The sequence below is a fragment of the Flavobacterium covae genome (assembly GCF_001534645.1).
Taxonomy (GTDB): Bacteria; Bacteroidota; Bacteroidia; order Flavobacteriales; family Flavobacteriaceae; genus Flavobacterium; species Flavobacterium covae.
The window spans coordinates 2415482-2530824 of the sequence record NZ_CP013992.1; the positions used below are offsets into that span (position 1 = coordinate 2415482).

The window sequence follows — 115343 nt, forward strand, 5'->3', positions numbered from 1 at the left end:
TTTTCTAAAACAGTTATTATTTAATTTTATATTTTTTTATATTTTCAACAAATTGATCAAACAAATACGATGAATCGTGAGGTCCAGGACTGGCTTCCGGGTGATATTGAACTGAAAAACAATTTTTATTTATCATTCTCATACCCGCAACCGTACCATCATTTAAATGTTCGTGTGTAATTTCTAAATCTGTATGTTTTTCCAATTCATCTCTGTTTACAGCGAAACCATGATTTTGTGAAGTAATTTCTCCTTTACCAGTAATTAAATTTTTTACGGGGTGGTTAATTCCACGGTGACCATTAAACATTTTATAAGTAGATACACCATTAGCTAATGCAATTACTTGGTGACCTAAACAAATACCGAATAAGGGTTTATTTTCATTTAATATTTGACGAGCTACTTCCTGTGCACTATAAAGAGGATCTGGATCACCAGGACCATTAGACAAGAAAAAACCATCAGGATCAAAACCTTTTAAATCTTCAAAAGAAGCATTATAAGGAAAAACTTTAATATAACAATCTCGTTTAGCAAGATTACGTAAGATATTCTTTTTGATCCCTAAATCTAAAGCTGAAATTTTATACGTTGCATTTTCATCACCAAAGAAATAAGGCTCAGTAGTAGAAACTTTAGAAGCTAATTCTAGACCTTTCATATCTGGAATAGCTGCTAATTCTTTTTTTAACTCTTCTATTGATGTATCATCAGTACAGATTACCGCGTTTTGCGCACCATGATCTCGAATATAACTCACTAAAGCACGAGTGTCAACATCTGATATACAAATCAAATTTTCTTTTTTAAAATAATCAAAAAGATTACTTTCAGAATTTGGGCGTGAATGAGAACTTGAAAAATTTTTACAAACTAACCCTGAAATCATAATTTTTTCAGATTCTACTTCCGCTGCATTTACCCCATAGTTACCAATGTGTGCATTAGTAGTAACCATGATTTGACCAAAATAAGAAGGGTCGGTAAAAATTTCTTGATAACCCGTAGTACCTGTGTTAAAACAAACTTCTCCAAAAGTTTTGCCTGATATTCCTACAGATTTACCGTGAAAAATTGTTCCGTCTGCCAGAAGTAAAGTCGCAGACTGTTTTGTTGTGTGTTGCATTGTTAAAAAAAGTTTGACAAATTTATTCAAAAAAAAAAGGATAAACCAATAAGTTTATCCTTTTTTATATTTATGAATTGAGCATCATATTATTCTGCAGATTCAGAAGATTCTTCAGTTGCAGGAGTTTCAGCAGCACCTTCAGCTTTTTTAGCTTTAGCTCCACCACGACGGCTTTTAGCTTTTTTAACTTCTTTTTTACCACCGTTATAGATTTCGTTGAAGTCTACGAACTCAATCATTGCCATATCAGCGTTATCTCCTAAACGGTTACCTAACTTGATGATACGAGTATATCCTCCTGGACGGTCACCTACTTTAGCAGCTACATCTCTGAATAATTCAGTAACCGCATATTTATTTCTTAAGTAAGCGAAAACTGTACGACGATTATGAGTAGTATCTTCTTTTGATTTTGTTACTAAAGGCTCAACAAATTGTTTAAGTGCTTTAGCTTTAGCTACAGTTGTATTAATACGCTTATGCTCGATTAACGAACATGCCATATTAGCTAACATAGCTTTTCTATGTCCAGTCTGTCTGCTTAAATGGTTTACTTTTTTTCCGTGTCTCATGACGTTGCTTTTTAAACTTCATCTTGCATCAATCCACCTTGGAGAGCAAAATATGAAGGCTATTATTCTTTATCTAACTTATATTTTGACAAATCCATTCCGAACGTTAAGTTCTTATTGGCAACTAACTCATCAAGTTCAGTTAATGATTTTTTACCAAAATTGCGGAATTTCATTAAGTCATGTTTGTTGAACGATACTAAGTCTCCTAATGTATCAACTTCAGCAGCCTTTAAGCAGTTTAATGCTCTTACAGATAAGTCCATATCAACTAACTTAGTTTTCAATAACTGTCTCATGTGTAACGATTCTTCGTCATATGATTCTGTTTGAGCAATTTCATCAGCCTCAAGAGTGATTCTCTCATCAGAGAATAACATAAAATGGTGAATTAATACCTTAGCCGCTTCAGTTAGAGCATCTTTAGGATGGATAGAACCATCTGTTTTGATTTCAAAAACTAATTTTTCATAATCCGTTTTTTGCTCAACACGGAAGTTTTCGATAGCGTACTTCACATTCTTTACAGGTGTAAAGATAGAATCAGTAAATATAGTACCGATTGCAGCATTTTGTTTTTTGTTTTCCTCTGCTGGAACATAACCACGACCTTTCTCGATCGTCATTTCCATGTTCAAATTTACATTGCTGTCTAAATTACAAATTACTAATTCAGGATTTAACACTTGGAAACCTGAAATAAATTTTTGAAAATCACCAGCAGTAATTTGATCTTTACCTGATAAAGAAATAGAAACTGATTCGTTATCGATATCTTCAATTTGACGTTTAAAACGTACTTGTTTTAAGTTAAGGATAATTTCAGTTACGTCTTCTACAACACCAGGTATAGTAGAGAACTCATGATCCACTCCTTCAATACGAATAGAAGTGATAGCATAACCCTCAAGAGCAGAAAGTAAAACTCTTCTTAAAGCGTTACCAACAGTCAATCCGTAACCTGGTTCAAGAGGTCTGAATTCGAATTTGCCTTCGAAATCAGTAGAATCGATCATGATAACTTTATCGGGCTTCTGAAAATTAAATATTGCCATAAATTTCGACTGATGTCAATTATTATTATTTGTTGTACAATTCGACAATTAGTTGTTCTTTAATGTTCTCAGGGATTTGTAATCTTTGAGGAACAGAAACAAAAGTACCTTCTTTTGTATCATTATTCCACACGATCCACTCATATACTTGAGAAGCAGCAGCTAAAGAACGTTCGATTGATTCTAAAGATTTAGATTTTTCACGAACAGCAACTTTGTCACCTGGTTTTAAATGGTAAGAAGGAACGTTAACCACTTCACCATTTACTGTAATATGTCTATGAGTTACAATTTGTCTAGCAGCTCTTCTTGAAGGTGCCACACCCATTCTGTAAACTACGTTATCTAAACGAGCTTCACATAATTGTAAAAGGATTTCACCTGTTACACCAGAAGCAGCAGAAGCTTTTTCGAATAAATTTCTGAATTGTTTTTCTAAAATACCATAAGTATATTTAGCTTTTTGCTTTTCCATTAACTGAACAGCATATTCAGATTTTTTACCTCTTTTTTTAGCTAAACCATGTTGCCCTGGAGGGTAGTTTCTTTTTTCGAAGGCTCTGTCATCTCCGAAGATTGCTTCGCCAAATTTACGAGCAATTTTAGTTTTTGGACCAGTATATCTTGCCATTTCTAATACATTTTTAAGGTTGAGATTATGAATTCAGGTCTTATTTATCCTCCGATAATCTATATTCAACCTAGTTATACTTAATTAAATCAAACTATAAAGATGTTAAAAATTCAAACATCCTTAAACTCTACGTCTTTTTGGAGGACGACATCCGTTGTGTGGTAATGGAGTAACGTCAATAATTTCTGTCACTTCGATACCTGAGTTATGGATTGAGCGGATTGCTGATTCTCTTCCGTTTCCAGGTCCTTTTACAAACACTTTCACTTTTTTAAGACCAGCTTCTAAAGCAACTTTTGAGCAATCTTCTGCTGCCATTTGAGCTGCATACGGAGTATTCTTTTTAGAACCTCTGAAACCCATTTTACCAGCAGATGACCAAGCTACAACTTCACCTTTCTTGTTTGTTAAAGAAATGATGATGTTGTTAAAAGTTGAACTTACGTGTGCCTCACCAGTAGACTCAACAACAACTTTACGTTTTTTTGTATTTGCTTTCGCCATATTACTAATTATTATTTAGTTGCTTTCTTCTTGTTAGCAACAGTTTTTCTTTTACCTTTTCTTGTTCTAGAATTGTTCTTAGTTCTTTGACCTCTTAAAGGAAGACCAGATCTGTGACGGATTCCTCTGTAACATCCGATATCCATTAAACGTTTGATGTTTAATGATGTTTCAGAACGTAATTCTCCTTCAATTTTGTAATAAGAAACCGCTTCACGGATTGCACCGATTTCATCGTCATTCCATTCAGACACTTTTTTATCTTGGCTTACCTGAGCTTTCTCTAAGATTTTGATAGCTCTACTTTTTCCAATTCCGAAGATATATGTCAAAGCGATGACACCTCTTTTGTTTTTAGGTATATCTACCCCTGCTATTCTTGCCATAATTATCCTTGTCTTTGTTTAAATCTAGGATTCTTTTTGTTAATAACGTATAATCTTCCTTTTCTACGAACGATAATGCATTCCGCACTTCTCTTCTTAATTGATGCTCTTACTTTCATTTTAGTATCTATAAGTAATTCTTGCTTTAGACAAATCGTAAGGGCTCATTTCTAGTTTCACTTTGTCACCAGGTAACAATTTGATGTAGTGCATACGCATTTTTCCAGAAATGTGAGCAATTACAACATGCCCGTTTTCTAATTCTACACGGAACATGGCATTGGACAATGCCTCTATAATTGTTCCATCTTGTTCAATTGCTGATTGTTTTGCCATATTAAGCTACTGCTTTTCTGTTTTTACCTGTTTTCATCAAACCATCATAATGCTGATTCAACAAGTATGAATTGATTTGTTGAATTGTATCTATTGCAACTCCAACCAAAATCAAGAGTGATGTACCACCAAAGAACAATGCCCATTGTTGCTGTACTCCTAACACATTCATAACAATAGCTGGGAACACAGCTAACAATGCTAAGAAGATAGCTCCTGGGAATGTAATTAAAGACATCACATGATCTAAAAAGTCAGCTGTTTCCATTCCAGGCTTAACTCCTGGGATAAAACCACCACTTCTCTTTAAATCATCAGCCATTCTTGTTGTTGGCATAGTAATAGCAGTGTAAAAGTACGTAAAAATTACAATTAACGTAGCAAACACTAAATTATACTCCCAACCAAATATATTTTGGAATCTTGTACTGATCGATTGAGCTGTTTCAGAAGATGATAAACCAGCCACGGCAGCAGGTATAAACATAATAGCTTGCGCAAAAATGATTGGCATAACACCTGAAGCATTCAACTTCAAAGGAATAAATTGACGATTACCCCCCATCAAGTCTTGCTCTAGATCTCCAGAAACGGTACGGCGTGCATATTGCACTGCCACTTTTCTAACTGCCATAGTCATTAAAACGCAGGCAATAATGACAAGTAACCACACGATGATTTCTACAACAATCTTCATTAAACCTCCGTTGTTTTGAGAAACAGCAGATGAAAACTCCTGAGCAAATGCTTGTGGTAAACGAGCAACAATACCTACTAAGATTAACAACGAAATACCGTTTCCGATACCTTTATCTGTAATTTTTTCACCTAACCACATCGCAAATAAAGTACCAGTAGTTAAAATTAATACAGATGAGAACAAGAAAGCAAATGAATTAAATCCTAATAAAAATGCTTCACCTGGTAAAGTACGGTATAAGTTATAAATATAACCAGGACCTTGAATTAACGTAATACCAATAGTTAACCATCTTGTAATTTGGTTCATCTTTTTTCTTCCACTTTCTCCTTCTTTTTGTAATTTTTGTAAATAAGGGATAGCGATTCCCATTAACTGAACTACAATTGAAGCAGAAATATAAGGCATTATACCCAACGCAAAAACAGATGCTTGTGAAAAAGCACCTCCCGTAAATACATTAATTAACCAACCAATACCTTTATCAGTCTGATTGGTTAACCCTTGCAACTTAGTCGCATCAATTCCCGGCAATGTTACGTGAGCTCCGAAACGATAAACTAACAGAAGTCCTAATGTAAATAGGACTCTGTTTCTTAGTTCCTCAATTTTCCAAACGTTTTGTAACGATTCAATAAATTTTTTCATCGTGTCTAGAAAATTTATAATTCTATAGCTTCTCCTCCAGCTGCTTCAATAGCTGCTTTAGCAGATGCTGTGAATTTGTGTGCACTAACTTTTAATTTAGTTTTAAGCTCACCTCTACCTAAAATCTTAACAACTTCAGTTTTAGTAGCTAAACGATTTGCAACTAAAGTAGCAAAATCTACTGTATCAGTTACAACACCATTATCAACTAGAGCTTGTAAAGTATCTAAGTTTACACCTTGATATTCAACTCTATTGATATTTTTGAAACCAAACTTAGGAACACGTCTTTGAAGAGGCATTTGCCCTCCTTCAAAACCAATTTTTTTAGAGTAACCTGAACGAGATTTAGCTCCTTTGTGACCACGTGCAGCAGTACCACCTTTACCAGAACCTTCTCCTCTACCTACTCTTTTATTTTGGTTATGTGTTGAACCTTCAGCTGGCTGTAAATTACTTAAATTCATAACAGTCATTTGTTATTTAGTTTCTTCTGTAGAAACTAAGTGTTTAACTTTATTTACCATTCCAAGGATAGCAGGAGTTCCTTCATGCTCAACTACTTGACCCATTTTACGAAGTCCTAAAGCTTGCATTGTTCTCTTTTGATCCTGAGGACAATTAATAATGCTTCTTACTTGTTTTACTAATATCTTAGCCATAATTTCCTTGAATTAACCTTTGAATACTTTCTCTAAAGATACTCCTCTTTGTTTAGCCACAGTAACTGCACTTCTCATTTGCAGTAAAGCATCAAAAGTTGCTTTTACCACATTATGAGGGTTAGAAGAACCTTGAGATTTAGATAATACATCGTGAACTCCTACTGATTCAAGAACCGCACGTACAGCACCACCTGCAATTACTCCAGTACCATGAGAAGCTGGCATTAATAATACTCTAGCTCCACCAAACTTACCTTTTTGTTCGTGTGGCACAGATTGTCCACTCAAAGGAATTCTTACTAAGTTTTTCTTAGCATCTTCTACTGCTTTTGCAATAGCTTCAGAAACGTCTTTAGATTTTCCTAATCCGTGACCCACTACACCGTTCTCGTCACCTACTACTACGATAGCTGAAAAACCAAATGCTCTACCACCTTTAGTAACTTTAGTAACACGATTAACACTAACCAAACGATCTTTCAATTCAAGACCTCCTGGTTTTACTAGTTCTACGTTTTTATAATTATGATACATAATTTCTTAGAATTTTAATCCAGCCGCTCTAGCGCCTTCTGCTAATGATTGAACACGACCATGGTATAAATAACCACCTCTATCAAATGTTACTGTATCGATACCTGCTTTTAAAGCTTTTTCAGCAAGTAATTTTCCAACTACTGCTGCTACTTCAATTTTAGTACCTTTAGCATCCACCTCTTTTTCACGAGAAGAAGCTGCTAATAATGTAACACCATTTACATCATCTATAAGCTGAGCATAGATTTCTTTGTTACTTCTGAATACAGATAAACGAGGTCTTGCAGCTGTACCGCTTACAATTTTTCTAATTCTGTACTGTATTCTTTGTCTTCTTTCAGATTTTGTTAATGACATAATCTTAATTTTTAAGCTGATTTACCTGCTTTTCTTCTTAATACTTCACCTACAAACTTAATACCTTTTCCTTTATATGGTTCAGGCTTACGGAAAGAACGGATTTTAGCCGCTACTTGCCCTAATAATTGTTTATCATAAGAAGTTAGCTTTACAATAGGATTTTTACCTTTTTCAGAAACAGTTTCCACAGTTACCTCTGAAGCTACTTCTAAAACGATATTATGAGAATACCCTAAAGCTAAATCAAGTTTATTCCCTTGATTAGAAGCACGGTATCCAACACCTACTAATTCTAATTCTTTTGTAAAACCAGTAGATACACCAGTAATCATGTTATTAATTAAAGCTCTAAATAAACCATGTTGAGCTCTTTCTTCTTTGCTATCTGCAGCTCTTGAAACAAGAACCTGATTTTCTTCAATAGTTACTGTTACGTTGTCAGTAATCTCTTGAGAAAGCTCTCCTAATTTCCCTTTTACAGTAATAACTGAATCTTTTAATTCTACAGTTACTCCAGCAGGAATGGCGATTGGACTTTTACCTATTCTTGACATCTCTTAACTCTTTTTTAGTATACGTAACAAATTACCTCACCACCTACATTTAACTGTCTAGCTTGCTTGTCAGTCATTACTCCTTTAGAAGTAGAAACAATAGCAACGCCTAAACCATTTAAAATTCTAGGTAATTTAGTGGCACCTGCATACTTACGTAAACCTGGTTTACTAATTCTTTGAATGTTCTTGATTACCGCTTCCTTAGTATCTTTATCATACTTTAAAGCGATTTTGATTGTTCCTTGAACAGTCTCATTTTCGAATTTGTAGCTAAGGATATAACCTTGATCGAATAAGATTTTTGTGATTTCTTTTTTAAGATTAGATGCAGGAATCTCTACCACTTTGTGGCTTGCCTTCGAAGCATTTCTAATTCTTGTTAAGAAATCCGCAATTGGATCTGTATACATATAAACAAAATTGCGGTTATGGTTTTCAACCCACACTCGTGGGTTGAACCTATAACCTGTTAATAATCTCTTTTATAATCTTACCAGCTAGCTTTTCTAACTCCTGGTATCAATCCTTGGTTTGCCATTTCACGGAAAGTTACACGTGAAATACCGAATTGACGCATATACCCTCTTGGTCTACCTGTTAATTTACAACGATTGTGCAAACGAACTGGCGAAGCATTCTTTGGTAATTTTTGCAAAGATACATAATCTCCAGCTTCTAACAAAGCTTTTCTTTTCTCTGCATATTTTTCTACCGTTTTTTGTCTTTTCACCTCGCGGGCTTTCATTGATTCTTTAGCCATGTCTTAATTCTTTTTAAAAGGTAAACCTAATTCAGCTAATAATGATTTTGCTTCCTTATCTGTTTGTGCAGATGTTACGAAAGTAATATCCATACCCGTAATTTTATTTACTTTATCGATATCAATTTCAGGGAAGATAATTTGCTCAAGAACTCCAAGGTTGTAATTTCCTCTACCGTCAAAACCTGTAGATTTAATACCGTTAAAGTCTCTCACACGTGGCAATGAAGCGGTGATCAAACGATCTAAAAACTCATACATTCTTTCTCCACGTAAAGTTACTTTTGCACCAATTGGCATCCCTTTTCTTAATTTAAAAGACGCAACGTCTTTTTTAGAAATAGTAGCTACTGCTTTTTGACCAGTAATCTTTGTCAATTCTTCTACAGCATATTCGATAAGTTTTTTATCTGAAACCGCTGCACCAACTCCTTTACTTAAAACGATTTTTTCCAATTTAGGAACTTGCATTACGTTTTTGTAACCGAATTCAGCTGTAAGAGCAGCAATTACTCTGCTCTTATATTCTTCTTTTAGTCTAGGTATATAAGCCATCACTATAATACTTGATTAGATTTTTTTGAAAATCTTACTTTCTTATCTCCTTCTACTTTAAAACCAACTTTAGTAGCATTACCTTTAGCATCTACTAACATTAAGTTTGAAACGTGTATAGGAGCTTCTTTTTTAACGATTCCACCTTGAGGATTTTGAGCACTTGGCTTAGTGTGTTTAGACACTATATTTACCCCCTCAACTACCGCTTTGTTTTTTTCACGAATTACACGTAAAACCTTACCTTCAGCACCTTTGTGGTCACCTGCGATAACCTTTACAGTGTCACCTGATTTTATTTTTAGCTTCATCATCGTAATAATAATTAAAGCACTTCTGGTGCTAATGATACAATTTTCATGAATTGTTTTTCACGAAGTTCTCTAGCTACTGGACCGAATACACGAGTTCCTCTCATTTCACCTGCTGCATTTAACAACACACAAGCGTTATCATCGAAACGGATATAAGATCCATCTGCTCTTCTTACTTCTTTTTTAGTTCTAACAACAACTGCAGTTGAAACCGCACCTTTCTTAACGTTTCCGTTAGGAGTTGCATCTTTGATAGCTACTACAATTTTGTCACCAACTGAGGCGTAACGTCTTTTTGTTCCACCTAAAACACGGATAGTTAAAACTTCTTTAGCTCCCGTATTATCTGCTACTTTTAGTCTTGATTCTTGTTGTACCATAATTATTTCGCTCTTTCAATGATTTCAACTAATCTCCAACACTTAGTTTTACTTAATGGACGAGTTTCCATGATTTTCACTGTATCACCAATGTTACAGTCATTCTTTTCGTCGTGTGCAACATATTTCTTAGTTTTTAACACGAACTTACCATATAATGGGTGTTTTACTTTAGTTACTTGAGAAACAACAATAGACTTATCCATTTTGTTAGAAGTAACAACACCAACTCTCTCTTTTCTTAAATTTCTTTTTTCCATCTTTTCAGCTGAATACTATTTATTGAAGCTCTCTTTTAGTTAATTCAGTTGCGATTCTCGCTACTGAACGTCTGATACTTCTAATTTGAAGTGGATTCTCGATTGGAGAAATAGCATGAGCAATTTTCAGGTCGGCATAAGTCTTTTTTAATTGAACTAGCTTTTCTTGTAACTCAGCTGCAGATAGATTTTTAATTTCTGATTGTTTCATAATCTTCTTATATTATGCTTCGAAATCTCTAGCAACGACGAATTTAGTTTTTACTGGTAATTTTTGAGCTGCAAGACGTAAAGCCTCTTTTGCAACTGCTAGTGGTACGCCACCTACCTCAAACATAATTCTTCCTGGTTTAACAACAGCAGCCCAGTATTCAACTGCACCTTTACCTTTACCCATACGTACTTCAAGAGGCTTCTTAGTGATAGGTTTGTCTGGGAAAATTTTGATCCATAATTGCCCTTCACGTTTCATATAACGAGTTGCTGCAATACGAGCCGCTTCGATTTGGCGTGAAGTTAAGAAAGCACCTGTTTCGTGAACCGATTTAATTCCAAACATTCCATTTGAAAGTTCGTGACCTCTATTAGAGTTCCCTTTCATTCTACCTTTCTGTACCTTACGGTATTTTGTTCTTTTAGGCTGTAACATTTTTCTTTAATTTAAAAATTACTTTCTTTTACGAGCTCCTTGTTTACCGTTTGATTTTCCACCACGTGGAGCATCACCACCTTTACCACCTTGTGCAGCTTTTTTATCCATACCTACAAGTGGAGAAAGGTCTCTTTTACCGTAAACTTCACCTTTCATGATCCATACTTTAACCCCCATTCTACCATAAGTAGTATGCGCTTCAGCTAAAGCATAATCAATGTCAGCTCTGAAAGTTGATAGAGGAATACGTCCTTCTTTGAAACTTTCTGAACGTGCCATTTCAGCACCATTTAAACGACCAGAAATCATTACTTTGATACCTTCAGCGTTCATTCTCATAGAAGCTGCAATAGCCATTTTGATTGCTCTTCTGTAAGAAATACGACCTTCAATTTGACGACAGATGCTATTAGCAACTAAATAAGCGTCTAACTCAGGTCTTTTGATTTCAAAGATGTTGATTTGAACCTCTTTGTCAGTAATTTTCTTAAGTTCTTCTTTTAACTTGTCTACCTCTTGACCACCTTTCCCGATAATGATACCAGGTCTAGCAGTAGTGATAGTAACGGTTACAAGTTTTAAAGTTCTCTCGATGATTACTTTTGACACACTAGCTTTTGATAAACGAGCGTGGATATACTTTCTGATTTTGTAATCTTCAGCGATTTTATCACCGTAGTCATTACCACCATACCAGTTAGAATCCCATCCTCTGATGATACCAAGGCGATTTCCGATTGGATTAGTCTTTTGTCCCATCTTTATTAATTGCTTTGTGTGTTATTAATTGATCCTAATACGATTGTTACGTGATTAGAACGTTTTCTAATTCTGTGTGCACGACCTTGTGGTGCTGGACGTAATCTTTTTAACATCATACCACCATCCACTTTGATCTCTTTTACAAATAAGCCTGCTTCAGCTACATCACCTTCACTATTTTTTTGCTCCCAGTTATTGATTGCAGATAATAAAAGTTTTTCTAATTTTCTTGAAGCTTCTTTTTGACTAAAACGTAATATGTTTAGTGCATTCTCAACTTTCTGACCTCTTACCAAGTCTGCTACTAAGCGCATTTTTCTAGGTGAAGTAGGGCAGTTATTTAACTTAGCAAATGCGATAGACTTATTAGCCTCTTTTCTTGCCTCTGCTGTTTCTCTTTTACGAACTCCCATGTCTTCTTTTATTTTTTACCTTTATTTTTAGCTCCAGCGTGACCTCTAAAAGATCTAGTTGGTGAAAACTCACCTAACTTGTGTCCTACCATGTTTTCAGTAACATATACTGGAACAAATTGACGACCGTTGTGAACTGCGATTGTTTGTCCTACGAAATCAGGAGTAATCATTGAAGCTCTAGACCAAGTTTTAACAACATTCTTGTTTCCTGCTTCAGCATTCTCCAATACTTTCTTCTCTAATTTATAGTGTACGAAAGGTCCTTTTTTTAATGAACGTGCCATATCTTATTATTTCTTTCTACGTTCTACAATATACTTGTTGCTCGGGTTTTGTTTAGCACGGGTTCTATAACCTTTAGCTGGTAAACCTTTTCTTGAACGTGGGTGACCTCCAGATGAACGTCCTTCACCACCACCCATTGGGTGATCAACTGGGTTCATTGCTACCGGTCTAGTTCTTGGTCTTCTACCTAACCATCTAGATCTACCTGCCTTACCAGAAACAATTAACTGGTGGTCAGAGTTAGAAACTGCTCCGATTGTTGCAGTACAAGTTAATAAGATTAATCTTGTTTCTCCAGAAGGCATTTTGATAGTAGCATATTTACCATCACGAGCCATTAACTGAGCAAATGTACCTGCCGAACGAGCGATTGTTGCACCTTGACCTGGACGTAACTCAATACAAGAAATTACTGTTCCTAGAGGAATTTTGCTTAATGGCATAGTGTTCCCGATTTCTGGAGCTACATCAGCACCTGAAATAACAGTTTGTCCTACTTTTAAACCATTTTGAGCAATGATATATCTTTTTTCACCATCAGCATAAGCTAATAACGCGATAAAAGCAGTTCTGTTTGGATCATACTCAATTGATTTCACTGTAGCTGGAATACCATCTTTAGTTCTTTTGAAATCAATGATACGATATCTTTGTTTGTGACCACCGCCTGTATAGCGCATAGTCATCTTTCCTTGACTATTTCTACCTCCAGATGATTTTTTCGGCGCGATTAATGAACGCTCCGGCTTATCAGTAGTAATGGCGTCAAAACCATTAACAACTCTAAAACGCTGACCTGGGGTAATAGGTTTTAATTTTCTTACTGACATCTTACTTTACTTAGTTGTTGTAAAAATCAATTGTTTCTCCTTCTTTAACTTGTACGATTGCTTTTTTATAAGCATTAGTTTTCCCTGATATCATACCACTTTTTGTATATTTAGTAGTACGATCTGGACGTACATTCATTGTATTTACCTCTACAACAGTTACACCATAAGCAGCCTCAACAGCTTTCTTAATTTGAACTTTGTTAGCTTTTTTATCTACAACGAAACCAAAACGGTTGAATATTTCTCCGTCTTTAGTTACTTTTTCTGTAACGATAGGTTTTATAATGATACTCATGGCCTATTATTTGCTTAAATTTTGTTCGATTCCTTCTAAAGATCCCTCTAAAAGAACTAAATTATTTGCGTTTAATATCGCATAAGTACTTAATTCTGAGTTAGTGATTACAGAAGATTTTTGTAAGTTACGAGATGATAAATAAACATTTTTGTTTTCACCACCTAAAACGAACAATGATTTTTTGTTTTCTAACCCTAACGCTTTTAACACGTTAATGAAATTTTTAGTACTTGGAGCTTCGAAACCGAAGTCTTCTAATACGATTAAGTTAGATTCTTTCGCCTTTAAAGCTAAAGCAGATTTACGAGCTAAACGCTTTAATGCTTTATTTAATTTAAAAGAATAGTTTCTTGGTCTTGGACCGAAAACAGTTCCTCCTCCTTTAAACAAAGGACTCTTTTTAGATCCTGCACGAGCAGTACCAGTTCCTTTTTGTTTTTTAATTTTACGAGTACTACCAGCAACTTCAGCTCTTTCTTTAGCTTTGTGTGTCCCTTGACGTTGATTAGCCAAATATTGTTTCACATCTAAGTAAAGAGCATGGTTATTAGGCTCAATTGCGAAAACTGAATCAGAAAGCTGTACTTTTCTTCCAGTATCTTTTCCGTTGATATCTAATACTTTTACTTCCATTACTTCTGAATGATTACATAAGAGTCTTTATGCCCAGGAACACATCCTTTAACAACAAGTAGGTTCTTTTCAGCAACTACTCTTAAAACTCTAAGATTTTGAACTTTAACATTGTCTCCACCCATTCTTCCAGCCATACGCATTCCTTTGAATACTCTAGAAGGATAAGATGAAGCACCTACTGAACCTGGTGCTCTTAAACGGTTGTGCTGACCGTGAGTAACTTGTCCAACACCACCAAATCCGTGACGTTTTACAACCCCTTGAAAACCTTTACCTTTAGAAACACCTTGAACATCTACGAATTCACCTTCAGCGAATAAGTCTACAGTGATCACATCACCTAATTTGTGCTCATTTTCAAACCCTTGGAATTCAACAACTTTCTTTTTCGCAACTGTCCCAGCCTTTTTGAAGTGACCTTCAGCAGCTTTTGTAGTGTGCTTTGCAGATTTGTCATCGAAACCAAGTTGAAGAGCCTCATACCCGTCAACCTCATTGGTTCTGACTTGGGTAACAACGCAAGGACCAACTTCAATAACAGTACAAGGGATATTTTTCCCGTTCTCGTCGAAGATGCTAGTCATTCCGATTTTCTTTCCGATTAACCCAGACATACTTAAATAATTAATTATTAATAATATATAAAACTCTAATTTTGAGTGCGCAAAAGTAAGCATTATGTTTTGAATATCAAAACATAATGCTTAAATATTTTAATTTAAGTGATTTATCACACTTTAATTTCAACTTCTACTCCACTTGGAAGCTCTAATTTCATTAAAGCGTCGATCGTTTTTGAAGATGAAGAATAAATATCTAACAATCTTTTATATGAACTCACTTCGAATTGTTCTCTTGATTTTTTGTTTACGTGCGGAGAACGTAACACAGTGAAAATCTTTTTGTTAGTAGGTAATGGAATTGGACCAGTAACTACTGCACCTGTACTTTTTACAGTTTTTACGATTTTTTCTGCTGATTTATCAACCAACATATGATCGTAAGATTTTAATTTTATTCTGATTTTTTGACTCATTTTCTTAAAAATTAAGCGTTACCTTTAGCTTTCTTAATTACTGCCTCTGAAATGTTAGATGGAGTTTCTTCGTAGTGAGAAAATTCCATTGTTGATGTAGCACGACCTGAAGATAATGTTCTTAAAGTAGTTACATAACCAAACATTTCTGATAATGGAACGTTTGCTTTAATAGTCTTAGCACCGTTTCTATCACCCATATCATTTACTTGACCACGACGACGGTTTAAGTCACCTACGATATCACCCATGTTTTCTTCTGGAGTGATAACTTCAATTTTCATGATTGGCTCAAGGATTACAGCTCCAGCAGCTTTTGCCACTTCTTTGTAACCTAATTTAGCAGCTAATTCAAAAGATAAAGCATCTGAATCCACCGCGTGGTAAGAACCGTCTAATAAAGTTACTTTTAAACTATCCACAACATATCCTGCTAAAGGACCTTGTTTCATAGCTTCTCTGAAACCTTTTTCAACAGCTGGAATATATTCCTTAGGAACGTTACCACCTTTAACTTCATTAACAAACGTTAACCCGACAGCCCCTGCTTCAGCTGGCTCTAAACGGAAAACGATATCACCGAATTTACCACGTCCACCCGATTGTTTTTTATAAACTTCACGGTGTTGCGCAGATTTTGTAAAGGCTTCTTTGTACTCTACCTGAGGCTCTCCTTGATCTACTTCAACCTTGAACTCACGTTTCATACGGTCTACTAAGATATCTAAGTGAAGCTCACCCATACCAGAGATAATCGTTTGACCTGAAGCCTCATCAGTTCTAACTGTAAATGTTGGATCTTCTTCAGCTAATTTAGCCAAAGCCATACCCATTTTATCTACGTCAGCTTTTGTTTTAGGCTCAATAGCGATACCAATTACTGGATCAGGGAATTTCATTGATTCAAGGATGATAGGATTTTTCTCATCACACATTGTATCACCTGTCTTGATATCTTTGAAACCTACTGCCGCTCCAATATCACCTGCCTCGATATATTCGATTGGATTTTGCTTGTTAGCGTGCATTTGGTAGATACGAGAGATACGCTCTTTATTTCCTGAACGCGTGTTTAAGATATAAGAACCAGCATCTAAACGACCAGAATAAGCACGGAAGAATGCTAAACGACCTACATAAGGGTCAGTAGCAATTTTAAATGCTAAAGCAGCAAACGGCTCTTTTACATCTGGACGACGTAAGATTTTAGTTTGATCTTCTTCTAATAAATCTGCATCATCAGGGTGAATACCTTCGATACCTTCTTTATCTAAAGGAGATGGTAAATATTTACAAACTGCATCCAACATGAACTGAACTCCTTTGTTTTTGAATGAAGATCCACATAACATTGGAATAATAGCCATATCAATAGTCGCAGCACGTAACGCGTTATTAATTTCGTCTTCAGTAATTGAATTTTCATCTTCCATGTACTTATCTAATAAGTTTTCATCATAAGAAGCGATCTCTTCAATTAATTTAGAACGATATTCCTTTACTTCATCAACCATATCCGCAGGGATATCAATAATATCAAAAGTAGCACCTTGTGTTTCATCATGCCATACAATAGCTTGATTTTTCACCAAGTCAACTACTCCTTTAAAATCGTTTTCCTCACCGATTGGCAATGTAATAGCTACTGCATTAGAACGTAACATATCCTTAACTTGTTGACACACATTAAGGAAGTTAGAACCTTGACGATCCATTTTATTTACGAATCCCATACGAGGAACTCTATATTGGTCAGCTAATCTCCAGTTTGTCTCAGATTGAGGCTCAACACCATCAACTGCAGAAAACAAGAATACTAAACCATCTAATACACGTAATGAACGGTTTACCTCTACTGTAAAGTCAACGTGACCTGGAGTATCGATAATATTAAAGTGGTAAGGCTTAGATTCTGCAATGTTTTTACCTTGATCAGTTGGAAAATTCCAAGTACAAGTTGTAGCTGCAGAAGTAATAGTAATACCTCTTTCTTGCTCCTGAGCCATCCAGTCCATAGTAGCAGCACCATCGTGCACCTCACCAATTTTGTGAGACTTACCTGTATAGAACAAGATACGCTCTGTAGTGGTAGTTTTACCTGCATCGATGTGAGCAGCAATACCAATATTTCTAGTATATTTTAAATCTCTTGCCATTTCTTTACGAATTAAAATCTAAAGTGAGAGAATGCTTTATTAGCTTCCGCCATTTTATGAGTATCCATTCTTTTCTTAACAGCAGCACCTTCTTCTTTAGCCGCAGCTAAAATTTCAGACGCTAAACGAGCTGCCATAGATTTCTCATTTCTTCTTCTAGCATAAAGAATTAACCATTTCATCGACATAGAAATTTTTCTATCTGGACGAATTGGCATTGGTATTTGAAAAGTAGCACCTCCCACACGACGAGAACGAACTTCTACGTGAGGCATAACATTAGTTAAAGCATCTTTCCAAATTTCTAATGATGTCTTTTCAGCATCTTGCTTTTTAGTTTCAACGATCTCTAAAGCATCGTAGAATACTGCAAAAGCAGTCGATTTTTTACCATCCCACATTAAGTTGTTCACAAAACGTGTAACTAATTGATCGTTAAATTTTGGATCTGGTAAAAGAGGTCTTTTTTTGGCCTGTCTTTTTCTCATTTCTTTTTGTTACTTTTTTAAAGTTTCAAGTTTCAAGTTTGAAGTTTCAAGTTTACAGCTCTTCGCTTTTCACTAATTACTTTTCACTTTTCACTCTTTACTTAATTAAAAATTACTTTTTGTCTTTAGGGCGTTTAGCACCATATTTAGATCTTCTTTGTAAACGACCGTTAACTCCGGCAGTATCCAAAGCACCACGTACGATGTGGTATCTAACTCCTGGTAAATCTTTTACCCTTCCACCTCTAACTAATACTATCGAGTGCTCTTGTAGATTGTGTCCTTCTCCTGGGATGTAAGCATTTACTTCATTACCGTTAGTCAAACGTACACGCGCAACTTTACGCATTGCAGAGTTTGGCTTTTTAGGCGTTGTAGTATATACACGCGTACAAACCCCTCTTCTTTGAGGACAAGAATCCAAAGCAGCCGATTTACTCTTCTTAGTTAATTTGGCTCTTCCAGTTCTTACTAATTGTTGAATTGTTGGCATAATTAATACTAAATTATTTACTAGTTTATAAAATCCCGCTATTTACGCGGGCTGCAAAGGTATATATAATTTCCAAAAAAACAAACTCTAAAACATTAATTTTCAGCACTATTCTTTTCTACACAATGAAAATGATTTTTTTACATTATTTTTACCCCAAAAGACAAGCCTTGAAACCTTTTTATTATATCATATTTTTTTTTATTTTTCCTCACAAAAACTGGGGACAATACACTTACCTAGAAATCAAAGGAAACTCTACCTATCAAAGCAAAATAATAGATTCTATACCCTTTTCAAAAAAACATCTTGATTCTATTTCTCTTTTTAAGGAAATCAATAAAATCACTAAAACCTTAACTCAACAAGGCTACATAGAACAAAAAATAATATCCAACACTAAATTTAACGACAGCACACGCATCATAAAATATGAACTCGGGAGTCGTATACAAAAAATCCACATTTACCTAGGAAATCATAAAATCTTATTAGAGGAAAAACAGGACACTTTAAAAATAAATTTTAAAAACCTAGACACACAATTCTTAAATTTCACTAAGATATTAGAAAAAAAAGGATTTCCTTTAACTGAAATAAAACTCTCCAACATAAAGAAAGAAAAACAAATTTTATATACAGAAATCACAATTCCTAAAGACACAAAAAGAAGTATTAGCGAAATACGAATAAATGGCTATTCCAACTTTCCAAAAAATCATTTACATCACATACAAAAACACTATCAAAGAAAAACTTTTAATGAAAATATTTCTATAGAAATTAAAAATAGTTTTAAAAAATTTCCTTTTTGCAAAACAATAAAAGAAGAAGAAGTTCTTTTCTCAAAGGACTCAACTATAATTTACGCTTATTTAGAAAAACAAAAAAAGAACACCTTTGACGGCTATATCGGATTCACTTCTTTAAAAAACAAACTAAAACTAAATGGTCATTTAGATTTAAAATTACTAAACACATTAAATTCAGGAGAAAAACTTAATCTATACTGGAACAATAATGGAGATCAGCAATCTCTTTTTAATTTAAGTTCTGAAATACCCTACATATTCAGAACTTCATTATCTTTAAAAGGCGATTTAAACTTTTTCAAACAAGACAGCACTTTTCAGAAAACAAAATCCGAAATAGAATTAGGATATTTAATAAATTACAACACCCGTTGTTATATAGGCTACCAAGAAACTGAATCAAGCGACATACAAAACTCAAAACTAAGAACACTAACAGATTATAAAAATTATTTTTATACTATTAGCTTTCAATTGACAAATCAAATTTCAAACGAAACACCGTTTAGCGAAAAAACGAATCTGATCTTTAAAACAGGAGCTGGAAAAAGAAACACAACAAACCATACAACACAATATTTCATATCCGCAGAATTATCTCATCTATTCTTATTCAACAACCAAAACAGCTTATTCATTAAAAGTCAAAATTATTACCTAAACAGCAATTTTTATTTAACCAATGAATTATTCCGATTCGGCGGAATTAACTCCATCAGAGGTTTTAACGACAATAGCCTTCAAGCTCATTTCTTAACTTCAATCATATCAGAATATCGATATAAAATCAACCACAACTTATACATACACAGTATTATTGACTACGCGCATACCGAAGATGCAACTTTAAAAACAAAGAACGACTTAAAAAGTTTTGGATTAGGTTTTTATTTAATCAACAAAAAAAGTCTTATTCACATACAATATAGCAATGGAAGAAGCAATAATACTGACTTAAAGATTAAAAATTCTATTTTTCATATAAATTTATCTTTTAATTTATAATAATCACTAAAAAATCAAATAAAAAAAATAAACTTTAAAATTTATTTCACATATTTGCATGAACTAATCAATTAATTATTTTATGAGATCAAAATTTAAATGGATTTACACACTACTGATAGTGTTGACAGTTCAGTTTTCTTTTGCACAAGAGAAAACTATTACTGGAGTGGTAACAGATGCTTCTGGACCATTACCTGGAGTAAATGTATTAGTTAAAGGTACACAACGTGGAACTTCAACGGGATTTGATGGTAAATACAGCATTAAGGCGAAAGAAGGAGAAACTTTAATCTTCTCTTTTATGGGAATGAAAGAAACTTCAAAAGTTGTTGGAGCTTCTAACATAATGAACACCGTAATGCAAAACGATTCTAAAGTTTTGGGAGAAGTAGTAGTTACAGCTCAAGGTATATCAAGAGAAAAAAAATCATTAGGATATTCAACACAAAAACTTGATGCGGCCACAATTAACCAAGTTCCGACTAGTAATTTCATTAATAACCTATCTGGTAAAGTTGCAGGTCTAGAAATAAGAAATAATTCTAATTTCGGAGGTTCTAGTAATATCGTCCTAAGGGGTACAAAAAGCTTAACTGGTAATAACCAAGCTCTTATCGTAATTGACGGAGTACCTATCAACAATTCTAACCTAAATGATTCCGACACAGCAAGTGGAAGACAAGGCTTTGATTTTGGTAACTCTGCCTCTGATATAGATCCAAATAATATTGAATCTATAAATGTTCTTAAAGGCACTTCTGCAACCGCCCTATACGGTAGTGAAGCTGCAAATGGAGCTATTATTATTACAACTAAAAAAGGTAAAAAAAGAACTGCCTTAGGAATCAGTATAAGTTCAACATTATCTATATCAAATGCAAATAAGCAAACCTTACCAACATATCAGAAAGAATATGGAGGGGGTTATGCTGGTGAAGGCAGTAACTATAATGCTGATATTTTTGGCAATCCTAATGCTGTAGTAAATTCAACAGGAGATGATGCTTCTTACGGAAATGCTTTCAATCCTAACCAATTGGTATACCAATGGAATTCATTTGTAATAGGAAACCCCAACTATGGAAAAGCTACTCCTTGGGTAGCAGCTTCAAATGACCCTAACAGTTTCTTTACAACTGCTTTTTCCACTGTAAATAATATCAATTTCAATGGAGGAGATGAAAAATCTGCTTATAATTTATCGTATACAAATAACAATGAAACTGGAATTTTACCAAACAGTAGTTTGAATAAAAACTCAATTAATGGTAACTTCTCAAGAGATTTTACAAATAAATTAAAATCAAATACCTTTATTACATTTACTGACCAAAGTACAAAAGGTAGAAATGCAACAGGTTACGGAGACAATATAATAACTGGTTTTAGACAATGGTGGCCAGTGAACGTAGATGTTAAAGAATTAGAGAAAGAATATTTCAGAACAAAACAAAATATAACATGGAATCAAATAGACCCTACAAATGGTGATTTAAGAGCGAACTTCTGGAATAACCCATACTGGGATAGATATGAAAATTACGAAACAGACACAAGAACTAGGGTTCTAACAGGTAGTAGCCTTAGTTATGATATTTCAAAAAATTTAAATATTTTAGGAAGAGCTACACTGGAATATTCATACGACAACCAAGAACTAAGAAAAGCAATAGGAAGTCATGCTGAAAACTTTGGTATAACGGGAGGTAATGCTTCTTCTGGTTACAGTATTTTTACAAGAGATTTCTTACAACAAACTTATGATTTAATAGCTACTTACAAATTTAATATAAGTAAAGATTTTGGCGCAAGAATTTTAGGAGGATATACATTTAAAAAAGCGAACTCAAGAAGTTTATTTGGATCAACTACAGGAGGTCTTGCAAAACCTTACTTGTATTCATTACAAAATTCTAATGTATTTCTTGCCCCACTTCAATCAGAACTAAAATATGAAAAAAGCGGAATCTACACCCAAGGAACGTTAGATTATAAAAAAATAATTTATCTAGAAGGAACAATACGCCATGATGAAAGTACGGCCTTATTAGGAGCAGAAAACAAATACAATTACTTTTCTCTAGGTACAAGTTTGATATTATCCGAAATAATCAAAAAAGACTGGTTAAATCTAGCTAAATTAAGAGTAAATTATGCTGAAGTAGGTAATGATTTAGCTTTTGGAAGATTAGGCTCACGTGCTTTTAACGGAATCATAGATGGAAATCCTTTATTTGGTAATTCTACAACTTATTACGAACAAGGAAAATTAAAACCCGAAGTTCAAAAATCAATAGAAGCTGGTTTAGAACTAGGACTATATGATAGAGTAAATCTAGATTTATCACTTTATAAAACCAATATCACTAATCAAATTTTTAACGTCCCACAGACTGGAGCAACTGGTTATACATCTGCGCGTATTAATGCTGGAGAAATGGAAAATAAAGGTATTGAAATTGCCTTATCTGGAAGCCCTATAAAAACGCAAAAATTCTCTTGGGAAGTTGGTCTTAATTGGTCGAAAAACATCAATATTGTTAAATCCTTAAACCAAGGAAGAGACAATTTACTTTTAGCAAACTTTCAAGGAGGTGTATCTTTGAACGCAACCGTAGGCGAAGCTTATGGTACATTAAGAGGAACTGACTATGTATATGACGCTAATGGCAACAAGGTAGTAGGTTCAAATGGATTTTATTTAACACAAAACAATAAAGTACTTGGAACTATACAAGCTGATTGGATAGGAGGTCTAAGTAACAAAATTAGATATAATGATTTTTCCTTAAACTTTTTGATTGATGTTAAAAAAGGAGGTAATGTTTATTCTTTAGACCAGGCGTATGGACAAGAAACAGGTATATATCCTGAAACAACGGGATTAAACCATCTAGGAGTACCCGTAAGAAACGCAAACAATGGGGGTATCATACTACCTGGAGTCTTAGAAAACGGACAACCTAACAATATTATAGCAGATGCCTCTTCGTCGGGAGGAACGGCCTTTAGCACTGACACTAATCCAAATAAAGCTTATATTTACGATGCTTCATACATTAAATTAAGAGAAGTTGGATTAACATATAACTTACCTAATAAATACATCGAAAAACTAGATCTTTCTAACGTTAGCTTTAGTTTATTAGGAAGTAATTTATGGATAATACATAAAAATACACCATATAGTGATCCTGAAGCAGGTTCTTCAGCTGGAAATATTCAAGGATTTCAATCAGGTGTAATGCCAGCAATTAAAACATATTCATTTAACATGAAAATCAACTTCTAAGAAATGAAAAAAACGATAATAAAATTAACAGCAATTTCATCATTATTAATAACAAGCTGTATAAGCGAAGATTTAAATTTTAATGATGATAGTAAAAAAGCTTATGATGTTTCCGCTGAATCATTATTAAGCAATTCTCAAAAAGGCATATCTGATCAGTTAGCATCTCCTAGCGTTAACGAAAATGTTTTTAGGTATTTTTCACAATATTGGGCAGCCACATTATATACTGCAGAATCCAGATATAACCTAATAAACCGAAATATCCCTGGTTTTCATTGGAATAATTTATACAGAGATGTATTAGGAAATTTAAAGTCCGCAGAAGAGGTTATTCAAAACGAAATAAAACCTGATAAAACATCAGCTACTGACTGGGTAAAGATACAAACAAATAAGAAAGCAATAATTGAAATTTTAAGAGTTTATACTTATCAAAATTTGGTTGACACTTTTGGGAACGTGCCATATACTGAATCATTAAAAAACCAAGCTAACATCTTACCGAAATACGATGATGCAGCAACAATATACTCAGATTTGATAAACAGATTAAATAATGCAATTAATAATCTAGATTTACACTCTGAGAGCTTTAAAAGTGGTGATTTAGTATACAATGGAAATGTTGAAAAATGGTTTAAATTCGCAAATTCTTTAAAAGTAAAATTGGGTATAAACTTAAGCGATTTCAATCCAGCTTTATCTAAGCAAACAGTAGAAACAGCAGTAGCTGGAGGCTTAATAATATCTAACAACGATAACGCCTTGTTTAAGTATTCACCATCTGCTCCTACATATAATCCCATTTATGACAATTTAGTAGCTAGCAATAGAAATGATTTTGTCCCTGCAAAAACAATTGTCGACTACATGAATTCTCTTACGGATCCTAGAAGGAGTGTATTTTTCACTAAATTGGAAAATAATTATGTAGGTGGTATTTATGGAGCTCAGAATGCTAATCCATACGCAACCTCCTATTCTCATATTGGAGACTTAATCAAAAAATCAGATGCTTTTGGAGTTCTTATTGACGCAGCTGAGATCAATTTCTTATTAGCTGAAGCAGCTGAAAGAGGTTATACAGTTGGAAATAATGCTGAACATTATTATAATAGTGCTATTACAGCATCAATGAATTATTGGAATATTCCTCCAGCTGACATTAACACTTACTTGTCTCAACCTACAATTAACTACACAACAGCCACTGGTAGTTGGAAAGAAAAAATAGGTATGCAAGCTTGGGTAGCTATGTATAATAGAGGTTTTGAATCTTGGACTTTCTACAGAAGACTAGATTATCCTATATTAAAAGCTCCTACAAAAGCCGTAGCTGCAGCGGACAAAAAAGTTCCAGTTAGATATACTTATCCTATATCTGAATCAACAATAAACGGTTTAAATTACACACAAGCCTCACAAGCTATTGGTGGCGATAAATTATACACCAAAATTTTCTGGGATAAAAATTAAACCTTTTTATAATAAAAGTGTCAAATTTTTAATTTGACACTTTTTTTTTATCTTTGCCTCCATGGAAAAAGACAACCAAATTTTCGGAATCAGAGCCATCCTTGAGGCTATACATGCAAAAAAAGAAATAGATAAAGTTTTTGTTCAAAAAGATGCACAAGGAGACTTGATGCAAGAATTACTCAAAACTTTAAAGAAAAACAATATTAACTTTAGTTACGTCCCTATTGAAAAGTTAAATCGTTTAACCTCAAATAATCATCAAGGAGCTGTTGCTACCATTGCCCCTATTTCTTTTGTTAGCTTAGAAAATTTGGTAGAAAGAGTAACAGAAAATAAAAAAACTCCTCTTTTCCTAATTTTAGACCAATTAAGTGATGCTCGTAACTTTGGTGCTATTATCCGAACTGCAGAATGTACTGGTGTAGATGGTATCATTGTTCAAAAGCAAGGTTCTGCTCCCGTAAATGGTGACACCGTAAAAACATCTGCTGGTGCTGTTTTCAATATCCCTATTTGTAAAGTTGATCATATTAAAGATGCTGTCTTCTACCTTCAAGGCTCGGGTATCAAAACAATAGCTGCTACTGAAAAAACCAACAATAATATTTACGACATTGACTTAAAAGAACCTCTTGCTATTATTATGGGAAGCGAAGATAAAGGAGTAAATCCATCTGTTCTAAAAATTGTTGACGAGAAAGCTAAACTTCCTATGTTTGGCACTATTTCATCCTTAAATGTTTCGGTAGCATGTGGTGCTTTCCTATACGAAACAGTAAGACAAAGACAAGAAATTTAATATATTATACATTTAAAGCAATATTGTATTACCTTGAGTTTGCAATTAATTATAGTTATTGCCTGATGTTTCATCAGGCTTTTTTACTTCATACATGACAGGAAGATTTGAAACAAAATAAATCCATTTTTCTAATTCTATTTGACGCATTTTAGAACTCGAAACAAAGTTACCATCCTCATCAAAATGTTTCATAAAAGGATCTTTTTTAGAATCATAATTTGGCTCTTGCCAGTCATATATCAGTGGTTTTTGATATACTGGCGCATCATATAACCAACTAAAAACCAAACCTACCAAAAAACCCGATAAATGAGCTTCCCAAGAAATATGTTCCTCTACACTTGGAAAGATATACCAAATCATTCCCCCATATAACAAAATTACTGTAAAAGACAAAGCTACTAATCTATAATATCCCGTTTGAATCCCTTTAAAAAAAATAAAAGAAGCCAAAACATACACCAATCCACTTGCTCCTATATGATAATTTTCTCTACCTATTAACCAAGTACCTAAACCTGATAAAAGCAATCCCAACCATAAAACCAAAGAAGAGTGTTCCCTATAAAAATAACGCAAACAGGCTAATAAAAAAAGCAAAGGCAAAGAATTATTGAACAAATGCCCTATATCACCATGCAAAAAAGGACTAAACAAGACACCTCTCAACCCCGCCAAACTTCGGGGATAGATTCCATATTCCGTTAGATTTATTTTAAATTCCTTTTCTACCCAAAAAACAATCCAAAGACACAAAACAAAATATAAAGGTAATAACACCACAGATGGCGTAAATTTAAATTCACTCTCTTTCATATCTCTAAATCAAACAATTATAAAACACACAAGTTATTTTTTTATTAATTAGCTCTTTTTTATATATTTCTATTACTAAAATCTTTATCAAAAAAAGATCCAAAACTGTTTTAATGATTTTTTGTCAGAAATAATTAATTTTACCCCTTATGAAAGCACCACTAGCAGAAAGAATACGTCCTAAATCTTTAGAAGAATATATAAGTCAATCTCATTTAGTTGGAAATCAAGGCTCTTTGACCCATCAAATTAAGAACGGCATTATTCCTTCTCTAATTTTTTGGGGACCTCCTGGAACAGGAAAAACCACTTTGGCTCAAATTATTGCCCAAAACAGTAATCGCCCTTTTTATGAGTTGAGTGCTATTAATTCGGGGGTAAAAGAAGTGCGTGAAGTTATTGATAAAGCCAAACAAAGTGGTGGATTATTCACTGCTAAAAATCCTATTTTATTCATTGATGAAATTCATCGTTTTAGCAAATCACAACAAGACTCTTTACTAGGAGCAGTCGAAAAAGGGTGGGTAACCCTTGTAGGGGCGACCACCGAAAATCCAAGTTTTGAAGTAATCCCAGCTTTGCTGTCACGCTGTCAGGTGTATACCTTAAATCCGTTTACAAAAGACGATTTAGAAGCCCTACTCTATCGTGCTATAACTAATGATATCTTTTTAAAAGAAAAAAACATTGAGTTACTAGAAACCGAAGCCTTGTTACGTTTATCAGGTGGAGATGGAAGAAAACTGTTAAATACTTTTGAGCTTATCATTAATGCCAGTAACGAATCTCTCATTACAATTACCAACGAAAAAGTGATGCAACTGGTTCAAAAAAATACTGTTTTGTATGACAAGACAGGAGAGCAACATTATGATATCGTCTCTGCTTTTATAAAATCTATAAGAGGAAGTGATCCTAATGGCGCTGTGTATTGGTTGGCAAGAATGATTGAAGGTGGTGAAGATGTAAAATTCATTGCAAGGCGTATGTTAATATTAGCTAGTGAAGACATCGGAAATGCAAATCCTACTGCACTAATAATGGCCAATAACACTTTTCAAGCAGTTACTACAATAGGATATCCTGAAAGCCGAATTATATTAAGTCAATGTGCTATTTATTTAGCAACCTCAGCAAAAAGCAATGCTAGCTATATAGCTATAGGAAAAGCACAACAAATAGTAAAACAAACAGGAGACTTACCAGTTCCTTTACATTTGAGGAATGCTCCCACTAAGCTCATGAGAGAATTAGGATATGGAGAAGAATACAAATATTCCCACGATTACGCAAATAATTTTACCGAACAAGAATATCTTCCTGAAACTATTTCTACGACTAAATTTTACGATCCCGCAGATAATGCTAGAGAAAAGGAATTACGTCAATTTTTAAAAAACAGATGGAAAAATAAATATGATTATTAAAAAAACTGCTTTAGAACTTAAACTATTAATATCGTTTTATTCTAAAGCAGTTAAACCGCTCAATTACTTGAACATATAATAATTATTCTAAAGGCTGTAATTTTTCTGTTTTAACTTCAGGAAACATAATTGCAGCCCATTTAAAAGCACCTTGTTTTATTGCATCATAAGTCACATAAAAATAACCTTGACGTCCCCATGATCTACCCCATGAGTTCTGAACTTTAAACTGTTTCGTAACATCATTATATCCTACTATACATACACAATGTCCTCCATTTCTTTTCCCATATACAGAATTCCAAACGTAATTATTTCTGGAAATTGCTTCAAAAGATTGATTATAATCAAAACAAGCTGGCACTGGATAATTTTTACTTAAATAATATTTAATATCATCTACACTAGTTGCTGAAATATTTTTCCAAGAACTTATCTTACGTTCTGTAGCATACTCCAATTGTTTAGCTGATGGCATTATAAAACAACCTCCTTCAACATAAGGCATTTGATCTTCCCCACATTCTCCTTTTTGTTGTAAAAGATTCATAGCGTTATCAGGATAAGATCCTTTAGCACAATCTGAAATTTTAATTTGATTGTATATAAACGCTGCACTCCTTGAGGCACTTCTCCAGTTTTTATTATGAACAGGATTATTAATATATCTTGTAATACTGTGCGCTGCATAACCTACTCCCCATCCAACACATGATCCTTCTCTTCCTTGATTTCCTATAGGCATTGCAGGCAACTCAAAAGTGGTTGGCATTGCTAGAAGTGATCTAGCATTAGAAGGTGGCAAATCTGGACGATACTTCATTAAATCATTCTCATACTCTTGAGGAGTTAACGGATCTATTGATTTCAGATAGGATTCTGAAAACTCTGGCACTCCTAATCTAGATAATTCTTCTCTTTTTTCATTTACATCCAATTTCTCTGTTTGACAAGCTCCAAACAAAAAAATAGAAACGAATAAATAAATAGGGTTTCTGAAATTTTTTAGATTTTTTTTCTTGTTCATTTTTTAATTTTTATGGTTAATAACGATACAAATAAAAGAAGAAGCCTATTATAAAAAAAAACAGAAACTGAACATAAACTCACCATAAATTACCTACAAATCAAAAAAATACCGAACGTAAGACTAGGTACACATAAATGTATTATTTTTACAAAACAACCCTATAACCCAACCAAAAAACTTAAGAATATGAAAGAGGTAGTAGAAATATTAATCTTTTCGATTTTAAAAGACCCTAAGATTACTAATAGTTTTTTAAACAACACTAAATCTTGGAAGAGAGCTCATTATATCTATCTTTCAGAAATAATTGAATTTGAATTAAAAAAAACCAACTTAATTAACGAAAAGAGAAAAATAGAAATCGGAACCACTATATCCGCTACAACTTTAAAAAGAATTTTCGAAATTGACAAAAACAAAGTCTATACAGATGATATTCGTTTCATCAAAACCTTAGATAAATTAGCTCTTTTTTTAGGTTTTCAAAGTCTTGATGATTTTATAAAAAAAAGAACAAATCCTAATTTTATTAATTCTGAGAATACCAATAAGAATATAATAAAAATAGACGCTAAAAATTCTATTTCTGAAAGCACACTCTACAATATTATCAAAGATTTTTGTCATATTGAGTTAGATTCTATAAAAAGAATTCCTAATTTTAAAATGGAAGAATTTTATAACGTTTTGGATATTCAAAGTCCTATTTTAAAAAGAATCACAAGAAATTTAAATGAATTATCAAAACAAGGATATGTTTATCATAAGGAAAACAATCATTCTAATTATGAAATTTTTAACTTTAAAACCATTGATATAGAAGAAAAAACAGCCATCATTTCAACCAATGAATACTGGAATTTAACTCTTACTAATCGTAACGGAACAAATACACAAATAGTAAATTTTTCGAATGAACAAGTTTATTTTATAAAAAAAATAAACAATACTTGGAAAATATGGGATAATTTCAATCCTTATAGTGATAAAATTATTGAGAACATAAAAGAACGTTCTAAATTATAACCTTATCATAATAGTACTAACCTAAAAGAACTCTCTTTTATTAATCAAAAAGGAGAAATCTCTTTTTCTGATTACGAGACTTCTCCTTATAAATAATTAATTGCCTTTTAGCTTCTTATTAAGATAGTTTTTAAAAACTAATATCTATTTTTTCTCTATTAACTCTTTCTTCTTCTAAAAATTCAAAAAACCAAGTATCTTCTTTTTTTATTACAATTCCGTTACGTTTTTTAAAAGAGGTTAAAAAAACGGAAGGAGATGAAGTTTTAAATAAAATTAAATTTTCTCCGGTAATTTTATCATTTACTTCATAAAAAAGCTCTGTTTTTACGGTTACGATTTTCGTTTCTGTAATTTCTTCTTTGTTCATTTCTTTTAATTTTGACTGAATAATTTCCTCATCAAAATCCTTACCTGAAAATTTATAATTTGCTTTACTAAATGAATTTAAGGCATCAATAGTAGCTAAATTATAACCTTTTGCTACATCTTTTTCCCTACTTTCTCCTAAATCTGTTGTAAACAAAATATTCCCCTTACAATCTTTAAATTCAAATTTAATTTTTGTTGAAAAAATTGTATTTTCTTCCACTCCATTTACAAAGAGTTTATTGCAATTATAATCTAAAAAGTCTTCTGGTAATTTTTCGTTAGAAACATACGCTTCAATTCCTTTTTGTCTTAAATACATCTTTATAGTAGTATTAATCCGGTATTGATTATCTTCATTTTGAAATGAAAATTTTGATGGAATAAATGCTATTTTATAATCATTTAAAGACTGGCCTAAACTCGTTAATGAAAATAAACTCATTAATCCCATAATTAACTTTTTATTCATGTTTAAAATATATTTTTTAATTCGATTAAAGTATTGATTTGATTAATTTTTCCTTCCACTTGTTGATAATTTGGATTAAAAAAAATAGCTTCAATACCAAAATTTAAAGCTCCTTCAACATCTGCTTGTACGCAATCTCCTATCATAATACTTTCTTCTTTCCTAGCTTTTGCTTTATCTAATGCGTACTGATAAATCATTTTATCTGGTTTTTTAACGCCTGCTAATTCTGAATTAGTAATTGTATCAAAAAAACGATAAAGATTTGAATTACGCATTTTTTTTAATTGTACTTCTTTAAACCCATTTGTTATAATATGTAATTTATATTTTGGATAAAGATATTGAAGTACCTCTACGCATCCTTCAATCAAATAATTATTGTTTGTTAAACAATTCACATAATCTTCTGAAATTTCATAAATTAGTTGATCTGAAATCAAAATATCTAATATATCAAAGGTTTCTTTTAATCTTTTATAACGCAATTCTTCATGCGTTATCTTATCTAACTGATATAATTTCCAATATCGTTGATTGATTGGATTGTAAATTTTCACAAAATCGTGAATAGATAGTTCTGGAAATAAAGGTTGTAAAATAACTTCAAATGTCTTTTCTGAATTTCGATCAAAATCCCAAAGAGTATGATCTAAATCAAAAAATATATGTTGTACATGATTATATTTCAATATGATAACTATTTTTTATAAATACTTTTGACTTATTAATTAGGTTTTATTTTTCGAGTTTTATCACGAGTTTCTTTTTGTAAAAATTGCTTGTAACAAAGAGTTGTATTTATTCCCCTTTTAAAATTACTACATCTATCAAATTATACATCCAATTATCTACATCTGTCTCATTTAATTTTAATGTACCTGATATAGTTACATATTGATCTGTACGAAGTTTTTTCTTTCCTTCTTTAAATTTTAAACCTGCTATTGTTTCTGGTCCTGCTTTTCCACAAAAAAAGCAGGAAGCAAATACATTTTTGCTAATGGCATAATTTACATTATCAATAGGTACAATAAAACCTGAAATAATAACTCTTTTATTATTTCGCATCTTAATTTCAGGACTGATTACGGGGTAATCAATCATACCATAGTCTTTATGTTGTTTTTTAACAAATTTTATATACCCTAATTTTTTCCAATTTAAGGTATCATTAAGTATTATTTTTTGATGAAAATGTTCTGAAATTATTCGTTTTTCTATTTTGTTAAAACTTACTAAGGTCAAACTTACCAAAGTAATCAATATAATCCATTTACGCATTTGTTAAGATTTTTGATAAATTCATTTTATATGCTTTAAAAGCAGGAATTAAGGCTGAAATAACTCCTAATAATAAAGTTACTGATAACAAAGCTCCTTCCTTTTCCCAAATAACTTCAAAGGGATCAAAGATCATTTTTAAATCTTCTTCTGAGAGTTTGGAAATTATTTGAAGGGCAAATCTACCAATTATCGTTCCAAAACAAAAACCTACTATACACAAAAATATGCTTTCTAACAGAACCAATAGGATTAATTGATTTTTTGTTGCTCCTTGTAAACGCAATAAGGCAAACTCATATTTACGTTCTTTCAAACGGTTATAGAGCATTATAAAAATACTTAGTCCTGAAATTAACATAATACCATATCCTAAATAAGATAATGCTTTTATTCCAACTCCAAAAAGTGTAAATAATCTATTGATTTCAATTGCAGGGGAAACGGCTTGCATTTTTGTATTAGATGCAATGATTCTTGGCCACATCATAATAGCCATCTTATTTCTAAATTTTAATAGTACTGAAGTTATTTCTCTAGAATGATTATAATGATGTTCTTCATCACTAATTTCTTCATGTACATTCCAAACACTTTTTATGGAACACATTATTAGATTATCAATCATTTTACCTGTAGGTTGTAGTACTCCTACAACTTTAAATGGTTTTGTTTCGTGTTTTTCGCCTTCTTTTGCGTCACCATGTATACTATAAAAAGTACTTCCTATTTTTAAATTCTTTTTCTGAGCAACGGTAGAACCTACAACTACTTCAAAATCGGCTAAAAATTCTTTTCCTTCAATGAATTGAGCATCAAATTTTTTCAGATAATCTCCTGTTGTTCCTACGATTTTATAACTATCATAATTATCTCCAAAAGCCAATGGAATTGCTTTTTGTACGAAAGGATGTTTCATCCATACTTTTGCTGAATCATAATTTATATTACCTGTAGGCGTATCTATCTGATAAACTGAAGATAAGACTAATTGCAACGGACTTCCTTGTGCTCCTAGAACTAAATCTATATCATCTGCATTGGATGAAAATTGTTCTTCAAACTGCTTTTCTAACAATATTAAAAGTGTCATAATTGTTATACTGCTAGTTAAAAGCAAGATACTTAAAAAAGTATTTAAAGGCTTAAACACAATATTTCGCCAAGCTAATTTTATAATCATACTAATTGAATTTGATTTACAAAGCGTTCTTTTAACCGAGAATCATGTGTAACCACTACCATCGCTGTTTTGTATTCTTTTGCAATATTTTCTAACAATTTGGCTACTATAACTACATTTCCATCGTCTAAACTAGAAGTGGGCTCATCCGCTAAAATGACTTTTGGTTCATTTATTAGAGCTCTTGCAATGGACAAACGCTGTTGTTGTCCCACACTCAATTGATAGGTTTTTTTATAAAGATAATCTTCTAAACCTAAATGCGTTAAAATTTCTTTTGCTTTAATAATTCTTGTTTTTCCTTTTCCTAAGTAGGAAGCCATTAACACATTTTCTAATACATTTAAGGACTCAATAAAATAATTTTGTTGTAAAACAACTCCTATATATTTCCCTCTAAAGTGATCTCTTTCTCTTTCATTTAAGGATTGTAACGCACATCCATTAATTATAATTTCTCCTGATTGAGGTAATAACATCCCTCCTAATAAGTGTAATAAAGTCGTCTTACCTATTCCTGAGCTTCCCGTAAGCAATAATACTTGAGATTCTAGACAGGTAAAATCAGGAAATAAAAGTATTTTATCATTAGCATAACTATACTGTAATTGTTTGATTTGTATCATTATTTATAACAAATTTTCATCAGCAAAGCTAAAGTACGCCTTTTCTGTTATTATCAAATGATCTAATACCAAAATATCTAAATATTTCCCTGCTTCTATTATTTTTTTTGTTAGTTGTATATCAGCATCACTGGGCTTAAGTTTGCCTGATGGATGATTATGTAACAGGATTATCCCAGTAGCGAAATACTCAAATGCTAATTTATAAACTAATCGAGCATCTACAATAGTTCCCGTGATGCCTCCTTTGCTAATCTGTGTTTTATGAATTAGTTTATTTGAATTATTTAAAAATAATACCCAAAATTCTTCATGAGGTAATTCTCCTATTAGAGGCTGCATTAATGAATAAACTTGTGAACTTGATGTAATTTTAAAAAATTCTTTTATATTTTCTTCCTTCCTCCTGCGACCTAATTCTAATGCAGCTGCTATAGACAACGCTTTTGCTTCTCCTACTCCTTTAAATTCTCGAAGTTGTTGAATAGAAAGTTTTCCTAATTGATTAAGATTATTATTAGTAGAGGCTAAAATACGCTGACAAAGCTGTACAGCACTTTCATTACGAGATCCTGAACCAATAAGAATAGCAAGTAATTCAGAATCAGATAAGGCTATTTTTCCTTTGTTCAAGAACTTTTCACGTGGACGATCATCTTTGGCCCACTTATTAATTGGTGTATACATATTTATCTGGCTTTTAACGAATTACAATTTAATACCTTTTTTTCGAAAAATTATCAAGTGTTTTTTATTTTTATTTATTCTAAATAAATTTGTTTTTTATTCTTTTTATAAATTACTTTGCTGTTATTTTTAATAAATCTAAATAAATATGAATAAGTCTGTTTTAATTATTCTATTAGCAACGATGTCAATACATCTACATGGTCAAAAAAAGAGAATCAAAAAAGATTCTATAAATAGTCTAAAAGAAATTTCTATATCTGGAACTGCAAATAAATTTGCCTCTAATAAAGTTTCCAGCAGTTTAAGATTGAAAACAGAAATTACAAAAATTCCTCAAAATATTCAAATCGTAACAAATGAGCTCCTAAAAAGTCAAAACATTACCACGATGATGGAAAATGTAACGCGTAATATAAGTGGTGCTCAAATGAATGAGCATTTTGGTAATTATGCAAATATCAACATGAGAGGTTTTAAACTCCCTTCATTTAGAAATGGTATGAACATAGACATTGGATATGGGCCATTAGCAACGGATCTTTCAATGGTTGAAAATATTGAATTTGTAAAAGGTCCTTCTGGATTTATGACTTCAGCAGGAGCCCCAAGTGGTATTTATAATGTGGTAACTAAAAAACCAACTAAAAAATCAATTAATGAAATAGGTTTTTCAGGTGGGAGTTTTAATTTTTACAGAGGAACTTTAGATTCTGGTGGTGCATTAACTGATGATGGCAAGTTACAATATCGTTTTAATGCTATGTATCAATTTTCAGAAACCAATAGACTATTTGAAAAAAATTCGAGATATAGTATCGTTCCATCTTTTAAATATGAATTTAATGATAATACATCAATAACAACTGAATTCACTTACCAAAAAGCAAAACAAATGTTGAGTGCTTCATACGTATTTGCTCCTGTAGAAAAAGGACTAGGAAGTTTAGATAGAGATATTTCTCATATAGACAAAAATTATCCTAGCTCTGATATAGAGGAAGTTAACCTATTTATAGATTTTAACCATAATTTTAATAATAAATGGTCTATCAACTCCCAATATATGATTATGCAATATAAACAACTGGGCTATACGAATTGGGTCTATCAAATACATCCTCTTGGATATACTCATAGAATGCTTAATAATTTTGACACAAAATCATTAAATGAACTAGCACAAATATATGTTAACGGGGAAATAATTTTTTTAGGCATGACGCATAAATTATTAACTGGTATTGACTATAAAAAACTTAGCAGTAAGTATGATTGGTCACATACAGCTACTTATGATATAATTCCTTTCAATCTTTTCGATCCTACTTATGACAAAGCTGTTTATCCTACATTTAACAGGGAATCGGGATTAACAAATATTGGTAGTGGAACTGAATATGCTTCTATCTATGCACAAGATGAAATATGGCTTTTAAATGATAGATTTAGAGTAACTCTTGCGGGACGTTATTTTAATGGAAAAACCAACGATGATTACAAAAATAAAGTTACTATAAAAAAAATAACACCAAGAGTAGGTGTGAGCTTTGATATTACCAAAAACTTTACCTTATACTCTCAGTATGACAACTCAATTATGCCTAATTATGGCACAGATAAAGAAGGTAAATCTTTTGATCCAGAATATGCTCGTAATATTGAAATAGGATTAAAAAAATCTTTTTTAAGAGACAAATTAAAAACAACATTATCTGTTTATCAAATCACAAAAAAGAATGTATTAGTAACTGATCCTAACGACATTATTAACAGATTACAAGTAGGTAAAGTACAATCAGAAGGAGTAGAATTTGATATACAAGGTCAATTATCCCCTGAATTAAATATTGTTTTAAACTATGCCTTTACAGAAGTAAAAACAATTGAAGACATAAATCCATTAAATATTGGTAAAAGAATTGAAGGTCATTCTAAACATACCACAAATGGTTGGATTAACTACAATTTTAAAGAAGACACTTTTTTAAAAGGTTTTGGAACTATGTTAGGATACCAATATTTAGTAGACCGTTCTACATCTAATTGGGGAGCCGATAACAAAACTATATTACCTGATTATTTACGATTAGACGCAGGTATTAATTGGAAATATAAAGGATTAAATCTAGCTCTAAATGTTAATAATCTATTAAACAAATACCTTTATTCTGGAGGAATAGCAGGAACCGTTGCTTATTGGCAAAGTGAACCTGGTAGAAACTGGAGAGCTATGCTAACCTATAAATTTTAAAAATTCAAAAGCATTAAGAAACTTTAATTTGAGAGTTTCTTAATGCTCTATTAAATAAAATGGAAATAAAAAGTATTAAACAAAAAACACGAAAAATACATCTTTGGCTTGGGTTAACCTCAGGTATTATTGTTTTCATAGTAGCAATTACAGGTGCTTTATATACTTTTAAAGAAGAAATTCAAGCTTGGAATCAAGAACACCCAAAAATTGAAATACAAAACAAACCCTTATTAATCCCTAGTGTATTACGAAGTATAGCATCAAAAAAAATTCCCAACAAAGAAATACATGCTATAAAATACAATGGAAATGATAACGCAGTTGAAATCATATTCTATAAAAATACTCCTAATTATCATATTATCCTATATTTAAATCCTTATAATGGTAAAATCATTAAAATAAGCGATCTAAATACAGGCTTTTTCCATTTTATATTTGAAGGTCACATGTATCTATGGCTACCTCACGCTATTGGACAAATTATAGTCGCAACAGGTACATTCTTATTCCTATTCCTAGTTATTACAGGTCTTATACTTTGGCTCCCTAAAAAAAGTAAAGAAATAAAAAAAAGAGTATGGTTTCAATGGAAAGAAGGAATAAAGTGGAAAAGAAAAAATTTTGATTTACACAATATAATAGGTTTATATACTTCCCTATTTGCTTTAATTTTCATTATTACAGGATTAGTTTGGGGATTTCCTTGGTTTGGATATTTATACTACAAAGCAGTAGGCGGAGAAAAATCAATGATTTATCAAGAACCCACATCTTCACGTAAAAGTATCAATACTAAGGATAATTCTTTTTCTATAGACAAAGCTTGGTTTATTATGAAATCAGAATATCCAAAATCTAAATCAATTGAAATTCATCCTCCAACAAATGACAGTACTTCTATAGCGTGCAATTCAAATCCAGAAAGTCATACTCTTTGGAAAACAGATTATCGCTATTTTGATCAATATACTCTAGAAGAAAAAAAAGTTGAACATTTATGGGGACAATTTAAAAATGCTGATAATTCAGATAAAATCCTACGTATGAATTATGATATACATACGGGTGCTATTGCTGGGTTAGCAGGAAAAACTTTCGCTTTTTTAATAAGTCTTCTAATCGCATCATTACCAATAACAGGTTTTTTAATTTGGTGGGGGCGCAAAAACAAATAGCTTATGTGTTGTAATTTTTCAATCATTAATCAAACCAATAATGGTATGCTTATTTTTTTAAAAGGCTGCCAGAAATATCAACTAACTTTTAATAATTTAAACTTTAGTATGTCTGCTGAAGAATTAGATGCTTTTTACAAGTATTTAAGAAGAATGAATCCTACCTATTGGGAAAAAGAATATGAACAATCAGTGTATGAAAAAAAGATTCCTATTCCTACTCTTCAGGATAATTTCATTATTATGATAAATAGAATAGAATTATTTGAACTTCTTGTTTTGACCAAACCAAATAAAACTGAATTTTTTAAATTAGTTGAAAACCAAATTTTATCTATCAACTGGAATTAACTTTTTTTAAACAAACTATAAACTTACTTAATGCTTGAAAACAACAGCCATACTAGATTCTCCAACTTTGTTCAGAAAGGCTTTGAGCTCCTTTATGCTCAAATTATTAATTAAGTCTAAAAATTATGAGCTAGATACTTTTTATCAATTAGAAAACTTAATTAATAAAGCGGTAATAGATTATCTTTTTTTTGATCCCACTAATTTTAACGAAGACTTACTGGATCAAATTCTTAATCTAAAAAAAGAAAAAAGAATAATAAAACTAATTATTATAACTTCTAATGAAACCTATCTCAAAAATCATTTAGCATTAAAATCAAACATTTTAAACTTTGTTGATTCTATTATTAGTAAAGATTGTTCTGAATCCCAAATCATAGAATTATTTCATTATATAGACAAAGATGAATATTTTTTCCCGTCAAAAAGTATTCACAAACAAATTGATTTTAATTTAACAAAACAAGAACGTTGTATTTTAAAAATGCTTACGGAAGGTAAGAGTAACGAAGAAATTTCCAATAACCTTTGTATCAGTATTCATACCTTTCGCACACACAGAAAAAATATTATGAAAAAAGTAGGTGTCAATACTACTACTGATCTAATTTTATACAGCCTAAAGAACGACATTGCTAATCATTAACATATAAATATTCCTTTATAAAGCCTTCTTGCCTATCTCAAGAAGGCTTTTTTTATAAATCATATAGTCTTTTCTTTAATCCAAATTACATGTTATACCATTTAAACTTAACATATACTGGATTAAAAAGTAAAATTCTCGATATGCTTTTTTCATTTTAAAACAACTCAAACAAGCGGTTCAGTATATAATTGAAATCATCGTTAGTTCGAGCGCGAAGCGCATCGAGAACCAACACTCATTTTTATTGCTTTTGTAGGATAGTGTCTAAATTAACATTATGCGATTTCTTCCTTTAGTCAAAATAACAAGATTACGAACTTTTTGGGTAGTCTCAAGGTTAAAAAATAGTATTATTAAAAAATTTCAAAGTTTAAATGGTATTAATTCTTACTATGAAAATCAAAAAACAAATAAAATAGATATTTTTTAGTTTTAAACTCATTTTTTATACCATAAATACCCCTCTCATAATTTAAACTTAATCAAACCATCAGATCTAAATATACCTCATATTAGGTACTTAAATACTATTATAATATTAAAAAAAAGACAATATTTAAGGTATTGATTAATCCAATTTGTAAGTATTACTTTGTTTCATAATTTTTATTTAATCTAAATAAATCATGAGCGAATTAGTTTCAACTATCAAAACTAAACCTAAAAAGGGTTACAAAAAGCTGCTAAACAATAACATATATATCTTTTCTGACGAGAGAGAAAACTTGAATCTCTATAAGAAAAGTATGAAAAAAGCCATAAGACAAATCATTAAAAATAACGAAAAGAGAACCACTCCTTATACAGGTAAGAGCATTTCTTCTTTACAAAATTTAATTGATAAAATAGATTTATATGACAATGAAAATGGTTTGCCTCTAAAAAAGGTTTTAAACGAAATTCAAAAAATATATCTTGATGACTGCATACTATTTCATCACCCAAAATACGTTGCGCATCTAAACTGTCCAATTCTTACCCCTACTCTTGTAGCAGAAGCCTTTATATCTTCTTTAAATTCTTCTATGGATACCTGGGATCAAAGTACAGGAGGAACCTACATAGAATTAAAATTAATTGAATGGACTCTTCAATTATTAAATTATCCTAAAAATGGTGAAGGTATTTTTACAAGTGGTGGTACACAATCTAATTTAATGGGCCTTTTATTAGCAAGAGATCATTATATCAAAACAAGATACAATATAAACCCTGTAATGGAAGGTTTACCAGCAGAGGCATCAAAATTTAAAGTACTTTGTTCCGAAGTCAGCCATTTTAGTTTAAAAAAGAATCTTAGCTTATTAGGATTAGGACAAAATGCTATAGTACAAATTCCTGTTGATAAAAATTTTAAAATGAATATCAAGGAACTCAAAAATAAAATAGAGGAATTAAAAGCTAATGGTGATATCCCTATAGCCATCATAGGAACAGCAGGTACTACTGATTTCGGTTCTATAGATCCACTCGAAGAAATAGCTTCTATAGCAAAAGAAAACCATATCTGGTTTCATGTTGATGCTGCTTATGGTGGAGGTTTACTAATAAGTGATATACACAAAAACAAATTAAAAGGAATTGAACTTTCAGACTCTGTCACAATAGATTACCATAAGACTTTTTATCAACCTGTAAGTTCAAGTGGCTTTTTTATGCGTGACAAATCATTTGTTGATTATATTAAATACCATGCTGATTATCTAAACTCTAAGGAACAAGAAGATGAAGGTATTCCTAATATGGTTAAAAAATCTATTCAAACAACCAGACGATTTGATGCTCTTAAATTATGGTTTACTCTTCGTTGTATAGGCGTAAAAGGCTTGAGTTCTTATTTAGAAACTTCTATAGAAAATGCTCTTTATACAGCCAGCTTATTAAAAAACAGAAATGATTTCGAAATTATCCATCAACCTGAAATTAGCGCAATCGTTTTTAGATATACTCCTTTTCAAGATCAATATAATTCATATTGTAACCTCAACTCATACATAAGAAAAGCTCTTTTTAACGAAGGAAAAGCGATCATAACAAGTACAAAGGTAAACGAAAAAGTATTCTTAAAATTCACCCTTTTAAATCCTTTAACAACCACAAATGACATTGATGAAATAATTGATTTAATCATCCATCACGGTCAACAATATTCAATTAAAAATTAAAACTTTATGGAAAATAAAACATACGACTTCATTGCAATTGGCGTAGGTCCATTTAATCTTGGATTAGCTTGCTTAACAAACCCTATTAAAGAATTAAATGGTTTGTTTTTTGATAAGAATGAAACATTTGACTGGCATCCTGGTATGTTATTACAGGACACTACTTTACAAATTCCTTTTCTAGCTGATTTAGTTACACTAGCTGATCCTACCAGTCCTTTTAGTTTTTTAAACTATATTAAAGAAAAAGGAAAAATTTATTCTTTTTACATTCGTGAAAATTTCTTACTACTACGTAATGAATACAATCAATACTGCCAATGGGCTATAAACAAACTAGCTAATGTTCATTTTGGTAAAGAGGTTACAACAATAGATTACAATGAACAAGAAAAAATTTATTTAGTTACCGTACAGGATACAAAAAGTAAAAAAGTAAATATTTACGCTTGTCGTAAACTTGTTTTAGGTACAGGGACTACTCCTTATATTCCTAAATCATGTAATTCACTTAAAAACAGAGCCATTCACTCTTCAGAATACTTAACTAATAAAGAACAACTTCAATCCAAAAAATCTATAACTGTTTTAGGAAGTGGTCAGAGCGCAGCAGAAGTTTTTAATGACCTTTTACAGGAAATAGACATTCATGGCTATCAACTTAACTGGATTACACGTTCTCCTCGTTTTTTCCCGATGGATTACAGTAAATTAACTCTTGAAATGACCTCTCCTGAGTATGTTGACTATTTTTATAATTTACCAGAAGCCAAACGAGATCATTTAATTCATAATCAAAAAGAATTATACAAAGGAATCAACAAAGATTTAATAGGTAGTATTTTTGATACAATATATTACAAAAAAGTCCTTCATCCTATTGATGTAAATTTAAGAACAAATGCTGCTTGCATTAATTCAAAATATAATGAAATTACTCAAAAATTTGAATTAGAATTACATCACGTCGAACAAGACGAAAACTTCGAACATACTACTGAGGCCTTAGTACTAGCTACTGGATATTCAAGTACTATCCCTTCTTTTATTAATGATATTAACCACAGAATTAACTGGGATAACAAAGGTCGTTATGCAACGAATCGTAACTATACAATTGATATAGAAAGTTCTGAAATTTTTGTTCAAAATGCAGAGCTACACACACATGGTTTTGTAACTCCTGACTTAGGAATGGCTTGTTATAAAAACTCTTATATCATTAAAGAAATGGTAGGTAAAGAAATTTATCCAATTGAAAAACAAATTGCTTTCCAACAATTTGGCATTACCGAAATGGAAAAACAAAAATCAAACCTAAAAGCATAATGGGATTGACAAACAATAGAATTGCTGCAATAGATTTTACTAGAGGTATAAGTGTTTTCTTTTTAATTATTGTGCATACAATGCTCATATACGGAACACTCGAAACTCAAACAGAAACAACGATAGGACAAATTATTATTTGGCTAGGACGTGGAGCTGCTATGTATCTTATTGCTATGGGAATATCATTTACATTTTCCAGAAGACAATCCTTTTATGCTATCACAAAAAGAGCTTTATATATATTATATATAGGCTATTCTTTAAATTTTGTGAAATTTATAATCCCCGAATTTATATTCGGTGGATTACCTTATCGTTTTTTAAATGCTTATCATTTAAAAACACAAACACTTGAAACAACGTTATTTTTCTTAGGTCTTGGAGATATATTACAATTAGCAGGAATAACCTTATTGTTAATAGCCTTTATTAATCAAATAACAAATAATAAATGGATATACTTCTTTTTAGGATTATTGATAATAATAGTATCCAAAGAATTAAGCGGATTAAAAATAAATATTTTAGGTCTTCAATATATATGCGACTTATTTTTTAGTAATCAATACAATGTTTATTTTCCTGTATTCCCTTGGAGTGCTTTTATTCTTATGGGGGTCTTTTTGGGTAAACAATTAAAAGAAATCAATAATGATACTCAAATCTTCTTTAGAAACTTAGCAATCCAGAGTTTGGGACTAATTGTACTAGGTCTTTCACTTGTCCTTACAAATTATAAATACCATTTTGGAGATTATTATCATCTAGGTCCTGGAGGAAGTATTATTTTACTAGGAATTATGATGCTCTCTTTTTGGATATCAAATCAATTAATTATTTTTTTAAATCCTAGCACACAATTTTTTAGTTACATAATCTATTTAAGTAAAAATACAACTAGTATCTATTTTATTCAATGGACTTTAATTAATTGGGGAATGTATGTTTTTGGATTTTGGAGCCTCAATCAATGGAATGTTTTAGCACTAATAATCTTATTTACAGCATTAACGCTTTGTGTCAATATTTTATACAGAAAATTAAAGTCACGAAGAATCATACAATTTGAAAACAATCAATAAGTACTTAAACAATGGAAAAAAATATAACCGATATAGCATCAGAAATTGTCTTTTCTACCTTAATAAAAGGATTAGGAACCATCGATTTTATACCTCTCAATATCCAAACTCATATTCCTATTATCCACGATTGGGTAAATAGAGAATATGCTCAATATTGGGGTATGATAGGTAAAAATAGTGAAGAAATTAAAAACGAATATGAAAAAATCATACAACATTCAGAGGTTTTTCTAGGACAAGTAAATGGCGAAATTTCCTTTCTTCTAGAAAAATACAATCCTAAAAATGACCCTATCTCTGATTACTATAAAGTAAAAGATCATGATTGTGGTATTCACGTAATTGTAGCTCCTACAAATCGTCCTATCCACAAATTTACTTGGAATATTTTCTCCTCTATAATGAAATTCATTTTCTCTGATCTTACTATTGAAAGAGTTGTAGTAGAACCCGATATTCGAAATGAAAAAATGTTTAAAATATGCCATCGAATTGGTTTCAAAGATGACAAAATCGTAGAATTACCTCATAAAACAGCGCGCCTTTCTTTTTGTACAAGAAGACAATTCATTAAGAAAATGGATTCTGAAAATTCTGTCACACTAAATATATCCCAATTATTTAGCCAAATTGAAAATCCTGAAACAGCTACGAATCATATAACAGAAAACTCTTGGGCACTCGCTAATAAATTATTGGTTAAAAAAGCAATTAGTGAATTTTCTCATGAAAGCATTTTTACTCCTACTTTTATTTCTAGAGAAAACGGAGAAGATATTTATCAAATTATCAGCGATAATAGTGAAATTTCATACTCCTTTAAAGCAAAAAAATTAGCTCTTAATCACTGGTTGATTAATGAAAGTTCTATTATTAAAAATCACAATCCCGAAGAAAAAATAGATGCTGTTTTATTTTTCAACGAGTATAAAAACACCATCGGAATTTCAGATGATTTATTCCCTTCTTATATAGAAGAAATAATCAGTACCTTACAAAGCAGCATCTTTAAATTAAATAAAGATAGTTTAAACGCTCACCAATTAGTACATGCTGATTTCCAAACCATTGAGCAATCTATGAACGAAGGGCATCCTGGTTTTGTTGCTAATAATGGAAGAATAGGCTTTAACAGCACTGATTATCAAGCCTATACCCCTGAAACAGGTAATCATTTTCAATTAGTATGGTTAGCAGGTAAAAAAGACCGAACAGTTTATGCTGGCACACAAGAACTAGATTATGAAACTCTAATTCGTCAAGAATTGGGAGACGAAACCATTGAAATATTCAATATCATGATCAAAGAACAAGGAAAAAATCCATCGGATTATTTCTTTATGCCAACACATCCTTGGCAATGGTTTAACAAACTCGCCATTATTTTTTCTCCTGAAATAGCTCAAGGAAATCTAATTTGTTTAGGTTACGGAACCGATTATCATCAAGCGCAACAATCTATCCGAACACTTTTCAACGTAAGTCATCCACAAAAATTATATACAAAAACTTCTTTATCTATTTTAAATATGGGATTCATGAGAGGACTTCCAGTTTATTATTTAGGTAGCGCGCCTGAAATGGCAAAATGGTTAGAAGATTTATTAAAAAATGACCGTTATTTACAACAAGTTCGATTTGGTATGCTTGGTGAAGTAGCATCTATTAGCTACATTAATCCTTATTTTGAGAGCTATGGGAAACATAATCCATACAATAAAATGATTGCCTCACTATGGCGTGAAAGTCCTGTAAAATACCTTCAAAAAGGAGAACAATTAATGACAATGGCTGCATTATTACATATAGATAAAGAAGGAAACTCTTTTTTAACCGAAATAATAAAAGCGTCAAAACTTACTACTGACAAATGGTTAAAATCTTATTTCTCAATTTATCTTACACCACTCCTTCATTGTTTTTATGAATATGATTTAGTGTTTATGCCACATGGAGAAAACTTAATTTTAGGATTAAAAGAACATGTTCCTGTACGTTCATTTATGAAAGACATTACAGAAGAAGCCGTTATTCTAAATCCAGAAATTAAACTTCCTATAAATCTAGAAAGAATGTATGCTGAAGTCCCTGAGGATGTAAAATTACTTTCAATATTTATAGACGTTTTTGATGGGTTCTTCCGCTTTATGTCTGGCATTTTAGTATCTCAAATACAGTACGACGAAAATCGTTTTTGGGAATTAGTAGCCGAAAGTATTCAAGAATACCAACAAACACAACCTCATTTAGAAGCAAAATTTGAAAAATATGATCTATTTACTACTGATTTTGAATTGTCTTGTTTAAACAGATTACAACTGAATAATAATAAGACTATGATAGATCTAGACGATCCTGTTGCCTTATTACAATTTCAAGGTAAAATTTCTAACCCTATTGCTCCGTACAAAAAAGTAATAGCTTAAATCAAGAAAGTATGAACAGTACACAGCAATCCAATCAAAATATAGAAAACCCGATCTGTTTTAGTAAAAAAATAGAGTCTATAGGTTTTTTTGAACTAAGAAAATTTAACCTAACCCAAGACCTACCTATAATTTATCAGTGGGTTCAAAAAGAATATGCTATTTATTGGGGTATGATGGGTTTAAACTACGATGAAGTGAAAACCATTTATCAAAAACTAGTAGAAAACACTCATATATACATTGGTTTATTTCAAGGGAAAGTAGCTTTTTTATTAGAATGTTATGATCCTCAAGAAGATATTATTAAGGAACATTATGAAGTAAAAAAAGGAGATATGGGTATGCATATTTTAGTAGCCCCTCCTGACAAAAAAATAAACGGTTTTACTTGGCACATTTTCAAGTTTATCTTAGACTTTATCTTTAGTGATTCATCAATTAATCGTGTAGTTGTAGAACCTGATGCAAAAAATGAAAAAATACACATTTTGAATGAAAAAGCAGGGTTTGTTTTTCAAAAATTCATTGATTTACCACATAAAAAAGCACGATTAGAATTTTGTACAAGACAACAATACTACAATGCTCTCATAGATAAAAATTAGTATTGAACTTTTCTAAAAATGAGGCTGCCTGAAGAGTTATCTAACCTGTTTCTTAGCTTCGTATAAAGGTTTTCTTTTAGTCAACCTAAAATAAAAATAGAGTCTACTCTATAACAAACGAAGTAAAATTAGACTCTTACTTGAAGTAAGAGTTCCTAAACTAAATTTTTATCTTTAACTATCTAAGGCAGCCTCTTTATAAAATAACATTATGAATACAAAAACATCTACTGCTCCTACTCTTGCAGAAAATATAAAACACCTAAAATTAACCCATTGGGAAAAAGCAAATAGACTTCTTACCCGAAAAGCTATTTCAGAATTTTCGCATGAAACACTTATTCATCCCATTTATGATGAAAACATAAATAAATATCGACTAAACACGATAGATAATCAATACAATTATACATTTTCTGCTCATTTAAAAACACTCAACCATTGGCATATTCCTTATGAAAGCATTGTAAAAGAAGATATTAACGGCAATAATATTCCTTTATGTCTGATTAGTTTTATTCTTGAATTTAAAGACGTACTTGAAATTCCAACTGATTTACTGCCTACTTACTTAGAAGAAATTAATGCAACTCTTTATAGCACTGCTTATAAAATTTCAAATGAAAAAATCAGTGCTAATCAACTTCCTAATGCAGATTATCAAACTATAGAGCATTCTGTTACCGAGGGGCATCCTTGTTTTTTAGCAAATAGTGGTAAAAATGGTTTTAGCAGCATTGATTTTAATTTTTTTTCGCCTGAAGCTAATAACCCTATTCAATTATTATGGGTAGCAGGTCATAAAAGTAATGCTCAATTTTCTTGTATTGATTCTCTCAGTTATGACTTACTAATCAAAACAGAGTTAGATCCCGACACCCAAATTATATTTCAAAAAGTACTAGAAACTGAAAAAATAAATCCTAATGAATACTTCTGGTTCCCTGTACATCCATGGCAATGGGATAATAAACTGACCTTGATTTTTACTCATGATATTGCCCAAAAAAAATTAATCCCTTTAGGGTTTGCTCCTGATAAACACTCCGCTCAACAATCTATACGTACCTTCTATAATCTTTCTAATACAAACAAGCATTTTACAAAAACAGCTCTCTCTGTAATCAATATGGGATTTATGCGGGGTCTTTCTCCATATTATATGGAAAGTACCCCTATTATTACTACTTGGTTAGAAAACCTTGTACAAGCTGATGCTTTCTTACAATCAAAAAGATTTACTGTTTTAGGAGAAGTAGCCACTTTAGGATATCGTAATATTTTATGGGAAAGTCTTGGAAAAACCATTCCTCATAACAAAATGTTAGCAACACTTTGGAGAGAAAGCCCCGCTACAAAACTTCAAAAAGATGAAGATTGTTTTACCATGGCTGCATTACTTCATTTAGACTATGAAGGTCAACCTTTTATCAAACATCTCATTGAAGCATCTGGGATTAATGCTAAACTGTGGATAGATCATTATTTACAAGCTTATTTAATACCTTTAATTCATTGCTTTTATACCCATGAATTAGTATTTATGCCACATGGAGAAAATCTTATTCTAGTAGTAAAAGACCATATCGTTGAACGTGTTTTAATAAAAGACATCACAGAAGAAATTATGCTCTTTAACCACACAACTCCTTTGCCAGAAAAGGCTGAAAGAATACGAATGAATCTACCCGAAAAATTAAAGATATTAAGTATTCAAAATGATATTTTCCAACATTTCTTCCGTTTTCTATCTGCTATTTTAGATCAATATGGTATTTTAAGTGAGTCTGATTTTTGGGAAAGCGTAGGAAGCTCTATTGCCCAATATCAATTACAAAATCCTCAACTCAAAGATTTATTTATACAATACGATTTATTTAGTAAAACGTTTGATTCTTGTTGTCTAAATCGTTTACAGCTTAAAAACAACAAACAAATGCTGAATCTTGCTGATCCTGCTTCTAGTTTACAATTTGTAGGAACATTAGAAAATCCTATTCATCAATATAAACCCGTATGGTAAAAACTATTAAAGCAAAATTAAAATTTCTTCAACATCATGATGTTGTTGATTTTAATTCTATTGGACTTAAAGAAGGAATCTGGTTATTAGCTATCCCTATGATTTTAGAGTTAATCCTTGAATCAGTCTTTTCTTTGGTAGATTTGTACTTCGTAGGGCATTTGCCAGATAGTCATTTAGCCATTCAAATTATAGGTTTTACAGAATCTATCAACACCATAATATATTCAATAGCGGTAGGTTTTAGCGTAGCTGTTACTGCTCTAATTTCTATTTCTATTGGTGAAAAAAAAATAGAAAGAACAGGAAAAATTATCATTCAAGCATTAATCATCTCTTGCTTACTTTCTTTAATAATTAGTATACTAGGTTATTTTTATGCTACTGATATTTTTGCTTCTTTAAATGTTTCTCAAAAGGCTATTGTTTATGGTATAAGTTATCCTAAAATTATCTTCAGCAATAGTATTTTTATTCTATTATTGTTTTTAATTAATGGAATATTTCGAGGTATAGGTAATCCTTTACTCGCTATGAAAAGTCTTTGGATAGCAAATGGTTTTAATCTCATATTATGTCCTTTACTCATAAATGGCTGGGGAATTTTTCCTGCTATGGGGATTGAGGGAGCAGCTTGGGCAACAGTCAGTGGTAGAGCAATAGGCGTTTTTTATCAATTATATTCTATTTTCAAAATCCGAAAATCTATAGGTTTTCAAAAGAACGGTATACAGTTTCATTATCCTATCATAAAATCTATTACTTCTATTGCTATACCTGGTATATTACAATATGTATTAGCCTCTTTAAGTTGGATTTATTTAGCTCAATTAATTGCTAAAAGTGGTGGCGAATATGGATCAGCAGGATTTCAGATAGCTGTTAGAGTTATGATGTTTTTTATACTCCCTATTTGGGGTTTAAGTAATGCTGTTGCCACTCTTACAGGTCAATATTTAGGCGCACAACATAGTATAAGAGTAAAAGTATTAACTAAAATTGTACTTAAATACACTATTATACTTTGCTTAGGGATTACACTAATAAATATTTTTTTTGCAGAGGGTATTAGCTTATTTTTCACTAATGACATACAAACTATAGCACAAGCAAAGGAGTCTATGAAAATTATCAGTTTAGGTTATATCTCCTATGGAATTTCAATGATTTTAAATAATCTATTTAATGGAGCTGGTAATACTAAAATTCCTACATTAGTTAATTTTCTTGGTTTTTGGATTTTCCAGATACCACTTGCTTATTATCTAATTGATATACAAAAAAGTAATTATTTTTATGCTATTGGATTGATTCCTATTACCGAAACAATACTTTGTTTGCTTTATGGTGCCTTATGGAAAAATTTAGCCAATAGCATAACAACACAGGATTGATTTGTAAAAGAAACTTGCGTTATTATTTATTAAAGAGGCCATCTGAAAAGTTAACTAACCTCTCATTTCGATCAGAAGGAGAAATCACACAATACAAATTATGAAATTCCTCCTTTTGTCGGAATGAATAAACTAAATGTTATTTTTTGATTTTTGAAATAATGTCTTAAAAAGATTGATTTTGTGATTTATTACTGAATCAATCCTTTAACCTCATCAAAGTTTAATCCGCCATAGTTTCCTGAACTCATCAAAAGCAAAGCGGAATTATTTAATTCTTGGTTAAACAAATAATTTTTAAAATCCGTTGGATTGGTATAAATAATCAAATCGTCACGTTTAAAGGATTGTGCTATTTGGTTATAAGTAACTTCCTCTAATTTTTTAATTTTCACAGCATCGGGTGAATAAAACACAACCGCTATATCGGCTGCATCTAAAGCACCTTCGTATTGTTTTAAAAATTCAACATTTAGACTACTGTATGTATGTAATTCTAAACAAGCTATCAATTTACGATCAGGGTATTGCTTTTTTACAGCTTTTGTAGTAGCAGATACTTTACTTGGTGAATGAGCAAAATCTTTATAAGCTATTTTATTATCTGATTCTGCTATTTTTTCTAAGCGTTTAGAAGCTCCTTTAAAGGAGGCTATTGCTTCATAAAATTCTGCTTCATCTACTCCCATACATTGACATACCCATTTAGCTCCTGCTAAATTATTTAAATTATGTTCGCCAAAAATTTCTATAGGCATTTCTCCTTCGGGCGTATGTAATAGGGTGATTCCTTTTTCTACAGTATATTCAGGAGTAGAATAAGCAATCTTACGAATAGGATTTTCTGCTTTTTCTGCTATTTGTTTTACCTCTGAATCATTTTCGTTATAAATTAGGATTCCTCCATTTGTAATTTTTTGAATAAAAACATCAAATTGCTCTACATAATTTTCATACGTTGGAAACACATTAATATGATCCCAAGCTATTCCTGAAATCAATGCTATATTAGGATTATATAAATGAAATTTTGGGCGTAAATCAATAGGAGAGGTTAAATATTCATCACCTTCTAAAACAATGAATTCATTTTCTTCTGTTAAATGTACCATCGTATCAAAACCTTCTAACAAAGCTCCTACCATATAATCTACCTTTATATTATGATAATTCATTATATGTAAAATCATAGAGGTAATGGTAGTTTTTCCATGACTTCCTCCTATAACTACTCGGGTTTTGTTTTTGGATTGTTCGTATAAAAACTCTGGGTAGGAATAAATTTTTAATCCTAATTCTTGTGCTCTTAATAATTCTGGATTATCCGCTTTGGCGTGCATCCCTAAAATGATAGCTTGTATATCTGTTGTAATTTTTTCAGGAAACCAACCTAGATCAAATGGTAATAATCCTTTAGCTTCTAATCGTGATTTAGAGGGTTCAAAAATAGCATCATCGCTACCTGTTACTTGGTATCCTTTATTATGCAATGCTAATGCTAAATTGTGCATAGCTGCACCGCCTATGGCTATAAAGTGTGTTCTCATTTGCAAGTCTAGAAATTTAAAGGTTTAGAAGTATAGGTATTTAATAGCTTACCCAATAAATCGTAACCTGATTTTATTTTGTTCAAATATAAGCTATCCGTTTTTTATGGGAAATAGCCTTGGTTAAATTATCTTTGAAAAATCTAGTCTTTCCTTTTTTATAAAAAGGTCATCTAAATATTTTCTCTTATATAAAATAAATATAACAACTTAAAATAAGCTCTAAATTATTCATTATCAATTTCTTTATATTAGTCCTTTTAAACCTTGTTTTTTTATAGTTATTTAAAAACGTGTTAATTCATTTATAAAAATATGAAGACAAAAGAATAATTACTTTTTGAAATCATTTTTTAATTGTTCTGCTTTTTCTTTGTCTTTTATTTTATTTGTATATAAATCATATAGCTTTTCAAAGGTTATTTTAGAGTGACCTATTTGATAGGCTTTTTTAAACCAAAACTCTGCAGTTTTATAAGCATCAAATTGAACTGCTATATACCCTTGTGCTAAATAACCATCTATAGGTGAAAAGGTTATCAATTCTTTAGCATATTGATCTGCTTTTTCTTGTCCTCCTCCAAGAAATTTGGGCAACTCACAATATAGCATAATCAATGCCCAGCGAGCTCCTATGTGTTTGGGATCTAAAGCTAAGGTTTTTAGAAACGTTTCTTCTATACTTCCTATCATTGTTAATGCTTTCAATTTATTAGAATTTTTCGCTTTCATGGCTAAAGCACTTCCGTATTTAAACCAACTATCGGCTTTTTGAGGTTCTAATCGTACTAATTCTTGTCCATAATGTACCATATAATTCCAATCTTTTTGGTAAAAGGCTATTTCTCCTAATTTTGAGACTATTTCTATATTTTTAGGATTTGTTTTGAGTATTGTTTCTAAAATGGGTTTAGCCTGAAGGTATTTCTTTTGTTTATATAATTCTAATGCTTGTTCTAACGGTTGTTGAGCATTCAATAAATAACAAAAAAACAGTATTAGTATTTGAAATATTTTCATTTATTTAAATTTTATAGGTCATTAATTTCTCTTGAAATTACTTTTATTAGTTGATCGTATTAGTGTCTAACTTCTAATAGTAGTTTCATACATCAAAAATATAATAATATTGTAAATAAAAAAGCTGAACTCAATTGAGTCCAGCTTTTACACTACATGTCATTATATAAACGTATTATTTTACTAATGTCATTTCATCTACAATATGTTTGGCACCTGAGAAATTCTCTATTACCCATAATACATAACGAATATCACAGTTAATTGTTCTTTGTAATTTTTTATCAAAGATTACATCTCCTGCCATTGCTTCAATGTTTCCATCAAAAGCTAGACCTATTAATTCTCCTTTACCATTTAAGACAGGAGAACCTGAGTTACCACCTGTTATATCATTATCAGATAAGAAATTCACGTGTAAAGTTCCATCTTTATCGGCATAACGACCAAAATCTTTGTTTTTATTCATTTCTAACACACGAGTTGGCAAATCAAACTCTGCATCTTCTTTTTTGTATTTTTTAACTTGACCTGCTAAAGTAGTGTAGTTATTGATAGTTGCTTCATTACGCTTATCTGCTGGCAATGCACGCACCTTACCATAGGTTAAACGTAAAGTAGAGTTAGCATCTGGATATTTTATATCTCCAATTTTAGAATCACGTAATCCTTGTACTAATTTACGAAATGCCACACCAAAATCGTTTTGTGCTTTTGCAATCGCATCTGATTTAGATGAAAAATGCGTTAACATATCATCAGATAATACATACAAAGGATCAGTAAGAAGAGCTGTCTCATTTGGGTTAGCAAGGAATGCTGTAATTTTTTCTTTAGATGTAAATAAACTCAAATCGAAAGCTTTATTTACATAGGCTGTAAAGTCATTATTATTTGTTTTAGCTAATTCAGCCACTTTAGGAGCAATAGAATAACCTGTAGATTTAGTAGCATATAATTTTAATTGCGCAGCTAAAATATCTTTTTCAGCAGGAATATGCACTTCTTTATACAACTCATCTGTCATTTTTAAAATAACTGGAGCTAATTGTGCACGTTTGGCAGCATCTGCTTTAGCATACATTTCTAATTGCTTACCAATAGTTCTACCAATAGAAGCAAAGTTAGAGGTACGGAACATTTGCATCATATAGTTATCATGACGTGCTTTTTCATTTGTCATTTTATAGAAATTGTTGATAGTTTCAACCACATTTCCATACTGTGCTTTGTTTTCTGCTTTATTTGCCCAAATATTGAATTTAGCTTCTTGAGCTGCTTTTGTTTTAGCTGTACCAAACTTAGTCAAAGCATCGATCATTCCTTGACGATTTTTCCAATAGTTGGCTGTAGAAGCAAATTTAGAAGCATATATTAGATTCAAAGCATCACTTTGATTCATATATTTTTTCATATTATCCATACCTGTTTTAGCTCCTTCAACCCAAGCTGGATAAGCATATTTTACGTTTTGCTCAATTCCTCCTGCTGGCATCCAACGATTTGTACGACCTGGATATCCCATAATCATTGCAAAATCACCTTCTTTAACACCACCTAAATTAACTGGTAAATGGTGTTTCGGTTTTAAAGGCACATTGTTTTCAGAGTATTCTGCAGGATTACCATTAGCATCAGCGTATACACGGAACATAGAAAAATCCGCTGTATGACGTGGCCACTCCCAGTTGTCCGTATCACCACCAAATTTACCTAAACTTTCTGGCGGTGTTCCTACTAAACGTACATCTTTATAATCTTGGTAAACAAAGTAGTAGTACTCATTTCCTTGAAAAAAAGGACGTACAGAAACTACATATTTACCGCCATCGTTATTTTCTTTTTCAATTTTTGCAATTTCAGCGTTGATTGCTTTTTCACGTTCAGCTTCGGTCATTGAATCATTCACAACGGCTAAAATTCTTTTTGTACAATCGTCCATACGAACAAAAAAACGAACAAACAAACTAGATGGTTTTAATTCTTCTTTTTTAGAACTAGCCCAAAATCCGTTTTTTAAATGATTTTTTTCAGCACTAGACAATTCAGCTATAGCATCATAACCACAGTGGTGGTTAGTTAAAACTAAACCTTCTTTAGATATCATTTCAGCTGTACAGCCTCCATTAAACTGAACAATAGCATTTTTTAAACTATTATTATTGATACTATAAATTTCTTCAGAAGTCAGCTGAAGTCCCATTTTTTGCATATCGCGGTGGTTTAAACGTTCTATAAACATTAAAAACCACATCCCCTCATCTGCTTTTACACTTGTGGGTATAAGTATAATAGCCGTAATTAGAGATAGAACTAATTTTTTCATAATATTAATTATAATCTTTTTTGTTGCGAATATAAAGGATATTTTAAGAATAATTCAATACCATCTTGAAATTAATATCTTTAACATTTAAAATTAATCAGGCTTGAAAATTTTCAAGCCTGATTTTTATAAGAAAAGTTTATACAATTTATTTAACTAATATTTTGTAAACTGAATTTTCTGCCTGATATCTCTCTAAGTTTATATAATACATACCATTTTTCATATTGATTGGTAAATAAATTTTCTTAGCTGTTTTATCAAATTTCAATTCAAAACGTTGTCCTATGGTATTAACTAAAACAACTTCTTTAATATCTTCGTAACTTTCACAATCTAAATTAATTACTTCTTCATTTTGTGAAATATAGTTTGGATACACTTTACATTTATTATTATTAGTAGAAACTACTTGAGTTTGATCTAATCTAGAAGAAGCAACTACAACAGGATTGTCACCTCCATAACATGGTATGTAAATTTGTATAACATATACTCTACCGTCTCTCATTTTTAATTTAGAAGTCACATTCCCTCTTTTACCAAAAAGACAATTCATCAAAAAAGTACTTCTACTTTCCGTTATTCCATCCGTTTCACCTGGATAATACGTTCTAGAAAAATTTTGATCTGGGAATCCCATCTGATCCCAACTCCACGTTACTTCTGCCACATCTTTTCCTTTCACTACTTCTCCATTATTATATTTCCATATAAACACATGAAAACCTGGCCAATTATAATTATAATCATACACTAAATTAGGTATTTCTCTTTTTTGAACCGTGTATTCTTGAGAATGGGTTTCTATCCAAACCCCTGATAAACATTGGTAACTGGCGACTAATTTTATTTTATCACCATTTGCCCATTCAGATCCTTTTAGTGTATAACTAGATCTACCATATCCTTCATAAACTCGTACTCCGTTTTTAGTCCAGTAGTAATAATAATTTCCTGACCCTCCTGTAAGACTAGCGCTTAATGATGAGGCATCTCCTGAACCATACAATATCCGTAATCCTGATATTGCAACGGAACTTGGTGAAGTATTTTTTTCTACTATATAACTTTGCGAAGAGGTTTCAATCCAAGTTCCTGATATACATTGGTAACTAGCTACTAATCTTATTTTGTCTCCATTTGACCACTCTGATCCCTTTAATGTGTAAGTAGATCTTCCGTATCCTTCATGTACTCTCACATCATTTTTAGTCCAGTAATAATAAAAATTAGCTGTTCCTCCTGTAAGATTAGCTGTTAAAGACAATTCTTCTGAATTACAAAATGAGCGTAATCCTGCTATTGCAACAGTACTTGGAGAGGTATATTTATCTAGGTTATACTCTTGTGAAGCTGTTTCTATCCAACTACCTGAAACACATTGATAACTCACAATCAATTTCAATCTATCTCCATTATTCCATTGATTTCCTTGCAATGTATAATTAGATTTATCATAGCCTTCTGACACGCGTGTCCCGTTTTTTGTCCAGTAATAAAAGAATCTTCCTGAGCCTCCTGTTACATTAGCAGATAAAGAAATACCATCCGAATCACAAAATGCTCGTAATCCAGTTACGGCAACAGCATTTGGTGAAGTATTTTTAACAATTGTATATTCTTGCGAAGGTGTTTCTATCCAACTACCTGATGCGCATTGATAACTCACAACCATTTTTAATTTATCGCCATTGCTCCATTGATTTCCTTGTAAGGTATAGGTTGATTTATCATAGCCTTCTGATACGCGTATTCCATTTTTTGTCCAATAGTAAAAAAATCTTCCAGAGCCTCCTGTTATGTTAGCAGATAAAGAGATACCATCTGAATCACAGAAAGGTTTTAATCCTGAAATTGCAAGTGAACTTGGCGAACTGTTTTTTACTATTGTTGATTCTTGTGAGTACAAATTAGACCATGATCCTCCTATACGAGTTAAATAATCAACTTGTAATTTCAATTTATCTCCGTTAGACCAATTTGTATTATCTACTGTATAATTTGCTTTATCGAATCCTTCTGTAATACGTTGTCCATTTTTATACCATATATAATATAGTCTATCACATCCTACTCCTCCTACTGTATTTGCGGATACACGGTAGGAAGTTTCACAACCGCTTAAAGTTCCTAATCCTGAAAACGAAACGGAAGTAGGTGCTGTTCGCTCATCTATTGTATATTCTGGCGATAGGATGTCTATCCAATTACCTGCTACGCATTGATAAGCTATTCCTACTCGTAATTTGTCGCCATTTGACCACTGAGACCCTTGTAAAGTGTAGGTTGATAGACCATATCCTTCATATACTCGTGTCCCATTTTTTGTCCAATAGTAATAGTAACTTCCTGTACCGCCAGTTTGTGTTAAACTTAAGTTTAAGCTATCACTTGCTAAAAAAGGAGCTAAACCGTTTACAGCTAATGAAGTTGGGGACGTGTATTTCTCTACAGTATATTCTTGTGAAGGTGTTTCTACCCAACTTCCTGAAATACATTGATAGCTAACCACTAATTTTAGTTTATCACCATTACTCCATTGATTTCCTTCTAAAATATAAGTGGATTTATCATAGCCTTCTGATACGCGTATCCCGTTTTTTGTCCAGTAATAAAAGAATCTTCCTGAGCCTCCTGTTATATTAGCAGATAAAGAAATCAAATCTGAATTGCAAAATGCTCGTAATCCAGTTACTGCAATAGCACTTGGTGAAGTATTTTTGTAAACCGTTATATTTTTTCTTGGACTAACACAATTATTACGAACAAATTCGGCACTTATCACATCACCATTATTCCAACTGTTAGATTGCAAGTAAAAATCTTTGCTTGTTTCTTGTGTAAGTACGTTGTTTTTATACCATCTTATTTGATCTCCTGAATCAAAACCAGAAACTGTAACTGAGGTTTCTTCATTAGAACAAAGTTGTATAATTTCTTTGTTTACAATAGGTATATTAGGTATATTAGATATGGTTATTGGCAAATCGTAAGTAATTGTACCATCAAAAAAACCTGTTGCACATTGAACTTGAACTAATACTTTTAATTTATCACCATTCGTCCAATCATTTCTATTCAATCTATAATTTCTCTTGTCATATCCTTCCGCAATACGTATATCATTTTTTAACCATACGTAATAAAATGATCCATTTCCTCCTTCTGTAACAATATTCAAATCAAGTCCTGATTCACAAGTTCCTAAAGTTCTTAATCCATTTACATAAACATTCAATGGGCGAATATTTTTATTGACGCTATACTCTTGTGAAGCTGTTTCTATCCAACTACCTGATGCGCATTGATAACTCACAACCATTTTTAATTTATCGCCATTGCTCCATTGATTTCCTTGCAATGTATAATTAGATTTATCATAGCCTTCTGATACGCGTGTTCCATTTTTTGTCCAATAGTAAAAAAATCTTCCAGAGCCTCCTGTTATGTTAGCAGATAAAGAGATACCATCTGAATCACAGAAAGGTTTTAATCCTGAAATTGCAAGTGAACTTGGCGAACTGTTTTTTACTATTGTTGATTCTTGTGAGTACAAATTAGACCATGATCCTCCTATACGAGTTAAATAATCAACTTGTAATTTCAATTTATCTCCGTTAGACCAATTTGCTTTATCTACTGTATAATTTGCTTTATCGAATCCTTCTGTAACACGTTGTCCATTTTTATACCATATATAATATAGTCTATCACATCCTACTCCTCCTACTGTATTTGCGGATACACGGTAGGAAGTTTCACAACCGCTTAAAGTTCCTAATCCTGAAAACGAAACGGAAGTAGGTGCTGTTCGTTCATCTATTGTATATTCTGGCGATAGGATGTCTATCCAATTACCTGCTACGCATTGATAAGCTATTCCTACTCGTAATTTGTCGCCATTTGACCACTGAGACCCTTGTAAAGTGTAGGTTGATAGACCATATCCTTCATATACTCGTGTCCCATTTTTTGTCCAATAGTAATAGTAACTTCCTGTACCGCCAGTTTGTGTTAAACTTAAGTTTAAGCTATCACTTGCTAAAAAAGGAGCTAAACCGTTTACAGCTAATGAAGTTGGGGACGTGTATTTCTCTACAGTATATTCTTGTGAAGGTGTTTCTACCCAACTTCCTGAAATACATTGATAGCTAACCACTAATTTTAGTTTATCACCATTACTCCATTGATTTCCTTCTAAAATATAAGTGGATTTATCATAGCCTTCTGATACGCGTATCCCGTTTTTTGTCCAGTAATAAAAGAATCTTCCTGAGCCTCCTGTTATATTAGCAGATAAAGAAATCAAATCTGAATTGCAAAATGCTCGTAATCCAGTTACTGCAACAGCACTTGGTGAAGTATTTTTAACAACTGTATGTTCTTCCGAAAATGTTTCAATCCAGCTACCTGATGTGCATTGATAAGAGACTGATGCTTTTATACGGTCGTTATTTGACCATTCCATAGGAATTAGAGCGAAAGCCGACATATCAGTACCTTCTACTAACTTAATCCCATTCTTATACCACTTGTATATAAATGTTCCACTACCTCCTGTAACATTCAAACTTAAAGTTAAATTATCATCATTTGAACAAAAAGGGCGTACTCCGTTAATAACTATATTCGAAGGAGAGGTTTGTTTTTCTATTACAAGAGAAACTTCTTTTGTAGTAGTAGGATCTAAATCCGTAAATACAACTGATTTTAATGTGTCTCCTGTATTTAAAACAGCTCCTGTAAAAGTAATATCGGAACTATTTGTGGATTGACGAATATTATTAAGATACCATATATATTTATATCCAATCGTTGTATCTCCTGTGATATTTACTAAATATCTTTGAGTATCATTAGCACATAACTTAGGATTGCCTGATATTGTAGTAGAAAAGTTGGGAACAAACTTATAATTGGTATTAAATTTAATTTTTTGTTGTGCTTTTCCACTTATGGCTACGTACATAGCGTTATAACTTCCTGTAGTATTTTTTGAATTTATAACAAAATCATAATTACCATTTCTGAGTATTGCATCTTTCAACACATTTTCATCTTCTGTAAAATTTTCATCTTTATTAAAATCTAGATAAAATTTAGGTTTCCCAAAAACAGATGATCCATTACTATTCGTTTGAGTTGAACTGAATGTATAGGTTTCTCCTGATTTAAATATAGTATAACTAGATTTAGACATCATGTCATAATCTGAATATGATCCATAAAAACCTACAAAACGTTTGTCATAAATTTTTGAACCAGAAGAATCAGTAATGGTAATTTGATTAAAACGTGTTTTTAATAAACTTACTCTGAATAAAATTTCTTGTTTTGCACTACCAGCAATGGCTACATATTTAGCTAAAACGGCACCTGTACCTACACAACATGAAGGAATTTGAAAATCATAACGTCCTGCTACCAAATTACTACTTAATAACAGATCTTCTGAATTTTGTAAAATTCCATCACCATTTAAGTCAACAAAGAAATTAGGTTTCCCATAAGATGTGCTACCATCGCTATTGTTTTGAGTAGGAACAAACTGATAATTTTGACCCGCTGTATAAATAGCCACTGGGGCTGCTGAACTAATGTCATAATTTGCATATCCATTATATGGACTTGGAAAATTATATGTAAATAGAACTGTACCTGCAGTTTCCTTTACTTCTACCTTTGTAAATCTAGTCTTAACTTCTAATTGTATTTTTAATATTATTTCTTGTTTTGCACTATTAGATGAAGCATAAAGAAGAGCTTTAGTTGAAGCATTAACTCTAAAATTAGTTGGTAATGTAAATTTGTATCGTCCTGATACTAGTACGGATTTGAACAAAACATCTTCACTAGCTTCTAAAATACCATCATTATTTAAGTCTATAAAAAATTTAGGTTTGTTAAAACTTGTTGTCCCATCGTTATTACTTTGAGCAGCTGAAAAATAATAATCTACACCTGATGTCAAGCTCACTTGTGAAGTAGTACCTAAATCATAATCTTTATATTCAGTGTATGAATTAGTAAATAAGACATTGGTGTTATCTTCAATTTTCACAGTACTGAAGCGTGTTTTTAGAGAATTTCCACTTGGTGTGTAAGAAACAAAACCACTTGGTATAGCAAATAAGCCTCCTAACACCCCTACTACAAACTGACCTGAACCTGCTATAGTGGCTCCTGCGGCTCCTGCTATTGCAACTAATGCCCCTCCCCCTGGACCTGGTTTAGGAGTATTATCATAAGATTCGTTTTCTTCCTGATTACATGATTTTACAAAGTCCGCTTCCGAACGTTTATAACAAGATCCTGTGGTTACAACTGCTTGATAAATACCTGAACTGGTTCCTGTAGTTGTTAAAGATTTGCTATTTTGTTGAACAACTCCATCTTTTATAAACTGGACAGTTGCATTAGGATTTGATGATAATAAATTTTGTAACACGTTTTGTTTACTAGGATCGGTAGCTTGAGCCGTTAGCGTAAAAGAACTGGTTCCTTTAGCTGGACAAAATTCAGCAGTACTTTCTGTTAAGCTAATCGCCGGTATTTCTGAATTTGGTAAATCTACTTTATCTGAATTACTAGGTGTAGATTTTAATCCCATGGATAACATTAGTTTTTTTTCAGTAGATGAAATTTCTATTGTTCCTTCTTTAGTAATATTTAAATAGCTATTTGTGGTAACGTTTTTTACTGTATATAATACATTTTTATTACTGTCTCTACTCAGATCAAAAAGATCGGCTTGATCCATTGTAGAACAAACAACAGCCCCCCCAACAAATTTTAAGCCATAGTTTTTATTAGACTTAGAAATAATTTTTCTGCTGGTTGTATCATAATAAAAAACAAAATCTCCTGGTAACAAAACGGTTGGATCTTGTTTGTATTCTTCTACCGTTGGCTTAAAGTTTGTTCCATTAGTATCATTATAACGTAAAAACTTTTTAAAAGTCTGATCTGATATAACGAAATAATTATTTTTTGAATTTTCTTTAACTTTTACAGCTATATATTCACTGTTTTTAAGAGGTAATTCTGTAGTAATTGTTTTTTCGGCGACTGTCCCTCCTGAACTAGTAAATTTAGTCCATTCATAATCAACAACATCAGGCGAAGGATTTTTAACTAGAACTTTAAAATTATCCTCACAGTCAGGCTTTGTAAAATCTAGTGTTATTTTTTTATCTGCAACTGTAAAAGCATAAGATAACGTTTCCTTATTTGAATCTAGCTTTCTATTGTTTAATTTATCTTTTATTGTAAAATAAAAAGTTCCTGGAAAATTTATTTCTATTTTTTTACTTATAAAATCTCCTTTGCATTTTAGTTCTTGCCCTCCTAATGTAATTTCTTTTCCATTATAGTTTAAAACTAAATCAAACTTTTGTGGGTAATTATTTGAGTCTGTATCTTCCGCTTGAATGTTTATATAAGCGGGTTCAAATTGCCCTGGTACTAACTCTAAGTCAGGAACGTCAAAATCTACAGTAGGCATGGTAAAATTACCAATCACTTCATATACTCTTCTAAATTTTTGAGAAGATTCAACAACCAAACCATCTGTATTGATAATTTTCACAAAAACCTCTACATCATATTGTCCTATTTCATTTAACCCTTTAAAAAAACAAACATCCCCTAAAAGGCATAAACCAGAATCTTTACTTAATTCATAATTATTACCTGATTTTTTATTTGTCAGAATAGCTTTTACAAATTCTACCGTTTGTACTTTATTGTCTAGCGGGTTTGCTTCTTGTACAAAACCTATTTTAAATAGGTCTCCTACATTACCTTGTGCATTAGCTACATCCATATCAATAGTAACATAAGGCAGAAAACCAGACATAACAATACTCAAGGGGCAGGCTAATTGATTCCCTTTTAGAGATTCTCCTTTAACAATAAGGGTGTAATATCCTTTTGATAAGTATTCTGGAGAAATTTGTTCTACTGTATTAATCTTATCTATACCATTAATAGCTGGCTTCTTAGGATTTTTAGCATCTAATATATAGGGCTGATAAATATCTCCTTGCTGTGATTGTAAACTTAAATCTATATTTGCATTCAACCCAAACCCAAAATCTTCATCCATCCATGCTGCTGTTATTTTAGGCACATCTCCTCCTGGATAATACAACGGAATTTTATATATTATTTCAGAACTAGCTCTTAGTGTTTTTACATCTTGGATAACTAAGGCGTTTTTAGCAGCGTATCTAAATAATTCTTCTCCATTACATTGCCCCCAACCTGACATATAATCAGGACCTGGATCGCCTATATCCAATGCACTATTTATTAAAGAGGCTTTAATTGTTGTAGCTGTAGGATATTGACCATTATTTATTTTATATTCTTCAGAAAATGCCGAGACAATAGAACTTACTAATGGGGTTGCAAAGGATGTCCCTTCTTCTTTTTTAAAATTAAAATCAATAGTCTGACCCTCTGCACAAATATCAGGTTTTATACGTCCATCTGTAGTAGGTCCAATAGAGGTATATTCTGTTACAGAATAATTTCCAGCATCATTCAGCATACTTGTAGCACCTACAGTTATTAGGTTTTTCCCCCCAGCATAAGAATTAATAGAACCATTTATTTGGGAAGGTTTTGGGTATAAAACGCCATTGCTTCCGTAGGGGATTTTAATTTTCTTTCCATTTTGGTCATCTACATAAATATCGGAGCCCAACTGTATTTTTGAGTCAATTTCTTCCGATCCTCTATGACCGTGATTTCCAGCTGCAAATAACAGAACCGCTTGGTTATTATTTAAATAAGAAAATTGATTATACTCTTTTTCTTTATAAGAAATATCTTTTAGTCTATCTAGATAATCATCTCCATTAAAACCTCCTCGCCAATAAGGTATTCCTTCGGTTACTGTCCATTGAAAAGGAGCTCCCCATGAACAATTAATGGCAAAAAATTTAGACGGATCTTTTTTCAATTCCTCTTTATAGTCTCTTAATGAACCGATTCCTCCACTAACTGAATACTGACCTATTACATTATTATTTAGGTTTTTACCTACAAAAACACCACGCTGAAATTTTGTGGGGTCTCCCCCGATCATTACAGCTGTAACATCTTCAGCGTGTTCATCTATTGCATGCACACCTCCTATTTCCCGAAAATTATCTTTAAAATTTTTAAAATAATCTCGGGTCATATTAGCAAAACCACCTATTTCAGAAATAATGATCGAACCAAATGATTTAACACCATTAATGTATTTAGCTATTTGTTCGTTTATATAATCGTGTCCTAGTGCGTCAAATCGTGAAGCCTTATTAGCTTTTATTGTATTATTAATAAGTTCTTCATAGATCAATTTTCCATTAAGTGTATCCAAATTAGTTTTATTTGGACAATCTTTTATTAAATCGTACTCTTTTTGTATTTTTTTATCAAAGGCTTCTTTTTTAGTTTGAATTGAATTCCACAAGATATTTTGCTGTGGTATAAAAGGTCCGAAAAAACCTGTTTCTAATGTATTAGTCTGTATTTGAGAAAAAAGAGACACATTAAACAGTAAGAAAAATAGAATTTTATGTCTCATATTTAATTACATGTTTTAATTCCTGAACCGATCACTACTCCTTCAAACCCCATTTCAGCACAACTAGTAAAATTACCGTATGCTTGAGTTACTTCAAATTTAAAAATTGCGGGATTATTAATAGGTTGTGATAAATTAATAACTTTATCCGTATTATCTGCAATCCAAATAAATTCTCCGTTATTTCCGCCTGGTAAAGGGATAAAAACGGTAGGAGCATTTGCAAGGCTATAGGATATATTTACTTTGGTAAAAATTCCATTTAATCCTAAACGCCTAGGTTTATAAATTACTTTACTAACACTAGAGCAGGTGTTACTCAAATAAAATTGTAAGGTATTAGGCACTCCACTAATCGACCATTTAGAATGATAGGCAGATTTTACATCTTCATCATAAGCATAATCTAAATTATTTGGAGCTTGAACGGACTCTTCTTCAATGGTAGCGGTTGCGTACACCACTGGAATTCTTGACTGAGCTTGCAATATAAACCCTGTAAGAATAAAAAATAAATAAAAAAATAATTGCATATAAATTAGGTTAAATTTAGTTTATTGGGGTTAGTTTAAGGAGCATGTGTTTGATATTACATTACGCGCTTTTAAATCTTCTATCAATGCTTTATCAATTTCTACATACAAATTGTTTTCTGGAGTATTTACAGGAGCGTTTTTTACAGGAAAGCCTTGTAAAAACATATAGTAGGCTAGTTGAACAACAGTAGTTGAATATTCAATATGGGGATTTATAGAAGCATAACTGCATTTATCCTTTATATAGGCCTTTACCTCAGGTTTCAACTTAGTGCAAACATCAGTTAAACTAACAATTTTTTGCATCTGTTCTGTTCGTTTAGTATTTTCTGCTAGATCCATCCATTTGGCTTGTCTTAAATTTTCATTTAATCTTACTCCATCAGCAACGTACTGAGGAGCAACTGGATTATCTTTTATAGGTGATTTGTAATTAACAAAATCTTGAAGTAAGTTTTGATTAACTGAAACATGTATTAACTCGTGTAAAAGAGTGCCTGCACTATTTTTTGAATAACCAATAGTATAACTTTTAGGTAATCCTATTTCTGTATCATATTTACAAATTGTGGATCCTCCTTGTCTTGTATCTTCTCTGTTTAAAGAAGTAACTAATTCAATATTTCGTAAAGCATCCTTGATAGCAATAGCTAAATACGGATTTGAAACCACAAAACTATGACTTTTCAAAACGCGTATATCGCGTTGAACTTCTGGATCTATAACTTCTTTTTTGCACACATTTTTAAATGCAAAAAGAGAAAAAACACTCCCTAAAAACAAGGGAATTGTAGATTTAGGTAAAATTTGATTCATTTTATATTTTTTTTAACATAATATTATAAAGTTATAATTGATTTTAAATATCTACAAATAAAATCTCATAATTATTTCTATATTATCTAAAAAATCAAAATTCTTTATAATATAGTTCAATTTTTAATAAATATATTGTATATTAAATTTCCCCCTTCATACGGAAAACCGGTAATTCTGGGGGGATTTGATTGATAATCTACACATTTTAAACTTGGATTGATACCGTTATTATAATATCCACTATCACGGGTAACTACCACCATGTGACCACTACCTCCTTGACGTGTATAAGCTAATCCTACACTTTGTCCATTGGGTAAAGTAGAAAGAAGACAATAAGCAGTAGCTTCATCTAAACCTGTAATACACCGAACACTAACTCCTGCATTTCTAAATAAATCTATAATTTCATCTATCTGTGCAGTATCTTGTTGCATTATACCTGTTGATGCAACTAAATCTGTAACTGTTGTGTTTAGCAATGCTGCAGTAGAACAGTAATAACAATTTTCATTTAAACAATAACTATTGGTTGACTTTATGGGATCCATAACAGGATAAAAACCTTTTTGTCCTAACCCCAAAAAAGAAAAGAACAAGAAAAACAAAGTAGTAATAAACTTTTTCATAAAATTATACATAGTAAAAATTAAAAAATAATACAGCGTTCTCTCCTTCTATCACTTACCTCTCTTCTAATATCTACTTTTAATCGTATATCATCTAGTTTATCAAATTCCTCAATAGCTTTTTTTTGCTGTTCACTTAATTTGGGTTTTGTACAGTCAGGACACACAAAAGTATACAATGACTCACCACTCCGAAGTTGGTGATCCAAAACAGGATTTTGACCTTTAGTTCTAGTTACTAACTCATTCATCCAATCTTTGGCTGGAAGACAAATAATATCTTCATCTAGTGGATCTACTCCTCTAAATTGTTTATGAGTTGGATCTAATACCAATTCTTTTCCTTTAAAAATTATTGTTACAGCAGTGTGATTAAATGATTCGTATTGAGGATAACGCCATTTCCAATAAGCAAAAGTAGCCCCCTCACCAACTGAAAAACCTTTTGAAGATAATAGCATTTTAACACGTATAACATCAACACATGCCCCTCCATTAGTGGATATAAATTCTTTTATTGCATCTTTTGCTCTGTCTAGATATTGCCTTAACTCTTCCTTTTGCTGTTCCGTTTGCAAATTGGAAGATACAATAGCAAAACGACTACAAGGATCTTGTGAAAATCCTTTTATAAAAAACAAAAACAGTATATAAAATTTCATAGATTTAAAAAATTAAAAATTATTATCTCCTAACAAAGTTGTATTCCATCTTTTTATCATATCATAACGAGTTGACGCATCAAATGGAGTAGAAGTTCTTAACATATTATATACATCTGTTTCAACAGACTTAAAACGGGAAGTTTCACAAGTCATGATGATGATTTTAGTTAATGCAGAAGATAATGCAGAAGATATTATTGTACCTTTAAAATTACTTATTGTTCTAACTAAAGTCTCTAACTCAGCTTTATTAATCATTGGCAATGAGGAAGCATGACCTAAACTTCTATAAGAACCATCTATCGAAAGAATGATACTATTGATCCCTTTCAATTCAGGATTTGGGAAAGGTTCTATATTGAATAAATAATCTCTTCCATCTCCTCCCTTAAATCCTATGACATACAATGAAGCGTTTGGGGCGGGTATGCAAGCCCTACTTTCAAAAGCTGCATTAAGGTACAGAAGGCAACTGGCTTCATTAATCTTTACTTTAACTTGTAAAACATTCGGAACATTTGCATTTCCTCTAAAAGCATCTCTAATATTTTGAATATTAGAATTATAAACAGTATGTTCTAGATTTAGGTCAAAAACTCCTAGAACTCTACTTTTTTTCAGATAAGATTTATCCAATTGATAAATCTTTTTTTGACAATTTACTTTTTTTCGTTGATCCCTAAAAAAACAAGAGATAAACAAGAAAATAATAATTCTTTTAACATATATTTAATATTTAATTCAAAAGCAATATAAACAAAAAATACTTATTGTTTAAATAAATAAAACCAAATATTTATTTTTTACCAAAAAACACAACTAGAACTTTCTTTTATAACAACAAATATGTGTTTTCAGTAAATAATCTTTAAAAAAGCAAAACGCAGTTTAATAAAAACCATTTAGATTTAACGATCGGCAACTGAAAAGACTTAATTACAGGCTTGTATTAAAAAATAATTCTTTTGTGTTTTATTTCTAATTACATTTAGACATTAAAAACGATCTTTTCTTGATCTAATATTTAACGGTTTAACAGAATTATTTAAAAAACATATACTTTAAATTCAATTACAAATAGAGATGAAAAAAATCTTATTGATTTATTTAGCCGCTTTAACGGCACAGGCACAAGATTATAAGAAGCCCTTAGTAGAAGCCCTTAAAGAAAAAGATCTTCGAACTGATATGTACCAATTAGCAGGGGATCAATTTTTGGGGCGAGAGGCTGGTACTTTAGATGAACTAAAAGTATCTACTTGGTTTGTTAATAAAATGAGAGAAACAGGTATGCAACCAGCTGGAGAATTTGGCACTTATTATCAATTTTTTGACATGTATCGTCATCAAATAAGTCCGAATAGTTATATAAAGATAGGTAATAAAAGTCTTAATATATGGAAAGACATATTAGTAGCGGATGTGGTAAATGCTGATTTTAAAACGGCTATTGTATATGTAGGCAAGGCGGAACCCGATGAATTAGCTACGAAGAACATTCAAGACAAAATCGTTGCAATTGAAATTTCTGACACCAATATAGACAAAGAGATGACTTTGTTTGAACGCCGTTACCCTGGTTTTATTAAAACAAAATATTACAATCAAGTAAAAAAATTAGGTGCTAAAGGAATTATATTTATAACAGACGCCATTTCCGAAAAAAGTTGGACAGAAGTACTCCCTCAAATGACACGAGGTATATATGGTATAGAGGGATTACGAGATAAAGTTGAAAACACTCTTCCTTTATTTTGGATTAAAAGATCCAACAAAGAATGGTTAACTCAAAATCCAGAAATAGAAATTCGTCTAGAAACGGAAACGTATCAATATCCATCCGTTAACCTAATCGGAAAAATAGACGGAACAGATCCTCTGCTAAAAAACGAATATGTATTAATTAGCGGTCATCAAGATCACGATGGTATCCGACACGTAGTAATGAATGACAGTATATATAATGGAGCGGATGATAATGCAAGCACTTGTGTTGCTATGCTTGCAATAGCTAGAGCGTATCAAAAGCAACCTTCAAAACGCAGCCTCTTATTTGTATTTCATGGTGCAGAAGAACGAGGATTATTAGGTTCTCGATATCATACTCAACACTTAATGGTTCCTAAAGACAAAATAGTGGCTGTATTAAACGGCGATATGATTGGGCGTAATAATTTAGATGAGGCGGCTTTATTAGGAGGAGAAAGTCCTCATAAAAACTCTGATGATTTAGTTAAAATGGCTATTGATGCTAACAACGAAAGTACCCGTTTTAAATTTTTAAAAGATTGGGATTTACCTGAGCATCCTGAATATTTTTATTTTAGAAGTGATCATGCTCCTTATGCTCGAATGGGGATACCTGCTATTTTTTTTACTTCTGTTTTACATCATCAATATCACACACCGCAAGATGAATCAGAAAATATCAATTTTAAAAAATTATATAAAATGACGGAGTGGATGTACAGAACTTCATGGAAAGTTGCTAACGAACCTAAACGTCCAAAACTTCTTGATAACTTTAAACTTGAACGATAGTTTTATACAACGAGACTGTCCAAAAAGTTCGCAATCTTGTTCATTTCGACCAAAGGGAGAAATCACATAATATTGATTATGAAACTCCTCCTTACCGGAGTGACAAACTGCATTTTGATTTATTACTTTTTGGACAGCCTCTTTTTTTTAATGTATCTTATCGTTTGTTTACTTTCTTTATTATTTCTTCATTATCAAATCTCATAATTATAAAATAAACTCCAGAATCTAAGAAAGACAAATCGTGCTTTTCTTCTATTTCTACTTGGGTATCATTTATTTCATAAACAATTCTACCTATACGGTCTACTACTTGAAGGGTATATAAAGAGGGTGCCTTTTCAAAGGTTATATTTAATATATCATTAAATGGAACTGGGTAAATATTAAAATCTTTTTTAGGCTTAGGATCCGTTACAACTACAGGCCCCTTATCAAATACATCTTTAACAAATTGAGATGATATCAAATCATAATAGGTTTTCATAGCAGCGGCTTGTTGTTGTGTAAACATATACATACAAGGATCATCTAGATAATCCATATAGTTCATGGTTAAAGCTTTTTCATTTGGCTCACAACCAGGAACTGATCCTGGTTTAAGACAACCAAAACTTGCGTAACCCACTTTTGGTGTATCTGCTATACCATCATCACTAGTTGCACAACCTTTACCATCACCGAAAGTATGTCTTAAGTTAAAAAAGTGTCCTAATTCATGCGTCAATGTTCTTCCTAAATCATTATTTTTCACAGGTACATACCCTGGACATCCTAAACCACTACCAAAACAAAAAGTATTTATGACTACAGTATGACCTTGTGATGGTCTTCCTCCCAAAACAGAATAGCCTAATATTTGCGAATTATCTTTTTCAGGGATTTGACGAACTACTAAATTCATATATCCCTTCCATGTAGGATCTGAATCAGAATTATTTAAAAAATCTGTACCAAATGTAATCGCTGGAACGCCATCTACTAATCCTGATTCTTTGGGATGATTTTTCGTAGCTAAAACAAATTGAACATTCATTTTTCCGTTCAAAGTATTAGGATACATACGCGCATCAACGCTCCACTTTGAAAGGTCTTTATTCTCCGCATTATAATCCGCGTTTAATATATCTATTTGGCTTTGTACTAATCCTGCTATACATTTTTTATCGTTTTCAGTAGGAGATGTAAACATTGGAAAGTGAACTGCTACGGGTATTTTTATAGGTTCAGCTAGTTTATCTTCTGTTTTTCCTTCTCTAGTATTTTTTAAAAGTCTTTCCTTAAATTTAGTTTGTAATTTATAATGATCTATTTTGTTTTTTGGATCTTTTAAATATTCCTGCATATAGGATTCCGTACCACATTTTCTATCTTGAGCAAACCCTAAGACAGAAATTACTAAAAACAACTTAAAAATTATTTTCATCACTTAGATAATATATTAGTTTTTTAAAATTTTAATTTACCGTGTTAAGCATTTTCCACAACTTATCTTTTAACTCTAGCATTCCTTGTTGCGCTACAGAAGAAATAAATAAATATTCAATACCTTTAAAATCCTGATCTAATTGTACTTTCATTTCAGTCTTTAACTCATCATCTAACATATCACATTTAGAAATTACAACTAATCGTTCTTTATCTAAAAGTTCTGGATTATATCTACGTAATTCATCAATTAAAATATCGTATTGCTTTCTAATATTATCCGCATCAGCAGGAATCAAAAAAAGCAAGGTAGAATTACGCTCAATATGACGTAAAAAATAATGTCCTAACCCACGACCTTCCGCTGCTCCTTCTATAATTCCTGGAATATCGGCTATTACAAAAGATTGAAAATCACGGTATGCTACAATTCCTAAATTAGGTTTTAATGTTGTAAAAGGATAGTCAGCTATTTTAGGCTTAGCAGAGGTTAGTACAGATAATAATGTAGATTTACCTGCATTAGGAAAACCAACTAAACCCACATCTGCTAGTACCTTTAATTCTAGAATAATATCCATTTCGTTACTCGGCATGCCTGGTTGAGCATATCTTGGTGTTTGATTAGTTGCGCTTCTAAAATGCCAATTTCCTAATCCTCCTTTACCTCCTTTTACCAATATTTCTTTTTGTCCATGTTCTGTAATTTCAAATAATACTTCATCTGTATCTTTGTCTTTTACTACAGTTCCCAAAGGCACTTCTAGGAACTTATCTTCTCCATCATGACCTGTAGAACGAGATGAACCTCCATCTCCTCCATGACCTGCTTTAATATGTCTTAAAAATTTCAAATGAAATAATGTCCATAGATTCTTATTTCCTACTACTATAACATGACCTCCGCGACCTCCATCTCCTCCATCAGGACCTCCTTTTTCAATAAATTTTTCTCGGTGTAAATGAGAAGAACCTTTCCCTCCTTTACCTGAAGCTGCATATATTTTTACGTAATCTACAAAGTTACCCTCTGTCATCTTTTCTTTTTTATTGCTTTATATATAAATCAAAAGTATTCAAGAACAGGTTATTGCTTTCTTCTTTACTCACAACCTTCTTTTACTTCTCTCTCCCCAACCATTAGCTTGATCTTCAGCTATTTTTTTTAATTTTAATTTATTTCTCTTAATGAACGAACAATCACTTTATCTATCTTTACTCCATCCATATCTATTACTTCTAGTTCCATTCTATTCCAAATAAGTTTTTCTCCTACTTTGGGAATGGAACCTAATTCTGTCATAATTAATCCACTTACTGTTGTAACTTCGTAATCATTAATCAGATCATCCATATCAAAATAAGTTAGGAAATCATGCAAAGAATAATGTCCATCTACAAGCCAACTTCCATCTTCTCTTGATATTAACTGAAATTCTTCTTCATAAAACTCAGAAGCATCACCTACTAATGCTTCTAAAATATCATTAAGAGTTATAATACCTTGTAATACGCCATGTTCATCTGTTACAAAAGCATAATGTACCTTTGTTTTCTTAAAAATTTCTAAAGCCTTATAGGCCGAAGTGTGTTCGATAAAATAAACAGGTTCTTTCGTTATTGAACGCAAATCAAAATTTCCTCTATTTTCAAAACTTGCAAATAAATCTTTCAAAAAGACCACTCCTACAACATTATCTAAATTATCTTCACAAACAGGATATACAGAGTGTAATTCTTCTAATACTTGTGATTTTAAATCATTCACATGATCTTCTAATGAAAGATAAACTACTGATTTTCTATGTGTCATTAAGGAATTAACTTTACGATCACCAATATGAAAAACACGTTCTACTATGTCTTGTTCAATTTCTTGTACTTCTCCTCCTTCAGTTCCTTCTTTAATAATAGCCTTTATTTCCTCTTCAGTAACCTTTCCGTCTGCTGTTGGTTTTATATTAAGAACTTTCAATATAAACTCAGTAGAACTGGTTAATAACCAAATAAAAGGAGCTGTAGCTACGGAAATCATTTTCATAGGTACAGCTACCGCTTTAGCAATTGTTTCAGGGTAATTTAAACCAATTCTTTTAGGTAATAACTCTCCTAACACTAAAGAAAAAAAAGTTAACATTACCACTACAACTCCTGTCCCTAAGCTTTTAGAATATGGAACTGTTACAGGATAACTTGCAAAAAACGCTTGTACATCATGCGTTATTTTATCTCCAGAGTAAATACCTGTTAAGATTCCTATTAAGGTAATCCCTATTTGTACCGTTGACAAAAATTTATTGGGAGAATTGGCTAAATCTAATGCTGTTTTTGCACTCGTATTGCCTTTTTTGGCTGCGGTTTCTAACCTATTTTTTCTTGCTGATATGAGTGCAATCTCTGACATAGAAAAAACTCCATTTAACAGTATCAACAAGAATATTATGACTATTTCCATTAATTATCTTCGTTTGATTTGGGTAAGTTTTAAACTATAAATCATTTGTTTTATTTGATTTAATTTACACAAAAATATAACATTTCGCCTTTTTAATTTAAACCCTACAAACAAATCTTATAATTTTTCTATAACTGAACTTAATCGTTGTGTAACTTCTTCAATTGTACCAATACCATCTATAGCATGAAATTTTCCTTTATTTTGATAATACCCAATTAAAGGGGCTGTTTTTTCATTATATTCTTCGTAACGGTTTCTTATTTTTTCTTCATCTTGATCATCTGTACGTCCTGATGTTTTACCACGTTCTAGTAATCGTTGTACTAAAATTTCATCATCTGCTTCTAGAGCAATCGTTGCTGTAACTATCTGTTCTTTACTGGTCAGAAAAAGATCAAGAGCTTCTGCTTGGGCAATAGTTCTAGGAAATCCATCAAATAAAAAACCAAATGAATTAGAATTCTTTTCAACTTCAGATTCCAACATCTTAATGGTAACATCATCTGGCACTAAATCACCTTTGTCAATATATGTCTTAGCTAACATTCCTAATTCCGTTTTATTTTTAATATTAAAACGAAAGATATCTCCAGTTGACAAATGAGTTAAATTATATTTTTTTGTTAAAAATTCAGCTTGAGTCCCTTTTCCCGCTCCAGGTTTTCCGAAAAGAACGATATTAATCATTTTATTCTAAAATTTTTATTTTGTTAATCTTATTTTTATTATTCTGCTAACTGATATACTTCCCTCAGGTTTCGTCCTAAACCATCATAATCTAAGCCATACCCTACAATAAACTTATTTGGAATTCTAATTCCTACATAGTCTAGCTTTATCTCTTTAGTATAAGCCTCTGGTTTAAAAAACAAAGTAGCTATTTTAAGTCTTTTAACCCCTTGGTTCTTAAAAATATTTTTTAGTTCTTCTACTGTATTTCCTGTATCTACAATATCTTCTACGATTACCACACTTCTCCCTTGTAAATCTTGATTTAAACCAATTAACTGTTTCACTTCATGAGTCGTACTGATCCCTTCATAAGAAGCTAATTTTATAAACGAAACTTCGCAAGAAGAATCATAATGCTTCATCAAATCTGACAAAAACATAAACGATCCATTGAGTACTCCTATAAAAACGGGTATTTCATCTTCAAAATCATTTTTGATTTGCTGGGCTAAATTACCTATAGCGAAATCAAGCTCTTCAGACCCTATAAACGGTTTAAAATACTTATCGTGTAACTTAATCTCCATTTTGTGTTGTTTAAAAAAATAAACAGCAAAGATAACATAAAGATTTTAGATATTAGTTTTAAGTTCTTAAGTTTTTATTTACTTTTTGGAACTCTATTTTAAAAAAATAATCTTGTAGAAAATTATTTTTTCATTCAAATTCAGTAAAAAATAATTATTTCATCAGATTTTCGTTTCCTTAAATTATAAAACCAATTTAAAAACTCTGATGATCAAATAAATAATATTTCTCATTATTTATTTCATTCTCTTTATCATTATGTAGTTCGCTATAAAATAAAATATTGCTCACAAAACAGCGTTAAAACTCTAGTTAGTTTATGAAATAAAAAAAATCCCCCTCTAACCTATCAAAATTTAACTTTCAAAGTTTAACTTTTTACTCTAAAATTCGCATCATATAAGACAAAGACTACAACATAGAGATAAAACAACTAAAACACAAGACAATAAACAAAACACAACAAGCTCAACAACAAATAGTTAACCAATAAAAAATAAAAAAAACAGACTTTAACAAAATATACGGAAAAACCGTATATTTTTTAACAGAATTTTCTCTAATTTTGAATCAAGCAAAACAAACTAAAAAACTATAAATAAACACCCTACTTATTTCAAAGCGTACTTTTAACCCAAAGTCGTCTTTCATTAAAATACCCTTCCCAAACGGGGTATTTTTTTTTATTAATACCTCATCTTCATTCGTTTTTTTGAAAAAATAGTATATTTGCTCTACACACAACACAACAACTACAATGAATTATTATTTTTCTTCCGATTTTAAATTGGGAATATTAGGAGGTGGTCAATTAGGAAAAATGCTTCTATGGGAAACACAAAAATTTGACATCCAAACATTTGTTCTAGATCCTAACGAAGAAGCTCCAGCAAGAACAGGATGCGATGAATTTTACCAAGGTAATTTACTAGATTTTGACACCGTTTATCAATTTGGAAAAAAAGTTAACTTATTAACTCTTGAAATAGAACATGTAAACCTAGAAGCTTTAGAAAAACTAGAAGAAGAAGGCTTAGCTATTTATCCATCGCCCAAAACCTTACGATTAATTCAAAACAAAGGACAACAAAAGGATTTCTATTCAAAAAACAATATTCCTACTTCAGTACACCAACGTTTTTTTGACATTACTGATCTAAAAGAAGCTATTAAAAAAAATGAATTAGAATTTCCTTTTGTCTGGAAATCAGCTCAAGGTGGTTATGATGGGAATGGCGTAAAAATTGTTCGTTCTAGCATGGATTTACTTGATTTACCTGAAGTAGAATGTTTAGCGGAAGACTTAGTTTCTTTTAAAAATGAGTTAGCGGTAATAGTTGCTCGCAATCCTAAAGGAGAAATAAAAACATATCCCGTAGTTGAAATGGAATTTCACCCAGAAGCCAATCAGGTAGAATACACCATTTGTCCTGCTAGGATTGACGATACTGTAGCACAAAAAGCACGCGAGGTGGCTTTAAAGGTTTCTGAAGCGATGAACCACGTGGGCTTGCTTGCGGTAGAGATGTTTCAAACAGAAGATGATGATATTCTTGTAAATGAAGTTGCGCCTCGCCCACACAATTCAGGTCATTATAGTATTGAAGCAAGTTATACCTCACAATTTGAACAGCACCTGCGGGCTATTTTAGATTTACCTCTAGGCAATACAAATAGTAAAGTAGCTGGTATTATGGTAAATTTAGTCGGAGAAGAAGGCTATTCTGGACAAGTAGTCTATAAAAATATCGGACAAATAATGGCAATAGAAGGTGTGACTCCTCATATTTATGGAAAACGCGAAACAAGACCTTTCCGTAAAATGGGACATGTAACGATAGTAAATGAAAACATGAGTGAAGCAAGAAGAATTGCTGAAGAAGTAAAAAATAATATTAGAGTGATTAGTCAATAGAAAAGCCTCCTAACCCCCAAAGGGGGAATTTAAAAATTCATAAAAAGTTATAAATTTGTAATTAAAAATAAATGAAACTTTCAAAGTTACATATAGACCAATACAGACATTTAGAAAATTTAGATTTTGACTTTACCTATCCTATGGATTTTCACGATGAAACAATGCGTGGAAAACCTTTAAACAAAATATGTTTTATTGGGCAAAGTGGAACAGGAAAAACGAAGTTATTAGAACTAATACACAAAGATATTAGCAATCTACTGAGTACTGAATTAGATGAAGATAGCAAAATCTGGATAAATTTCAATAAATATGATAGTACTATTGGATTACAGATAAACGAAAATAACTTTAGTTTTAAAGAAGGCAATTACTACCTAAATGGAAACATTATACAAAGAAGTTCGAATAAATCAACTTTTACTAGCACACTTATAAAAGAAGCAAAAAGTCTATTTTATTTTACAGCTGAACTACTATCAACTAAAAATTTAGAATTTTTCGAAAAAGAACCTATTTTGTTAATAGAAAAATCTAGAACTTTTTCTTTTATTGATCAATTTGCTGTAAATGAAAATCAAAACATAATTTTCAATGACAATATTGAAGAAGAAATTTGGATCAGATTACTAAATTCAAGTATAAATTATTTACAAAACTTTTTACAATTTGCAACAGAATTAATTAATAGCGGAAATGTACTAGACAATTCCTCTCAAAACAAAATAGATGCTTGGAAATCAGAAAATATAAATCCTCTAATAGATTTTTCAGAAAAATTCAATATCATCTTAGAGAAAATTCAATTAGAAGTTGATTTAACAAATGCAAAAAACATTATCCCTTTAAAAAATAAAAACACAGGAGAGAATGTTGATATAAAAAACATCAGTACGGGAACCAAACAACTTTTACTCAACTCCTTACCTCTTTACAAACTCGAAACCAATGAATCAATCGTCTTAATAGACGAACCAGAACGTTCTTTATATCCTGATATGCAAATGGAACTGATGGATCATTATCAAAGGCTAGCACAAAATGCTCAGTTTATAATAGCAACCCACTCTCCATTTATTGCAGCCTCTTTTGAACCTTGTGAACGATTTATTTTATATTTCGATGAAGAAGGAAAAGTGGCTGTAAGACAAGGAACGTCTCCTATAGGTGATGACCCGAATGATATTTTAAAAAATGATTTTGAATTAGAATTTTTAATGAACGAAAAAGGCAGAAGAGCTTTTGAGAGATTTAGAGAATTAAAGAGGGAAATTGCTACGGTAGAGAATGAAGAGGAAAAAGATAAATTATTAGACGAAATTCTAATTCTTGCTAAAGCATATAAATTTTAATGAGAAAGCAAGTTAAATTTACAGATTCTTTAGCCAAAGATTTGAGTTATATAATAGATGGGGATAATTCGAAACTTTGCCAAATTCTATTCAATGAACAAAAAGGATTTTGTGCTTATACTGAAACTTATTTAGGCAGAACTGATCAAAAAGATATTGACCATTTTAATCCGTCTAAAAGTTTTACAGATAGAAATAAGTACCAAAATCTTTTTCTTTGTAAAGCTCAATGGAATAGAGAAAAATCAAACAAGTGGGATAAATATCAACCTATTTTATATCCGCTTGAAGAAAATTTTGAAAAGAGAATTTCTTACAATCAAGATTTAAAACTTTTTGAAGCAACTGACAGAGAAGACAGAGAAGCTGTAAATTTAGTAAAACTTTTAAAACTAGACGATTACGACTTATCTATTGAAAGAAAAAAATATATTGAATTATGTTTTGAATTAATACAACATTATGAAAATCCAACAGTTTATTTCCAAAAAATAATTCAAAAAAACATAAACCACCTTCAATTTATACGAAGTTTAGAGATTGAATTCAACATAGACATTTGGAAAATGATTCCACAACCATAAAATAATACATAATTTAGACAACACACTATGAAAGTAGCCATCGTAATGGGAAGCATTTCTGACATGCCAGTGATGCAGGATGCCATAAACATATTAGCAGAATTTGGAATCGAGACAGAAGTTGACATCGTTTCGGCTCACCGCACCCCTGAAAAGTTGGTTGATTTTAGTAGCAATGCACACAAAAGAGGAATCAATGTAATTATTGCTGGTGCCGGTGGAGCGGCACATTTACCAGGCATGGTCGCTTCGATGAGTCCACTACCTGTGATAGGTGTACCCGTAAAATCAAGCAATTCAATTGATGGATGGGATTCTGTTTTATCTATCTTACAAATGCCTGGCGGGGTTCCTGTTGCCACAGTAGCCTTAAATGGAGCTAAAAATGCAGGTATTTTAGCAGCACAAATTATTGGTGCACAAAATCAAGACATTTTAAAAAGAATAATTGATTATAAAAAAGGTTTAAAACAAGCGGTTTTGAATGCCTCAGAAAATTTAAAAAAATAATAGAATCCCGAGTAAATCGGGATTTTTTATTTAGGATATTTTCTATTTTAGCAAAAAGAAAAAGATCCAGTAGTATTTAGAAATTTAAAGTAACATGAATACCGATTGTGTTAAATCAATATTCAAATTTTAAACATCATTAGATTTTCAACACTTATCTCTAAAATCAAGACACCAAACATATAACCTTTTACTATATAACACAAAAATTAGACAAAACACATAATTTTATGAAAATTCTCATTAATAAATTTGAAACAAAACACAATACAGCTCCTTTTAATTCAATTGAATTGAAAGATTACAAACCTGCCATTATTGAAGGTATTGCGCTAACTAAAAAAGAAATTGACACGATTATTAAAAACCAGGAAACGCCTACTTTTAAAAACACAATAGAAGCTTTAGAATTCTCTGGACAAACACTCGACAGAATTACCAGCATCTTTTTTAATTTGAATTCTGCCGAAACTTCTGAAGAAATGCAAAAAATAGCACAAGAAGTTTCCCCTTTATTAACAGAATTAAGCAATGACATCACATTAAATGCTGAACTTTTCGAACGTATTAAAAAAGTTTACGATCAAAAAGACAACTTAAATTTATCTGTAGAACAAAATACTTTACTGGATAAAAAATATAAATCTTTCACAAGAAATGGTGCTTTACTAGCTGAAGATAAAAAAACACGTTTACGAGAAATAGATACTGAATTAGCTAAATTAAAACTAATTTTTGGAGAAAACGCTTTGGCTGAAACCAACAATTATGAACTCCACATCACTAATCCAGAAAACTTAAAAGGACTACCAGAAGATACTATCGAAACAGCTCAGGCATTAGCTAAAAGTAAAAACAAAGAAGGTTGGCTTTTTACTCTAAATATACCAAGCTACTTACCTTTTGTTACTTATGCTGAGAATAGAGAATTACGAAAAGAATTAACCATAGCTTATGGAAAAAAATGCTTTCAGAAAAATGAAAACAATAATGAAGCTATTGCAATTAAAATCGCAAATCTAAGACATGAGCGAGCTAATTTATTAGGTTATAAAACGCATGCTGATTTTGTCCTTGAAGAACGCATGGCGCAAAATCCTGAAAAAGTAAAATCGTTCTTGAATGACTTATTAACCAAAGCAAAACCTGCCGCAGAAAGAGAGTTTGCACAATTGATGGCCTTTGCAAAAAAAATGGACGGCATTGATCAATTAGAAAAATGGGATGGTGCCTATTATTCAGAAAAATTAAAACAAGAATTATTTAATCTGGATGATGAAAAACTAAAACCTTATTTTGAATTGGAAAAAGTACAAGCTGGTGCTTTTGAAATTGCGAATCGATTATTTGGCTTAACTTTTACCGAAGTCTTCGATATTGACAAATACCATGATGAAGTTCATACTTTTGAAGTTACGGATGAAAAAGGGGACTTAGTCGCTGTTTTCTATTCTGATTATTTCCCTAGAGAAGGAAAACGAAATGGGGCATGGATGACCTCTTTTAAACACCAATATATTCAAAACGGAGTAAATGAACGCCCTCATGTTTCCATTGTGTGCAATTTCACTAAACCTACCCCTACCAAGCCTTCATTGCTCACTTTTCAAGAAGTTACGACCCTATTTCACGAATTTGGACATGCTTTACATGGCATGTTAGCAAACACAACTTACCCAAGTCTGTCAGGAACCTCTGTTTATTGGGACTTTGTAGAGCTACCAAGTCAGGTAATGGAAAATTGGTGTTATGAACCAGAAGCCTTGGCTCTCTTTGCTAAACATTATGAAACTGGAGAAGTGATCCCACAGGAATATGTAAATAAAATTAAAGAAAGTGCAAGCTTTTTGGAAGGAATGGCAACATTACGACAATTGAGTTTCGGTCTTCTAGATATGGATTTCCACGGGCAAAATCCATCTGAAATCAAGTCGGTAAAAGAATTTGAAAAACAATCTATGGCAAATACAATGCTTTATCCTGATGTAGCAGAAAACTGTATGAGTGTTTCTTTCTCTCATATTTTTCAAGGTGGCTATTCATCAGGATATTACAGTTATAAATGGGCAGAAGTCCTAGACGCTGATGCTTTTGCTTATTTCCAAGAAAATGGTATTTTCAACAAAGAAGTAGCGGATAAATTTAAAAACTATGTTTTATCACAAGGAGGTACAGATCATCCTATGACGTTATACAAAAAATTTAGAGGACAAGAACCTAAACCCGAAGCTTTGTTGAAGAGAGCGGGACTTTTATAATTTAACACTCATGATCTTCAAAAAATATAAAAAAATAGCGCTCTACAGTTTTACGCTATTTATGGTAGCTGTAGTAACAGTAAACCTCTATATCAATTCAATTACAGAAAAAAATATTTACAAATCTAAAAGAGACATCCCCACCACTAAAGTGGGGATTATTTTCGGTGCTGGAATAAATGGTAATAATCCAAGTAAATATTTAAAAGACAGATTAGATGCAGGCATACAACTTTACAATGCAAACAAAATACAAAAAATTCTACTCTCTGGAGATAACGGTCGAGAAGAATATGATGAACTAACTGTGATGAAAAATTATTGCTATCAGCACGGGGTGGATACCACTAAAATTTACATTGATTATGCGGGTTTTGATAGTTATTCGACTTTGTATAGAGCGAAAAAAATATTTTCAATTAGAAATGCTGTGCTAATATCTCAGGAATACCATCTAAACAGAGCTATTTATATTGGTAACCAAATTGGAATTAATTCCATAGGTTACTCTGCCAATAAAGGTCTGTACAAAGGATACAAATATGTTTGCTTTAGAGAATATTTTTCAAGATTCAAAGCATTTATAGACGTGTTACGAAATAGAAAACCTAAATTTTCAGGAACTCAAATACCTATAGATGGCGTTTCAAATTATAGCAAAGAAGATAAGAGGTAACTTTTAAAATTGCCTCTTAAAATAAACTTTCATTTTTTTTTGAAAGTTTAAAAACATTTTTATACCTTTGGGGTATGGAATTCAAAGAAGCAAAAAATAAGTTTGTACAAACCTGGGGGGCGTTAGGTTCTCAGTGGGGTATCAACAAAACAATGGCACAAATTCACGCCTTGTTGATGGTATCTAACGAAGCTGTTTCTATGGAAGACATTATGGAAGAGCTACAAATTTCTCGTGGAAATGCTAGTATGAATTTACGTGCTTTAATGGATTGGGGCATTGTATACAAAGAATACAAAGCAGGTGAAAGACGTGAGTTTTTTACTGCCGAAAAAGACTTAGACGAACTAGCCGTTAAAATTTCTAGAGAAAGAAGTAAGCGAGAAATAAAACCCGCTTTAAAAGTACTAAAAGAAGTGTCTTCTATTGACGCAAATACATCAGCTGAAGAAAAACATTTTGTAGAACAAACCACAAAACTATATGACTTTGTACTCAAAGCTGATAATGTTTTGGACAAAATCACAGAATACAAAGACAATTGGTTGGCTCAATTGTTAGTTAAGTTTATGAAATAAAAAATTTTAATCAAAAACTTTCATTTTTTTCTGAAAGTTTAATAAATACAAATATTATGAAAACTATAGTTACAACAAGCAAAATAATAAATATCATTGCTTTACTTTTCCTAGTCCTAGGCGGATATGGTTTAGCAATAACAGGGTTTTTACAAGTATTAGCAGCAACTTTATACTTGATTGCATTTCCAAAAAACAAATTAATATATAGTTATTTTGCTCTTGTCATTATTTTCTTTGCGTTTTGGGATAGAACTTTTAATTGGTTTTTCACACTACCTATTTTGCTGATATTCTATTTAACTTATATCATTCATTTTCAAAAAAAATTTAATTAAAACTTTCATTTTTTTCTGAAAGTTTGAAATTTATAAATAATTATTAACACTATGAACTTCTTAACCGCACAATGGAAAAACTTGGCAATGGCAAATTATATTGTCCAACCAGCTGTCTTACAAAAATACCTTCCAGCTGGCACCGAATTGGATTATTTTAATGGTAACTGTTATGTGAGTCTCATTGGATTTATGTTTGAAGACACAAAAGTTTTAGGTCTTAAAATTCCTAATCATAACAATTTTGAAGAAGTAAATCTTCGATTTTATGTAAAACGCTTTGAAAACGGTGAATGGAGACGTGGTGTCGTTTTTATTAAAGAAATTGTTCCTAAAAGCGCCATTACTTTCGTAGCAAACACTTTATATAAAGAGCATTATGAAACCCAAACAATGAATCATAATATAAAATTAGAAGCTGAGATTTTACATGTATGCTATACCTGGAATCAAGAAAACACAATCAACAAAATTGAAGTAAATGCTTATGATTTCTTATCTCCATTAGATCCAGAGAGCGAAGCCGAATTTATTATGGAACATTATTATGGTTACGCCAAATATGCAAAAAACACTACCTACGAATACGAAGTACAGCATCCTAAATGGGAACAATATACCATCAAGAACTACCACATTGCAGTAGATTTTGAAAAAAATTACGGAAAGGAGTTTCGCTTTTTAAATACAGTGAAACCTTGTTCTGTCTATCTAGCCAAAGGTTCAGTGATTACGGTAAAAAACAAAAGAAAAATTAACATTTATGATCCCTTTTAATTATAATCTGATTGGTTATACCTCTTTTTTAATCATAATCATTTTTATCATAGCTGTCGTAGGCAAAATATGTTACAAAAACGGGAATGTGTATGTCAACGAATTAATTCCAAACCACGCCGATTTATGTGTTCAAATAAATAAAACACTTTTAGTTGGCTACTATCTTGTAAACATAGGGTACAGTGCTATGACGCTTATTTGGTGGAATGAGATAATCACCATCCAACAACTCATCGAAACCCTTGCCCTAAAAATTGCAACGATTGCCTTTATACTATCTTGCTTACATTATTCAAATCTTTATATACTAACAAATTACGTTCAAAAATTAATTAAATAAAATCATTATGGAAACTTCAAAAATTTTAATCGGTTATACAATCTATTTACCTATTGTAATTGTCTTAACTTTTTATGTATCAAAAACATTATTCAAAAATGGCAAAACCTTTATGCTCGATATTTTTAAAGGTAGAGAAGAAATTGCCACTGCGACCAACAAGCTATTTGAAACAGGATTCTACCTCCTCAACTTAGGTTACGCATTAATGATACTAGAAATCAATCTTCAGGAAAACACCTATCAAGAACTTATTGAAGAATTGAGTTATCAAATAGGAGGATTTTCAATTTATTTAGGTGTGATGATGTTCTTCAATTTGTACCTATTTTTTAGAGGAAAAAGAAAATCTAAAGAAACGAGTTTGAATAATCAAATTATAGCTTGAAAATAGAAAACTATTAGAAGATCATCTAATTTAGTAAGGGAAGTCACTCTAATGTGATTTCTCCTTTCGTCGAAATGACAAGATTGAAAAATTAAATCATTAAACAAATATGAAAAAATTAGTCATTGCCGCTGGTACGGGATTTTTAGGAAATGTCATTATAGATTATTTCCAACAAAAATGCACTGAAATCATCGTCTTAACTAGAGGAAAATCTAGACAAGAAAACAATATATGTTATGTGCATTGGAATGCTAAAAGTTTAGGTGGATGGGAAATCGAATTAGAGAATGCTGATGTATTGATTAATATGGCAGGCAAATCTGTTGATTGCAGATATAATGAGAAAAATAAAAAAGAGATTTTGCTTTCTAGAATTAAAAGTACAAAGATCCTAAACGAAGCCGTTTTACAATGTCAAAATCCGCCTAAACACTGGATGAATTCTTCAACTGCGACCATATATCGTCATTCTGAAGACAAGCAAATGGATGAATACACTGGAGAGATAGGTAATGACTTTTCGATGAATGTAGCTCAAAGTTGGGAAAAAGCCTTTTTTAAAACCGAAACCCCACAAACAAAAAAAACAGCATTGAGAACTTCTATTGTGTTAGGCAAAAAAGGGGGTGCTTTCCCTCCTATTAAAAATCTGGTACAAATGGGTTTTGGAGGTAAACAAGGAAATGGCAACCAATTTATAAGTTGGATTCACGAAAAAGATTTTGCCCGAGCCATAGAGTACATCATCGAGAAAGAAATTACAGGAAAAGTGAACCTAGTTTCTCCCGAACCAATCCAAAACAAAACCTTTATGAAAACACTTCGTAAAGAAATGAAAGCACCTTTTGGAACCCCACTTGGCAAACGAATGTTAGCATTTGGCGCAAAAATCATTGGTACTGAGACCGAATTGGTTTTAAAAAGTAGAAATGTAATTCCGAAACGATTAATCCAAGAAGGATTTAGTTTTGAATATGAGAATTTGGAAATGGCGTTTAAAGAATTATTGAATAAAAATAATTACACAAAGTCCCACTAAGTAGGCACGAAGTTTCACAAAGAAAAATTCGTATAAAGCAATAATTGAACTTCACCACAAGGAACTCAAAGTAGTCGAAACATTCGCTAAAAAAACTTTGTGTGACACTACACTGTGTAACAAATAACTAAAGTATTTGTTTTTATTTCTAAGTCTAATACCATTTAAACTTTGAAATTTCCTCATAATACTATTTTTTTAACCTTGAGACTGTCCAAAAAGTTCGCAATCTTGTATTTCGACCAAAGGGAGAAATCACATACTATTGATTATGAGACTCCTCCTTACGTAGGAGTAACAAACTGTATGTTGATTTAGACACTATCCTACAAAAACAATAAAAATTAGTGTTGATTCTCGATGCGCTTCGCGCTCGAACTAATGATGATTTCAATTATATACTCAACCGTTTGTTCGAGTTGTTTTAAAATAAAAAAAACAGATCGAGAATTTCACTTTTTAATCCAGTATATTTTAAGTTTAAATGGTATAATTTACTCCATTTAAAGAGAGAGAAATTTTATTTGGGAATAAGAGAGGTATTTTTTGGTATAAAGTAACTATAAATGATACACAAGAGTATTTTGTTTGTGAATTGATTCCAAACAATTAACAGCACCTAACAATCAAGTGTTTACAGAATCAAAAAGAAATTTTCCAATCTCTTGGTTGAGAAAAGGTTGTTAAATGAACGAGTTTTTTAAAATCACAAACAGGAAAGCAATTAATCAAACATTCTTGAAAATTAAAACTTAAATCTTTTCAATTAAATCTATCTCTTTCTTTTCATTCAATCTAACCATAAACATTGCTTTTTTATTATTTTTCACCTCTTCAAAAAAATCTAATCTTGCTCCTTCAACTGTTATTTCCATATATTTCATTTCTTCAGTACTGTAACTAAAATCTTTAGTCAATCTTAGTTTATTTACCTCTTCTGAAATACAATCAGTATTAAATGATTCATTATTTTCTTTTGAATTAAAAATTGATTTAATGTTAAAATTAACCGATGCACAATTATAAGTTAATTCATAATTATCTAAAGTATCAATTACAACTACATTGGTTATAAACAAAGAATATCTAGAAAATAAATTAGAGTTACATTTACAAACTTCTTGTTTGGAATCATTTTTTTGCTTGCAACTTAAAGTAATCATAAAAAGCAGTAAAATGTATATTTTTTTCATTTTCCTTTAATAATTTTTAAGTTGAATCAGACATAAAACCCAACAAACAATAGGTATTGCCTCCACCCAAAAAGACGTATAGTATTTAGAACGATTAGGGGTAGCAAAAAATAATGCAATAGCAATAAAAAATGGCAATATCAATTGCAATGCTACTAATTGATTATTGAAATTGCCATTGCTGTTGAATTTAAAAACTTCCAATAATACACAAATAACCGACAAAACATACCCTAACCATTTTGTTTGTCTCACTCCTATTTGCTGCGGAATAGTTTGTAAACTTAATTTGTCTTTTGACAAATCAACGATTTCAAAAATAAGCATCAAAACAAACACAACAAAAAATCTTTGAATGAAATAAAAAACAACATCATATTTTATAACTAATTCAGTATTAAAAATGGGTAACCAAACGGTTACAATAGCCCAACTCAAAGCCACTAAATATATTTTTACTCCGCTCCAGTTTCTAAAATTAGTTTTTTTAGGTACTATGGGCAAGGTATAAAATCCCGTAAGTAAAAGTACTCCTATTGCTGTAATTTGAGTTATGCTGTTGAGCAGAAAGAAATAATAACCACAGCATAATACCGAAACAAAACTTAACGAAACGATCCATTTTAATTGCTTATGCCAAACCTGTTTTCTAACTCTGGTTAATTCATAGTATTTAATAAAATTGTAACCTACAATCGTACCATAGAATGCAAACTCTCTAACATTATTAGTATTTGAAATATGAAATTCAATACAGCTAATTTGCACAAAGGCAAAAACAGCTAAAGCAACATGAATGCTACTATTTATATAAAAATCAAAAATGTTTTTTAAAAATCTACTCATTTTCAATGGTTACATATTGCTTAAGTTCCATTCCTTTTTCATCTACTACCGTTATAAGATGTCTTCCTGTAGATGTTATAATTGGCATTTCGTGAAAAGTTTGTGTGGTACCTTCAAATTCTTTATCAATATACCAATATAGCTTTGATTCTCGATTAGAGTGGGCTATTTTAAAAATTACAGGTTGTATTTTTCCTTGAAAATTTTTTGTTAGATAAATTTTACTATTAGCTTTAGGATAAATAAATCCCATAGTGCCTTGAGAGGCTCCCTGACAATCTTGACGGTATGGGGGTAATGGTTTATAATCTATATGTAATCCTTTATAATACCATTCCATAACGGGGGGCAGTATAAACCACGATTGGGTTACTATTTTATCGACATCTTCACAAGTGTTATTTACTTGAAACTGTTTTGTAATGTCTAAATGAATGGTTTTATGAAAAGGGCATATTATTGTTTTTGTTCCGTTTTTGGGAATCATTTGCTTTACTTTAGGACATCCTGTCTTGGCTAAATAACCACTTTGAGCACAACATTCTTTTTCAACTAAATCAGAAATAGGTGGTTTAAACCATTTTTTTCTAGGCAATAAATTAAATACGTCAAATAGAACAGGTGCTGCACTATCAATACCTGTTAATTGTGGTCGTCCTTCTCCTGACGCATTTCCTACCCATACACCTACCACATAATCACTATTTGTGCCTATAGCCCAAGCATCTCTATTTCCAAAACTAGTACCTGTTTTCCAAGCTAATTGGATAGAGGAATCATAAAAACGCCAAGCCTCATCTTCTGCTGGTCTATTGACTTCTTTCATAGCTTCATAAGTAAGGTATATTGCTCCTGCTCCTACTACTTCTTTTTGGTCTTGTTCCGTTCCAAAATTTGGTTGAAAATCTTTTTTATAATTGAGTTCGCTAAATTCATATTTGCGATATTGTTTAAATTCATTATAATAATTTAAGGTTGAAGTTAAATTAGCATAGGTTCTACTCAAATCCCACAAATTACTTTCAGCACCTCCTAATATTAACGATAATCCATAATGATCAGGATGTTTATTAATATTTTTTAACTTGTATTGTTTTAATGTTTCGTAAAATTTATGAACTCCGTGTTCTTGTAACATTAATACGGCTGGAATGTTTAATGATCTTGAAAGTGCTCGTTGCGCAGGCACAGCTCCGTCAAAAGTTAAATTATAATTTTGAGGTATATACCCTGATATTTGAGTAGGAATATCAGGTACTAAAGTATTAGACAACAACTCGCCATCATCTAACATAGAAGCAAAAAGCAAAGGTTTTAAAATGCTTCCTGTGCTTCGAGGAGCTGTAATGATATCAACATCTTTATCATGATTAGCATCTGTAGGGGTATTTCCTACATAGCTGAGTATGTTTCTATTTCTTACATCTAATATAATAACAGCCATATTATGAACCTCATTTTGGCTATACTGACTATAATATTGTCGTACTATTTGGTTTACTCTATTTTGCAGGGAAACATCAATTGTTGTTACAATTTTTTGTTGTGAATTTTCTTTCGCTACTTTTTGTAATAAATGCGGTGCTATTTGAGGTAAATCGTAAGGCTTTTGAGGCAAAGATTCTGTTAGTGCTAAATCATAGGTCATTTGATCAATTACTTTATTATCTAATAATTTTTTAAGTAACCGATTTCGTTTTCTTAGTAATAATTGCTGATTTTTACCTGGATATATAAGTCGTGGAGCATTAGGCAGCACTGCTAAAGTAGCACTTTCAGCCCATGATAATTGGTGTGGTTGCACTCCAAAATAACGCCAAGCAGCCATTTCTAATCCTACTACATTTCCTCCAAAAGGGGCATGTGCAGCATATAATTCTAAGATTCTTTGTTTTGAGTATCTAAATTCTAATCGAGTGGCTAGAATAATTTCAATAATTTTTTCGAAGTAGGTTCGTTTTTTATTTTTTCTAGCCAAGCGAATGACCTGTTGTGTTACTGTACTTCCTCCTCGAACCACTTTTCCCGCAGTTTTATTTTGTTTTACTGCTTTAACCATAGCTACAGGATTAAATCCAAAATGATGATAAAAGTGTTCGTCCTCAAAATAGACCACACATTGTTTGAATTTATCAGGAATAGAGTCTTGCTCTGGAAAACGCCATTGACCATCGCTTGCAATTTTTGCTCCTAATAATTCTCCAGTACTGCTTTCTATGACCGTTGAATAAGGTTCTGCAAAAAGTGTACGTGGTAATGAGAAATAATAAATAATTAAGATTATAAAACCAATAACCGATTTCTTTTTATTGGAAATAATCCAGTTTTTTATTCGTTTAAAGAAATTTAGATTATGAAATTTATTTTTTAAATCCATTTATGATTAAATATTTTCGGATTTTTTTGTTTCACAGAGTTACACAAAGTTTCACGAAGCTTTGTGAGACTTTGTGTTACTGTGCTAAATTCAATTTTTACTTAACAATTTGAACCCATTGTCCTTTGGTACGAGCCATAAAACTGTGGTCGTACATGGCTTCACACTGTGCTCCTGGCAGATAATAGTTTCCTAAATAAGACGCATTAATAAGCATTTTAAATACTCTGGTTTCTCCTGATTTTAGACTAAAATAATAATTGGCTCTATCGTCTCGCATATCAATATAATCTGCCGTATTTTCTGTTGCATTACCGAAATCAGTATAACGAGTATTCACAATTTCAAACCCTGAAGGTACTATTTGTGTTAATGCTATATTAGGAACCATTTCATTCTTTTGATTTTTTAATATTATTTCAGCTATTAATTCTGTTCCTTGAGCTATTTTAGAAATCGTAACTATTTTTCCTTTTTTATCTTTAAACACTACTGAAGCAGAAACATTGTTAGAAGTAGGTTGTTCTTTTCCTACTGGTAAAATTCCGCTATTAATAATTCTAACAAACAAAGTATTGTTTTTATTGTTTTTAATATCTAGCATTCCACGAACAAGAGTCCTTTGTATAATGGCTTTTGAAGTATTTATAGATACTGATTTACCTCCATTTGTCAACTCAATGCTAATTCCTTTTCCACCGTTATACTTAGCAAATTTTGCCATTGCATACAATGAGTAAGCTGTAGTTTGTGTACTCATCCATTGATCTGATGATAAATTTTTAGCTAATTTGACTGCCATTGTAAAAGCCTTTTGCTTTTGTCCTAACAATACTAAACTTTCTAAAGTCATCGCCCTATTTCTGTCCTCTGAACCATAGCTATAATAATATTGACTTGCAGTATCATTAATATTTGATTTTAACAATAAGGCATTTGCGGCACTGCTTTGTTCTACTAGAGCGTAAGTTGCTGCCAAACGAAGTTTTGTTTCATTTGTAATTCCTTTTGTTTCTCTTAAACGGTTCATTGATGCTAAATCTGGAACTCCTGCTAAAGCTAAAGTATACAAACGGTATGCTTGATTTAAATCCGTGTTATAATCTAATTCCATTCGCCAATTTTTAGCTATTTTTTGTTGATAGCCAATCCATTTAGATTTAAAATTTAATGGTAAATGGTATCCTTTTTTCTCAGCTTCTAACATAAAATGACCCGCATAACTCGTTCCCCAATCATCTGGAGTGGTATTTCCTTGCCAATAAGCCATTCCTCCTGTTGATAATTGAAAACTAGTTAATCGTTCGATCCCTGCTGTAACATTACGTTGTATTTGACTCTTTTTATCGGAATCTACATCTATTACATCGGTTAAATATAATTGTGGAAATACAGAAGAAGTGGTTTGTTCTACACAACCATGAGGATATTGAATAAGATAATCTAAACGCCTTCCAAAATCAATAGTAGGAATTGATGCTATTTCTACCATTGCATGATTGCTGCCTGTAACACCAAAGGCTTTCCATGTCATTGTTTTTTTAGCATTTCCGGCTAATAAAGCATCCGTTGTAAGAGTTGTAACTGGATTAGGATTTATTACATCTATTTCTACTTCATATATTGATTTTTCGTTCCCTGAGGTTGCTATTACTTGAAGTTTTCCTATACCAGTTGTATTGCCTACACTTACGTCAAAATAAGCCATTTTTTCATCTGGATTTGCAAAATATATTTTTTGTATAGCTGGGCTGATTAACTTAACTGCATTGTTTGTTTTTACTTGAACTGTTACATTTTTTATATGGTTTTCAGTAGCAAAGAGCGTAACTGGCAAGGTTACTTTTTCAGAAGGTGAAATTTTTCTAGGCAAGGAAGCTAATACCATTAATGGGCTTTTTACCGCGGTACTTTTTTCTGCCATACCATACGCTCCTTTTTCAGCATTAGCCGCTACTACCATTGTTTTGACTGAACCAATATATTTTGGTAATTTGATTGTATGCGTTTTAGTGCCTCCATTTAATTTAAATGGCCCAAAGTACATGACTACAGGTTTAAAACGATTTGCTTTTTTAGCATTAGCCCCTCCTCTTTCGGCATCACCTCCTATACTAAATATTTGATTTACTCGTCCTCCATACGCTCCAATTACATTATCATAAATATCCCAGGTACGAACACCTAATGCCTCGCGAGCATAAAAACTATCCCAAGCGTTCGGGGTTTTAAATCGGGTTAGATCTAATAGTCCTTCATCAACAACTGCAATTGTATAGGTCATTGGCTTACCGTTTTCTTCACTTACTTTTACATCTACTGTTTTTTCAGGTCGCACTACATCGGGCATTTCTATTTTAGGTTTTAAAATAGTTTCTTTATCTATTACACTAATCGGAACCAGACCATACATACGAATAGGAGCATCGTTTTTGGCAGATGCGTGCGGACGTAACATAGTAATATTAATATATACATTAGGAGCCATATCTGGCGTAATATCTAAATCTACTTGCGTTTCTCCGTCGGATGTTTTTTGCCAAAAAGTTTTTACTACTCTTGATCCATTTTCAATAGAAATCAAAGCACGTCCCCCTTCACTTGATGGGAAAAATATTTTAGCTGTTTCGCCTACATGGTATTCTTTTTTGTCTGTAGAAAAACGCAACATAGCCGCTTCTTTTCCATCTGTATTTTTAGAACGTTCAGACCAATAAGGGTAATCTAAAAACACCGTATTTCCTGTTGCATGACCATCATTCGGATCAATAGCTCTGATTAAATAACGTCCCCAATCATTTTCGGGAACAGAGAATGCTATTTCTCCACGCCCTGATGAATTGGTATTAATTACATACGTTTTATAAGCGGTTGTTGAGGTACTGGTACTGTAATTTGATAACTTATCGGAAGATTCGTCCCACCACCATCTAGAATCTATTTTATAAATCCTTACTTGTAATCCTTTAACAGGTTTGGGTTTTCCATTTTCGTTAAGTGTTACAAACTCGTAACGATTATTTTTTCCTGTTTCTAACAATCCGTATTTGTTAGGCTCTGGTGTTTTAATTCCTACATAGGTTGGGTATGGCGAATATTTCACCATACTTACATCAGTGCTTACATCGCCTCCATTTTCATACACTTTGGTAATAAACGCAGCATTCAACATTCCAGGCGCTTGTCCATGTAAAGTTGGATCTATAGAAAAACGGGTTAAACCTTGTTGGTTAATTTTTCCTGAATATACATTTATTTCTTCTGTTGAAAAAGATCTTGTAGGATCATCAAATACAAATTTATCATATCCTTTAAAAGAGGTAACTTGTTGTGTAAACTTTGCTTGTACTTCTGTTTTTAGATCTTTAGCAACAGCTCCGTGCATCCAAGTAACTTTAACGGTATTGTTGTTATTTTTTGAAGCAGAAAGTATATCTTTATTAAAACTGTTTTTAATTTTTAGCCTATTAGGCTTAATCGTTTCAATTTTTATACTCTTATAAAAATTAGCTCCTCCTACACTTATCATTGCTTCCCAATTACCTGTTGGAACTGAAGTATTCGTTACTAAATCAAAACGATAATGGTTTTCTTCATTTGTTTTATGAATATACTGATAAATGGTTTTTCCCATTGGGTCATTCAATCTAAATTTGATCGGATGGTTTACAGGAATTTTATTGGCATTATCATTTAGAATAAATGATAAATGAATCGAATCACCAGGACGCCAAACGCCTCTTTCTCCATAAATATATCCTTTTAATCCTTTTTGTAGAGATTCTCCTGCTACATCAAAATTACTCAATGATAAAGACAGTTCATCATCTAATTTAACATAAGTTGTGTTTTTACCTTGTTTTACTATAGCAAAATAAGCAAATTTCTTTAAGTCAAATTTAGCGATTCCATCACCATCAGTAGTTGAAGTGGCTAATTTTTGTTGTTGATAAGTGTATAAATCTACTGTTGCACCACTTACGGGGTCAGTTGATACAATATCACTTACTGCAATCGTTATACTTTTATTATTCCCCCTCTTAGCTATAATTCCTAAATCAGTAGCTAGAACATTTGTTGATACCTTTGTGTTGTTATAATAATAATCCGTACACGGATCTTGACTTTGTAACCATTCGTAGTCTTCCTCATAATAGTAATCATAATCTTCCCCACTATAGTTTACATCATCTTCTTCTATTTCCTCTTCCTCTACGATTTCTTCATTATCGCCTGAACATTTATATAATGCGTCACTTTTTTTAAATGAAAACTCTACTCTATAAATAGAACCGGGATCTGATTCTATAATTTTTGATAAATCAAGAGCATAAGTATTCCATTTGCTATAATCTAAAAGCTCATTTTGTTTTAATTCAAGGGTTGTTTTGGCAACTGGTTGACTTACTTTTTTAAGGTTTCTATTACCGTTCAACTCATTATCTTGTAAAAATTGTAAAATATTATTTTCATATATTTTATATATTTTCACATTTACTTTTTTCAAATTAGCCGCTTCAAAATTTATTTGTAAATGGTTAGAACTTGGTAAAATAGTTCCGTTTTTAATTGGTCTAACAGCTGGTTTTATAGATTCAAAATCAATTGTTTTTGAGTAATTTTCTTTTAGTTCATCACCATAAATATTTTTAATCCCTTGAAAAATCTCTACTAATTTAGATCCATTTAGTTCCGTTGTTTGAATTTCTTCCGTTTCTTGCTCCGTTTCTTCTTCAACATAAGATTCTTGACTTTCATCTGATACAGAAGCGGTTTCTACTGAATCTAGGACTTCTTCTTCAACAACTGTTGCTGCTGAGTCTACAGCAGTAGCTGTGGTATCCACATCTGCAACTGTTGTTACCTGAACAGGTTCTGCTATGATAACTTCTTCTTTTTCGGGTTTATAGTTATTAAAAAATACTTTCAAAACATTGCCCGTAGTAGCATATTTGACTCCATTTGTATTTTGAATATTTACTAAACCATTAAAATCTTGGTCTTTTTTTAAGGGATCTGAAAAATTAATTAGTAATGACTGATTGTTTTCATCTCCTACCTCAACACTCATTACTTTAAAATCATTTTTTGCAGGTATTGCTAATTTAGATTTCCCTTCGTTTTCTGCATCAATTTCATCACCATCCCATTCAAGTACTATTTCACTGGCTTCATCAAAACGTTTAATTCCTTCTACGCGATACTTAAATTCAGTATTGGTACTTTCCTCTTTATCAAAAGTAATAGCTAAATCATCTCCCTCTTGTGAGCATTCTAACAAATCTTCTACGTCGTCAAAATCAGCCACATCAGCAGTTTTTACTGTACCTACTAAATAGTAGGTTTCTTTATCTGATGATTGCAATTCATCTGTTTTGACAACAAAATCTTGTTTGATTGTTTTTAAAGAAAATTTAAACTCTTCTAATTCTTTTGGAACTGATTTTATTTTCCCAAGGTTTAAAGTCACTTGATATAACGTGTTTTGATCTAATTTATCTTTCGGAACAAAGGCTACTGTATTAGAAGAAAGTGCCACAACTTTTCCACTTACACTAGGGGTTATATCAAATAAATCAGAATCTAACTCTTGATTTACTTTCCAAGTGGGATTATTAAAATCTAATTGAACCCGAATATCCGATTTAACTGAAACAAATCCAGAAGTAAAAGCCGAGATATACCCTTTAAACAATCCAAAATTAGAATCAAAATCAGATGTTTTTTTGGAGCAAGAAAATTGGAATAAAATTGCACAAAACAACGCAAAAAGCCTAGATAATTTCATGTTTTTAAAATTTTGTTTACTTGAATAATTAACGTAAATGTACAGTTTTTAATACATAGAAATATCACATAAAAATTAATTTCGTTAAACAGCTACAAATATCAGTTAAATAGTAGTAATTTTGATGCACTCAAAACAACACATTATTTTTTGATTGAATGAGAACAGATTCATTTGCTTTAAGACACATTGGTCCAAGAGAAGAAGACCTTCAACACATGTTTAAAACAATTGGTGTAGAAAACATTGACCAATTACTATACGAAACGTTTCCAGATGGAATTCGTTTAAAGGAGAACATTACATTAGACGATCCTATGACTGAATATGAGTACTTAGCTCATATCACACAGTTAGGCGGCAAAAACAAAGTTTTTAAATCATATCTTGGAATGGGATATCATCCTGCAATTGTTCCTCCTGTTATCCAAAGAAATATTTTTGAAAACCCAGGATGGTATACAGCTTATACTCCTTATCAAGCTGAAATTGCTCAAGGTCGTTTAGAGGCCTTATTAAATTTCCAAACTACTATCATAGAGTTAACTGGTATGGAAATTGCAAATGCCTCTTTATTAGACGAAGGAACTGCTGCGGCTGAAGCAATGACACTTCTTTTTGATGTTAGAACACGAGATCAAAAGAAAAACAATGTAAACAAATTTTTCGTTTCAGAAGAAATATTACCACAAACGCTATCTATTTTAGAAACCCGTGCAACTCCATTAAACATTGAGTTGGTAATTGGCAACCATGAAACGTTTGATTTTTCGACTGATATTTTTGGAGCTATATTACAATACCCTGGAAAATATGGTCAAGTATATGACTATAGCCAATTTATAACAAATGCGGCTGAAAATGATATTAAGGTAGCGGTAGCGGCTGATATTTTATCTTTAGCAAAATTAACCCCTCCTGGCGAACTAGGAGCAGCAGTTGTAGTAGGGACCACACAACGTTTTGGGATCCCAATGGGTTTTGGAGGTCCTCATGCGGGCTATTTTGCCACTAAAGAAGAGTACAAACGCTCGATGCCAGGTCGAATTATTGGCGTTTCTATAGATGCAAACGGAAACCGTGCCTTACGTATGGCATTAGGTACTCGCGAACAACATATTAAACGTGAAAAAGCCACTTCTAATATTTGTACAGCACAAGTATTATTAGCCGTTATGGCTGGTATGTACGCTGTTTATCATGGTCCAAAAGGATTACAGTATATTGCCAATAAAATACATGCTTCCGCAGTAACTACTTCAAAAGCATTAGCCTCTTTAGGAATTAATCAAGTAAATTCTTCTTTCTTTGATACACTTTTAGTAAAAGCAGATAGCCTTAAAGTAAAAGAAATTGCTGAAAAGAATGAATTCAACTTCTTTTATCCAAATGAAAACTGTGTTGCCATTTCTTTTAATGAAACCACTTCAATTGCAGATATTAACACCATTCTTTCCATCTTTGCCGAAGCAACTGGAAAATCAGCAATTCATGTTTCAGAACTAGCAACAGAAAATCATATTCCTTCCAACTTAATTAGAACCTCTACTTTCTTACAACATGATGTATTTAACAATCATCATTCTGAAAGTCAACTGATGCGTTATATTAAAAAACTAGAACGCAAAGATTTATCATTAAATCATTCTATGATTTCATTAGGTTCTTGTACTATGAAATTAAATGCTGCCGCTGAAATGCTTCCTCTTTCATTACCAAATTGGAATAACATTCACCCTTTTGCTCCAGCTAATCAAGTGCAAGGTTATCTAACGATGTTGAAAAAACTAGAAGAACAATTAAATACAGTAACTGGCTTTAAAGGTACTTCATTACAACCAAACTCAGGTGCTCAAGGTGAATACGCTGGTTTAATGGCTATTCGTGCTTATCATATTTCACGTAATGAAGGACATCGTAATGTCTGTCTTATTCCTTCTTCTGCTCATGGAACAAATCCAGCTTCAGCGGCTATGGCAGGAATGAAAATTATCGTTACTAAAACAACTCCTGAAGGAAATATAGATGTTGAAGATTTAAAAGCAAGAGCTATTGAACACAAAGATAATTTATCTTGTTTAATGGTAACTTACCCTTCTACGCATGGAGTTTATGAATCTACCATTATTGAAATTACAAACCTAATTCACGAAAATGGTGGTTTAGTTTATATGGACGGTGCTAACATGAATGCACAAGTAGGTTTAACAAATCCAGCTACCATTGGTGCTGATGTTTGTCACTTAAACCTACACAAAACATTTGCTATCCCACATGGTGGCGGTGGACCAGGTGTTGGACCAATTTGTGTAAACGAAAAACTAGTTAACTTCTTACCTACCAATCCTGTGATAGCAACTGGTGGTAAAGATGCTATTTCTGCTATTTCTGCAGCTCCTTTTGGATCCGCTTTGGTATGTTTAATATCTTATGGCTACATTTCTATGTTAGGGGCTGAAGGTTTAAAAGCTTCTACAGAACACGCTATTCTAAACGCAAACTATATGAAAGCGCGTTTAGAAGAACATTACCCTGTTTTATATTCAGGCGAAATGGGACGTGCAGCTCACGAAATGATTTTAGATTGTCGTGAATTCAAACAAAACGGGATTGAAGTAGGTGATATAGCCAAACGCTTGATGGATTATGGTTTCCACGCTCCTACAGTGTCTTTCCCTGTAGCTGGAACCTTAATGGTAGAACCTACTGAATCGGAAGATTTAGCAGAATTAGATCGTTTTTGTGAAGCCATGATTTCCATCAGAAAAGAAATTGCTGAGGCAACTATTGACAATCCTAACAATCCTTTAAAAAATGCACCGCATACCTTAAGTATGTTAACAGCTGATACTTGGGATTTACCTTATTCAAGAGAAAAAGCAGCATTCCCATTAGAGTATATTACCGAAAACAAATTCTGGCCTACAGTGCGTCGTGTAGATGATGCTTATGGAGACAGAAATTTAGTTTGTTCATGTGCACCTATTGAAGCGTATATAGAAAGCTAATATAAAAACCTTTTTATTATTTCGCATTATAATTTTAAAGAGGGTGTCCGAAAAGTCAAAACTCAACGTCTAGTTTCTCACTTTGACAATAGGAGAAACCAAATTATCAAGGTTATATGATTTTTTGATCGTTCAGTTCAGTCCGTTCGAAACCTCCCTTTGATCGAAATGGCAAGATTACAACCTTTTCGGACAGCCTCTCTTTTTATTATCAAACTAACAAAGACTCTTTAAATAACCTCACCATCCGTAAATATTCATAATTAAACCCAGATTACACATTAGAAATTTATTACAAATAAAAACAACTTTAAACTTAATAAACACTCTCTTTTTTACTCAATCATAACAAATCTATAACCAGGTTGAAAAATTACTGTGTATTTTTGCCTACTTACCTTTTTTTATCTTTATCACAAAGTTTAACACATAATTTACGATTATGCAAAGTTCAACTTTATCATTTTTAACAAGACTATTTTACTATTAAATCTTCTAAAATTCAACAAAAAAAGAAGAGTTATTCTATTATAAATAAAATACTACAACAAAAGAATCTATCGTTTTAAAAGGTACAAGAAATAATACCATTTAAACTTAAAATATACTGGATTAAAAAGTAAAATTCTCGATATGTTTTTTCCATTTTAAAACAACTCGAACAAACGATTGAGTATCTAATTGAAAACCATCGTTAGTTCGATCGCGAAGCGCATTGAGAACCAATACTAATTTTTATTGCTTTTGTAGGATAGTGCCTAAATCAACATGTAGTTTATCACTCTGACGTAAGGAGGAGTATCATAATCTACATTATGTAATTTCTCCCTTTGGTAGAAATAACAAGATTGCGAACTTTTTGGACAGTCTCAAGGTTAAAAAAATAGCATTATGAGGAAATTTCAAAGTTTAAATGGTATAAGTCAAAAATCAACAATGATATAAAAAACAACTTTTTAAAACAATATTCTCCTCATTCTATCCCTACTTTTACAACAAATTAGCATTATTACTTTTATCTATTTCTTAATTTTCTTTTTATTTTACTAAACATTCTCTAATCATTATCACAAATCAGCTCAGTAAAAAAAATTATATTAGTTTTAAATTAGTTTTTTTTAGATATTCCACAAAAAAAACTTTAAATTCAATTTATAGCTAATCCAAAGATTTGTTTAACTAAATTAGTAGTTTTCAAAACCCAATACAAAATGAGTATTAAGATAACTGGTTCAGGAAGCTATATCCCTACTGAAATTATAAGCAATTTAGATTTTGCCAAGCATGTTTTTTTAAATGACGATGGTACACCTTTTCCTCTACCCAATGAGACTATTACAGAAAAATTTCACGATATTACTGGAATTGAAGAACGTAGATACGTTACAAATGATTTATTAACTTCCGACATTGGCACCATAGCGGCTAGACAAGCAATAGAAGATGCAGCTATAGATCCAGAAACACTAGATTATATTATTTTTGCGCATAATTTTGGAAACGTAAAACATGCAGCTATACAAACGGACATTTTACCAAGTTTAGCAACTCGTGTAAAACATAATTTACGCATTAAAAATCCTAAATGTGTGGCTTACGATATGCTTTTTGGCTGTCCTGGCTGGATAGAAGGTGTCATTCAAGCAAAAGCTTTTATTCAGGCTGGAATGGCAAAAAAATGTTTGGTAATTGGAGCCGAAACCTTATCACGAGTTGTTGATTTACATGATCGTGACAGCATGATTTATTCTGATGGTGCTGGCGCTACCATTATTGAATCATCAAAAGATAAAGGCGGCATTCTAGCACATGAATCAGCAAGCTTTACTTACGATCAAGCATATTATTTATTTTTTGGGAATTCTTTTAATAAAGACCACGATCCTAATGTTCGTTACATTAAAATGTACGGGCGAAAAATTTATGAATTTGCCTTAAACAATGTTCCAAAAGCCATGAAGGAATGTTTAGACAAAAGCGGTATAAATATTAACGAAGTAAAAAAAGTGTTAATTCATCAAGCTAATGAAAAAATGGATGAAGCTATCATTCATCGCTTTTATAAATTATACAAACAAACTCCCCCAGCAGACATTATGCCTATGAGCATTCACAAATTAGGCAATTCTAGTGTAGCAACTGTTCCTACATTATTCGACTTAATTATTAAAGGAAAAATCAAAAATCAACAAATTAATAAAGGAGACGTAATCATTTTTGCATCGGTAGGTGCTGGAATGAACATTAATGCCTTTATATATAGGTATTAGACATATTTAAAAAGAGTCCCTCATTTCTAATTATAAAATACTCGTTTTTTAATAAAACCAACACACTATTGCAAATATTACTATTTCAAAAGAATCAGTTGAAATTTTAAATCTAAATTTAAGAGAAGAACAAATCATTTAAAAAATAGACGAACCACTTTTATAAAGCAAATAAAAAAGCCTCTCAAAAAATGAATCTTTAAGACGAATTTTATTTTTTGACCTAGGTATGTTAAAAGTTAAAACGGTCAAAATTTTAAGATTAAGCTATAACACAGTATCCCAAATACTAAACGACAAACAGGAAAAACATTATATAAACACTGATCATGTTCAAAAAGTAAAAGAGTACTGTAGAGAAGCTGCAAATAAGATGTAATTTTTAAATGCTAATTATATATTTTATCTATTATTTTTAAAAACACTTTTGTTTTTTTTTAAAATACATAAAATTAAATTATCAGCATAAGTTCAAAAAAAAAGCCTTGAAAAACAAGGCTTTTCGTGGAGTCGCCGAGAATCGAACTCGGGTCCAAACAAGCAATCAAAGAGCTTTCTACATGTTTAGTTTTCACTTAAATTTTCGACTAAAAGCAAGGTTGAAAACGACCACTCTTAGCTTAGCTTTATTCGTGTCAAAAAGGGTTTAAAGCTTTACCTTTTCTAGGTTTATTTTTACGGTTCTTCTTTTCCAACCGCCACAAACCAAGGCTTTTGAGAAGAATCTAGCTTTCCTACCTTGTAGGAACTAGGCAAATCGTACTATAATTCGGATTAAGCAGCTAAAGCGTAATTATTTTCGCCGTGTAATGTTCGTATAGCAGATATTTACGAGCCTACCATACTTGGCTCGACATGCTTACTAATCAATTCCACTCGCTGTCAAAACCAGTCGACCCCAATTAGTCCTGCAAAGGTAAGAACATTTTAGAAAATACAAAGTTGATTTTAAAATAAATTATTCTATTAACTCATCTCCTTTTTTGTGTATATGGAAAGGATAATCACCAAATAGTCCCGTTGCCAACTTCATATAATAAGCCTTACGTGTATACTTATTAGACAAAGCAATCAGGGTTACTTTTTCTTTTTTTAATGTGATATAAGCAGAAGTGTTTCCATGCCACCATCCATTATGATAAAACATTTGTTTACCATCTTTCCATTCTAAGAGTCTAATTCCTAGTCCATAATTTCTAATTCCTCTGGCTTCATAACTATATCCTTTATAGACCTCTGCCAGTAGTTTTTTGTTTAAAAAATCAGAGTTATATGTTGCTATATCAAACTTTAATAAATCACGAGGTGTTGAGTATATATTTTTATCACCATAAATATCATCTAAATGGTTTAAAGGGTATTTTATATAATTCCCTTTATAGGAACAACTAGCTGTGTCAGCATCTTTATTTAAATCAAAAACATAGGTATTTTTCATTCCTAATGGCTCAAAAATCATTTTATTCATAGCTGTGCGATAATCCATTTTAGATACCTTTTCTATAATCAATGCAAGTAATGCGTAATTGGTGTTACAGTAACTAAACCGAGCATTTGGTTTAAACTCCAAACCTATATTTCCGTTCTTAATAACGGATATTAAATCACTGTTATGCAATGTTTTTCCTCTTTCCCAGACCCCTTTATCTTCTATGAAGTAACTATAATTTCTCAAACCACTTCTGTGGTTTAACAGCATTCGAACTGTTATATCTTCGTATGGAAAACCATCTAAAATAGTATTTACTTTTTCATTGAGTTTTAACATATTAGAATCAATCAATAATAATACTGCTGTAGCTGTTAAAACTTTACTTACTGATGCTATATGAAGAGGGGTATCAACGGTTATGGGAAGTTTTTTTTCAAAATTACTCATACCACTATATTTTTCATATAAAATTTTTCCGTTTTTAGCTACTAATATACCTCCTGAAAAATCATTACTAAAAAATTCTTTATTGTACAGATAGTCCATACTATCTTGTACCATTTTAATTTCTTTTGAACCAACAATAGAAAAAACCCCTTGATAAGGCTTCATAGTATAAATTTTCCCTATTTTATATTCATCTTTGATTTTTGTTTTCTTTTTTTTATCAGTACAAGCAAAGAAAAAAAACGAAATCACTATACCATATATCAAAACTCTAACTAATCTCATAACTTTTTTTAAAAAACAACTCCCTTTTTAAAATTCATCGCTCATCTTAATTCTCTTCTATTAATCTTCTTCAAAGTGGGCGGCAAATATAACGAAACCTCTATACTTTTCATACAAACAACTCTTTTTTAAAATTGTATAATATCTTTTAAATGTTATATTTGCAACAAACTTAAACTCTTAAGTTATAAATCCATACTTTTAAACTACTAAAACAGATGAAATTTGGTATTATTAAAGAGAGAAAAAACCCACCTGATAGACGCGTTGTTTTTTCACCAGAAGAATTACTGAAAGTAAAAGAAATTTTTCCAGAAGCTAATTTTGAAGTTGAAACTTCTAATATTCGAATCTTCAAAGATGAGGAGTATAGTAATTTAGGCATTTCAGTAGATACAGACTTAACTGATTGTGATATTCTAATAGGAGTAAAAGAAGTACCTGTTGATGCCCTAATTCCTAACAAGACTTACTTCTTTTTTTCGCACACTATAAAGAAACAACCTTATAACCGTAAATTATTAGCAGCTTGTTTAGAAAAAAACATTCGATTAATAGACCATGAGACTATAGTAGACACAAATAACAAACGATTGATAGGCTTTGGACGCTATGCTGGTATAGTGGGAGCTTATAACGGTATTAGAGCATTTGGATTAAAATATGATTTGTATAATATTGCAAAAGCAGAAATACTAAAAGACCAACAGGATCTAATAGATAGACTAAAAAGAATCACACTCCCTCCAATTAAAATAGTACTAACAGGACATGGAAAAGTAGGTCTGGGAGCTAAAGAAATGTTAGATGCTATGAAAATGAAAAAAGTTAGTATCGAAGATTTTTTAAGCAAATCATACGATCGTCCTGTGTATACTCATATAGATTTAGAGGACTACAATATTCGAAAAGACGGAAAACCGTTTGATAAAAAAGACTTTTATACACATCCAGAGGAGTACACTTCTAACTTTGAGCGTTTTACTAAAGTAGCGGATGTTTTTATGGCGGGGCATTTTTACGGGAATAACGCTCCTTATATCCTTACAAAAGAAATGCTAGCCGCATCTGATAACAAAATAAAGGTAGTTGCAGATATATCTTGTGATGTAGAAGGCCCTGTGGCATGTACACTTAGAGCATCAACAATTGCAGAGCCTATTTATGGTTATCTACCAGGTGAACATCGTGAAATTCATTATGAAGATCCAAGAGCCATAGTTGTAATGGCTGTTGACAATCTCCCTTGTGAACTTCCTAAAGATGCAAGCGAAGGATTTGGAAAAACATTCTTAGAACACGTAATCCCTTCATTTTACAACAATGATGCTGATAAAATACTGGAAAGAGCCACTGTATGCCAAGACGGAAAACTTACACCTAAATTTGAATATCTTCAAAATTATGTAGAGGGAAAAGAATAATTTCAAATAAAATAGGCTATCTAGAACAAAATATTATCAGAATAAATATTTTTCAAGATATAAAAACCTAAAGAAGGTGTTCTAAGAGGATGTAATTTTGTCACATCATATTTACAAAGGAACACTGGAACGAAGTAGACAGTTAAGACCCAATCATACAGTAGTTACCCTCTCTCTTTTATGAAAAGAGAAGTGATAAACTAGACGCTAAATCACTACTTCTTAGAACACCTTCTTTTTTATTTTTTAATCTACTACTACTTCTCCTGATTTACGATAAATATATTCTCCATAAATATGTCTTTTGGCAAATCTATTAGGAGAATCTGCATTAATCATTTTAATATAAACATTTTTAGGCACTCCAATATATTCGTAGGTCATTCCATTATGATACGTTACAAATAACACTTGTTTTTCAAGATAAAAATCAACTATAGGAGAATTGACAATCATTTCTTGATACTCTGGAAGATTTTTATCTCTCGTTTCATTAGCAATACTCACTAAAAAATGATACGCGTTGATAATGTCTTTACTCTTTTCTTCCGCCAAAATACGCCCTGCTTCATCATTTGCAAATTTATCGGGATGGACTTCTTTCATCGCATTTCGATAAATTGTTTTCAACTCTTTTAGGGTTACATTTTTATCTACTTCCAACAATTTGCGATACTCTACTACTCTTTTCATATTTTTATAATAAAAAGCCATTCATTTCTAAATGCCTTACTTAGTAAAAAGAACAGGACTCGAACCTGTGTCCGCCGTGGCGGATATGAGCCCGACGATCTTATAGTTTTGAAATTATTTCTTTTATAAACTCTCTGCCTTTTCCTGATTTCAAAAGTTTCTCTCTTTTTAAAGCCTCAGATTTTGTTGTAAAAAAATCAACGTATATAACTTGCCAAGGCCTAAATTTGATTGTATAACCTTTTTTACTCAAGTAATTGTGAGATTTAAACCGTTCAATCAAATTTGAAGTAAAACCAACATAAGTTTTACCATACACTTCTGAGAATAATATGTAAACCACAAATTCTTCCATAACGCTATAAAAAAAGCTCCACATTTCTGTGAAGCTTAGTAGCGGGAACAGGACTCGAACCTGTGTCCGCCGTGGCGGATATGAGCCCAACGATCTTATAGTTTTGAAATTATTTCTTTTATAAACTCTCTGCCTTTTCCTGATTTCAAAAGTTTCTCTCTTTTTAAAGCCTCAGATTTTGTTGTAAAAAATTCAACGTAGATAACTTGCCAAGGCCTAAATCTGATTGTGTAACCTTTTTTACTCAAGTAATTGTGAGAATTAAACCGTTCAATCAAATTTGAAGTAAAACCAACATAAGTTTTACCATACACTTCTGAGAATAATATGTAAACCACAAATTCTTCCATAACGCTATAAAAAAAGCTCCACATTTCTGTGAAGCTTAGTAGCGGGAACAGGACTCGAACCTGTGACACTTCTTGCTTATTAACCAATACTTTACAGACTTCACAATTTTATGTATGCCTAAAAGTGTGCCTTAAACCTAATTTTCAACCCTGCTTAAACCTGAAAAAATCAAATTCTCTGCAAAAGTAGTAAATGTTTTTGGATAAATCTTGGTTTGCCATAAATAACAGTAATCTGTTTCTTTTTTGGGTTATAATTTGAGTAGTACATAATTCTCCAAACTTTAAATTTGAAACTGAATTTATCAACTTCAATCTGCTTGGATGCATTTTGTACCAGGAATTGATTAATAACAGCAATTTGATTTTCATCTGCTTTTTTGATTGTTATAATTACTGCTGTCAAATAATCTCCATTAAATATAAGTTCAGTTTGATGTGTAATAAAGTTCAGAAAATAATTAAGTTGTTTACCTATATATTTATAACTTTCATAACCACTTAATCTATCCTCTAAAGCATCTAATTCAAATTCCCAATTCTCATATTGTTTATCTATTTTGAAAGGTAAATTAAGTTGTTTCATTTAGTTCTTGGTATAAAAAAACCACCCTTAAAGAGTGGTTAATTTTTAATTTTGTTATTCTTCACTTCCTTCTTCTTCTTCTTCAAAATAAGAATTACTCTCATCTTCTTCACTTCCATAATAGTTTTCATTTCCATTGTCACCAACATATGAACTATTACTACATGAACCATCACTTAATATTCTAACTTCAAATTCTCTTCCTCTATCATCTTCAAATGAAGCTGTCCCATCAGAAATATCAGGTGGAGAGTAATGTGAACTATCTAACCAACCTCCATTATTCCATTCAATTTTTACTAATTCTCCACTTTCTACTTCTACTGTCAAAGTGTATGTAGATGATGTTCCAGTATCAGGATTATGATAATCTATTTCTGCACAATATTCACCATCTGGAAACTCTTCTTCATTATAACTTGTCTCATTATCTTCATACTCATAAAATCTACTTGAAGAATCTGTTTTTTTACAACTAATTAAAAATGTTGCAATGAATAGAATACATATTACTTTTTTAAATTGTTTTTTCATTTGTGTAATTATTAATCAATTGTGAAAGTTTAAAAATACCTGAAAAATATTTTGCTTCAATGTAAATTTCAAAATCAAAATCACTTCCTATATTTGGTTTTACTTTTTGCAATTCTCCTTTATCATCAATAATAAAAAAATCTGTATTTAAAAGTTGAAATCTTAAGTCATCAATATTTGACTTGTGAGTCATTACAGATTTTGTCCATTTATCAAATTCTATATCATTTTCAGATTGTGGAATATAGCTTTCAAATAATGATAAGTAGTCTTTATTGCACTTTGCTATTTCTATTGTATTTAAAAGCACTTCATAAAGTCTTTTAAATTTGAATGCCTCTGCATAAATTTTTTGAGGACAATTTAATTTATGAATCCAATGTAAATCATCATCACAAATATTACATTTATTGTTTGCTTGTATTTCACATATCAAATCATAATCCTCTTTCCATAAATCTAACAATACATAAATTGATTGTGCTGAAAATATTTCTCTTTCTTGGCACAGGTTTTTTAAATGTATCTGAAGTGGTAATTTTGGATTCATTTATTTGTTTAAAAATATAATAGCCCAATTATAAGTAAAGAAATTCCTAATATTAATGAAATGATAAAATCTTTTATGTGAATATTAAATTTCATATTTCCACCATACTTTATTGAAAAAATTTCTTCTGTTTTAGAACCAAATATTTTTGAATAAATTATAGCTAAAGAAACAGCAAAAAATTTTACAATAACAATTGTAATTAATACAATCCAGTACCAGCTTAAGTTTATTAAATTTAGCAATGTAATAATTAGTAAAATAACTGGAACATAAGCAAAATATAAATTATTCCCTATTTTAATAAGTAATTCATTTTTTGGCAAACTTCCTGTTTCAAATTTTTCAACTTTTTCAGTATGAAGTCCATAAGAACCAAAACTTACTAAAAAAAGTAAAGCTGATATTGTAAAAACTGTTGTTTCCATGGTACATTTAATTTTAATTTGAGTTCTTTTTTTATATTTATTTACAATAGTTTTCTTTAAACAATTCTATTTTTATTATTAAATTTTCATCATCAATGTCAATATTTGATAATTTTTTTATATCAATGCAAGCATCACTTAATTTATTCAATTTCACAAATGTTTCTGCCCTATAAAAAATAAAATTAGGCAAAGGAGAAATTTTAATGGCAGAATTTAAATCTATGATTGCATGTTCATATTCACCTAATCCACTCCATGCATAAGCTCTTGTGAAAAATGCATAAAAAGAAATTTCATCAATTTTCAAAGCTCTATTACAATCATTAATTGCACCATAAAAATCACCTAACTCATTTTTGACTGATGCTCTACTATAATAAATTGTTGCATCATTAGAATTTAATTCTATAGCTTTATTGTAATCTACTAAAGCTCCCTTAAAATCCCCATTTTTAGCCTTATACCATCCATGCCAAACATAATCACTTGACTTCTTTTGTGAGTATGAAAAGCAGATAACAAATAATAATAGAATTGTAATTTGATTTTTAAATTTCATAGTTATAGTAATTAGAATTTAACAAATATACATACTGTGTCAAAATTGATAACAATATTTTTATCAAATATGACAACTTTTGGTGTAAATAGCCAAAATTGAATAAGAAAGAATTTCAAATAGCATTAGGACAAAGAATCAGGGAATTGAGAGAGAAAAAAAATCTTTCTCAAACTGAACTTGGTCATAGATGTGAAATTGATAGGTCTAATATGAATAGAATTGAAGCTGGAAATACAAATCCTTCAAGTTATTTAGTATATAAAATAGCTCAAAAAATTGAAGTTGATTTATCTGAACTATATAACTTCAAACCAGGAATCCATAAGAAATAGCTATTAATTATAATCTACTTCCAATATCCTGGTATTAGTTTTACTTAAAAAAGGCTGTTTTTAAGTTAATTCACACTCTCAAAAAAATCACAGATTTTCCCAAACTTATATATATGCTTTAGGAAAAAGTGTGATTTATAAAATTCCATTTTGAGCAAAACTATAATAGTCCTGATTGCTAATTATTAAATGGTCAAGTAAATAGATTTCTAATAAGTCACAGGCTTTTTTTAGTTTGCTGGTTATTTTTTTATCTGCTTCACTTGGTTTCATATTTCCACTTGGATGATTATGTACCAGGATAATAGATGAAGCATTACACTTTAATGCAACACTCAAAATTATTCGTATATCTACTATACTGCCACTAATTCCACCTTTAGATAAATCATAAATTCCTAATACATAATTAGCTCTGTTGAATAGAATAATTTTACATTCTTCTTGAAATTCAATTACATCTGTATTCCATTTAGATAGGATAAAATTATAAACTTCATAACAGGTTGTAAGTTTGATTTTATCAGGCTTATTTGTAGAGTATGAAACTTTAATCTCTGCTATTTCCATAATAATTAAAAATAGCCTACTATGTTTTTATACATAATAGGCATATTAGAATTAGTTAACAGGTTCATAGTTATGTTTTCCATTTTTAGAAAACACATCTACAGAAGGAGTGAAATTTTCAAATACAGGCTTTTGGTTATTTACCATTGCAGATTCTTGTGCATACTCATATCTATGAGTTAATACTACCATTTCTCCTGTAGCTTGGTCAATGTATTCATAAGCATCACAGACTTCTTTAACAATTGCTCCAGGCATTTGAGTTCCAATAAGAGCTTTACAGGTTAATTCATCAAATGTACTTGATAAATAGGCTTTTCTTGCTGTAGCATAAAATTTCCCTGTAGTTTTAGATTGAACCATTTCAATCCCTCCTTGTACTTCTAAAACAAAAAATGATTTCCCATCTTCTGTTGTTCTTTCTTTGTAGTTAATGATTGTTACCATTGTTTTTTGAGTGTTTTTGAGTTGTAATTTCTAATACTTCAAATGATTCTTAAAATTCAGCTATCACCTTGAATTTCTTTATTCAAAAAAGTATTAAACAATGATTTTCATTGCTCACTATGAGTGGGGGTTTTTAAGCTGGCTGGCTTATGTAGAATAGTATAAAAGTCTGGATTACAGTTCTGAGAAATTGAACAAGTACCAAGAATTGAAAGAAATAAATTTTGTTAGATTACTGGTGTATTTCAACCTTGAACTGAAAAAAGTTGTGTTCATTTTTTGCAATAAAATTTACCTCTGAAAAAAATGTCATTTAATATCCTGGTCAAAAAAAACACCTTCTCAACCTTTTGGGTAGGGGGATTTGATTCTCAAAACAAGTGGGGGTTATTTTGTTTTGGTAGGTTGTGTGTTTATTTTTTTAAAAAAAATTTAGAATAATAACATAATTTTGCAAATAATTTAAGTTAAGAACATGAAAGAATTAGATTTATATTCCTCTTTAAAAAAAATAAATGACAGAATTGAAGATTCTATTAAACCATTCAAGAGTATTGATTGGATAGATAAAACAACTTATGCAAACAAACATTTTTTAGACACTATCAACTCAATCAAGAAAATAGAAAATAATTTTTTCATTCCTTCTTCATTAGACAAACTTACTTATTACAACTGGGCAAATGAAAGCTCAATAAAATTATTAATTGAAAACATTAATAAAACGCATAAAATAAATATTAGTGATGAAATTTTAAATAAAATAAACTCAGAAACATATTGGAATGAAATGTTTAAAATTTCAATAGTTAATAACCTCCAAAGTTCAACAATAAATGAGCAAAGCAACAATGAAGTACCAAATGAATTAATTTTTGAAGTTAGTAATAATCTAGATGTAATTAATTCTAATTTAGATGAAATTAACAGAGATACACTCAAGTTTTTTAATGAAATTTGCTTGTCAATAAAAAAAATCATTGATGAAAATCCTTCAATAAAATATTCTGCACAATTTATATTTTGGCTAATTGGTGTTATAATAATACCTACTATTTTGAATCAAATACAAAATAGTAGTGAAAAAACAACAAAAGAAATAAATATTAACAATAACTTCAGTATTAATAACACCTATACAAACATTAAAATTGCAATAATTAATATAGAGGAAGTAAACATAAAAAATTTCCCTAGAGATAAATCAAAAACTACATACATTTTAAAAAAAAATGAACAAGTCCAAATTCTTAAAGATAGTCTTAAGTGGGCATTGGTTATTAAGAATAATTCTGTAGAATCTGGCTGGATTAGAAAAGAATATTTAAATTTTATGAAAAATTAAACATTATCAATCCCAAGTGTTTTAAAAAAAGCATGATGTCTTTTTTGAGAAAAATCAAGCATTTGTTCATAATTCATTACTTCAATATGTAGATTCAATTCTGGTATTACTTTGTACAAATGACCATGAGCAGTCTTTTTAAAACCATTCCACTTAATATTATGCTCTACCAAATCTTTATTTAATTCACAAATTATATAACCAAACTTTGGAGTACTATCTTCAATATTTAAAAGATTTCCTTTTTGACTTCTTGCTTTACTTTGCATCAAATCTTGAAAATACTTCATTACTAAATCATCTAATTTTGTTGTATTGGCAAATTCTTTTCCTGGTTTTTTAAATTCAAATACTACTAATGAATTAATTTTATCTAAATTATCAGAATACGCCCAAGGGACATCATAAATTAAAACATCAGGTTCTTTATTACCAAGACTTTCAAAATTTTTATTACTTTTAGTTTTAATATCAGACGCTGTGTATGTATGAAAAGTAAATCTTTCATCAAGTAACCATAAATTGTGATATTCTGATGGCATATTGTCAGTTTCAGCTCCCATAGTAAAAATAATATTATGCAAATCCTCTTCAAGCATAAAATTACCTTCATCTCTCCATTCCAAATATTTTTGAAATAACTTAATAACAGATTTTCTTTTAATCATTAAATCAGCTAGTTTATCTTTAGAAAAAGCAGCTTCTTCTTTTAAAATACTACTAACAATATTTCCAAACTCTTCTTTATCATACTCCCTTTTTTTGAAAACTTTTTCAAAAACTTTTTCTCTTTTTTGCTCTAATCTAAATTCCTTTTCATGTAATTTAGCTTCTAAAGTTTCATCAGAAGCATTGATTGGAATATCCAAAAAAGCATCCTTAACATTAAGTAAGTGTCTATATCTTAATCTAGGTTTACTTGGATTTAAGATGTACTTTTCAATTCTATTATTCTTTTCTTTCTCAGCCTCTTCAATGTATTCAGAATAATTTTCTCTAATTTTTTCAGATAAATCTTTAAATAATTCATCTAATGAAATTTCATCATAATCATTCTTTTTTGATGAATTTTCAGGAAGCATAAACTTGTTTCTTTGAGGATGATTTTTTTCATCTAAAAAAACGCTTTCAACATATATTGAAAGATGATATTTTTTCTCATCACTATTATATAGTTCTTTAAATGAAGGAAGGTAATTAGTTAAAGATTGCTTTTTCCCAACTTCTCTTTTATTAGCACATAAGTGTATTGAGTGTGAATGAACACCATTATAATTCCTTACATAACTTAATTTGAAAGGCTTTGAAACATTTTCAACAACAATATCTTTTTCAGTTTTCTCAATTTCTATTACTGTCTTATAAATATCATTTAGAACTATTGCATTTTCAATTTTATCCTCATCATACAAAATTCTAATAACTGGTGATTTTTCACTTCCAATAAAAAATAACAAACAATGCTGTATAATATTATCTGCTATCTCTTTAATTGTAATTTTGGATCTTCTTGCAAATTCATAATACTCTGGTAGAAAATTATTTAATTTAATTATTGTTTTATTCTCAAATCCTGATTTGCCAAAAGATTTGCTTTCTGGATATTTTTGTAACCCAATTGCATTGTCAAATCTATATTTTCTTTCAAAAAACTCATCTCCATCTAAAAAAGAACTTTCAATATCCATACTCCCAAAACAGGCTAATACAGTATACCTTCCCATTCCTTTCCCTCCTTTTGCATAATTAAAATTAGTAAATGGAGTACTAAAGGCTGTTTCTCTTTTATTTGTGAAACCTACACCATTATCTATGATGGTAAAACCTGAAATCGGATGATATTCTTCAACTTCATCATTAAGATTTAATTTTGCCTGAAAATTTCTGTGAACCTTAATTATTATTGAGCCTTTTTCAGTAGGTTCAATTCTATCCTCAATACTTTGTATTGAATTCACAATAACTTCATGAAGAGGTAGTAGAAACTCATCAGGTTTAATATCAATACTATTAATTAACCCTTTATAGTTGACTTTTTGTTCTAAAATTTGTAACCCTTCCATTGTCTTTAGTTTAATCAAATATAATTAAAAAATTAGAATTTTTATTCTCATTTTTTTTTTCATAATTTTATGAATATAAAAGTTTATTTTTGTAAAAAAACATATTTATGAATACTAAGCTATTGGCTTTTGAATATTCTGTTTATCAATTACATAATTGGTACAAGGAAGTTTATGGTAATTCTGAAACAAATGACCTCAGCACTTTAAAAGTTTTAAAACTTTTATTCTTTATCTCTGCTGTTAATTCCGATAAAAATACCCACAATACATTAATAGATTTAATATTTAATAAGTTTTGGGCAATGCCCTATGGACATGTAGAGAGTGAGGTATATGATTTTATCAAAAATGGTCAAATCAAAAATATTACATTAAATAATTCATCCTCTTCAATATTGAATTTAGATAATATTCTAAAATTAGACTTGAATTCTAAAAACATGATTGACAAAAACATAAAGCTATTAAAAGAGATTAATATAGATTTAATAAAATATTCTTCAATCGACCTAGTAGAATTGAGCCACAGATGGTATTCATGGCAAAAAAACTACAAAATAGCTTTAAGTAATAATTCATTTAGCCATAACATTCCAATAGAAGATATTAAAGGAGAAATAAAAGTTTATCAATATTAAAATGGTTAAAAATTTTTCAGATTTTTTAAATAAAACTTTTATTGATGAAAAAAATTGGCATCAACAATTCATCAATATAGAAGAAACAACACAAAATATTTTATTAGACGAAAGTAATTTAAAAAAATATCTAGAGAACAATCTTTTAGAATTATCAAAATTAATTTCAAAATCAATATTGAGAGGTGAATATATAATTGTTGATATTGAAACTCCTTTAAAAGAATCATTAAATATTTGCAGTACCATTCTGAATGACATTCTTCTAATTGAAAATACTAAATTGCATGAATATGTAGAGAATTTTATTGCAATTATTAAAAGAATTTGTTCTATTTACTTAAATTTTTTTAAGCAAGTAAAAACATATCTTTCTAACCCAAATACTGATATTGTATTTTCAACTTCAAAAGAATATTCATCAGAATATGATTTAAATATCTTTAAAAATTTTGAAAATGAAATTTCTAATAAATTTAAAGAAATACAAAAACTTCTAGTTTTATCTGCACATGATCATTATTTTGATGAAAGCATTAGTTATTTTAGAAGTTTAATAAATTTTGAAAATCAAATAAATCAAATTAACATAAAAGAACCAATTTCATTTATTGGTGCTATAAATCATAAAATTACTTTTTTAAAATATAAATGGACGATTAGACAAATAACAACTGCTAATGAATTAAAAGATTACAATTTAAATAAAACTTATATTATTGACAACGACTTAATATCAATTAATCAAAACTCAAGCTATAACCCTGAAAATGACAAACTTAAAGAATGGAAGGAATTTCTAGAAAATCATTATGACTATGTTCGACAAAATAGTCATTATAGTAATAAAATTAATGATTTATTAATTAAAGAAAAAGTTAGTTTTCAGGAGTTTCATCTTTTAATAAAGTATTTTAAAGACATTAAACCTAACTACGAAAATTTAAAAGAGATAGTTGACAAATTTCATAAAAGAGAAGATGAATTTAAAAAAGATAACCATATATTTTTAAAAAATATTTTATACGCTTTAAACAATCA

The 115343-nt window shown here is 31.2% G+C and carries 108 protein-coding genes and 1 other RNA gene (1 of these 109 cut by a window edge); 37 read left to right on the forward strand and 72 right to left on the reverse strand.

Annotation, left to right across the window (positions count from 1 at the left end; genetic code table 11):
• Positions 1-16 precede the first annotated feature (16 nt).
• The 33 genes from carA to rpsL all read right to left on the reverse strand — a co-directional run bounded on the left by carA (position 17) and on the right by rpsL (position 18410).
• Positions 17-1129 carry a glutamine-hydrolyzing carbamoyl-phosphate synthase small subunit gene (gene carA / locus AWN65_RS10670; protein WP_060383148.1) on the reverse strand — a complete coding sequence of 371 codons (1113 nt, stop codon included), beginning with the start codon at positions 1127-1129 and terminating at the stop codon, positions 17-19.
• A gap of 89 nt (positions 1130-1218) precedes the next feature.
• Positions 1219-1704 (reverse strand): 50S ribosomal protein L17, encoded by a 486-nt coding sequence (gene rplQ, locus AWN65_RS10675; RefSeq protein WP_060383149.1) that lies wholly within the window; start codon positions 1702-1704, stop codon positions 1219-1221.
• Between the two features lie 62 nt (positions 1705-1766).
• Positions 1767-2759, reverse strand: coding sequence for a DNA-directed RNA polymerase subunit alpha (locus AWN65_RS10680; protein WP_014166260.1), 993 nt, complete (start codon positions 2757-2759; stop codon positions 1767-1769).
• 25 nt (positions 2760-2784) lie between these two features.
• Positions 2785-3390, reverse strand: a complete 606-nt coding sequence (gene rpsD / locus AWN65_RS10685) for a 30S ribosomal protein S4 (RefSeq protein ID WP_060383150.1) — start codon at positions 3388-3390, stop codon at positions 2785-2787.
• A gap of 123 nt (positions 3391-3513) precedes the next feature.
• Positions 3514-3897 carry a 30S ribosomal protein S11 gene (gene rpsK, locus AWN65_RS10690; RefSeq protein WP_060383151.1) on the reverse strand — a complete coding sequence of 128 codons (384 nt, stop codon included), beginning with the start codon at positions 3895-3897 and terminating at the stop codon, positions 3514-3516.
• Positions 3898-3908: 11 nt separating this feature from the next.
• Positions 3909-4283, reverse strand: a complete 375-nt coding sequence (gene rpsM, locus AWN65_RS10695) for a 30S ribosomal protein S13 (protein WP_060383152.1) — start codon at positions 4281-4283, stop codon at positions 3909-3911.
• A gap of 2 nt (positions 4284-4285) precedes the next feature.
• A complete protein-coding gene (gene ykgO / locus AWN65_RS10700) occupies positions 4286-4402 on the reverse strand; it encodes a type B 50S ribosomal protein L36 (protein WP_014166264.1) in 117 nt (38 codons plus the stop codon).
• 1 nt (position 4403) lies between these two features.
• Complete coding sequence (gene infA, locus AWN65_RS10705) at positions 4404-4619, reverse strand: translation initiation factor IF-1 (protein ID WP_026725626.1); 216 nt, start codon at positions 4617-4619, stop codon at positions 4404-4406.
• A gap of 1 nt (position 4620) precedes the next feature.
• Complete coding sequence (gene secY, locus AWN65_RS10710) at positions 4621-5967, reverse strand: preprotein translocase subunit SecY (protein WP_060383153.1); 1347 nt, start codon at positions 5965-5967, stop codon at positions 4621-4623.
• Between the two features lie 14 nt (positions 5968-5981).
• Entirely contained in the window at positions 5982-6434 is a 453-nt protein-coding gene (gene rplO, locus AWN65_RS10715) for a 50S ribosomal protein L15 (protein ID WP_060383885.1), read from the reverse strand.
• Positions 6435-6446: 12 nt separating this feature from the next.
• Positions 6447-6629 (reverse strand): 50S ribosomal protein L30, encoded by a 183-nt coding sequence (gene rpmD, locus AWN65_RS10720; RefSeq protein WP_060383154.1) that lies wholly within the window; start codon positions 6627-6629, stop codon positions 6447-6449.
• A gap of 12 nt (positions 6630-6641) precedes the next feature.
• Complete coding sequence (rpsE, locus tag AWN65_RS10725; protein WP_014166268.1) at positions 6642-7166, reverse strand: 30S ribosomal protein S5; 525 nt, start codon at positions 7164-7166, stop codon at positions 6642-6644.
• 6 nt (positions 7167-7172) lie between these two features.
• Positions 7173-7526 carry a 50S ribosomal protein L18 gene (rplR, locus tag AWN65_RS10730; RefSeq protein WP_060383155.1) on the reverse strand — a complete coding sequence of 118 codons (354 nt, stop codon included), beginning with the start codon at positions 7524-7526 and terminating at the stop codon, positions 7173-7175.
• Positions 7527-7537: 11 nt separating this feature from the next.
• Positions 7538-8083 carry a 50S ribosomal protein L6 gene (rplF, locus tag AWN65_RS10735; protein ID WP_060383156.1) on the reverse strand — a complete coding sequence of 182 codons (546 nt, stop codon included), beginning with the start codon at positions 8081-8083 and terminating at the stop codon, positions 7538-7540.
• 14 nt (positions 8084-8097) lie between these two features.
• Positions 8098-8496 (reverse strand): 30S ribosomal protein S8, encoded by a 399-nt coding sequence (gene rpsH, locus AWN65_RS10740; RefSeq protein ID WP_014166271.1) that lies wholly within the window; start codon positions 8494-8496, stop codon positions 8098-8100.
• An 80-nt stretch (positions 8497-8576) separates the two neighbouring features.
• On the reverse strand, positions 8577-8846 hold the full coding sequence (gene rpsN / locus AWN65_RS10745) for a 30S ribosomal protein S14 (RefSeq protein WP_014166272.1): 270 nt from the start codon (positions 8844-8846) through the stop codon (positions 8577-8579).
• Between the two features lie 3 nt (positions 8847-8849).
• Positions 8850-9401, reverse strand: a complete 552-nt coding sequence (gene rplE / locus AWN65_RS10750; RefSeq protein ID WP_060383157.1) for a 50S ribosomal protein L5 — start codon at positions 9399-9401, stop codon at positions 8850-8852.
• 2 nt (positions 9402-9403) lie between these two features.
• Positions 9404-9715 carry a 50S ribosomal protein L24 gene (rplX, locus tag AWN65_RS10755; protein WP_060383158.1) on the reverse strand — a complete coding sequence of 104 codons (312 nt, stop codon included), beginning with the start codon at positions 9713-9715 and terminating at the stop codon, positions 9404-9406.
• Between the two features lie 11 nt (positions 9716-9726).
• On the reverse strand, positions 9727-10095 hold the full coding sequence (rplN, locus tag AWN65_RS10760) for a 50S ribosomal protein L14 (RefSeq protein WP_014166275.1): 369 nt from the start codon (positions 10093-10095) through the stop codon (positions 9727-9729).
• A 2-nt stretch (positions 10096-10097) separates the two neighbouring features.
• Positions 10098-10355 carry a 30S ribosomal protein S17 gene (gene rpsQ / locus AWN65_RS10765; RefSeq protein WP_060383159.1) on the reverse strand — a complete coding sequence of 86 codons (258 nt, stop codon included), beginning with the start codon at positions 10353-10355 and terminating at the stop codon, positions 10098-10100.
• A gap of 19 nt (positions 10356-10374) precedes the next feature.
• Positions 10375-10566: a 50S ribosomal protein L29 gene (rpmC, locus tag AWN65_RS10770; protein ID WP_060383160.1), complete on the reverse strand. Its 192-nt coding sequence runs from the start codon at positions 10564-10566 to the stop codon at positions 10375-10377.
• A 12-nt stretch (positions 10567-10578) separates the two neighbouring features.
• Complete coding sequence (gene rplP, locus AWN65_RS10775) at positions 10579-11004, reverse strand: 50S ribosomal protein L16 (RefSeq protein ID WP_060383161.1); 426 nt, start codon at positions 11002-11004, stop codon at positions 10579-10581.
• An 18-nt stretch (positions 11005-11022) separates the two neighbouring features.
• On the reverse strand, positions 11023-11766 hold the full coding sequence (gene rpsC / locus AWN65_RS10780) for a 30S ribosomal protein S3 (RefSeq protein WP_060383162.1): 744 nt from the start codon (positions 11764-11766) through the stop codon (positions 11023-11025).
• A gap of 5 nt (positions 11767-11771) precedes the next feature.
• Entirely contained in the window at positions 11772-12182 is a 411-nt protein-coding gene (gene rplV, locus AWN65_RS10785; protein ID WP_060383163.1) for a 50S ribosomal protein L22, read from the reverse strand.
• A gap of 8 nt (positions 12183-12190) precedes the next feature.
• Entirely contained in the window at positions 12191-12469 is a 279-nt protein-coding gene (rpsS, locus tag AWN65_RS10790) for a 30S ribosomal protein S19 (RefSeq protein WP_014166281.1), read from the reverse strand.
• 6 nt (positions 12470-12475) lie between these two features.
• Positions 12476-13300, reverse strand: a complete 825-nt coding sequence (gene rplB, locus AWN65_RS10795; protein ID WP_060383164.1) for a 50S ribosomal protein L2 — start codon at positions 13298-13300, stop codon at positions 12476-12478.
• Positions 13301-13310: 10 nt separating this feature from the next.
• Positions 13311-13598: a 50S ribosomal protein L23 gene (rplW, locus tag AWN65_RS10800; protein ID WP_060383165.1), complete on the reverse strand. Its 288-nt coding sequence runs from the start codon at positions 13596-13598 to the stop codon at positions 13311-13313.
• A gap of 6 nt (positions 13599-13604) precedes the next feature.
• The gene (rplD, locus tag AWN65_RS10805; RefSeq protein ID WP_060383166.1) at positions 13605-14234 is read right to left on the reverse strand and encodes a 50S ribosomal protein L4; all 630 of its coding nucleotides are present in this window, start codon (positions 14232-14234) and stop codon (positions 13605-13607) included.
• Positions 14234-14851, reverse strand: coding sequence for a 50S ribosomal protein L3 (rplC, locus tag AWN65_RS10810; protein ID WP_060383886.1), 618 nt, complete (start codon positions 14849-14851; stop codon positions 14234-14236). Before rplC ends, rplD begins: the two co-directional genes overlap by 1 nt.
• A gap of 116 nt (positions 14852-14967) precedes the next feature.
• The gene (gene rpsJ, locus AWN65_RS10815) at positions 14968-15273 is read right to left on the reverse strand and encodes a 30S ribosomal protein S10 (protein ID WP_014166286.1); all 306 of its coding nucleotides are present in this window, start codon (positions 15271-15273) and stop codon (positions 14968-14970) included.
• A gap of 11 nt (positions 15274-15284) precedes the next feature.
• The gene (fusA, locus tag AWN65_RS10820; RefSeq protein WP_060383167.1) at positions 15285-17429 is read right to left on the reverse strand and encodes an elongation factor G; all 2145 of its coding nucleotides are present in this window, start codon (positions 17427-17429) and stop codon (positions 15285-15287) included.
• 11 nt (positions 17430-17440) lie between these two features.
• Positions 17441-17917: a 30S ribosomal protein S7 gene (gene rpsG / locus AWN65_RS10825; RefSeq protein ID WP_060383168.1), complete on the reverse strand. Its 477-nt coding sequence runs from the start codon at positions 17915-17917 to the stop codon at positions 17441-17443.
• A 112-nt stretch (positions 17918-18029) separates the two neighbouring features.
• On the reverse strand, positions 18030-18410 hold the full coding sequence (gene rpsL, locus AWN65_RS10830) for a 30S ribosomal protein S12 (protein ID WP_014166289.1): 381 nt from the start codon (positions 18408-18410) through the stop codon (positions 18030-18032).
• Positions 18411-18535: 125 nt separating this feature from the next.
• Here rpsL and AWN65_RS10835 point away from each other — a divergent pair, with 125 nt between their 5' ends.
• From AWN65_RS10835 to rlmB, 4 genes are all read left to right on the forward strand, one after another.
• The gene (locus tag AWN65_RS10835) at positions 18536-20227 is read left to right on the forward strand and encodes a BamA/TamA family outer membrane protein (RefSeq protein ID WP_060383169.1); all 1692 of its coding nucleotides are present in this window, start codon (positions 18536-18538) and stop codon (positions 20225-20227) included.
• 82 nt (positions 20228-20309) lie between these two features.
• Complete coding sequence (locus AWN65_RS10840) at positions 20310-23522, forward strand: SusC/RagA family TonB-linked outer membrane protein (protein WP_060383170.1); 3213 nt, start codon at positions 20310-20312, stop codon at positions 23520-23522.
• A gap of 3 nt (positions 23523-23525) precedes the next feature.
• On the forward strand, positions 23526-25001 hold the full coding sequence (locus tag AWN65_RS10845) for a SusD/RagB family nutrient-binding outer membrane lipoprotein (RefSeq protein ID WP_060383171.1): 1476 nt from the start codon (positions 23526-23528) through the stop codon (positions 24999-25001).
• 61 nt (positions 25002-25062) lie between these two features.
• Positions 25063-25803 (forward strand): 23S rRNA (guanosine(2251)-2'-O)-methyltransferase RlmB, encoded by a 741-nt coding sequence (gene rlmB / locus AWN65_RS10850; RefSeq protein ID WP_060383172.1) that lies wholly within the window; start codon positions 25063-25065, stop codon positions 25801-25803.
• Between the two features lie 45 nt (positions 25804-25848).
• Here rlmB and AWN65_RS10855 read toward each other — a convergent pair whose 3' ends face one another.
• Complete coding sequence (locus AWN65_RS10855; protein ID WP_060383173.1) at positions 25849-26622, reverse strand: rhomboid family intramembrane serine protease; 774 nt, start codon at positions 26620-26622, stop codon at positions 25849-25851.
• Positions 26623-26771: 149 nt separating this feature from the next.
• On the opposite strand from AWN65_RS10855, the gene AWN65_RS10860 reads away from it, so the two are divergent.
• Positions 26772-28049, forward strand: coding sequence for a replication-associated recombination protein A (locus AWN65_RS10860; RefSeq protein WP_060383174.1), 1278 nt, complete (start codon positions 26772-26774; stop codon positions 28047-28049).
• Positions 28050-28131: 82 nt separating this feature from the next.
• On the opposite strand, the gene AWN65_RS10865 is transcribed toward AWN65_RS10860, so the two are convergent.
• Positions 28132-29076: a C1 family peptidase gene (locus tag AWN65_RS10865; protein ID WP_060383175.1), complete on the reverse strand. Its 945-nt coding sequence runs from the start codon at positions 29074-29076 to the stop codon at positions 28132-28134.
• A 189-nt stretch (positions 29077-29265) separates the two neighbouring features.
• Here AWN65_RS10865 and AWN65_RS10870 point away from each other — a divergent pair, with 189 nt between their 5' ends.
• Complete coding sequence (locus tag AWN65_RS10870; protein ID WP_060383176.1) at positions 29266-30105, forward strand: hypothetical protein; 840 nt, start codon at positions 29266-29268, stop codon at positions 30103-30105.
• Positions 30106-30235: 130 nt separating this feature from the next.
• Here AWN65_RS10870 and AWN65_RS10875 read toward each other — a convergent pair whose 3' ends face one another.
• The 6 genes from AWN65_RS10875 to radC all read right to left on the reverse strand — a co-directional run bounded on the left by AWN65_RS10875 (position 30236) and on the right by radC (position 34726).
• Entirely contained in the window at positions 30236-30946 is a 711-nt protein-coding gene (locus AWN65_RS10875) for a hypothetical protein (RefSeq protein WP_235588311.1), read from the reverse strand.
• Between the two features lie 2 nt (positions 30947-30948).
• Entirely contained in the window at positions 30949-31638 is a 690-nt protein-coding gene (locus AWN65_RS10880) for a YjjG family noncanonical pyrimidine nucleotidase (protein ID WP_060383177.1), read from the reverse strand.
• A 109-nt stretch (positions 31639-31747) separates the two neighbouring features.
• Positions 31748-32230, reverse strand: coding sequence for a hypothetical protein (locus tag AWN65_RS10885; RefSeq protein ID WP_060383178.1), 483 nt, complete (start codon positions 32228-32230; stop codon positions 31748-31750).
• On the reverse strand, positions 32223-33413 hold the full coding sequence (locus tag AWN65_RS10890; RefSeq protein WP_060383179.1) for an ABC transporter permease: 1191 nt from the start codon (positions 33411-33413) through the stop codon (positions 32223-32225). The genes AWN65_RS10885 and AWN65_RS10890 overlap by 8 nt, the downstream gene beginning before the upstream one ends.
• The gene (locus AWN65_RS10895; RefSeq protein ID WP_060383180.1) at positions 33410-34039 is read right to left on the reverse strand and encodes an ABC transporter ATP-binding protein; all 630 of its coding nucleotides are present in this window, start codon (positions 34037-34039) and stop codon (positions 33410-33412) included. The genes AWN65_RS10890 and AWN65_RS10895 overlap by 4 nt, the downstream gene beginning before the upstream one ends.
• Before the next feature lie 3 nt (positions 34040-34042).
• Positions 34043-34726, reverse strand: a complete 684-nt coding sequence (gene radC, locus AWN65_RS10900) for a RadC family protein (protein ID WP_060383181.1) — start codon at positions 34724-34726, stop codon at positions 34043-34045.
• Positions 34727-34874: 148 nt separating this feature from the next.
• Here radC and AWN65_RS10905 point away from each other — a divergent pair, with 148 nt between their 5' ends.
• From AWN65_RS10905 to AWN65_RS10955, 11 genes are all read left to right on the forward strand, one after another.
• Positions 34875-36980 (forward strand): TonB-dependent siderophore receptor, encoded by a 2106-nt coding sequence (locus tag AWN65_RS10905; RefSeq protein WP_060383182.1) that lies wholly within the window; start codon positions 34875-34877, stop codon positions 36978-36980.
• A 59-nt stretch (positions 36981-37039) separates the two neighbouring features.
• Positions 37040-38161, forward strand: a complete 1122-nt coding sequence (locus AWN65_RS10910) for a PepSY-associated TM helix domain-containing protein (RefSeq protein ID WP_060383183.1) — start codon at positions 37040-37042, stop codon at positions 38159-38161.
• A gap of 3 nt (positions 38162-38164) precedes the next feature.
• Positions 38165-38512 (forward strand): DUF6686 family protein, encoded by a 348-nt coding sequence (locus AWN65_RS10915; protein WP_060383184.1) that lies wholly within the window; start codon positions 38165-38167, stop codon positions 38510-38512.
• Between the two features lie 94 nt (positions 38513-38606).
• Complete coding sequence (locus AWN65_RS10920; RefSeq protein WP_060383185.1) at positions 38607-39161, forward strand: helix-turn-helix transcriptional regulator; 555 nt, start codon at positions 38607-38609, stop codon at positions 39159-39161.
• 749 nt (positions 39162-39910) lie between these two features.
• On the forward strand, positions 39911-41329 hold the full coding sequence (locus tag AWN65_RS10925) for a pyridoxal phosphate-dependent decarboxylase family protein (protein WP_235588312.1): 1419 nt from the start codon (positions 39911-39913) through the stop codon (positions 41327-41329).
• A gap of 6 nt (positions 41330-41335) precedes the next feature.
• Positions 41336-42658 (forward strand): lysine N(6)-hydroxylase/L-ornithine N(5)-oxygenase family protein, encoded by a 1323-nt coding sequence (locus tag AWN65_RS10930; protein WP_060383187.1) that lies wholly within the window; start codon positions 41336-41338, stop codon positions 42656-42658.
• Positions 42658-43743 carry a heparan-alpha-glucosaminide N-acetyltransferase domain-containing protein gene (locus AWN65_RS10935; protein ID WP_060383188.1) on the forward strand — a complete coding sequence of 362 codons (1086 nt, stop codon included), beginning with the start codon at positions 42658-42660 and terminating at the stop codon, positions 43741-43743. Before AWN65_RS10930 ends, AWN65_RS10935 begins: the two co-directional genes overlap by 1 nt.
• 11 nt (positions 43744-43754) lie before the next feature.
• Entirely contained in the window at positions 43755-46172 is a 2418-nt protein-coding gene (locus tag AWN65_RS10940; RefSeq protein WP_060383189.1) for a GNAT family N-acetyltransferase, read from the forward strand.
• An 11-nt stretch (positions 46173-46183) separates the two neighbouring features.
• The gene (locus AWN65_RS10945) at positions 46184-46780 is read left to right on the forward strand and encodes a GNAT family N-acetyltransferase (RefSeq protein ID WP_063743728.1); all 597 of its coding nucleotides are present in this window, start codon (positions 46184-46186) and stop codon (positions 46778-46780) included.
• A 211-nt stretch (positions 46781-46991) separates the two neighbouring features.
• A complete protein-coding gene (locus tag AWN65_RS10950; RefSeq protein WP_060383190.1) occupies positions 46992-48803 on the forward strand; it encodes an IucA/IucC family protein in 1812 nt (603 codons plus the stop codon).
• The gene (locus tag AWN65_RS10955) at positions 48797-50197 is read left to right on the forward strand and encodes an MATE family efflux transporter (protein WP_060383191.1); all 1401 of its coding nucleotides are present in this window, start codon (positions 48797-48799) and stop codon (positions 50195-50197) included. The genes AWN65_RS10950 and AWN65_RS10955 overlap by 7 nt, the downstream gene beginning before the upstream one ends.
• A 191-nt stretch (positions 50198-50388) precedes the next feature.
• Here AWN65_RS10955 and AWN65_RS10960 read toward each other — a convergent pair whose 3' ends face one another.
• From AWN65_RS10960 to AWN65_RS11000, 9 genes are all read right to left on the reverse strand, one after another.
• Positions 50389-51744, reverse strand: a complete 1356-nt coding sequence (locus tag AWN65_RS10960) for a UDP-N-acetylmuramate--L-alanine ligase (RefSeq protein ID WP_060383192.1) — start codon at positions 51742-51744, stop codon at positions 50389-50391.
• Positions 51745-52077: 333 nt separating this feature from the next.
• Entirely contained in the window at positions 52078-52764 is a 687-nt protein-coding gene (locus AWN65_RS10965; RefSeq protein WP_060383193.1) for a tetratricopeptide repeat protein, read from the reverse strand.
• 175 nt (positions 52765-52939) lie between these two features.
• A complete protein-coding gene (locus AWN65_RS10970) occupies positions 52940-55090 on the reverse strand; it encodes a S46 family peptidase (RefSeq protein ID WP_060383194.1) in 2151 nt (716 codons plus the stop codon).
• Positions 55091-55238: 148 nt separating this feature from the next.
• Positions 55239-64673, reverse strand: coding sequence for a S8 family serine peptidase (locus tag AWN65_RS10975; protein WP_081078432.1), 9435 nt, complete (start codon positions 64671-64673; stop codon positions 55239-55241).
• Between the two features lie 2 nt (positions 64674-64675).
• Entirely contained in the window at positions 64676-65206 is a 531-nt protein-coding gene (locus AWN65_RS10980) for a discoidin/SUN/FTP domain-containing protein (protein ID WP_060383196.1), read from the reverse strand.
• 30 nt (positions 65207-65236) lie between these two features.
• A complete protein-coding gene (locus AWN65_RS10985; protein ID WP_060383197.1) occupies positions 65237-66025 on the reverse strand; it encodes a hypothetical protein in 789 nt (262 codons plus the stop codon).
• Between the two features lie 116 nt (positions 66026-66141).
• A complete protein-coding gene (locus AWN65_RS10990) occupies positions 66142-66657 on the reverse strand; it encodes a hypothetical protein (protein WP_014166321.1) in 516 nt (171 codons plus the stop codon).
• 20 nt (positions 66658-66677) lie between these two features.
• Positions 66678-67319, reverse strand: coding sequence for a hypothetical protein (locus AWN65_RS10995; protein ID WP_060383198.1), 642 nt, complete (start codon positions 67317-67319; stop codon positions 66678-66680).
• 12 nt (positions 67320-67331) lie between these two features.
• Positions 67332-67958 carry a ribosome-inactivating family protein gene (locus AWN65_RS11000; protein ID WP_060383199.1) on the reverse strand — a complete coding sequence of 209 codons (627 nt, stop codon included), beginning with the start codon at positions 67956-67958 and terminating at the stop codon, positions 67332-67334.
• Between the two features lie 447 nt (positions 67959-68405).
• Between AWN65_RS11000 and AWN65_RS11005 the strand changes: the two genes are divergently transcribed.
• Positions 68406-69863, forward strand: a complete 1458-nt coding sequence (locus tag AWN65_RS11005) for a M28 family metallopeptidase (protein ID WP_060383200.1) — start codon at positions 68406-68408, stop codon at positions 69861-69863.
• Positions 69864-70020: 157 nt separating this feature from the next.
• On the opposite strand, the gene AWN65_RS11010 is transcribed toward AWN65_RS11005, so the two are convergent.
• The 5 genes from AWN65_RS11010 to hpt form a co-directional block, all read right to left on the reverse strand.
• On the reverse strand, positions 70021-71289 hold the full coding sequence (locus AWN65_RS11010; RefSeq protein WP_060383201.1) for a M43 family zinc metalloprotease: 1269 nt from the start codon (positions 71287-71289) through the stop codon (positions 70021-70023).
• Positions 71290-71320: 31 nt separating this feature from the next.
• Positions 71321-72328 carry a GTPase ObgE gene (gene obgE, locus AWN65_RS11015; protein WP_060383202.1) on the reverse strand — a complete coding sequence of 336 codons (1008 nt, stop codon included), beginning with the start codon at positions 72326-72328 and terminating at the stop codon, positions 71321-71323.
• A 134-nt stretch (positions 72329-72462) separates the two neighbouring features.
• On the reverse strand, positions 72463-73695 hold the full coding sequence (locus AWN65_RS11020) for a hemolysin family protein (RefSeq protein ID WP_060383203.1): 1233 nt from the start codon (positions 73693-73695) through the stop codon (positions 72463-72465).
• A gap of 168 nt (positions 73696-73863) precedes the next feature.
• Positions 73864-74436, reverse strand: coding sequence for an adenylate kinase (locus tag AWN65_RS11025; RefSeq protein WP_060383204.1), 573 nt, complete (start codon positions 74434-74436; stop codon positions 73864-73866).
• Between the two features lie 38 nt (positions 74437-74474).
• Positions 74475-75008 (reverse strand): hypoxanthine phosphoribosyltransferase, encoded by a 534-nt coding sequence (gene hpt, locus AWN65_RS11030; RefSeq protein WP_060383205.1) that lies wholly within the window; start codon positions 75006-75008, stop codon positions 74475-74477.
• Positions 75009-75766: 758 nt separating this feature from the next.
• On the opposite strand from hpt, the gene AWN65_RS11035 reads away from it, so the two are divergent.
• The 12 genes from AWN65_RS11035 to AWN65_RS11085 all read left to right on the forward strand — a co-directional run bounded on the left by AWN65_RS11035 (position 75767) and on the right by AWN65_RS11085 (position 85773).
• A complete protein-coding gene (locus AWN65_RS11035) occupies positions 75767-76924 on the forward strand; it encodes a 5-(carboxyamino)imidazole ribonucleotide synthase (RefSeq protein WP_060383206.1) in 1158 nt (385 codons plus the stop codon).
• 71 nt (positions 76925-76995) lie between these two features.
• Entirely contained in the window at positions 76996-78279 is a 1284-nt protein-coding gene (locus tag AWN65_RS11040) for an AAA family ATPase (RefSeq protein ID WP_060383207.1), read from the forward strand.
• The gene (locus tag AWN65_RS11045; RefSeq protein WP_060383208.1) at positions 78279-78863 is read left to right on the forward strand and encodes an HNH endonuclease domain-containing protein; all 585 of its coding nucleotides are present in this window, start codon (positions 78279-78281) and stop codon (positions 78861-78863) included. Before AWN65_RS11040 ends, AWN65_RS11045 begins: the two co-directional genes overlap by 1 nt.
• A gap of 27 nt (positions 78864-78890) precedes the next feature.
• A complete protein-coding gene (gene purE / locus AWN65_RS11050; RefSeq protein WP_060383209.1) occupies positions 78891-79373 on the forward strand; it encodes a 5-(carboxyamino)imidazole ribonucleotide mutase in 483 nt (160 codons plus the stop codon).
• Positions 79374-79603: 230 nt separating this feature from the next.
• On the forward strand, positions 79604-81631 hold the full coding sequence (locus tag AWN65_RS11055; protein ID WP_060383210.1) for a M3 family metallopeptidase: 2028 nt from the start codon (positions 79604-79606) through the stop codon (positions 81629-81631).
• A gap of 61 nt (positions 81632-81692) precedes the next feature.
• On the forward strand, positions 81693-82307 hold the full coding sequence (locus AWN65_RS11060; protein WP_235588313.1) for a SanA/YdcF family protein: 615 nt from the start codon (positions 81693-81695) through the stop codon (positions 82305-82307).
• 74 nt (positions 82308-82381) lie between these two features.
• On the forward strand, positions 82382-82885 hold the full coding sequence (locus tag AWN65_RS11065; RefSeq protein ID WP_060383212.1) for a GbsR/MarR family transcriptional regulator: 504 nt from the start codon (positions 82382-82384) through the stop codon (positions 82883-82885).
• A gap of 56 nt (positions 82886-82941) precedes the next feature.
• Positions 82942-83223 (forward strand): hypothetical protein, encoded by a 282-nt coding sequence (locus AWN65_RS11070; RefSeq protein ID WP_060383213.1) that lies wholly within the window; start codon positions 82942-82944, stop codon positions 83221-83223.
• Between the two features lie 51 nt (positions 83224-83274).
• Positions 83275-84000, forward strand: a complete 726-nt coding sequence (locus AWN65_RS11075) for a YqjF family protein (RefSeq protein ID WP_060383214.1) — start codon at positions 83275-83277, stop codon at positions 83998-84000.
• Entirely contained in the window at positions 83987-84343 is a 357-nt protein-coding gene (locus tag AWN65_RS14640; protein WP_081078435.1) for a hypothetical protein, read from the forward strand. Before AWN65_RS11075 ends, AWN65_RS14640 begins: the two co-directional genes overlap by 14 nt.
• A gap of 7 nt (positions 84344-84350) precedes the next feature.
• On the forward strand, positions 84351-84731 hold the full coding sequence (locus AWN65_RS11080; protein WP_060383215.1) for a hypothetical protein: 381 nt from the start codon (positions 84351-84353) through the stop codon (positions 84729-84731).
• A 109-nt stretch (positions 84732-84840) separates the two neighbouring features.
• Positions 84841-85773, forward strand: coding sequence for a TIGR01777 family oxidoreductase (locus AWN65_RS11085; RefSeq protein ID WP_060383216.1), 933 nt, complete (start codon positions 84841-84843; stop codon positions 85771-85773).
• Between the two features lie 752 nt (positions 85774-86525).
• Here the strand turns inward: AWN65_RS11085 and AWN65_RS11090 are convergent.
• The 4 genes from AWN65_RS11090 to AWN65_RS11105 form a co-directional block, all read right to left on the reverse strand.
• Entirely contained in the window at positions 86526-86966 is a 441-nt protein-coding gene (locus AWN65_RS11090) for a hypothetical protein (protein ID WP_060383217.1), read from the reverse strand.
• Positions 86967-86972: 6 nt separating this feature from the next.
• Positions 86973-87812, reverse strand: coding sequence for a UbiA prenyltransferase family protein (locus AWN65_RS11095; protein ID WP_060383218.1), 840 nt, complete (start codon positions 87810-87812; stop codon positions 86973-86975).
• On the reverse strand, positions 87805-90189 hold the full coding sequence (gene pbpC / locus AWN65_RS11100; RefSeq protein WP_060383219.1) for a penicillin-binding protein 1C: 2385 nt from the start codon (positions 90187-90189) through the stop codon (positions 87805-87807). The genes AWN65_RS11095 and pbpC overlap by 8 nt, the downstream gene beginning before the upstream one ends.
• Before the next feature lie 97 nt (positions 90190-90286).
• Complete coding sequence (locus AWN65_RS11105) at positions 90287-95977, reverse strand: alpha-2-macroglobulin family protein (protein ID WP_060383220.1); 5691 nt, start codon at positions 95975-95977, stop codon at positions 90287-90289.
• Positions 95978-96135: 158 nt separating this feature from the next.
• Here AWN65_RS11105 and gcvP point away from each other — a divergent pair, with 158 nt between their 5' ends.
• Together gcvP and AWN65_RS11115 are read left to right on the forward strand one after the other, a co-directional pair.
• Entirely contained in the window at positions 96136-98985 is a 2850-nt protein-coding gene (gene gcvP, locus AWN65_RS11110; protein ID WP_060383221.1) for an aminomethyl-transferring glycine dehydrogenase, read from the forward strand.
• A 1211-nt stretch (positions 98986-100196) separates the two neighbouring features.
• Entirely contained in the window at positions 100197-101255 is a 1059-nt protein-coding gene (locus AWN65_RS11115; protein WP_060383222.1) for a 3-oxoacyl-ACP synthase III family protein, read from the forward strand.
• Positions 101256-101757: 502 nt separating this feature from the next.
• Here the strand turns inward: AWN65_RS11115 and ssrA are convergent.
• Both ssrA and AWN65_RS11125 read right to left on the reverse strand, forming a co-directional pair.
• Positions 101758-102155: a transfer-messenger RNA gene (gene ssrA, locus AWN65_RS11120) on the reverse strand.
• 58 nt (positions 102156-102213) lie between these two features.
• The gene (locus AWN65_RS11125) at positions 102214-103419 is read right to left on the reverse strand and encodes a serine hydrolase domain-containing protein (RefSeq protein WP_060383223.1); all 1206 of its coding nucleotides are present in this window, start codon (positions 103417-103419) and stop codon (positions 102214-102216) included.
• A 218-nt stretch (positions 103420-103637) separates the two neighbouring features.
• On the opposite strand from AWN65_RS11125, the gene AWN65_RS11130 reads away from it, so the two are divergent.
• Positions 103638-104843, forward strand: coding sequence for an NAD(P)-dependent oxidoreductase (locus AWN65_RS11130; protein WP_060383224.1), 1206 nt, complete (start codon positions 103638-103640; stop codon positions 104841-104843).
• A gap of 246 nt (positions 104844-105089) precedes the next feature.
• Here the strand turns inward: AWN65_RS11130 and AWN65_RS11135 are convergent, their stop codons facing one another.
• The 8 genes from AWN65_RS11135 to AWN65_RS11170 all read right to left on the reverse strand — a co-directional run bounded on the left by AWN65_RS11135 (position 105090) and on the right by AWN65_RS11170 (position 108901).
• Positions 105090-105536 carry a KTSC domain-containing protein gene (locus tag AWN65_RS11135; protein WP_060383889.1) on the reverse strand — a complete coding sequence of 149 codons (447 nt, stop codon included), beginning with the start codon at positions 105534-105536 and terminating at the stop codon, positions 105090-105092.
• A gap of 100 nt (positions 105537-105636) precedes the next feature.
• On the reverse strand, positions 105637-105891 hold the full coding sequence (locus AWN65_RS11140) for a GIY-YIG nuclease family protein (protein WP_060383225.1): 255 nt from the start codon (positions 105889-105891) through the stop codon (positions 105637-105639).
• A 95-nt stretch (positions 105892-105986) separates the two neighbouring features.
• Positions 105987-106241 carry a GIY-YIG nuclease family protein gene (locus AWN65_RS11145; RefSeq protein WP_060383226.1) on the reverse strand — a complete coding sequence of 85 codons (255 nt, stop codon included), beginning with the start codon at positions 106239-106241 and terminating at the stop codon, positions 105987-105989.
• Positions 106242-106410: 169 nt separating this feature from the next.
• A complete protein-coding gene (locus tag AWN65_RS11150) occupies positions 106411-106827 on the reverse strand; it encodes a hypothetical protein (RefSeq protein ID WP_060383227.1) in 417 nt (138 codons plus the stop codon).
• A gap of 54 nt (positions 106828-106881) precedes the next feature.
• Positions 106882-107361, reverse strand: a complete 480-nt coding sequence (locus AWN65_RS11155; protein ID WP_060383228.1) for a hypothetical protein — start codon at positions 107359-107361, stop codon at positions 106882-106884.
• Positions 107345-107911 carry a hypothetical protein gene (locus tag AWN65_RS11160; RefSeq protein ID WP_060383229.1) on the reverse strand — a complete coding sequence of 189 codons (567 nt, stop codon included), beginning with the start codon at positions 107909-107911 and terminating at the stop codon, positions 107345-107347. The genes AWN65_RS11155 and AWN65_RS11160 overlap by 17 nt, the downstream gene beginning before the upstream one ends.
• Before the next feature lie 8 nt (positions 107912-107919).
• Entirely contained in the window at positions 107920-108339 is a 420-nt protein-coding gene (locus AWN65_RS11165) for a hypothetical protein (protein WP_060383230.1), read from the reverse strand.
• 37 nt (positions 108340-108376) lie between these two features.
• A complete protein-coding gene (locus tag AWN65_RS11170) occupies positions 108377-108901 on the reverse strand; it encodes a tetratricopeptide repeat protein (RefSeq protein ID WP_060383231.1) in 525 nt (174 codons plus the stop codon).
• Positions 108902-108999: 98 nt separating this feature from the next.
• Between AWN65_RS11170 and AWN65_RS11175 the strand changes: the two genes are divergently transcribed.
• Positions 109000-109236, forward strand: coding sequence for a helix-turn-helix domain-containing protein (locus AWN65_RS11175; protein WP_060383232.1), 237 nt, complete (start codon positions 109000-109002; stop codon positions 109234-109236).
• Positions 109237-109371: 135 nt separating this feature from the next.
• Here AWN65_RS11175 and AWN65_RS11180 read toward each other — a convergent pair whose 3' ends face one another.
• Together AWN65_RS11180 and AWN65_RS11185 are read right to left on the reverse strand one after the other, a co-directional pair.
• On the reverse strand, positions 109372-109806 hold the full coding sequence (locus AWN65_RS11180; protein WP_060383233.1) for a JAB domain-containing protein: 435 nt from the start codon (positions 109804-109806) through the stop codon (positions 109372-109374).
• A gap of 51 nt (positions 109807-109857) precedes the next feature.
• Positions 109858-110253, reverse strand: a complete 396-nt coding sequence (locus AWN65_RS11185; RefSeq protein WP_060383234.1) for a hypothetical protein — start codon at positions 110251-110253, stop codon at positions 109858-109860.
• Between the two features lie 475 nt (positions 110254-110728).
• On the opposite strand from AWN65_RS11185, the gene AWN65_RS11190 reads away from it, so the two are divergent.
• Positions 110729-111598, forward strand: a complete 870-nt coding sequence (locus AWN65_RS11190; RefSeq protein WP_060383235.1) for an SH3 domain-containing protein — start codon at positions 110729-110731, stop codon at positions 111596-111598.
• Here AWN65_RS11190 and AWN65_RS11195 read toward each other — a convergent pair.
• Positions 111595-113661, reverse strand: a complete 2067-nt coding sequence (locus AWN65_RS11195) for a hypothetical protein (protein WP_060383236.1) — start codon at positions 113659-113661, stop codon at positions 111595-111597. The two genes, AWN65_RS11190 and AWN65_RS11195, sit on opposite strands and share 4 nt — an antisense overlap.
• Positions 113662-113768: 107 nt before the next feature.
• On the opposite strand from AWN65_RS11195, the gene AWN65_RS11200 reads away from it, so the two are divergent.
• A complete protein-coding gene (locus AWN65_RS11200) occupies positions 113769-114302 on the forward strand; it encodes a type II toxin-antitoxin system antitoxin SocA domain-containing protein (RefSeq protein ID WP_060383237.1) in 534 nt (177 codons plus the stop codon).
• A 1-nt stretch (position 114303) separates the two neighbouring features.
• Positions 114304-115343, forward strand: the 5' portion of a protein-coding gene (locus AWN65_RS11205) for a hypothetical protein (protein WP_060383238.1). 1009 nt of this gene lie beyond the right edge of the window; 1040 of the gene's 2049 nt are visible here — the first part of the coding sequence; it begins with the start codon at positions 114304-114306; its stop codon lies beyond the right edge, outside the window.

What these genes read in the sequence shown, in the direction of transcription:
- carA (WP_060383148.1), bottom strand. Translation starts at nt 1,129, where the DNA reads ATGCAACACACAACAAAACAGTCTGCGACTTTACTTCTGGCAGACGGA.
- rplQ (WP_060383149.1), bottom strand. Translation starts at nt 1,704, where the DNA reads ATGAGACACGGAAAAAAAGTAAACCATTTAAGCAGACAGACTGGACAT.
- AWN65_RS10680 (WP_014166260.1), bottom strand. Translation starts at nt 2,759, where the DNA reads ATGGCAATATTTAATTTTCAGAAGCCCGATAAAGTTATCATGATCGAT.
- rpsD (WP_060383150.1), bottom strand. Translation starts at nt 3,390, where the DNA reads ATGGCAAGATATACTGGTCCAAAAACTAAAATTGCTCGTAAATTTGGC.
- rpsK (WP_060383151.1), bottom strand. Translation starts at nt 3,897, where the DNA reads ATGGCGAAAGCAAATACAAAAAAACGTAAAGTTGTTGTTGAGTCTACT.
- rpsM (WP_060383152.1), bottom strand. Translation starts at nt 4,283, where the DNA reads ATGGCAAGAATAGCAGGGGTAGATATACCTAAAAACAAAAGAGGTGTC.
- ykgO (WP_014166264.1), bottom strand. Translation starts at nt 4,402, where the DNA reads ATGAAAGTAAGAGCATCAATTAAGAAGAGAAGTGCGGAATGCATTATC.
- infA (WP_026725626.1), bottom strand. Translation starts at nt 4,619, where the DNA reads ATGGCAAAACAATCAGCAATTGAACAAGATGGAACAATTATAGAGGCA.
- secY (WP_060383153.1), bottom strand. Translation starts at nt 5,967, where the DNA reads ATGAAAAAATTTATTGAATCGTTACAAAACGTTTGGAAAATTGAGGAA.
- rplO (WP_060383885.1), bottom strand. Translation starts at nt 6,434, where the DNA reads ATGAATTTAAGTAATTTACAGCCAGCTGAAGGTTCAACACATAACCAA.
- rpmD (WP_060383154.1), bottom strand. Translation starts at nt 6,629, where the DNA reads ATGGCTAAGATATTAGTAAAACAAGTAAGAAGCATTATTAATTGTCCT.
- rpsE (WP_014166268.1), bottom strand. Translation starts at nt 7,166, where the DNA reads ATGTATCATAATTATAAAAACGTAGAACTAGTAAAACCAGGAGGTCTT.
- rplR (WP_060383155.1), bottom strand. Translation starts at nt 7,526, where the DNA reads ATGTCATTAACAAAATCTGAAAGAAGACAAAGAATACAGTACAGAATT.
- rplF (WP_060383156.1), bottom strand. Translation starts at nt 8,083, where the DNA reads ATGTCAAGAATAGGTAAAAGTCCAATCGCCATTCCTGCTGGAGTAACT.
- rpsH (WP_014166271.1), bottom strand. Translation starts at nt 8,496, where the DNA reads ATGTATACAGATCCAATTGCGGATTTCTTAACAAGAATTAGAAATGCT.
- rpsN (WP_014166272.1), bottom strand. Translation starts at nt 8,846, where the DNA reads ATGGCTAAAGAATCAATGAAAGCCCGCGAGGTGAAAAGACAAAAAACG.
- rplE (WP_060383157.1), bottom strand. Translation starts at nt 9,401, where the DNA reads ATGGCTTATATACCTAGACTAAAAGAAGAATATAAGAGCAGAGTAATT.
- rplX (WP_060383158.1), bottom strand. Translation starts at nt 9,715, where the DNA reads ATGATGAAGCTAAAAATAAAATCAGGTGACACTGTAAAGGTTATCGCA.
- rplN (WP_014166275.1), bottom strand. Translation starts at nt 10,095, where the DNA reads ATGGTACAACAAGAATCAAGACTAAAAGTAGCAGATAATACGGGAGCT.
- rpsQ (WP_060383159.1), bottom strand. Translation starts at nt 10,355, where the DNA reads ATGGAAAAAAGAAATTTAAGAAAAGAGAGAGTTGGTGTTGTTACTTCT.
- rpmC (WP_060383160.1), bottom strand. Translation starts at nt 10,566, where the DNA reads ATGAAACAATCAGAAATTAAAAATCTATCTGCAGCTGAGTTACAAGAA.
- rplP (WP_060383161.1), bottom strand. Translation starts at nt 11,004, where the DNA reads ATGTTACAGCCTAAAAGAACAAAATACCGTAAGGTACAGAAAGGTAGA.
- rpsC (WP_060383162.1), bottom strand. Translation starts at nt 11,766, where the DNA reads ATGGGACAAAAGACTAATCCAATCGGAAATCGCCTTGGTATCATCAGA.
- rplV (WP_060383163.1), bottom strand. Translation starts at nt 12,182, where the DNA reads ATGGGAGTTCGTAAAAGAGAAACAGCAGAGGCAAGAAAAGAGGCTAAT.
- rpsS (WP_014166281.1), bottom strand. Translation starts at nt 12,469, where the DNA reads ATGGCACGTTCATTAAAAAAAGGACCTTTCGTACACTATAAATTAGAG.
- rplB (WP_060383164.1), bottom strand. Translation starts at nt 13,300, where the DNA reads ATGTCAGTAAGAAAATTAAAACCTATTACCCCAGGTCAGCGTTTTAGA.
- rplW (WP_060383165.1), bottom strand. Translation starts at nt 13,598, where the DNA reads ATGAGTATCATTATAAAACCTATCGTTACAGAAAAAGTAACTAAAGAC.
- rplD (WP_060383166.1), bottom strand. Translation starts at nt 14,234, where the DNA reads ATGGAAGTAAAAGTATTAGATATCAACGGAAAAGATACTGGAAGAAAA.
- rplC (WP_060383886.1), bottom strand. Translation starts at nt 14,851, where the DNA reads ATGTCTGGGTTAATCGGAAAGAAAATCGGAATGACTAGCATCTTCGAC.
- rpsJ (WP_014166286.1), bottom strand. Translation starts at nt 15,273, where the DNA reads ATGAGTCAAAAAATCAGAATAAAATTAAAATCTTACGATCATATGTTG.
- fusA (WP_060383167.1), bottom strand. Translation starts at nt 17,429, where the DNA reads ATGGCAAGAGATTTAAAATATACTAGAAATATTGGTATTGCTGCTCAC.
- rpsG (WP_060383168.1), bottom strand. Translation starts at nt 17,917, where the DNA reads ATGAGAAAAAGACAGGCCAAAAAAAGACCTCTTTTACCAGATCCAAAA.
- rpsL (WP_014166289.1), bottom strand. Translation starts at nt 18,410, where the DNA reads ATGCCAACAATTCAACAATTAGTAAGAACTGGAAGAGCCAAATTAACT.
- AWN65_RS10835 (WP_060383169.1), top strand. Translation starts at nt 18,536, where the DNA reads ATGAAAATGATTTTTTTACATTATTTTTACCCCAAAAGACAAGCCTTG.
- AWN65_RS10840 (WP_060383170.1), top strand. Translation starts at nt 20,310, where the DNA reads ATGAGATCAAAATTTAAATGGATTTACACACTACTGATAGTGTTGACA.
- AWN65_RS10845 (WP_060383171.1), top strand. Translation starts at nt 23,526, where the DNA reads ATGAAAAAAACGATAATAAAATTAACAGCAATTTCATCATTATTAATA.
- rlmB (WP_060383172.1), top strand. Translation starts at nt 25,063, where the DNA reads ATGGAAAAAGACAACCAAATTTTCGGAATCAGAGCCATCCTTGAGGCT.
- AWN65_RS10855 (WP_060383173.1), bottom strand. Translation starts at nt 26,622, where the DNA reads ATGAAAGAGAGTGAATTTAAATTTACGCCATCTGTGGTGTTATTACCT.
- AWN65_RS10860 (WP_060383174.1), top strand. Translation starts at nt 26,772, where the DNA reads ATGAAAGCACCACTAGCAGAAAGAATACGTCCTAAATCTTTAGAAGAA.
- AWN65_RS10865 (WP_060383175.1), bottom strand. Translation starts at nt 29,076, where the DNA reads ATGAACAAGAAAAAAAATCTAAAAAATTTCAGAAACCCTATTTATTTA.
- AWN65_RS10870 (WP_060383176.1), top strand. Translation starts at nt 29,266, where the DNA reads ATGAAAGAGGTAGTAGAAATATTAATCTTTTCGATTTTAAAAGACCCT.
- AWN65_RS10875 (WP_235588311.1), bottom strand. Translation starts at nt 30,946, where the DNA reads ATGAATAAAAAGTTAATTATGGGATTAATGAGTTTATTTTCATTAACG.
- AWN65_RS10885 (WP_060383178.1), bottom strand. Translation starts at nt 32,230, where the DNA reads ATGCGTAAATGGATTATATTGATTACTTTGGTAAGTTTGACCTTAGTA.
- AWN65_RS10890 (WP_060383179.1), bottom strand. Translation starts at nt 33,413, where the DNA reads ATGATTATAAAATTAGCTTGGCGAAATATTGTGTTTAAGCCTTTAAAT.
- AWN65_RS10895 (WP_060383180.1), bottom strand. Translation starts at nt 34,039, where the DNA reads ATGATACAAATCAAACAATTACAGTATAGTTATGCTAATGATAAAATA.
- radC (WP_060383181.1), bottom strand. Translation starts at nt 34,726, where the DNA reads ATGTATACACCAATTAATAAGTGGGCCAAAGATGATCGTCCACGTGAA.
- AWN65_RS10905 (WP_060383182.1), top strand. Translation starts at nt 34,875, where the DNA reads ATGAATAAGTCTGTTTTAATTATTCTATTAGCAACGATGTCAATACAT.
- AWN65_RS10910 (WP_060383183.1), top strand. Translation starts at nt 37,040, where the DNA reads ATGGAAATAAAAAGTATTAAACAAAAAACACGAAAAATACATCTTTGG.
- AWN65_RS10915 (WP_060383184.1), top strand. Translation starts at nt 38,165, where the DNA reads ATGTGTTGTAATTTTTCAATCATTAATCAAACCAATAATGGTATGCTT.
- AWN65_RS10920 (WP_060383185.1), top strand. Translation starts at nt 38,607, where the DNA reads ATGCTCAAATTATTAATTAAGTCTAAAAATTATGAGCTAGATACTTTT.
- AWN65_RS10925 (WP_235588312.1), top strand. Translation starts at nt 39,911, where the DNA reads ATGAAAAAAGCCATAAGACAAATCATTAAAAATAACGAAAAGAGAACC.
- AWN65_RS10930 (WP_060383187.1), top strand. Translation starts at nt 41,336, where the DNA reads ATGGAAAATAAAACATACGACTTCATTGCAATTGGCGTAGGTCCATTT.
- AWN65_RS10935 (WP_060383188.1), top strand. Translation starts at nt 42,658, where the DNA reads ATGGGATTGACAAACAATAGAATTGCTGCAATAGATTTTACTAGAGGT.
- AWN65_RS10940 (WP_060383189.1), top strand. Translation starts at nt 43,755, where the DNA reads ATGGAAAAAAATATAACCGATATAGCATCAGAAATTGTCTTTTCTACC.
- AWN65_RS10945 (WP_063743728.1), top strand. Translation starts at nt 46,184, where the DNA reads ATGAACAGTACACAGCAATCCAATCAAAATATAGAAAACCCGATCTGT.
- AWN65_RS10950 (WP_060383190.1), top strand. Translation starts at nt 46,992, where the DNA reads ATGAATACAAAAACATCTACTGCTCCTACTCTTGCAGAAAATATAAAA.
- AWN65_RS10955 (WP_060383191.1), top strand. Translation starts at nt 48,797, where the DNA reads ATGGTAAAAACTATTAAAGCAAAATTAAAATTTCTTCAACATCATGAT.
- AWN65_RS10960 (WP_060383192.1), bottom strand. Translation starts at nt 51,744, where the DNA reads ATGAGAACACACTTTATAGCCATAGGCGGTGCAGCTATGCACAATTTA.
- AWN65_RS10965 (WP_060383193.1), bottom strand. Translation starts at nt 52,764, where the DNA reads ATGAAAATATTTCAAATACTAATACTGTTTTTTTGTTATTTATTGAAT.
- AWN65_RS10970 (WP_060383194.1), bottom strand. Translation starts at nt 55,090, where the DNA reads ATGAAAAAATTAGTTCTATCTCTAATTACGGCTATTATACTTATACCC.
- AWN65_RS10975 (WP_081078432.1), bottom strand. Translation starts at nt 64,673, where the DNA reads ATGAGACATAAAATTCTATTTTTCTTACTGTTTAATGTGTCTCTTTTT.
- AWN65_RS10980 (WP_060383196.1), bottom strand. Translation starts at nt 65,206, where the DNA reads ATGCAATTATTTTTTTATTTATTTTTTATTCTTACAGGGTTTATATTG.
- AWN65_RS10985 (WP_060383197.1), bottom strand. Translation starts at nt 66,025, where the DNA reads ATGAATCAAATTTTACCTAAATCTACAATTCCCTTGTTTTTAGGGAGT.
- AWN65_RS10990 (WP_014166321.1), bottom strand. Translation starts at nt 66,657, where the DNA reads ATGAAAAAGTTTATTACTACTTTGTTTTTCTTGTTCTTTTCTTTTTTG.
- AWN65_RS10995 (WP_060383198.1), bottom strand. Translation starts at nt 67,319, where the DNA reads ATGAAATTTTATATACTGTTTTTGTTTTTTATAAAAGGATTTTCACAA.
- AWN65_RS11005 (WP_060383200.1), top strand. Translation starts at nt 68,406, where the DNA reads ATGAAAAAAATCTTATTGATTTATTTAGCCGCTTTAACGGCACAGGCA.
- AWN65_RS11010 (WP_060383201.1), bottom strand. Translation starts at nt 71,289, where the DNA reads ATGAAAATAATTTTTAAGTTGTTTTTAGTAATTTCTGTCTTAGGGTTT.
- obgE (WP_060383202.1), bottom strand. Translation starts at nt 72,328, where the DNA reads ATGACAGAGGGTAACTTTGTAGATTACGTAAAAATATATGCAGCTTCA.
- AWN65_RS11020 (WP_060383203.1), bottom strand. Translation starts at nt 73,695, where the DNA reads ATGTCAGAGATTGCACTCATATCAGCAAGAAAAAATAGGTTAGAAACC.
- AWN65_RS11025 (WP_060383204.1), bottom strand. Translation starts at nt 74,436, where the DNA reads ATGATTAATATCGTTCTTTTCGGAAAACCTGGAGCGGGAAAAGGGACT.
- hpt (WP_060383205.1), bottom strand. Translation starts at nt 75,008, where the DNA reads ATGGAGATTAAGTTACACGATAAGTATTTTAAACCGTTTATAGGGTCT.
- AWN65_RS11035 (WP_060383206.1), top strand. Translation starts at nt 75,767, where the DNA reads ATGAATTATTATTTTTCTTCCGATTTTAAATTGGGAATATTAGGAGGT.
- AWN65_RS11040 (WP_060383207.1), top strand. Translation starts at nt 76,996, where the DNA reads ATGAAACTTTCAAAGTTACATATAGACCAATACAGACATTTAGAAAAT.
- AWN65_RS11045 (WP_060383208.1), top strand. Translation starts at nt 78,279, where the DNA reads ATGAGAAAGCAAGTTAAATTTACAGATTCTTTAGCCAAAGATTTGAGT.
- purE (WP_060383209.1), top strand. Translation starts at nt 78,891, where the DNA reads ATGAAAGTAGCCATCGTAATGGGAAGCATTTCTGACATGCCAGTGATG.
- AWN65_RS11055 (WP_060383210.1), top strand. Translation starts at nt 79,604, where the DNA reads ATGAAAATTCTCATTAATAAATTTGAAACAAAACACAATACAGCTCCT.
- AWN65_RS11060 (WP_235588313.1), top strand. Translation starts at nt 81,693, where the DNA reads ATGGTAGCTGTAGTAACAGTAAACCTCTATATCAATTCAATTACAGAA.
- AWN65_RS11065 (WP_060383212.1), top strand. Translation starts at nt 82,382, where the DNA reads ATGGAATTCAAAGAAGCAAAAAATAAGTTTGTACAAACCTGGGGGGCG.
- AWN65_RS11070 (WP_060383213.1), top strand. Translation starts at nt 82,942, where the DNA reads ATGAAAACTATAGTTACAACAAGCAAAATAATAAATATCATTGCTTTA.
- AWN65_RS11075 (WP_060383214.1), top strand. Translation starts at nt 83,275, where the DNA reads ATGAACTTCTTAACCGCACAATGGAAAAACTTGGCAATGGCAAATTAT.
- AWN65_RS14640 (WP_081078435.1), top strand. Translation starts at nt 83,987, where the DNA reads ATGATCCCTTTTAATTATAATCTGATTGGTTATACCTCTTTTTTAATC.
- AWN65_RS11080 (WP_060383215.1), top strand. Translation starts at nt 84,351, where the DNA reads ATGGAAACTTCAAAAATTTTAATCGGTTATACAATCTATTTACCTATT.
- AWN65_RS11085 (WP_060383216.1), top strand. Translation starts at nt 84,841, where the DNA reads ATGAAAAAATTAGTCATTGCCGCTGGTACGGGATTTTTAGGAAATGTC.
- AWN65_RS11090 (WP_060383217.1), bottom strand. Translation starts at nt 86,966, where the DNA reads ATGAAAAAAATATACATTTTACTGCTTTTTATGATTACTTTAAGTTGC.
- AWN65_RS11095 (WP_060383218.1), bottom strand. Translation starts at nt 87,812, where the DNA reads ATGAGTAGATTTTTAAAAAACATTTTTGATTTTTATATAAATAGTAGC.
- pbpC (WP_060383219.1), bottom strand. Translation starts at nt 90,189, where the DNA reads ATGGATTTAAAAAATAAATTTCATAATCTAAATTTCTTTAAACGAATA.
- AWN65_RS11105 (WP_060383220.1), bottom strand. Translation starts at nt 95,977, where the DNA reads ATGAAATTATCTAGGCTTTTTGCGTTGTTTTGTGCAATTTTATTCCAA.
- gcvP (WP_060383221.1), top strand. Translation starts at nt 96,136, where the DNA reads ATGAGAACAGATTCATTTGCTTTAAGACACATTGGTCCAAGAGAAGAA.
- AWN65_RS11115 (WP_060383222.1), top strand. Translation starts at nt 100,197, where the DNA reads ATGAGTATTAAGATAACTGGTTCAGGAAGCTATATCCCTACTGAAATT.
- AWN65_RS11125 (WP_060383223.1), bottom strand. Translation starts at nt 103,419, where the DNA reads ATGAGATTAGTTAGAGTTTTGATATATGGTATAGTGATTTCGTTTTTT.
- AWN65_RS11130 (WP_060383224.1), top strand. Translation starts at nt 103,638, where the DNA reads ATGAAATTTGGTATTATTAAAGAGAGAAAAAACCCACCTGATAGACGC.
- AWN65_RS11135 (WP_060383889.1), bottom strand. Translation starts at nt 105,536, where the DNA reads ATGAAAAGAGTAGTAGAGTATCGCAAATTGTTGGAAGTAGATAAAAAT.
- AWN65_RS11140 (WP_060383225.1), bottom strand. Translation starts at nt 105,891, where the DNA reads ATGGAAGAATTTGTGGTTTACATATTATTCTCAGAAGTGTATGGTAAA.
- AWN65_RS11145 (WP_060383226.1), bottom strand. Translation starts at nt 106,241, where the DNA reads ATGGAAGAATTTGTGGTTTACATATTATTCTCAGAAGTGTATGGTAAA.
- AWN65_RS11150 (WP_060383227.1), bottom strand. Translation starts at nt 106,827, where the DNA reads ATGAAACAACTTAATTTACCTTTCAAAATAGATAAACAATATGAGAAT.
- AWN65_RS11155 (WP_060383228.1), bottom strand. Translation starts at nt 107,361, where the DNA reads ATGAAAAAACAATTTAAAAAAGTAATATGTATTCTATTCATTGCAACA.
- AWN65_RS11160 (WP_060383229.1), bottom strand. Translation starts at nt 107,911, where the DNA reads ATGAATCCAAAATTACCACTTCAGATACATTTAAAAAACCTGTGCCAA.
- AWN65_RS11165 (WP_060383230.1), bottom strand. Translation starts at nt 108,339, where the DNA reads ATGGAAACAACAGTTTTTACAATATCAGCTTTACTTTTTTTAGTAAGT.
- AWN65_RS11170 (WP_060383231.1), bottom strand. Translation starts at nt 108,901, where the DNA reads ATGAAATTTAAAAATCAAATTACAATTCTATTATTATTTGTTATCTGC.
- AWN65_RS11180 (WP_060383233.1), bottom strand. Translation starts at nt 109,806, where the DNA reads ATGGAAATAGCAGAGATTAAAGTTTCATACTCTACAAATAAGCCTGAT.
- AWN65_RS11185 (WP_060383234.1), bottom strand. Translation starts at nt 110,253, where the DNA reads ATGGTAACAATCATTAACTACAAAGAAAGAACAACAGAAGATGGGAAA.
- AWN65_RS11190 (WP_060383235.1), top strand. Translation starts at nt 110,729, where the DNA reads ATGAAAGAATTAGATTTATATTCCTCTTTAAAAAAAATAAATGACAGA.
- AWN65_RS11195 (WP_060383236.1), bottom strand. Translation starts at nt 113,661, where the DNA reads ATGGAAGGGTTACAAATTTTAGAACAAAAAGTCAACTATAAAGGGTTA.
- AWN65_RS11200 (WP_060383237.1), top strand. Translation starts at nt 113,769, where the DNA reads ATGAATACTAAGCTATTGGCTTTTGAATATTCTGTTTATCAATTACAT.